Below are 114,392 nucleotides of genomic sequence, written 5' to 3'. Positions count from 1 at the left end.
AGACGAGGACGCGTTCGGACTGATCGTCTCCTCGGACACTGTTCTCGGCGAGATGAGCCGCTATGCCGATTACGTGCTTCCCGAGCCAACGTATCTGGAGCGGTGGGAGAACTTCGGTACGTATCCGAACAAGCGGCTCGCCGACGAGAAGATCAGCCAGCCCGCGATCAAGGTCGTACCGGACGCGAGACCCTTCGAGGAAGTCCTGATCGATCTCTGGAAGGAACTGGACCTGCCAGGGGTCGGTGAGGACGCGATCATTGACCGAAACGGGAAGGCATGGCCGCTTGATACCGCAGAGGACTTCTACGTCAAACTCGCCACGAACATCGCGTACGACCGCGACCCAGTACCCGACGCGAGCGACGATGAGCTCAAACTGTTCGAACAGTCCCACGAGAAAGGGCTCGGAGACCACTTCGATATAGAGACGTGGCGGGCAGCAGTCACTGATGACGAGTGGCGCAAGGCCGTCACCGTGCTCAACCGTGGCGGCCGGTTCGAAGAGCCGATGGACGGGTATGATGAGGCGTTCGCCGAGCGCGGTCACCAGTACGACTACGCCGGCCGTCATCCCGACACGAACGCGTACGACGGCGACCACATGCGGTACAAACTGGAGTCCCGGGTGAACTTCTACGACGAGGTTGCAGCGAACGGGAAACACGCATACACCGCCGAACGATTCGACCCGTTACCTCGCGTCGAGGACGTCGTCCATTACAACGGCGACGTCCAGATCCCGGTCACGAGCGATGAGGAGCCGGACCGCCCGCTTCAGCTGACGAACTGGAAGCCGAGAACACAGGGGATGCACCGAACGATGAACGCCCCTTGGCTTCGCGAGGCGAAGTCGGAGAACGCAGTGTGGATCAACCCAGCGGACGCTGCCACTCGGGGCGTTGAGAACGGTGACACGATCCGAGTCGACGCCGGACGGCGGACAGTCGAGGCAACAGCACGCGTCACGGGTGGGATCCGCCCCGGAGTGGTCGGAACCGCCTGGGGGTTCGGGCGGGATGCCAACGGCGCCACCGATACGACCATCGATGACCGGACACGCACCGGTGCAACGGAGGGATACGGGCACGCCGACCACGAGTTCGACACCCCGGGTGAGGGGACGGCCGGCTACGCGAAGGGTCGAGACGCTGGATTCGCGGTCAATCACATCCAACCGATCGACAACGAACTTGGGGATGCTGGGCTGAGCGATCCGGTCGGTGGGAGTAACGCACAGTACGCTGCTTTCGTCGAAATTGAACCGGTGAGGGAGTGACGATGCCCGATTCCGCAACGATGGCCGCCGCCCGTGCGGACCTCTACGAGCTACTTGCGACGATACTTGACGGCGACATGAAGACGCTCGCGACAGCGCTCCGAAACGGGTCGCTTGCATCGGTCGGTGAGACCATGCCGATCGGACGAGCACGCGACGCGCTTGACCGAGATAAGATACCACCGGAAACGTTGTCTCGTAGCTACGACAACTACTTTGTCATCCCTGGAGAACGATACGTTCCGCCGATCGCGTCGGCTCACCGTGGCGCCCCGTCCGAGTCGTTCGAGTCGGACTCTCCGTTTCACGACGAGGGGAGCGCAGGTGAACTGCTCGGCGACCCCGCGGTCACGATGTCGTTGCTGTACGAGCAGGTCGGCTTTCAACCGAGCTGTGGTGACTTCCCCGATCACGTTGCCGCGCAGATAGAGTTTCTCGCGGCGATGTCACGAGTCGAAGCCCGACGGATTGAGACCGGAGACGCGGATATCGTCGACCGGGTTCAAGCGATCGAGGCACGGACGCTTTCACAGCTCGGCTGGCTCGACACGGTTCACGATAAGATGGCTACAGTCGACGAGTCCGACGAGGTTCTCACCGCCATGGTGGCGCTCGCCCGGGGGACCGCTGCACAGCATTCCGAGGACCTTGCCGTCGACGAGGAACTGACGCGGGAAGACGGCCGATCGGCGGCGGTTCCAACCGGCGCCCGGCCGACATCGAACGGGGCCGATCGATAGCCGGCTCACGGTGAGTGCTCGGAGCGCGTCGTGGGCGATCGGAAAGCGATCCTTTTCGTTCGTGAGCTGAGAAACACGATATCGAAGACGCTCCGTGTCTCGTCGATGACGCCGACGATCTGATCGGTTGGCTCCGACACGAAAATGACAGCTGCCGTGTGAAACGAGTTTGTCCTATTATTTGATATTTATTCATAAATATAAAATAGTAAATATGTCATATTTAGTTGTTTTAGTCGCGTCGATCCACCGAGCGCGGAAACCTGGTAACACTCCCACGCTGGGGATGTAATCGTGTGTAAGGTTTAGCAGCCGCCGTCCACTCGCCGGACAAAAGCGGGCGTACGCGACACCGTCGTTTCGTCGATCCGAACTGTTGCAGTCCGTTGGTTTCCGAATTTTTAAACAATTCTCGGAGCAGAAATAAACGATTAAATCCGATGGGGAAAACAACCCGCGGTAGCAGGGGAACTCGGCGTGACGGACGGACCCACATTACGGATCGGCGACGGATCGAGCGATCGTGACGGCTCAGTTCCGGCTCCGGTACCGCCGGACGACCCCGAGGCGTGGTACGCACCCGGAACGCGCGCGCAGTACGCGCCGTCGCCGGGCGTCGTGGCCACCATCCGCGAGTACGACGAGGGTCGGTTCGCGTACCACGTCCGCGAGCCGAAGCGTTCGACCGCGGACGAACGCGCGCTCCGGACCATACGAGAGTATTTCTCGATGGTTCCCCATCGGCGACCGCTGACCCGGGCCGGCGTCGTCGAGCGCGCCGAATCCGGGTTCGAGCCGAAGTACGAGCGTGCGCTCGAGCGCCTGCTCGACGTCACCCCCGCGGCCCGCAGGCGGATCAACTACCACGCGTTGAGCGAACTCAGACTGCTCGACGAGCTCACCCCCATCGCGCTCGACGACCGGATATCGGTCGCGGACGTCAGTGATGACGAGCAGCTGGTCGTTCACACGGAGTCGTTCGCGCCGCTCGAAACCGGGATCGACGCCGACGCCGAGTACGTCGAACGAGTCGCTGGCGAACGAATGGCCAGTTACACGGTCGAATTCGCGGGGTTCGACATCGACGTCGTCGCGTACCGCGAACGACTGCTCGGCTCCGACCAGTTCACGACGAAATATGCCGTCATAGAGCCCGAGTTGTTGCCGGGCGATGAGGAGCTGATCCGCGAGGCGAAAGAGCGGATCTGGGAGAGCACGGTCGACGACGTCGTTGTCGACCAGCAGGCGTTCGTCGATGATCTCGCACGGCGGTTTCTCTCGCGGCGGCTCACGGCTCGAAACACCCGCGCGCTGCTGGACGCGACCCGCGTCCGGTTGCGCTCAGTGCTCTCGGAGTACGGCCTCGCCACCCCACCGGTCGACTCGCGGTACGCACGCGACCGACTCGACGACCTCGTCTACTACGTCCTCCGTGACCTCGTCGGCGAGGGGATCCTGACGATCCCCCTTCGTGATCCGCGACTGGAGGATATCGAAGCGAACCGCGTGGGTGAACGGGTGAAAGTCGTTCCCCGTGCGTCGATCCGCGACGGCGAGGACGACACCACGACGGCCGGCGGATCGAGTAGCGGCGAGGTCGGTGGGTTCGACGTCGTCGATGAGCGCATACCGACCAATCTCGCGTTCGACGACGAGACATCGTTCATCAACGTCGTGACGCAGCTGGCCGCACACGACGGCACCGAGCTGAACGCCTCGACGCCATCGGCGAAAGTGAATCTGGATCTCGACGGCGTCTCCGAGACGATCCGGTGTGCGGTCGCCTTGCCGGTCATCTCCGAGGGAGGCCCACACGTCTCCGTCCGAAAGCAGGCCTCGGATACGATGACGCCGGTCGACCTGGTCGAGCGAGACGCGCTGTCGACGGAGCTGGTAACGCTGCTGTGGCTGTTGTACGAACACCACGGCGTCGTGCTGTTCTCCGGCCCGACCGGCGTCGGCAAGACGACGCTGATGAACGCCCACATCTAGTTACTACTAGTAGATTGGTTCCTTCGCGTCTCTGTTGGGTCGCGTTAAGTTAAGCAGAATTCACTGACAGCGAGTTGATCGAGCTGATTGGTGAGACACCGTTTATTACTCAAAATCATCGGATAAGGAATACTTCCGTGGAGACTATCGAAAACTGGCCGTTCAGCGGATCCGTTGTGAACGAGACCTCGTCTTTGACTTACTCCGAACCGCCAGACAGCGACCGAACTCGCCACTAAGTTAACACGACCCGCTACGCTTGCCACAAGAGCCTCCCGGTAAACGATCCTCGGACATGTTTGACCTGTTCAACCGACTTCGTTTCAACAAGTTCTGCATCCGCGAGATCGTTCACGTGTCGGATAACTGTACTCTTGGAGTGCTCAGACTGAGCGGCGAGTGTCGATAGTGTCTGCCACTCGCCTCCCTGCATAACCAAGTCGAGCGTTCCAAGTGCTCGCTGTGGCAGTTGCGTCGTGAGTCGTGGGAGCGTCCACTCCCGCACCTCGCTGTCAAGGTCGCTGTAGAACAGTGTCTGGTCGATGTCATCCGCACGGACGATCGCACTAATCGTCAGCGGCAACAGCAGATCCCGCGCACCGCCGCCAAGCGAGACTAACAGTTCTTCTGTATCGGCTACTCGGTCAAAGATGGCACAACACTCTCCGACTGTCGCCTCGAATGACGCGACCGAGACGTGCTGGATTTCGATTCTGACTCCCGGTGCAATATTCTGCAGGAGTTGCTCGACATCTGCGATCGCTTGTTGAGCCCGTTCCGATCCAGTGTCGGTGTCTGGACGGAGCAAGAACATCTGATCGTCGGCATCAAGCCCGCTGCTCAGTGCTGGTTGGGTGACCCGCCGCGTATCATACCCTATCGGCGAAATGTAGGTCCGCATAGCGATCACTCACCAGTTGCAGACAAATAGCCGTCGGTGCGGAAAGCTGCATCATGACGGTGGATTGTTCATCTCAGCTCACGAGTACTATTATATGCCAACCACGCAATAACTGTGCTATGGCGACTTCCGATGGGGTCGGGTTGGAGTCCGAACCCAAACTCCGACAGGTAACTGCGACTCTCTCTCCCAATGAGAGATTTCCCGTGCCGGTGTCCGATGGCTACTCCGTCTACTCAGCACTATTAGCTGTTCTCTCGGCTGTCGATGAGGATATCGGCGATGCGGTTCACGACTCCCCGCTCGGCAGCCTTCACTGTAGTGGGTTGCAGGGGACCTTCGCCAGTAGTGACCGCTCACATCACAAAACGTTGCTTCCGAAAGAGACCTACGAACTCTCGTTGGGAATCGTACACCCTGACGATCAGGCGGTGTTTCAGGCACTGGTTAATTCGCTTGTGTTGGAGGGTGAGACGGTAGAACTAAGCCATGGCGAGTTACGGGTCACTGAATTTGAGAGTTCGAACGCGACCCACCGGGAACTGCTAGATCAAGCGAGCGGTTTCAACAACCCTACCGTCGAGATTATCTTCGAGACGGCGACATGCATCGAGGAAGCCGGGGGCGTAACGACGATGTTCCCGCACAGGTGGGCCGTTTTCAACTCGTTGCTTGGGAAGTGGAATCGCTCTTGTCCGGAAAATCTTGAGCTGGAGTTAGACCGTGAAACGGTAATATCACGTCTTATCGAGAAGCCTGACACTCGCAGTTACGATACCCACTCCGTGCTGGTGAACAGAGTTAAAAATGAAAAAGATGAGACACGGAACCTGTTCCGTCAAGGATTTTCTGGCACATGCGTGTATGAGTTCAAGGACGCGAGCGAGTCAGTAATGAACGCGGTGACGGCTCTCGCACTGCTCGCCGAGTACTCCGGCGTCGGGAGTGCTGTATCGAGAGGGTGTGGGGATGTTTCTGTGGAGGTGACCGATCAATGAATCCAGATGCTGCTCGTGAGGCCCACGAAACGATTGTCAGCAGTACAAATCTCTATGCAAACATCATCGATGCGGCTGGAGAGTACGATGCGAAAATCGATTCCAGTGCGAATTGCTCACTGGCTGCGCATATACTTAATGCAGTCACGGTCGGCGTGAACGCATTCGTGTACGAAGCCGTGGGCGAAGACGAAGATCTCTATCAAGACTACGGTACAGACGTGAAAGTTCTCGCCGCCGCGTTAGCGCTCCACGACACGAACAAATTCGTACGCGAGGCCTACGGCATTGAGGTTAACGGGAACACTAGCGAGGCGTTCGACTGGTATTTCGATCCGGAACCGGCCGCCGACGGAACTCAACGAGACGGCGATCCGTTCGGGATTGAAGAGTTCCTCGGCGACGGCTACCGAGACGATTTACAGTATCTTGTCCGACGAACCGAATTAGGTGAAGACAGCACCGAGTTACGTGGCCTTGACACGCAGTTTAGAGGTCTAGAACGCTACTGCCGAATCGGTGATAGCACCGCCTCTGTCGCGCTCAAACAAGGTGCCGAGGGCGTCCACGAGCAGCTCGGCACACTGATTGGCAGCGACGATGTGCACCGAATCGAGTTCACCCAGCTTGAACAGCCGATTCTAAACGATACGCTCCTCGGAACGGCAAAAGAAGTCATCACAGGCGAAACAGGGGATCATACCTATGGCGTCGTCATCGGTAGCTCCCCAGATTCAATCGTCTATCTCGGCGAGCCGATTGATCAAGAGGCGTTGAAAAAGGAAGTTGCAGAGCGGGCTCCGGAACGTATCAGCACGGATTTCCAGTTCGAATGTAAACTCAACTGGAACGCGTTCGATTACGACATCCTCGCCGAGGTCAATATTCCGACGGAGGAGAAAGAACAAAAGATTACTGACGCGTTCAGGGAACTCCTCAGTCGAGGCTCTGCCGGTGTTGAGGGGTTTGAGTACATTCCACCTCAATTCAACCAGTATTTTCCCGTTCTCGCTAAGGCAATCTATATTGACGGCCAATCAGAGTTTTTAGATTCGGACGTACAGGACGCCTATGATCGAATAAAAGAAAAACAAGGCGTCCAGAAAATCAAACTCCACTTCATCGCCTACCTCGTGGAAAACTACGGGTCCCACAGCGATTTCCTTGAGGAGTTCGCTGACAATGTTCGACCCGAACTCCACGCCGATTTAGAACCCGAAACCGACGCCATCGGAACCGTTGTTGAACGGTTCTTCGACGGTCGAATCTCGCCGGAACTTGGTTCAAAAGATGAGATGTGTTTCCTTTGTGGCGGGCAGACGGACACCAAATACCAGAAGGGACTGAGCGGAATTTATCGTACACAAGAATACTCACGCCGGGTACCGCCGCACGCGAAATATAAATCGATCTGCGAGGTGTGCAACCTCGAATACGCGCTCTTGTCGCACGTCTGTGAAGAGCATGACGTAAGTACTAACAACAGTCTCGAAATCGCCTACTTTTATTTCGATGATTTCCTCGGCGACGTACGAGTTCGAAGCAACCGTGTCGGCAACATCGTCCAAGGCGATGGTGACGAACTGGATGATCCGGAGGTGACTAGCAATCTGATCAAGCCACAGTACTTCATCCAGCCGATGTACGTGCTTGACGAAAATCACCGCATGGCGGTAGTTCGGCAGGTGATGGAAGCCGCCCAAGAATCAGGGATGAAGGTGGTCATCGGACGGCCGTTCACGCGCTTCGAGAGCGCGGACGCGGTCTTCGCTGACGAGGAAACCACCCGACCACAAGAACTCCTCGGGCTGGACGAAGCTGAACGGTTTGGGCCGCTGCCGTCGTTTATTCAAGACGACCGTACGGACTCACACCTTCGGCGTGCACTCCAGCTGTTTAAAATAATGAGCATGGTTGGGCAGGATGCCAACATGAGCAATCCGTACCTTCAGCTTGACCGTGATACGTTCCACAGCATTGCGGATTTCGCAGTCGTCAACCACGACCGCGCAGTCGCCCTCACTGACCTCGAACAGTACTTCGAAACGTACCACGAGGAGACACTCATGGACATGAAAACAGTCGCCGAACGGGGAATCGACCTCTTCGGCAAACAGTTCGACAGCAAGTATAAGAAGACAAAAATATTTCGTGAGGCACTCGATGCGTTCCTCAGCGGGATGAACCAGCAGATGGAAGACGACCGACTCACCGAATACGTCGAGAGTCAGGTCTATGCTGCTGCTGATCGGGAGGACTATGCGGGACACGCTACGACCGAAGAAGCCGAAGCGTTCGTTGCGGCGATCCGCGAGTACCTCGTCGAGAACGACCTGTACGACCTCAAGAAGCTCTCCGACTGGGAGAATGCACTAGTCAACTCGTATTATTACGCATACCAAAAATCGCTCTGATCAAAATGACACTCCAATACCCAGACACTGGACTCGAAGAATCGTTCGACATCTACCGCAAACGCAAACCGTCGGTTACACTCGTTGTTAGGCGAAACGTAACCGAGCCAACACTGTTCCGGAACTCCAGCCACGACCGCGCCGAAACACAGGAGTTCGGCGACAAACTCCACGCACAGGTCAACGGCGAGAAGTTCACCAGCAAGGAGCGCTTGACCGGGCTCTCACTACTCAGGGAGCTTGATGACGACTTCGTTGATGACGACTACGCCTATAACGAACCCACCGATCTCGACGGTTCACTGAACGTCGGTACGCTGACCTACGGACTGGCCGGTACCGGTGATCAAGACTTCGCCATCAAGTCCCGGGTCGTAGAGGGGTACACGTACACGACCGACGAGTACGATCTAATGAACAAAGAAACTCGGAATGCCGTCTACGAGTCGGGGACGATGCGAGACGACGAAGGGAATCAGTCCGAAGCCCTATTCGACTTCGTGAAAGTACAGCCCGGTAACGACCTCGTTCATTTCATCACGCTTGAAGCGGCGACCGGGCCAATGTTGCTCTACACGCTTCACAACATCCTCAATACCGGCAAGTACGGTGCCCGCGAAACCCGCACCGGACGGAACATCCGCAACGAAATCCTCGGTGTCGTACTCGGGAACCACGATACATCGCTCTCGACCGGCGAACTACTGCTTGAGTACCACGACGAGGACAACGATCTCGAATCGAGCATCGGTGAGTACATTTCGGCCGTGCAGCGGACAGATTGGGAAGTCTACGGCGAATTCGACGGTGCCGATCCGTTCCCTGAATGGTTTGAACGGCTGGAAGCAGTCGCCAGCCGGGAAGCAAGCGATGCCGACGAGGTACTCCGCGAAGAGTTTGCCAACCTAATGGACGCCGCCACCGAGGTATTCATCGACGATGAATGAACAGACCTTCGAGGCAACGTTGTACGCGCCGCTCTTCTACTCCAGTTCGGAAGGGCGAGCGATACGAACACAACCGACGCTGTCATCGACGGCCCTGATGCATGCACTCGGTTACCGCTATTTCGAACTGGAGAAACAGTACGCGGAGTTCGGTGATAAGGCGACGACAGCCGACTACTCGCATCTCACCGACCTCCCGTTTTTCGTTACCGATATGCGGCCGATAGCTGTCGAGACCGACGAACGAACGTTTCGGAGTACGGATTATCGGTCGGAACGCCACTTCACTACCAACGACAAAGAGCTTGCAAATCAGGTGTCGGGCAGCAAGTCCGTCCCCGAAATCCTCGAAAAGTCGGGGGCTGCATACCAGACGATCCGCAATTATCTCGGGATCTCGCCCGGCTCGACATTCGAGTTTACGGTCTGGAGTCAAACAGGCCTTCCGGAACGACCGTTCTTTCGTATGGGGATCAAGCAGACGGGAGAGTTCCGCGCGAAGCCAGCTGAACTTGATACTCTCATAATCAACAAGTACCTACTATCGGAAGTGTACGATCTCTCCGATGAATTGCTCACCGAGGTCGTCGAACACAGTCAGGAATTCAAGCGCGGCAATGATCCCCGACTGCAACACTTCGTCGGTGTCGATCCACCGTTCGTCCGTGACCGAGTGTTGCCGAAAGTACTCGCATGACTAAGTTTGAGGTTGCCGGTGCCAGTCTTGCGACTCAGCCGCCGGAACCGGCACTCGAAGACCGGGGATTCGACTACGCCCGGTCGTTCCAAAACCGTGTAATCGAGTGGATTCACGACGGCACTGAGCCCGTGTCGGTCGTACGAGCCCCTACAGGAGCGGGCAAGACCGCGACGTTCTACGAACTCATTGAGTCGCGCGATATGACGCTGCTCGTTTATCCAACAAATGCTCTTCTCCGACAACAACGGGAACGATTTGAGGACGACGACGTTGCTGTCGCTGTTCTCAACGCGAATACGTTAGACGGCCACGGCCACGAACGGACAGAACAACTGCTCAGCTTCGTCAACAAGTACGCAGCCGATTATGATGCGGTACTCACCAATCCAGATATCCTACAGGCAGCGATTCAGGATATGTACGTCGGGAGTGATCCGATGCGGTTTTTCAACAAGTTCGATGCGATTGTTTACGACGAATTTCATTTCTACGAAGCCCTGTCAGCAAGCGGACTTCTGTTGCAGACCAAGATCATTGCGGAACGTCAACCCGATCCGAAAATTCTCCTCGCATCTGCGACACCAAATGAGGAGTTCGTTCAATTTCTCCACGACAAGATCGGTCTGACGATCCGAAATATAAATGCAGACTACGACTCGGATGGCGATCGCTTCCGCCACCGAATGGTCGTCACTCGCCACGAAGACCGGAAAATGATCGACTGTCGAGAGGAAATCGCCGGCGATCTCCAAGAGAAAATCAACGCTATCGACGGCTACGATGAGCCACAGGTCGTCCTCGTATTCAACAGCGCGAAGGATAGCAACGATTTCCACGACTTCCTGTACCGGGAGTATCCGGATGTTTTCAAACACGCTGCTAAAGACAATGGCTTCGATACGAACGACGAAACAGTCAATCTTGACGAAACTGACTTTTACATCCTCAACACGACAAGCAAGGGTGAGGTCGGCCTCGACTACGACGTAACGACGCTGTACATGGAGAAACCGTTTACAGCGAGTGCGTTCCTCCAGCGGTTCGGTCGCGCCGGTCGTCAGTCCGAAGCAGCCGTCGATATCTACGGACTCGGGCAAGGTCCATGGGGAGATGATGTTGATTTCCCGACCTTCGCCGAACAGATCTACGAGGGGCTAGACTCGACACAGATGGATCAAGAACGGCTCTCGGACCTCGTTGGTTTCCGAGCAGCTTACGCGCTTGTCGAGCGGGAAGAGGGCTCAGGCTGGTTTAATCAAGAGTTACGTACAGACTTTGAGACAAATATCGACAAGTTCGATCAGTGGTACGGATTCATTAGGAAAGTTATAGAAGAACATGACGAGATCAAAGACGGATTTGAGCCCGGTAAGTATCAACAAGGGAGTCCAGAAGCGAAACTGCTGAAATTCACTAAAGAGTGTTTCAAAACGTTCCGCGGGCTACGTGGACAGTCGCTACCCGCCTCGATCAAATACCCCCGAGGTGATCAGCTCGGCGTTACGACCTACGACCTCTCGACGACGCTTCGTAACTACGATATCATCGACATTGAGGACGATGATGTCTTCGTTTTGGGGCCCTCGGACGACAATATTCTCTCGACAGTGACTGCACGCCTTCCGGCGTACGAAACGGAGCCAACCAAGTATGATCAATCGACAAAGAAAATCGAGGAATTACTTCAGAGGAAGATACATCGACGAATCAATCAGGTTGAATTAGACGACGAGTTCGAGGTATCGACGGAGCTACTGCACCGTTTCTTCCGGGTCATCCGAATTGTCAATGCAATCATCCCATCCCGAATCACGACTTCCGAGTACGACATCGAGATTGATGACGATACCAGCGGCCCACCCGAAGTCGATGTCCAACCACGATAAATATGACTAATGATCTGATCAATGTCGCGGATCTCAACCAGTTTTCATACTGTCAGCGGCGATACTGGTATTTACATTTCTACGACACGCAAGGACGGAATTACGAACGAATCGATGGGAAGAGCAAGCACAAAAACAAATCGACACGCGGAGATTGGGTCAACGAACTTTATCTCGAATCAGAGGAACTCGGTCTAAAAGGTAAAATCGACATCCTCGATTCAAGTGGTGAGGAGATAATTCCGATTGAGCGGAAGCGTGCTGAGAGTGGTGACTACTACAAAAGTGACAAGATGCAGTTGGCCGGGTACTGTATGTTGCTCGAAGAGCATATTGGTGAACCCGTCCGGCAGGGTGCGATCTACCTCTACGAAACGGATCAACGAATGCACGTCCCGATAACCGAATCACACCGCGAGGCAGTTCGAGAACGGATCGAGATAATGCGATCCGGCTCTGTTGAAATCCTCAGCAAGTGATATATTTTGATCCGATCGCGGTCAATACAGGGCGCGAATATGGCACTGGTCAAGCGTCAATTCACAGGCGGAGCGACTCGCTCAGTACATGCCGTCGGAAATTCACTCCGAGAACCTGTGGAGAAACTAATTTTTCGCCGGCTAGAGGACTCCCAACCCGACAGCTAATTATCACAATTCTCAATTAGATAGTCATACTTTTGCCATTTGGATAATACAAACCGGTCATGGACGTTTCAGATTATCTGGAAGATGATAAAAAAGAACCCACCGATAATTACACCCTCACCGGACGTTCAGTGGGGTTATTAGGTGGTATATTAGGATGCGGCGCATTGCTCGCACCCAATATGAGACTTGAAGCTACTATTTCAGCATCAGGTATTGCATCACACACTGAATCTACGAATTTTACTCTTGGTGAAGTGATCGGTCTGATGGCTTATAGTGACCCAATGAATGGGGCGATATTGGCGATATTAGCGGTTGGTGGGGCCGTCTTGGCGGCTGCAGGGTCAATGACGATCGCGTCATTAACAGCGGTAGGGGGTGCCATGATGAGTGCTGGCTCCGTTTTCATGGCTTACCAAATTCTGAATATAGGGGATGTGGGATTTAGCTACTCGATCCTTGACCTCAGTATTGGAGGAGAACCAGCCTATGGTATGATACTGCTTGGAGTTGCAGGGATCTTTTCGTTAATCAGCATCAGGTTGTGAAGATTGGAATTAACATCCCCAACCTCTGTGATTTCACCGATGGTTCAGCTCGGACCGTACTGCATTCACGCGTTGTATCATTGCAAGGCTAGTTAAACACCTCTCTAATCTGGTGATTTCTCGACGGTCAATATGCACCTTTCAGTGACCAGCTGTTTCAGACGAGGATATGTCTGAAAAATAGGATTTCAACAGAGCGTGCGATCCATGACCGTCAACAAAATACCGCCGCTCACCGACAATCCCTCGAAATGTGAGGCCTGTTCGGCACGAGAGTACTGTATGCCCGAGGAGACCGCGATGCTGGAACCCGAGAAAGCCCGCGGGACGGGGTGGGAAGGCGAAGTATGAAAGCCACCGAAGGGATGTTCGACGAGTCAGTCGTCTACGTCACTAAACAGGGCACACAAGTCCGGACCGACGGTGGCCGCATCGTCGTCTGGGATGTTGACGGCAACGAGGGCGAACTCGCCTCCTTCCCGACCGAGAAGTTGGAGACAATCAACGTCTTCGGCGGCGTCAATTTCTCGACGCCGTTCGTCGCCGAGGCCAACGAACACGGGATCATCCTGAACTACTTCACCGAGAACGGGAAGTACCGCGGCAGCTTCGTCCCCGAAAAGAACACCATCGCGGAGGTGAGGCGTGCCCAGTACGCTCTCGAAACAACCGCCGAGGTCGACATCGCCGCCGAGATGATCGCCGGGAAGATTCGTAACTCGCGGACGCTGCTCTCTCGGAAGGGCGTCCACGGGACAGATGTGCTCAAGGATCTTGGCGTACGCGCGACGACAGTATCGACGAAAGACGACCTACGTGGTGTTGAGGGCGAGGCCACTGAACGGTATTTCAGACGGCTGGACGAGACACTGATAGATGGCTGGACGTTCGAAAAACGAACCAAGCGGCCGCCAGAGGATCACATCAACTCGCTGCTGTCACTGACCTACGTGTTCATGAAGAACGAGGTACTGAGCGCCTTGCGGCAGTACAACCTCGATCCGTTTCTCGGCGTACTGCACGCTGACCGCCATGGGCGGCCGTCGCTCGCCCTTGATCTGCAGGAGGAGTTCCGGCCGATTTTCTGTGACGCGTTCGTCACGCGGCTGGTCAACCGTGGCGTTATCACACACGACCAGTTCACGCAGGACAATCATCTGACCGATGACGCATTCAAAATCTACTGCTCCAAGTTCGATAAGTTCATGAAAGAAGAGTTCACTCACCCGTACTTCGAGTATACTGTCTCACGGCGGAAGGCGGTGCGGCAGCAGGCGATTTTGTTACGGAAAGCGATCACTGGTGAGTTAGACGAGTATCATGCCTTGAAATTCTCAAAATGACCATGCGCTTAGCAATTGCATACGACGTGAGCGACGACGGGAACCGCCGACAAGTGTATCGTACACTCCAGCGGTACGGTGCGTGGCGACAGTACAGCGTTTTCGAAGTTAATGTAACTAAAGCTGAACGTGTCGAGCTCGAAGACGAGCTGGAAGCACAAATCGACTCATCTGACGGGGATCGTATCCGGATTTACCGATTGTGCGAGTCTTGTCAAGACAAGACGACTGATATCGGGTCGGAACCACCGGACGAGCAGTCGAACGTGCTCTAAGTTAGACTACGTTGACCCTTATTATATGACCGTACAGCCCCGGTTGACGTAATCGAGGTATGATTTCGGTGACTGAGAAAGCTTTTTGACCCTTATAGCCGCATTTTCACCCCCTGTCGCGACGAGGAGAAAACCCAGCACGGGATTGAAACTACGCCAGCGTCGTGTACTGTGCCGGCAGCAGCGGTCGCGACGAGGAGAAAACCCAGCACGGGATTGAAACCGTTATCGCGTCGGCACTGCCCTCGACCTCGTCGTTGAGGTCGCGACGAGGAGAAAACCCAGCACGGGATTGAAACCGCGGGCACGTTCGCGAGCTCCGCGGTCGCGGTCCCGGTCGCGACGAGGAGAAAACCCAGCACGGGATTGAAACTCAAACCGCTTAATATGGGTTTTACCCATAGTGGCGTCGCGACGAGGAGAAAACCCAGCACGGGATTGAAACTGGCGTTGTTATGATACTGCAACACACGGTGTCCGGTCGCGACGAGGAGAAAACCCAGCACGGGATTGAAACGCGACGTAATCGTAATCGTCGCGGATCAGCAACCGTCGCGACGAGGAGAAAACCCAGCACGGGATTGAAACAAGGTCCGTGGCGACGATCCGGACGCGACCGCGGCAGTCGCGACGAGGAGAAAACCCAGCACGGGATTGAAACTTTGATGTCCCCTGACCAGCAGCGTGCGGCACTGGCGGTCGCGACGAGGAGAAAACCCAGCACGGGATTGAAACTCTGGCAGTAGTGGCAAATCATAGCTGTTCCTGTCGCGACGAGGAGAAAACCCAGCACGGGATTGAAACGATGTACGCCTCATGGCCGCTGGGGTTCGTGCGCGGTCGCGACGAGGAGAAAACCCAGCACGGGATTGAAACCCGCTCCAAGCGTCCCCCAACTGATCCCCGCGATCGTCGCGACGAGGAGAAAACCCAGCACGGGATTGAAACATAGTAAGGATATCGTTAAGAGCATATCCCGAATAGTGTCGCGACGAGGAGAAAACCCAGCACGGGATTGAAACTTAATCAATGAATCTAGAAAAAGAAGAAAACAAACTGTCGCGACGAGGAGAAAACCCAGCACGGGATTGAAACAACTACTAAAGGATTCAAAACCGATTTGCATCCTGTCGCGACGAGGAGAAAACCCAGCACGGGATTGAAACTTGTCTACAGTGGGGCAGACGACAATACGGTCAAAGCAGTCGCGACGAGGAGAAAACCCAGCACGGGATTGAAACTAGGTCCACTCTTGCGTGCCCGTCTCGGCGTCAATCGCGTCGCGACGAGGAGAAAACCCAGCACGGGATTGAAACTCATTAGGGACTTCAGTATAAGTTCCTTTACCACTGTCGCGACGAGGAGAAAACCCAGCACGGGATTGAAACAACAACTCGGCGACGTGTCGGCCGTTGGCGTACTGTCGCGACGAGGAGAAAACCCAGCACGGGATTGAAACACACCCTAGGGGGGCAAAATCTAGAGGTAATCCGGTAAGTCGCGACGAGGAGAAAACCCAGCACGGGATTGAAACTTAGCTATTTCTAAATTCATGCCACTAGCTGCTGTCGCGACGAGGAGAAAACCCAGCACGGGATTGAAACGAGGATATAACGCTCACGCTCCGTCAGGTCTGAGGGGTCGCGACGAGGAGAAAACCCAGCACGGGATTGAAACAAGACGATCCCGATCGCAGCCGGGAGCGTCCGGAGGGTCGCGACGAGGAGAAAACCCAGCACGGGATTGAAACCGTACGTCGGGAAGTACATCTCGAAGATGTACGGTCGCGACGAGGAGAAAACCCAGCACGGGATTGAAACTCTATTGAAACGGAAGATGGTCAGCGTGAGAAGATGCCGTCGCGACGAGGAGAAAACCCAGCACGGGATTGAAACGCGGGTGGTACAACAGTCGCGATCTCTCGCGCTACGGTCGCGACGAGGAGAAAACCCAGCACGGGATTGAAACACCAAATCTCTGTTCCATCCGAGGCATCGACTGCCGTCGCGACGAGGAGAAAACCCAGCACGGGATTGAAACAAGGTCGCTGCCCCCGACCGCCGCTTTCGGATCTGGGGTCGCGACGAGGAGAAAACCCAGCACGGGATTGAAACAACAAAACCCCGGACGCCCCTGAAACACTCCCCGTCGCGACGAGGAGAAAACCCAGCACGGGATTGAAACCGGTGAGGCGGTCCGTAGGCATCTCCGAGTCGGGTCGCGACGAGGAGAAAACCCAGCACGGGATTGAAACTCATTCGCTTCAGTCATACCTTTCACCCCATTGTCAGTTGATCACATCGGGTTTGAGTGAAAGTGTCTGCTTAGAGAAGGTGTGCAACCAACACAAGCAGACAACGAGATAGAAGAAGAGCACCTGCTTAATTTTGTCGTCAACAGCCTTGACGAAGAGCTTGCGATAGATCTCGGTGAGGACGTCGAGGTCACGACAGAGAAACTGTACGAGGTCCTCGCCGGCGCCAGCGCCGGCGGGACCTCGATCAACCACGTCTGCGAAACGACCGACGGCTCGCCACACGCCAACACCGTCCGGGGACATCTCACTGAGCAGTTTGAGCTTGACTCGGTTGAGGCGGTTGGAGACACGCTCCTACAACGAGATGCGCTTGCGACACTGCCGGATCGACCGGTGGAGGTCTGCGTAGACCTCCACCTTGATCCCTACTACGGTGACGAGGACGAGACAGAGGCGCTGTACTTCTCGCAAGCGAAACGAGGAACAACTGCGTTTCACGCCTATGCGACACTGTACGCGCGGGTACGTAACAAGCGCTACACGCTGGCGGTTCGCCAGCTGGTCGCTGGCGATACCACCAGCGATGTCCTCGCTGAGTTTCTCGAACTGCTCGACGGCCTTGACCTCGGCGTCAAGGCCGTCTACCTTGATCGCGGCTTCTACAACAGCACCTGTCTCGGGCTGCTGTACGCGCACAACTACGCCTACGTTATGCCGATCGTCAAGTGGGGCGAGACGATTCAAGACGAACTCAGCAGAGGTTGGAGCCGCGAGATCGAACACGATCTCGCTGGCAAGGTAACGTTTCCCGTGTTCATCGATTGTGTGTACCAGCAGGGGCGGTACGATGAACACGGAGTGGCGCGTCACGGCTACGCCGCTGACGCGCCGTTCATCGACACGCCACGCGATGCCCGAGAACACTACAGCAAGCGTTTCGGCATCGAATCGAGCTATCGGTTAGCCAAACAGAGCCTCGCGTTCACCAGTTCTCAAGACGCTGGCCTGCGGCTGGTGATGTTTGTGGTGAGCCTGCTGTTCCAGAACAGTTGGCGGTATCTCCACTGGAAGTACGTGGCGTCGCCCCGCCGAGGGGGGCGACGCCTCTGGGACTGGTCGTTCACGGAGTTCTGTGAAATGGTACTGCGGGCCGCTTGGACAGCTCTAGGTGTCCGCAGGGCTGTCCCAGCGAATCAACCACTCGACGACCGGTTCTTCCGGTAGCTGTCCACCAATCCGGACAGCGGTCGTGAGTGGCGACGCTGTCGCGTCGGCGGCGATCTGCCGCCGACAGCGACTGACTAACGCCTCGACAGCCGAGCAACGCCAGAATTCAGCCGCTCCATCCTTCCGAAGACTATCGAGGGGCCGAGGACAACGATTTAGCGGCTACTGGACGGAGTCGTGGGCCTTCTGATGTGATCGACTGATTGTTGGTCGCGACGAGGAGAAAACCCAGCACGGGATTGAAACGTTCGATGGGTGATCGTCGGAAGCTCAACACGCGTGTCGCGACGAGGAGAAAACCCAGCACGGGATTGAAACCTCATAGTTCGGGCCCACCCGCCATGGAGTGGGAACGTCGCGACGAGGAGAAAACCCAGCACGGGATTGAAACAGAATCGACGACAGTAGCGACTGCTGGAACTCGTATGTCGCGACGAGGAGAAAACCCAGCACGGGATTGAAACTTGTCGCTGCCGCAGTCCTCGCACGCCACCTCGCGGGTCGCGACGAGGAGAAAACCCAGCACGGGATTGAAACAGTGCGGTGCCGGTCGCGGCGACGTCGCGCGGATTCTGTCGCGACGAGGAGAAAACCCAGCACGGGATTGAAACACCCCAGCGGAGTCACGATCCACAGTGACGACGTGTCGCGACGAGGAGAAAACCCAGCACGGGATTGAAACTCAGCGACGACCGGGATGCCCACGACCGCGAGCGCTGTCGCGACGAGGAGAAAACCCAGCACGGGATTGAAACCGTACGCGAACGCGAGCCATACGACGATGGGCTGTAACGTCGCGACGAGGAGAAAACCCAGCACGGGATTGAAACGGACGGATCGAGTTGGTCGAGTGTTGATGATATGCCGTCGCGACGAGGAGAAAACCCAGCACGGGATTGAAACTTGACACTTGACCCGGGCGAGTACGAGCTGCGCCGTCGCGACGAGGAGAAAACCCAGCACGGGATTGAAACGGTAATGCGCGGTGGCCGCGACATGGCATTGACGGAGTCGCGACGAGGAGAAAACCCAGCACGGGATTGAAACTCGCCGAGGCTCGAGGCGAAGCAGGCAGCCCGGACGTCGCGACGAGGAGAAAACCCAGCACGGGATTGAAACACGACGATCGCGACGGCCCGCCGGACGACCCGGGCGGTCGCGACGAGGAGAAAACCCAGCACGGGATTGAAACTGTCTGTCATCTGTCCTGAGAACGCCGGTATGGACCGTCGCGACGAGGAGAAAACCCAGCACGGGATTGAAACTGAGTCCTCAAACTCAGCAACCAAATCGAGCACGCGGTCGCGACGAGGAGAAAACCCAGCACGGGATTGAAACCAATGGTGTATGCCACATGCCCCAGTTGCCGGTCAAAGTCGCGACGAGGAGAAAACCCAGCACGGGATTGAAACCGCACTCACGTCGTAACTCCCGCTCGTTTCCTCAAAGTGTCGCGACGAGGAGAAAACCCAGCACGGGATTGAAACCGTCCGGAGTCGATCGAGTACGTCTCACAAGCAGCGGTCGCGACGAGGAGAAAACCCAGCACGGGATTGAAACAACGGGACACGCCCACCAGTAGCCGCCGATCCGGCGTCGCGACGAGGAGAAAACCCAGCACGGGATTGAAACGTGCGCGTGATCACGTCTCCGGAGTCCTGACCGAAGGTCGCGACGAGGAGAAAACCCAGCACGGAATGACAGAGGGGTAATCAGTCCCTCAAGCACCGATGTGGTTCTTTTGTTAACGTATATTGCTATCTGATTATCGAGCGATGTCGAACTTTGCTGGCGTGCTCACGTTTGGCATGCATAGGTAACCTGTATCCGGGAGTGAAATGGTCGGTTGAGGCTCCCCTTTCACCGACCTACGGTTCCTGTTTCACCGGGTAACCACCAGACTGTACTGCGACCACCCACCTTTTTTGATTCAATAGCTCCTTTGGTCTCAAGATCTTTGAGACGATTGAGTACGTTTCGTCGCGTTAGGTCCACTTGATCCGCGATCTCTGATGCCGTCAGTACTGGGTCATCAGAATCACGGAACAGCTCGAGGATCTGCTCGTCGCTAACAGTGGGGTCTGGCCCCGGTCGGTCACTCATCTGAGTAAACTCCTGAGGTGAGGGCTGTTAGGTATTTATTCCTTCGAAGGATATCATAATCACTTCCTTCGAAAGAACCGTTATGGATGCTCTCCTTGTCGAGAGCATGAGTATGACAACTCATGACATGGTGAGATTAGCACAGCAATCGGACCGCAGCTTTGGAGGCCAATATGACTGCCACAGAGTCCTTTGAGGACCCGATCTCTGAGCTGCACCACGCACTTAGAGCAGCTCGACGCCGAACCGTTGTCAGCATCCTCAGTGATTCCGAGGAGGCGACCATCACAGTGCGATCGCTTGCCCGGGAAATCGCTGCTGATGAACACAGTATCCCGGTTACTGCTGCTTCTGGTGAACCGTATCGCAACGCGTACAATGCCCTGTCTCAGACCCATTTGCCTACGCTTTCTTCCACAGGAGTCATAATCTATGACCCGAAGAGGCAGAAAGTCTCTGCGGGTCCGAATCTAGCTGTCGCATCTATAATTATCGAGATAACGCGGCCTACAGTCACCCTGCTTTTTGAGCAGCTGGAGGAAGGAATGGGGGAACAGACAATGACCGATTGAGCAAGACCCCGTGGTGCGTTCATCACCCATGGATAAACCCGAGTTGAGGAGCAGGCCGGAGGAAGGTGGAGACGAGGAAACATCTTCCAGAGAGCTTGTCGAAAGATTGCGGGAATCGACATTCGAGAATTGGTACCGGGACAGAGAATATGCCGAAAATATCCGGGAGGGTAAACCCTATTTCAACGGTCCGCCGAAGGTCCAACCAGCTTCTCGACATAGCCCGAGTAGACTACTACAGTGCCATCGGAGGTCGTGGTATAATCATCTCAATTCAGCCGAAGAAGATGGCCCACCTCAAGGAATATTTTGGTTTGGGTCGCGGTTCGAGGAGGATCTGATCATGCCGTTCCTCTCAGATGCAATAACTAATAAAGAAACCTACGCTTGCAACTCTCTCTGGGTTGATTACACAGTGGATACAGACCATGGAGAGATCCGGATCAAGGGAGAGACCGACCCGGTAATCGTCGACGAAGATTCGATCCCGCTGCTGTTGCTGGAAGTCAAAACCAAACAGTCGGTAGACGGCTTATCTAAGCCTAATCAGCACCATCAAGCGCAGTTACATGCATACATGCACGGGCTGTCTGAAAAATGTGATACCGATCTTGATCGAGCGGCGATCGTCTATGGTAGTCGCTCTACACTAGAAATAGAAGTCTTTGAGGTAGAGTTCGATCAGGTATTCTGGGAAGACACGGTTCTCGAGTGGGCGGCTAATCAGACAAAATATCGCACGTATGGCGCACTCCCTCCAGCAGAACCCGAGCACGACTGGGAATGCAAGTTCTGTTCTTATCGTGAACGGTGCGGACGAGGTGACAGAGAATATTCGGATAGTGGCCCAGTCGGGTTACTTCCCATCTTTTCTGATTACCCCCGACAGAGTGTAGTGGAGTATCTCGACTCGCATCCTGATTCGAAGTTACCGCCAACCCTAGCACACAGCCATCCATCCCTTGTGGAGAACTACGGTGCATATGACTGGTCATGTTCGGCATGCGAGGCAACATATAGTTGGAACGCGGTCGACCCCCCTTCGTCGTCTCATGCGCCACGGTGCCCAGAATGCCGGGAAAACGGGGAGAAGGGATGGCTAAGTGGTCCCACTCCCGACGAACAACTCCGAATAGAGGGGGCAGACGATGTCCAGTAGTTGGCATCAACTGGACGACCAGCGCGAAAACTGGCTGCTTCTTAGAGTTGGGACTGAGAGAGATGAAGAGTCAGCCATCGGCTGGTGGGAGCTCGTCGTCGGTAATGCAACGCAGCTGATCAGGTCTCACGCCAGTAAAGTGGGTGTCGATGCACAGAACGAGTCAGAAGTTCTGACGTCATTGCTTGAAAAGCTTGAACGCTATCGGGAACAGGAGCCGTTACTCATCACCCCCTCACGAACGACGCTCAAACGGTTAAGAGTCAGATTAGTCGAAGTCACAACACAGCAACTTCTCTCGCTGCGCGGATTTCGTCATCTCTGTCTCAACGAGCAACTGGAGAGGCATTTCGGACACAGTCTATCAAATAGAGGGTTTACTGCGGACTCGGACGGTCCTTTACCACCTGAAACGGATTATGGAGACTTGACTCTCTCAACATCCACAACCCAACTGTGGGATGTCTGGACATCGATCTACGCGCTCCTGCCTCTCAGAGGAATCAGAGGTGAGAGATTATGAAATCGATTCAGTATAGACCCGCTACAGCAGGAGGTGGTGAAAGTGGGACCTGAGAGGGATGGATCGGATTTCACACGACGAAAGTTTACCATACCTCGGCGTCTCGACGAGGAATTAGTTCGCGTTGCTGAAGATCATTATCAGGGTAACGTCAGCCTCTGTATACGCGCCGCATTCGAGGATCACAAACAGACTCTGAACGGAGAGGGAGAGATTGCCTTTGGACGGCTCCTCAGTCACGTTGACGAGATGGCCAAACGTCAGTCTGAAATACTCAATCGAATCGAATCACTTGAGGACGATGTCGGGGGGCAAGGAACTCCAAACCCGAGTAGTGAGGGCCCCTTCGATCCCAGAGTGGAGCAAGTGTACCGAGAACTCGAACAGAGCGACGGAGGCCTGCGGATTGATGACCTGAGAGAACGGCTGGACCTGAACTTACCAGCGATTCAATCTGCACTCGGGAAGCTGGTTGATCATGGTCTGTCGACGGACCGAGCAACAGACAGCGAACGATTCTGGGCAGTAGGAGTGAATGAACTACCTCAAGGTGGTTGCGATGAATGAAGACACCTCTACAGTTCAGGATTACCGCGTACAGGATCAGCATGCGCGAGAATACCTGAAACGTAGCGACGGCGTCAAGCTCAAATCTTCAACAGTCAGGACTTACGACGGGAATCTGAGGCAGTACGAAGCCTTTCTACAAGACCGAAATAAGACCCTATTGGATGCCGAGTTCGAGGACTTGCTCGATTTTATTGCTCACTGCGTCCGTTCGGGGAACCGTCAAGGGACGATTGGGGCTAAGATTTCCACGATCGGGGAACTCTATCGGTATATTCGGCTGTACACGGATGACAGAGATGCTCTGAACTTTGACCCCCTACGAATCAGCACCATCGATCTCAGCGAATATAACACTCCAGAACCGATCGAACGTGAAGCGCTCACCCGTGCTGAGATTCGCCAGCTATTCGATGCCTTCGACAGCTACAGGAATCGTCTCATGGCTGTCGTTGGGGTTGAGACGGGACTCAGAAACTCAGATATCCGGGGGATCCGATTAGAAGATCTGTCGTTAGATGTCGGGGAGATTCATGTCCATGATCCCAAAAATTCGAAGCCGTATGATGTCCCAATTACCGATGACCTTGCATTCGAGATAGATTACTGGATCCGGCACCATCGAACCGGGTTCGTCGCAAATACGACTTGTGAGTACCTCTTCCCTAGTCAAGATGGGAGTCAGCTTGAAACCAATTCGAGTCTCAACCGGCTGGTCAAGGAAGCTGCTGAGCGTGCTGGAATCCAAGATACAATTGGAACATCACAGGTATCCTCCCACTGTGGTGATGATCTAAGCAGCAGGAAGTCCCAACGTGAATGGCACCGCGTTACTGTGCACACACTCCGCCATTCGTGTATCACTCTCATGAAGGAAGATGGGGTGGACCTCACGTACCGACAGATGGTGGCAAATCACTCGAGCCCCAATACCACTCAGGCGTACACTCATTCCTCGAACGAGGTCTTCGAGAAGATTCGGGACCGGTTCAACCCGCCACGGTAACCGATAGGTCGGAGGTCTGTCCTTCAGATAATTCGTATAGTACCCACTCCGGTCAGAGGCCATGAGAGAAATAAATGACCACTGAGTGACCACCTCACACGGTGGAACGCCGATTTGTACACCTGAGGTGGTCACTTAATACCCACTAAGTTTGATGCGATCGATTACCCATCCCTGTAGTTTCGGTAGACTGGGGGATTTTCATATACCCAACACTCCGGCGAAGATTGTAACAGTGGCTATCAGAATCACCTCGCAGGACACCAGTTTCGCGCGCGCACGTAGGAGCCGAGAGTTCGCTTGACCGAAACGCTCTTTTGTAGGAGATTGTTGATACGGAATAGTCGTCGCGGTCGGAAACCGAAACCGGCACGCAGACACGTTCTCCGACCGAGTTTCAGATCAGCGGAACTCTCGTAGAACCGCAGGACGGCTCGCCATCAACAATGTGCTACACATGAGCGGACCGAAAAGAAGATCGTTTCTGAGATGGAGCGCTGATGATATCGGTCAGCGTCAATGCAGGCGTTTTCGGGGGTGATTGAGTGGATTTATATTCCGATGTTTGGTCAGGAACCTGATGCTGTCCTTGAGTAATTCGTTGAACAAGGATTTCCTGTCGCAGCCACAATCAGTGACGGGGCTTCGCACCTCGACAGTTACACGCCTAGCGAAACCGACAGGGCTACTCTTTATATTTTCACCGGTCGTATCGATGTAAGCTTGGATATAGGAATTGTCTGGAAAATCAATCGATTCCCCCGATAAATCCATTCAATTTGTATAATTGTCACCTAATCCCGAGATTAGAAAGGTCGACACCGCCGAACTTGGCCCTTATTTCTTCTTTATATACATCATCCTTGCCGTAGCTCACGGTAACGTCTTTCGAGTGGTCCATAGCATATGTTATAGATTCCTTCGACACATTACACTCGTTCAAACGATGTTTAAATGTATGCCTGAGTGCGTGTACATCTACCTTCTTCTTTTCCACGAATCCACTCTTGTTGGCGTCATTCGGGATCTTCGCGATTGTTTCTTGAATACCTGCCCGTTCAGCTGCTTCATTCACTATGGTACAAAGTCTTTTGCTGCTCAAATACCCGCCCATTTTTGAAGGAAACAGGTATGGATTGTCTTTCTTTGATAAGTGACTTGATCGAATGTCCTTAATCCAATGATTTAGTAGCGAGGCCATCTGATCAGTTAATGGAACTACGTACCAACCTCCTGTCTTCGTGTTCTCCAGCTCTATTTCCTTGTTATTCAGATCAACATCGGAAATCTTGATTTTGCGAGCCGATTCTGATCGAGGACCAGTCTCAAGGATAACGAGAACCAGAAGCTTGTCCCTAAAAGTGTTCAACTCTCCGATCAATTTTTTCACATCTTCGGTATTCAGACCGTTTCGTTCGTATCTAACACCAGTAGAGTAGTTACTTGGGTCAATATTCTCTGAGATCTTATAGGAGACTTCTGGCATCCCCTCGCATTCTGCCTCGTATCGACTAATCACACCTCGAATTGCAGCCTTTTCGACACTTATTGTACTCTTTGCGCGATCATCTTCGGCACGATATTCGAAATAATCTCGCACGTCTACAAATCCGACATCCTCTACACACATGCCTCGTTGGTGAATAAAGTCGAGGAACTGTCGGAGATGGCTAGCATATGTGGTCGCAGTTCCTGAAGAGACACCATTGCACAAATATTCGATACAACGTCCACATTCGACGGTTGGGAGCCTCCTCTCCTCGAGTTTGTCCTGATATTCCGCTTCCTTTTTTCGATAAGACGAACAAACATGAGTGTTATCTGTCCGTTCCTGAATGCTACTCTTTTCCATTTTAGAGCCAGACCCATTATCGTCCCGACTCTCATCCGTGGATTGTTTGTTTTCATCCTGCCGATCACTGCCATCCGTAAAGTCTGATAGATTTTTATTGTCTGACATTTGTGTCAATCGTTGAGTTTCTAAATCAGCATCACAGTTACACGCGGAAAGGTCATATTCACCGCCTTGCGTAGTGCCAGCATCAGATTTGTCAGTAGAATTCTCATTATCTTGACGTTCTTGATTTGTATGATTATGCTCGGTCTGCTGGTTGTTCTCTCCTGTAAAGTCTGTCAGATTTTTGTTTTCTTCAGACATGGTTGAAGTTATGTATTGAGTTCGTATGCGTCATCAGCAACTGGACGAATGGTACCCTCTTCTTTCATCGAGTCAATTGCTGGAATTACTGATAGCCAATCCTGTTCGGTCTTTTTTACAATCTCGTCTACACCTAGCGAATCTGATTTGCTCAACTCTTCAGTAATCCTTTTTTTAATTTTCGAGTTTGATCCCGACTCTTGATTCATCTCCACCTCCTCAGAAACCTGACTGGCAATATGAACCACAGAATCCCTCTCATCAAGCTTCTCGTCAATGTATTTGACCTCGCGCAAGACTTGATCAACGTCATCGCTTACTGATTCAATCTTAGTCTCTCCGCCGTCGCTGACGTATCGATAGTGATGTTGGATCGCAGCTCGGACACCTTCACTACGCGAAGCATATCTTAGCTCTACTAATTCCTCCAACAGCCTGTTGTGATATTCTGTGAGAGAGAACTTCTTACGAACCACATTTTGTGAGTTGCTATCAGTCATTGCGGAACCTCTCTGTTAACTTTGATGTGAGCACCAACCGATTCATTCTCCGCGACACGTCGAAGGGACTCAGACGCCAACCGGAGGGTAGTCGCGATCTGGGGCAGCAACATATGGCTCAGACCGAGATTGTTACGCTTGTCGGACAGAGTCTCGGAGACAGAAAGCGTTAGCTCATCCACCACATCGACGCGGTTGTTTCTACACGGGCAGTTGGCCGCCTTGACCTCAGGGGCGAGGGGACATAGCCTTGCTCTGTTCATCAGCGTATATCTATCGTGTCTCCAATGATGCCTCAATACCGCTCACTACACTGAGTGGTGATTGGTGATCTGCACCCGATCGAAAAGTTTCATTATAAAAGCTGCACTCAATCAATCAGTGACAGACGAACACAAGAAAGAGACCGAGCGAGAGCGGGGCATCTTCACTACAAATGACGAAGATTGGCTCCAAGGGGGGTCCGAGAATACTAACGATAAGAAGCGCCGTTGTAGGCAGGGAATTCAACTCGCGATGGAGGACATTGAAAAACTCATCAGCGCAGATCCGGATGAGATAGAAAATTTCGATGGGATTGGCGAATTATTCGACAATGTAGAGGAAAACACCGGTCTTAATCGTACCGAGTGTGCTAGGAGCTTAATCGCCCTTGCTTTCATCATTACTAACGACTCCATTGATTATTCAGAGTTAGCTAACGAGATAGACTGGCACCCACGAACGCAGTCTGAGCGACCTCGTAGTTCTCATCGCGAAAGGTCTGTGGGTCCTCCCACGTACGATGTATCTGAGATGTTGGCGTTCAGGAATGCGTTATCAGCTGGGATTGCTACTGGGAGAAAGTATGTTCGTCCCCAGCAAGAGCCGGATTTTAATTTTCCCATATTGAAAAGCAATATTAAATTATATAAAGAACCGACAGAAGCTAATGTGAATCCTGATGATAACAGGCTAGATTTTGAGGTGGTGAGAGATATCTTTGCCGGGCGTCTTGACAGTGCTTCTTCTATAGAGGATATAAGTCCTAATTTTTCCCTTGACGACATCAAACCGGGGGCAGAAAGTTGGGATGAAGTCAGACTGGCCACGGATAATGTGGAGTTGAGGCGTGATATAGATTCGTTTGGTAGAAATAGAGCCGCTAAGTACATCGCAAAAGATATTGAGACAATGGTGAATCGTGAAGTTGTTACGCGTCATGAACTCTTCGGTGGTGATGATGAATTTGGATATGAATTTCCGGACCATGACGGAGGCAAGGTTGAGGTCTCGGGTGAGATTAGATCAGCCCGACTCGGGAGGCTACGCCCAGATGATGACGATGCAGATCATAAGGGATAGCCACTCTATCTCTTTGCTTCCCACTCCAGCAACGACAAGTATACGACCTACATAGAGAGATTTGAATGCGTCTCTCGTTCGATGATGGGACACTCCTTCTTGAAGACGCCCCCGAGTCTGTGCCATACGCTGAATGGGACGACCGCGTCGATGAATATCGGGCACAGGCACACCATTATCGTGACATTCGAGAGTGGGTGACCGAATCTGATGGGCAAGCCAGCCTCGAACAGTCCATTGGAACTGTGGCGGAGTTGGAGAACGACGCTCGTGCCTACTCGAAGTTCCGTCTCACGCCATCTGTCGCTATCGAACCTCGTGATTACCAGCAAGAGGCTCTCTCAGCGTGGCAGGATAACGACCGTCAGGGAAGTGTGATCCTGCCCACGGGAAGCGGGAAGACGTTTCTAGCCGTCCAAGCGATTGCTGACGCTGGTGTTAGCACGCTCGTCGTCGTTCCGACTATCGACCTGATGAACCAGTGGTACGCCACTCTTACAAACGCTTTCGGGAATCAGATTTCTAATCCGATTGGTGTCTTGGGCGGTGGAAGCCACAACGTGACCAATATCACGGTGACGACCTACGACTCTGCGTACCGGTATATCAATGAGTACGGTGACCGGTTCGGGCTTCTCGTGGTGGACGAAGTACACCACCTTCCCGCACCGACCTATCAGCAGATTCCTGAGATGACGATTGCCCCGTATCGACTTGGACTCACAGCTACTTACGAGCGTGCTGACGGGAAACATGAAGAGCTAGAGGAACTGCTGGGCACGGTTGTGTACCGAGAAGAGGTCGACGAGCTTGCAGGAGAGTATCTCAGCGAGTACGAGACGCTCCATCTCAGCGTGGAACTAACTGATGAGGAGCGGAAGCGGTACACTGAAGAGTACCAGATTTACCGCGACTACGTCGACAGTCATGATTTTGATCTCTGGAAAGAGAGCGGCTATCAAGAGTTCCTCAAGCGGACGTCATACGATCCGCAGGGACGACGGGCCCTCATTGCTAAGCAACGAGCCGAGAAAATCGCTCGGACTGTGGAGAAGAAACTTGATACGCTGGATAATTTGTTGAAGAGACACCATGACGACCGTACCATCATTTTTACAGCGAATAACGAGTTTGCATACAAGATCTCTCAAGAGTTTATTATTCCCTGTATTACGCATCAGACCGAGACCGGGGAGCGAACGGAGATATTGGAGCGGTTTCGTACAGGAGAGTACTCGATGCTGGCTACATCGCAGGTGCTGGACGAGGGGATCGATGTGCCGTCTGCAAACGTGGGCATCATCCTTTCTGGAAGTGCATCGAAACGACAGTATGCACAACGGCATTCGTCTTTAGCTAAGACTCACACATCGGTTCCGTAGCGGTAACGAGCGTCGCTTGGAGAATTGGGCCTTGTTGGTTCAACTGCTGGTAGAACCCATCGGAAGAACGTGAAGCAGAGATTCACCTATTCGGGCTGTAGCGCCCATGACTCGACTTCTTTCGCGCATGGACCAGTCAACAGAACGTACTCTGTGGCACGTAAAATCGTCGGTCTCTTGCGCCCCATATCTTGTTTCACGTTCTCATGGAGTAGCAGCGTTTCCATCGAGTCAACACAGCCATTCTGTTTTCAATACTCGTCATTCCCTAAAGCGTCTATATCATCCTGATTCCGGTCTTTTAGCGGAGTAGAGAGCCTGTCTAATCGCTCTTTTGCGGATTCCCGACGCTCTCGTGTCTCTTGTGGCTCGTACTGTATTGAGTCGATCTCGCCAGCGACCATTTCGACGGTCAGAACGACCCCCTCGTGCTGTGCTTGTTTCACGAGCCGCTCTACCGGCAGATCGATTTGGTCGATGACTTCGTCGCCATCCTCAAGCAGTAGTACAGCTGTCTTCCCGTCGACGATCCGGTCAACGACCGCGGTGTACGTCCCGTTCATCGGGCGGCCTCTCCCATCTGTAGCGTGACTGCGGGCAAGTCTCTAATCGACTGCTGGTCGTCATTATCCAGCTTCTCGTCAAGGAGGTCCTCAGCGTCCGTCGAGAACGCGTCAGCCGTTTCGACGGCGATGTCCCCTTCGCCGTCGGCAGTCACGACAACGTCGCCGTGAACGCCCGTCCAGTACGTCTCGATGTCGCGGTCGGCGAACGATTCAAGGACCTCGTCGTGTGGGTGACCGTACTGTGAGTCGTACGCACTCGAGATGATCGCAATCTCGGGTGTGGCAGTATCGAGGAACGCCGGCGTCGATGAGGTCGATGACCCGTGGTGGCCAGCCTGATACACGTCGGCGTCAAGCTCGCCACCCCACTCGTTAATCATACGGGCTTCGGCGTCGGTCTCGGCGTCACCCGTGGTCAGGTACGTGAACTCGCCGAACTCGAAGACGACGGCAACGCTGTTGTCGTGCAGGTCGCTTCCCGAGTCACCTGCCTCCGGATTGACGACGAGCGCGGTGAGGTTGCCGTCGACGGGGAGCTCGTCGCCTTCCTCGACGATGAACAGGTCGACGTCGTGCGCTTCGACGGCGTCGAGATATCGATCGTAGGTCTGGCTGGTGTGTGGCACGCCCGAGTCGTAGGCAGCGCCGATCCCGTCACCCTCAGTCTCGGCCCACTCGATGACGGCGTCGTGACCGCCGATGTGGTCGGCGTGGCCATGCGTCGCGACGAGGTGGTCGATCCGGTCGATACCTTCCTGTTCGAGATACTCGATGACGCCCTCACCACCGTGTCGCCAGTCGCCCGTGTCGATCAAAATGGTCTCGTTTGCAGGTGTGACGAGCAGCGTCGCGTCTGCCTGTCCGACATCGATGTGATGGAGTTCGAGTTCGCCATCTGCCGTGGCCGGTCTGTCTCCATCGTCTGCTGTCTGGTCATCAGCTTCAGCGGCGTCCTCGTCGTCGGATGCCGCCTCATCCGTCTCGTCTTCAGGGGTTGAAGTAGCCTCGTGGTCGGCCGATTCCTCAAGCAAATCGTCATCGGCACTGTCTCCACCGGGAAGGCCGGCACACCCCGCGAGAAGAACGACCAACGCGATACTGGCTACCACCAACGATCGTCTCATGGGTCACGCTCTCCCGGCTTCGTGTTGAGCGTTCGGATCAGGTGCAGTTCTCCCGACAGATCGCGGTTCACTCGTGTAGTTCCTCAACGGTCCCATCTCCTACATCAAGATCCGCTTGCACGTTCTCGAGTAGTGTTTTTGCTTCATCGCGAAGTTCGCGTGCTTCCGCGAGTGAGACATCCCCTGACTCCAGCTGTTCGATGATCGTTTCGATCCGTTCGACACGCCGTTCGATGGTTGCGTTTGTGTCTGTCATAGGACTCCGATAATGTACACTCCCAATCCGATGATAAGCAACAGGAGGACCACGATGATGGCGCCGTAGCGCCGTCGCAGTCGCTGCTGCTGCAGTCGTTGTTCGCACGACTCGTAGGTAGCCTCGATACGCTGTTCGAGTGCAGCTATCTGCTGGGTCGTGGCTTGGTCGTAAGCCGTCTCAAGGCGCCGGTCAAGCGACTCGATCTGCTCATCGACCACTAACTCGTACGCACGGTCAAGCCGGTATGCGAGTGTATCGAGTTCTGCCTCGAACTCCCGGCGGTCCTTCACGACGGTCTCGCCGGCGGCCGTAGGCGTGATGGCCGTCGTGTCGGCGACGTCGTAGACGATCGGTTCATCCTCGCGATGGCCGACAGCCGCAACGATCGGTGTCTCAGCGGTGAAAACGGCTTCGGCGACTGGCTCGCTGTCAAACGCCTCGAGGTCCGTTTCGCTCCCCCCACCGCGTCCGATGATGATCACGTCGAGATCATACTGCCGATCGAGCGTGTGGATACTGTTGGCAATCGAAACGGGCGCGTTCACACCCTGTACCCGAGCGTCACCGATCAGGAGTTCGACCTCGGGATAGCGGTCGTGGATCGATTCTTCGATATCGTAGCGTGCATCACCATGGACGGACGTGACGATACCGATTCGAGCGGGGAAGCGTGGGAGTGGCTGTTTGTGTTCGTCGCTGAACCACCCACGTTTCCCCAGTTCCGCGCGGAGTCGCTTTCGAGAGAGCGCTCGGTCACCGGCACCGACAACCGAGATGTTCCATGGTTTGAGATTGATTTGCCCGTCCTCAACATAATACTCGATTGCACCCTCACAGATCACCTCCATCCCGGGCTCGAGTGCGGCCTCAAGCGTCTCATACCGACTCGCCCACATCAGCGCCGACAGCTCGTACTCCTCGTAGACGAGATCAATGAATACCCCCCAGTCAAATTCGTTGATCTCGCTGATCTCGCCGAGACAACGGACATCTTGGAGGGCGGTGGTGTGCTCGATGGTCTCGCTGATCTGTTCGTTGATGTCAGCGACCGTGAGGACGTCATCGTGATCAGCGGGGTCTGTCTGGGGACGTTCCATCCACACCCACGTTTGACAGGGGGCCGTATTGAGAATTTCTGCTTTCGATCGGCCAACTCACGTACCGATATCAATCTTGGCTTCACCAAGCTCACAGTTGGCTCTGAACTCGTTTATCGGCAGACAAGGCGAATACCTCGGGGCTTGACCCCGAGACGATTCACCGGACTCCAGCCTCCTCGAGCGCGTTGAGCCACGACCCGAAGCGAAGACGATACGTATCAGCCGAATACCCGCCGTGTGTGTTCATGTCGAGTTTCCTCGGAGCACCATCGACTTCGTCGGAGAGGACACGAAGCTCCGCAAGTAACTCTTCTGAGGGTATGGGATTTGACCCTCGTTGGATCTCTCCCGGATCGAGCCCGGCATCTGAGATCGCCTCGTCCCATGAGTCGAATCGATTACGGTACGTAACATCTGAATACTTACCATGTCTGTTCATATCGGTCGTTTTTGGGACCTCGCCGAGGTCGTCATGGAGTCGCTGCAGTTCCGCGAGTAACTCTTCTTCGGGTATTGGATCGGGTCCTCTTGTGGGCCCTTCTGTCTCAAGGCCCGCCTCCGAAACTGCGTCTATCCATGAACCAAAGCGGTTGTAGTACACGCCGTAAGAATACGCGCCGTGGTTGTCCATGTCGGCTACCCTCGGGACATGACCGAGTTCATCGTGGAGTCTGCGGAGTTCCGCGAGCAACTCGTCTGTTGGTATTTTATCCGAAGAGGAGGTAGTTCGCTCTTTTTTATCTACGGCGTCTCGATCGATGCTCATGTTGTTGCGTCACTGGACACTGTAGTGCCAATGTATATTTCGAATTCAGTCTCTGAATAGACCGAAGAGAAACGAACTGCGACGCCACAGCCATACCATGGTGAACTCACCCCGGAGTCAAATCGCGGGGTAGTTGCCTCAACCGCCTGTACAATCGAGCCGCAAGATCCACCCCATAAGTTAGGGTGCTGAAAACGAGGACCGGACAAGGGGAATCGCCTTCCCGGCGGTGACAGCCCCAAGGCTGAACCCAACAGCGAATACGGTGACAATGCTGGGAAACGACGCCGCAAGGACCAACAGGACCGGAGCGACGGCTAAAACCGTCATTGTCTCCCAGCTGGGTGGCTCCGGGCCGTCTCGTGGACCGTCACCAAAGACGAATCTGTAGGGCTTGTTTCTCGACATGAGTACGTTCGGATACTATCCTATTCGTATAGTCCGTTCCGAAAGTTCAATTCGCTATTTTAACTTGACTGATAATGTCTCTCAAGAACGAGCTGGTTCGGCAGGAGAGTAAACCAACCGGTTCACAGAATCAAGGCGGATGCCACGGGGATTGATCCCGAGTCCGTTGAGGAGAGTCAGTTCGGAGTTTCACTCTTCGGAGGATTCATACAAAGAGGTCCAGTTTTGCCCGCATGGAGCTCAGCAGACGGCAACTCCTCGTTGCAGGCGGTATTGCCGGCGCTGGCACATTCGGGACCGGATACTGGCAGCGTCGGCGACTCGTCCGGTTCTCGACGATCAGAGAACTCCGAGAGATCATTGCCATTGACGTTCCACAGATAGCTGCTGATTCCATCATCACGATGCCCCTACTGGAATCGGCCCACGGGCGGGCTACCGACCGGTTTAACGACATCGAAGCACGCATCGATCCATCGTCTGACCATCCCTCCGACGCAATCGTGACAAATCTTCAAGAGCAACTCACTGAGACCGCACCCGAGCGTGTGGCGGTCTGGCCGCACGGAACGCCTGCGATACACTACGCTCGTCGCCAAGCGCTGTTCACGTACCGTCGGATCCGGTCGCGTATCATATCAGTTCTCGCAAACGTGGCTCCCGAGGAGTTGCCATCGGACGCTTTTGATGAGCAGATGACGGATGCCCGCGAGCAACGTACGTCAATGACCGTGCCGTATCAAGGACGGACTCTCGGAGAAGCGACGGTTGCCAGTTCCCTCATCGAATCCACCCTCAGCAACGCTGACGGCCATCTTGAAAATGCCGAGGAGGAAGACGAGTCAACCGAGCAGTGGGGGAATCTTGAACGGGCTACGGCAGCAATTGAGGACGGTGCAGCCTTCATCGACGTTCGGGACGGCACCAATTTGAATGCGGCACTATCGACACTCGCCGAACGGCTCGTGACCGAATACGAGCAACGAATAGAGAACGCACCCGATCCGCTTATCGAGGGAGTCACACATGAGGAGGGCCCCGTTTCATCGTTTGCGAACTCGGCCGTCGGGGCGTTACAGCGTTCCATGCGCGACCTTGGTGCGGCCCACTACTTTCGCAGAGGATTACTCGATGACGGGGCATATGGCCGGGCGGCGCATATTCATGCGTTACTGCTTCCAACCGTCCCGCTGTATGAGACGTTCGCTGAGGTCCCACGCGTACCCTATTGGGAAGAACTAGCGTACGACCGGGGGGCGACCCCAACTGAACTCGGTGCTGAAAAAGCAGCGACGATTGATACCCTTGAGCCGTACCTCGCTTCCAACGATCCACTCGTGACTCATCTCGCTGCCGTTCCGCTTGGGGTCGTCCGAAGGACTGATAATCGGCTGCAGACGCTGATTGACGATGCACGTACGCTGACCGATCCGGAATGGAGGAGACGCCGCGATCAAGCCCTGCTTCAATATGAAGGTGCACACCAGTATGCCGAATCGATTGAGGACACACTTGAGATCATACGAGAAGTAGAAAGGTAATGGCACCTACATCAATTCACGGATATTGCAAGTGTGCTCATGTTCACTGAAACCCTATTCTTCAGACAGGTTCTTGTCTGAAATAGCTAGTCGCTGCAGGGTGCGAACTGACCATCCACAAATCTACCAGCTACGAGGGACGTTCAGAGCGTCGTGCTAAATACACAGCGCATATCTTGCATGAAATCGTCTCAGAATCGTCGAGATCAGACCAGTCAGTACGGAGGTTGTATCTTGTACACAGGAGTCGAATCTATCCAGAAGTTACTGAGATCTAACACACGCTTGGATTAATGCTATGGCAACTCAGAGAATACTAAGCCTCCTGAAACAGTCCCCCGTATCCCTGATCATCGTGAATCCAGTTCAGATATTTCCACCCAATCAATCACAAGTTGTTCCGTCCACGCCTCTGTAAGGTTTGCCTGCCCGATTCGATTTACATGGTTTGAAAAGATAAGGCCGAATGGACGGGCAGTGCTCGCCGTGAGTGAACTGATCATCGCTGGTGGTGACGAACGTGTTGCAACTTTCTCTCCGTTGAAGTACCACTCAACCCGATCTTCGAACCACGCACAACCGTACCGATTGAAACTCTCGGTCAGATTTACCCCGACATCAACCGCTGATGGTGCATCTTCGTGTGTCTCTCTGTCATCCGGCTCTCCCGAGGCACTCCAGTGAACATTCACGTTCAGCGACTGCCGTTCCGTTTCGGGGTCGTCTCCACGTTGAAACAGTTCAACGATATCGATTTCAGGTGGCCAATTCATGTTTGCGGGGTGCATCCAGAAGGCAGGTAACACTCCCGTTCGACCCGGGAGCTTGAGCCGAGCTTCGACGTACTGGCCGGGAGACGGATCAACCGGGATCCCAACGGCGGGATGATGGGATTCGTCACCGACGCTTGAATTTATTACTCCTTGATAGCAACCGGACGGGCCAGTACCCTCGGATTCAATCTCTAAAACACAGTGATCATTTTCCACGAATACGTGGTCGGGGCTAACGGTTGCATCGTCGTCGGGGATCCAATCATCTCGATCAATAAATCCGACACCCCACCGATCCGGATCGAACCGATCCCACTGCTCTTCGACGACGACTGTCCAGTCGCCGTCAGGTCCGTCTGACATAGGTCCTCCTCGTATGGTTTCGAGACAGCCAGATATAGACAGTGCTCCCAACACGGTGAGCGCTCCCCGTCGGTTGACTCGGTCACGCTTCACAACACGGTTCGTACGTGTCCAGATTATTAATCTCTACTGAGAAACACCATATGCCAGTTCAGAAACCGAGTAATCAAGGCCAAATAAAACTGTCCTCTATCCCACCATCCGGTATGAGCGTTCCCTCACCGTCGTGATTTTCCAAATCTCCCTCCTCCAACCATGGATTAACCTCTTCAAGCGTTGCCGGGGAAATAAGGTCCGTTTCCGAAGCAATACGTTCCTTTTTTGGAGCCACCTTCTCGGTCACGGCAAACGTCTGTACGGGTGAGATCCAACCCCATAATGCACCAACAGTGTTCAAAACCACGAGTAGCGGTGTAAGCGGAAGGGCAAGCAACGTTATCCGTTCGTGGTTGATGTAAACGACGACGCCAACGAACGTGACGACAAACAGGATCGAAAAGGCGGCAATCGATCCCAAGAAGTACGTCGCTGATTGCGGGACGTACTGGGGAAATAGGAACAAAAACAGCGAAATAACCGGAATAACTGGTGATAGTGCCCATGCGATCATCCGGAAAGAGAGAAACGCGCGGTATCGGCGTGGGAGGATGTCAGCCGAGTGTTGTGTCCCGGAGAACCACCGACGCCGCTGTCGAAACATTCCGCGTAACGTTGGCGGTGCTTGATTTCGGAACTTTAGGTTGAGAACGCGGAAATCGACGTTTCGACGCTCAACCGCACGCCAGACGAAATTTGTATCTTCGGTAATCGTCTTGGCGTCCCACGTGATTTCGTCCTCTAATGATTTCCGAATGGCGATACCACCACCCCATGCATACAGCGGATACTTGAACCGACTGAATGCTCGTTGCTCGTATTGGTATCCGATTCGGAACGTCTCGGAGAGGTATGCGATCCACGATCCGGTGAAGGTCGGCATTTCGGTGATCTGAATGATATCTGCATCCGGGAGGCCAGTAAACTGCTGGACGATGGTGTCCTCATCAAGATATAGTATGAACTCCTGTGTACACGGAACGTTTTGACGCGCCCATTCAAGCGCACGGCCCTTATGAGTCGCGTTACACTCAAACTCGGTGGGAACGACGTGTACCGTTGCTCCCTCGATCTGGATATCGCGTTCGGCAATAACCCGGATATCACTGACACCCTCCGGAATCGAATCGACTGTCGCTTGGACGACGTCTTCGGCCCCGATGGTTAAAATACGAACTTGGACATCCTCATGCCCATACACCACCTCGTCGCTGGAGACTGTCTGTCCCCGTGCGAGGATACCCACCTCAAGCAACCAGAACAGCACTGACGCGGAATACAGAATAAAAATAGCCCATAGAATAACGAGTACGCTCTTGGGTAGAGGATTGTTGGTCAACTCTCAACAGTAGCTGGAAGCCACAGCAGGCAAGGGTGACGCGACCGCGTCACCCGACGAACGATGTTCCCAATCAAGACGTTCGTCTCGGAGCGTCGGGCCGCGAATCTGCTGGCACAGATTCGCTGGCGTGACGGCATCTATTGCCCACGCTGCCGTGGCGAATCTGTGATTCGGTACGGCAGCTATCGGGTGTTTCAGCGGTATCTCTGTAAGGATTGCGACCGCACGTTCAACGATCAGACAGGCACCGTTTTTGAACACTCAGCGGTCGAACTCAGAAAGTGGTTTCTCGCTGTCTACACCTACATCCGCTTCAACACGAGCCTCAGACAATTAGACGTAGAGATCGACGTTTCATACAAGACGATCTACCGGCGCGTCCAGCGCTTCCTGCGCGCGCTGGACGCACCTCGAATTCAGCTTGAAGGCCCCGTTGAGATCGACGAGTTCTACGTGAAAGCGGGTCTCAAGGGCCGCGAGCGCGACCAACCGTCGCGCTCGCGTGGCCTCTCTACGCGCGGACGCGGAACATACGCCGAAGACAAGCTCCCCGTGTTCGTTCTTGTAGACCGTGCCAGCGGTCAACGTCACGTGATCCCGGCGAAAGCCGCGACAGATCCAACAATTCGACTCCTGCTGGACAACCGCCAGCAGGAGTCGATGACTGTCTATACTGACGGCTTTCGGGCGTACGAACCACTTGAGGAAGACGACACAGTCACTCGTGAATATGTTGTCCACGGTGACGGCGAGTACGTTGATGGAGACGTTCACGTGAACACTTGCGAGAGCCACGCGTCGCTGGCGCGACGGTGGCTCACGCCGCATCGAGGCGTCTCCAAAGACCGACTCACACCGTATTTCCGCGCGTTTCAGCTCCGCCGTGAAGTGTTCCGAAAACCGGGAAAAGAAGCGCTCAAAACCATCCTCGAAACTGCGCTATGACTCACCAACAATCTCCGCCACAAGAGCGTAACGAGTATAATCGATGTTATAGAGAACATACTAAGCATGAATGTTCATTCTTTTGAGAACTATTAAATGTCGTGAATCCGGTCATGCCAAGCCCAACAAATCTCAGCAGAATGGAACAGGTTGAACAAGGGGATCGTGCTGAATCCATCCTCTGGATGTTGCACGCGATCTCTGCCAGACACTTGATAGATAGAACGGGACGTGCTGAATTGAGAGCGCGAATCTTGCACGACAACTCGGTCTGTTCGAGAGGTGCTGTGGTCGGTCAACACAGGTGATACAGGTATCACTACAACAAAAAGGATTGATCAGGTTTCGAGAATCCCTTCCAGTGTTCTGAGCGGACTGTTGAGATGAGTACAAGAGGCGGTGGCCGTCAGCCGTCCCGTTCCCAGAACACGGCGGCTGCGTTGTCTTTCCAAGTCACGTAAGCGGCGGGTTCAAACTCGTCATCGCCTTCATATCTTGGTAATTCGTCAAGTTGATTGGTTGTCTCTTCTCGTTCTTCATCGTTGAGTCGCCTTGTCGCCGTACTGCTGGTCTCAATCGCTTCGATGACAACCTCCTCGATAGGCCCCTCAATATTCGGGTCTTCAACACTCGTCGTCTCGGCCTCAGGTGGCGCAGTATCGTACGGGCGGGCAACGACACGGGTAACACGACTGTCGTTATCGTCGTTGTTTCCGAGACAGCCTGCAAGAACCAATGATGTGGCACAGCCACACCCTGCAAGGAGCTTTCGACGATTCATATCCCATTCTGTCCAACAGAACGGTAAATGTCTTCAGCAAGCTAAAACCGCTCTTTGTTTTGTCCTGCCCTCGCTTAGTTCGCAAGCAGGTTTTACAGCTGATTCAGTTGCTTCTGCGTGAATAGAACGTCCGTCGGCTGCTGAATAGACGCTCTATATCTCGCAGGCTGATCCTATCAGCTCCTAAGGATTTCAACAGAGCCGACTAAGCTGTTCTCAACAATCTCAACCAAGAAATCGAAGTATCCGTCTGATTATTTGGGCTGTTTGTAGACCCGTTTGTAGGTTAGGACGAGTTCCCCATCATCGTTTTCTTCAGCGGTAACTTCGAACACATCGCCTTTGGCTACATCAAATTCATCTTTGTATTCTGCAGGAATGGTTAGTTCGTAGGAGCTGGAGCCATGGCGTTCTCTTGCCTTTACCGTCGGAACAGTCATCGATTCGAGGATTACACTGTACCACTAACTTCTTTAGTGTTAAAAAAACGCTTTCGACACACTATGTACATAGTGTGATTTAGAATTATTCTTCCCAGCCCTCTACATCACTTTGCTTTGTAATTTCTACCCCCAGCGAATCGAAAAAATGCGTATTCAGATCGTCATCCGCTGTCTCAACCAACACAGGTAGGAACGTATCATAGAACCGTTCTTCGGCATGCTGGGGTGTGGTAATTGGAACTTCGGCCTCGATTACTGGCTCCGCCTGTAACCCATCCTCAGTACCTTCAATTGACGGCAACCATGCCGCCCGAGTCGCACGAGATGAATCTGCTCCATATTCATCTCGTTGGGTCATGTAGTATCGCTGGGATTCGACACCGAAGATCGAACGGAACAACGTCAGCCACCCGTTCGCTTCCATTGCAAATTGCTGATTTCGGTCAGCGCGACCGGAAGTCTTGATGCCGATTGCTGCTGCGATATCGTTCGGCCACAGCTGCCCCTCGACGTATTCGCGTCCGTTCTTCAGTAGCTCAATAGTCTCTCTATCCACATGCGTAAGATTATCGCGAAACACTCTCCGGTCGTCTTCGGAAACGTTGTCCAATCGAATGGCAACTGCATCAGGAGTACTGAACGTTAACTCCGCTCCCTGCTCTTCCATTGCATCAATCACGGCGTCGTAAGCAGAGAGAAAGTCCTCATCGAACAAGTTCCGAAGGTTGTAGTTGTCCCTCAACGTGATTATACAAACCTCGGAATCAAAATCGTAGTCCGGCTTGTCCCGATCTAACGTCCAATCTCCAGACGTAACATACTGATTCCAGTCCGCACAGCAATTCCAAAACGTTGCACGGACAAGCATCTCGTAGGTATCACCCGCAACAACCCCAACACCAGACGCAGAGAAACTGTGTTCTTCTTTTGTTTCGATCACTTCGTCATCAAAGTATCCGTTTTCGAAGAGGTATTGGCCGGCGGCTTTTGCGTTTTCCACCATTTGATCAATGTAGACCTCGTACTCTGTATCTGGTGGATTAGGGTCATTTTCAGTTCCGGGGAGAAAGTCCTCAAAGGTGCACTGTTTGGCGATCTCACGGTGGAACCGGAAGTCGGTGTCTCGGTCGGGACGACGGGCATCAACCCATGACGTACAGTATCCAAACTTGCAGTCTTCACAGTGTTCGGACGGCTCAACTTCGTATGGCACTATCGCTGGCTTGATAATTCAGACAGAAAATATCATCTGCACAATATGTTATAAGAAGAAATAAAATCATATATGTACATATTGTGCTAAATGCGTCGAGTGTAAATCAGAATCTATTTATCGCTATTCGCCAATCTTCGTAGTAATGAGAGCGTTGTCGCTATTCAGCGGCATGGGTGGGCTTGACGAAGGCCTCGAAACAGCCGGATTTGATATTGTAGGAGCTGTAGACAAATCTGAGTTCGTCGGCCCAAACTTCCCCCGTAACTTCCCCGATACCCCGTTCCACAATGGTGACGTTCGCAATCTTCTTGAGGACGACTTTCAGGACCGCGAAGATGGATTTGAAATTCCTGACGATCTTGACCTAGTTGCTGGTGGACCACCGTGCCAAGGAGTCTCTCAAATAGGCCCACGCGACCTCGATGATGTGCGCAACGACCTATTCGAGGTTTTCGTCAAAGTCGTTGCCAAGTACAAACCAAAAGCGGTATTGATGGAGAATGTCCCGAACATCCATCAATTGGGCGATGGTCGGTTCGATGAAGAAGTTATCGAAGGACTGCGGAGTAATGGGTACAGTAATGCTGCTCGCGTCAATTTCCATGCAGAGCAGTTTGGTGTCCCCCAGAAACGCGAACGGGCATTCTACTTCGCTACTCGTGACGATCTCGGGGCACTTGATTACGAGTGCGAACAGTTCGTCAAGGCACTCGCTGATACGATGCGTGTCGAAGAACCAGTAACAGTCTGGGAAGCAATTAGTGACCTCCCAGATGAAGTGGTTGAGGATACGGAAACCATGCCGTATCCCGACTGCGAAGACCCAACACCGTATCAAAAAGAAATGCGGCGGGACTACGACGGAGATATCTACAGTGCCAATGATGTCCTCTCGAAGGGAGTTTGCGAGAGAGATCCCGAGCGACTCCACCATCAGCATACGAAAGGAATCACGCAGGTTCGCATTGACCGTATACAGCATCTCGAACCCGGTGACGACGGAAGTGCAATTCCTGATGAACTCTGGGACGGACGCCGGTGGAAGTACCGCCGTCTTCCTTTCGACGAGCCAAGTCACACCCTAACGGCTCAGATGCATCGTGACCTTGCGGAGTGGGTACATCCAAAGGAGGAGTTGGTTCGCTGGATCACCGTGCGCGAAGCTATGCGGCTTCAATCTTTCCACGATGGGTTCGTTCTCGGTGTAAGTGAGTACCGGCAACTGGAGCAAATCGGGAACTCAGTACCACCCTTACTTGGGCGAGTCGTAGGTGAGATTAGTCAAGCACTCATTGAGAATGCTTCTGAAGGAAAAATGCCGACGGGAGTACAAGCGGAAGTGCAGTCCACTCTTAAAGGCTTCTAACTACTTTGAGAGAAGAATATCACTCCCATTCCCGCAGGAGGGCAGTATACTCCGTCTCTTTTTCTTCCCGCTGATTTTTACTGAATCTAATGGTGGCGTCAAACTTGCTGGTTGCGCTCTTCCAGCGGAGATTGTTGATGCGGTTCTCTGCTCCTGACCTCGCTCAGTAAGTAGCCTTCAGAACCACGTAGCACAGGATTTCACACAGAAATTCTGATCTCGAAACTCCCAGAAGGCTCTATCAACAATATGCTTTACAAGAGCGGTGATGAGAGATATGAGATGGTACCACGTCTAAACAAGGCCAGTAATTGTTTTCTTCGAAAGTAGAAGCTGAACTCACTGTACGTCCAGTAAATCTCCAATTATTTTTAAGTGGTGGAAGCCAAGACGAACTGAACAGGGACGGTCCGCGAAGGGCCCGGTGCGTGTACACCGAACCCCCTGTGCTGCCCTATGACAGCAAGCAATGATACGCGCCCCATGTCAAATAATACTGACGGGGCTCAGTCACCAGTAGGCCAGACAACAAAAATAACCTATCATATTCAATAACTACTAGTAGATCGTGCTGACCTGAAGATCGGTAGAAGACGGCGAGATATCGGTACACTCAGCAGTTATCGGTGGAGATCGAATCGGCTGTAGAATACGGGGGATGTGCAGCGCTTGACTGTCATCATCAAGAGTGGTCTCTGGGCGGCATCACTCATCGAGAGGCACTGTTTCATTGGCTCTCAGCGTCGACACGGATCGTCACGGCGGTAAAGACTCATCGTAATTACTATCAGTTCATCGCAATCAAGAGCGTTGAGCCTATTGCCGCTTCAGCTATGAATCGCTATATTCATGCGACACAGCGTCATTCGGTTGATTCTAGCAGATTAGGTCCGAAGTAGCGCTATGCTGTTCTATGCTTCTGGGTAATTTCGAGGGTGAAAATGCCTTCCCGGTAGGCGTCCTCAATGTGTTCGTAGTTCGGGTGGATGTAACCGTCAATTGCGTCTGGGAAGTCCTCGATCGGTTGTACTCGATCGCCCCGCATGTATTGGATGTACTCTCGTGATAACCCCACCTCAACGCGCCACCATGTGGTGAACCAGTGTCGACCGAAGTGACTCGTGAGTGCCTTGTGTTGCTCTGTTTCAGCGTATTTCGGATGGAACGCCTTTTTCCACTCTTTATTCACTCCATTGGGTTCCATTTGGGTGAAGGATCGTTTTGAAAGGAAGACCCACGGCTCGTCTACTTGTGGTCGAGTGAGGAGGTGACGGATGAGTAGCCAGCGAAGCTCGTTATCTACGGGTATAAGTCGCGGGTTCGAAGATTTGTTACCATCTCGATCGTGAGGGATGTAGATAACGTCGTTTCGATTCCTGATTGCAGGATGCGTTCCCATCTCAGGATACTGGTTTTGAACTTCTTGATGGCTAATATGAACTTCTGGAATACGAAGGTTACAGACCTCACCTGCACGCTCCCCTTGTTTTAGTTGAAATCCAATAATAGCACGCCGGCGGATGTTATGGATAGATTGGAATGCTAATCGAATTTGTTCAAGAGACAGATCATGGTGTGGCTTTCTATCGTCTTCACCGAGGCTAGCTTCCTTACTTGCAATATTGAAGGGGTGGTAATCGGTGGGATGTGGGAGCTCAGGTTTATCTTGCCAATATTCATAAGCCTGTGAAAGGCGAGAAAGCTTCCCCCTAATTGTTCGGCGGCTGTTTTGTTGAACATCCCGTTGCCATTTTATGAACGATTTCACATGGTTAGAGTTCGGACAAGCAGGATGCCTTTCAGAAGCAATCGCCTCCATGTGCCTCCGCCACTGTCGATACGTTCGGTGATAATTGACGATGGTGTCCTCTGATTCAATCCCATCGCGATTCTCAAGTACATTTGTGACGAAGTGGTCAAAAGGATCAGTTACTTCATAGAATGCATCGCTGTACTGTGCAAGCGGATCATCAGACCGGCCAAAAACGTTTGCATACTCCTGACCTGATGCCGAGATCGTCTTGTCTGAACCGCCGTCGACAGGTGATCTGTTACTCGTCACGCTCAGTCACCTCCGGACGCGCATCTATACGATACATCCAGACGCGACGTGTAACGTCATACTCAATCGCCGCCATGAGAAGTGGATTATAGAGATGGGGATGCTGGCAGTTTCTTTTGAGGTGCTCGTAGAAATTGTAGATGCGGACGTAATAATTCTCATAACAAGTCCTCCGATTTCGGCCACCGTCCAAGAGCAGACGGCACCACTCGTCTACATCATTGGGTGTGGCAAGTGCATGATGGCGTCCCTGAGAGGCCATATGATCTTTCCAAGAACTTCCCGCCCGTCGTGCACTTCGTCGAATGTAGTCTGAGTCGTACTGACCAAAGAGAACTTGCTCACAGTACTGCTTCCACGTCTCTTCGCCCGTGTAGTGTCCTGCATACGTCTTAAGACAATACCGCTGAGGGACACTACTATACTCTTGAAACGGGCCAGCGTACTGTTCTGGCTTTGTTCCTTTGCGTCGACTCATTATCTAAGCAGATTTATCATTTTCCGGCATGTCGATGTAGTACCCACCATTCCGCTGTGCCAGAACTTCACCCTCAAGAGCATCAAGATGACTCGCGACACGGCCGGGCACCGTATCCGCAATACGTTGAGTAATTTCTTGAGAGGTAACACCGGGATTCTGTTCAACGAACCCGATGATATCTGTGCGGGAGGTACGCTCTAACTGCTGTTCAAGATCGTCAATACGCTCACGCTGGCGTGCTACTTCTCGCTTGAGTTCTGATCGTCGCTTGCGGAGTTCTTGGATTGATTCAGCAGGAACATCATCCATGCTGATATTCTTCCTGCCTGCCTCAACCATTCGAATGATGTACCGACTGGTACTCATGTCTAGCTCTTCGGCCTGTTCGCACCACCCCGCATAGAGAGACTCTGGAGGGTAGCACGATGCCATGGTGGTATCAGAAGCAATTTCTGGCATGGTTTTGGTCGGTTTGGTGGGATGGTAATCAATCGGTGATTGAACTGGTAGACATATCCAGCTCTTCCGGATCAGCTCCGGAGATCTCAACGACTCGGGTACTACCATATTCGCGAATTTGGTATGCAATCGCTCGCCTAGCGTCCGTATCGATATTGAGACTCTGGAGGTCAGAGACCGATAAGAAGATACAGACTCCAATATTTGCCCCATCATACGATTCCAGTCGTGCGTACCGCGGCTGGGCGCTGAGTGAGCTATCAGCGGGGGTTGTGTTGGCTTGATCTAGGTCGGACATTGTAGGTGGAATTTAGTTATTTTGCTTGAGCGCTGCAGATCGGACAGTACGTGGCGTGATTCGTCCAGACACCTCAGGAGATTCATCACTGGCCTTGAGAACTGAGCGGCGGAGCGTCGCCAGACTAGCTCGACCGTGAACGGTCGTGATGAGTGGGTCCTGTTTGGTGTCTGCCGTAGTGTGACGTTCGTGCTTGATGTGGTGATCCAAGGCGTCCGCCAACTCGGCAGGCATCTGGTATTCTACTGAGGTATCGACAGCAACCTTTGGGCGCGGTATCTCAATTCGGTTTGAGTCGAAGTCAACGTGGCCGACGTTGATTTTCCGGATGTAGGTTGGCCGGTACTCAGAGCTGTAGATCAGTTCTACGATGATGTGTGCACGCGAACCATAGCGGTACTCGCGAAGGTATGAGAGCAGACTCCCGACTTCATCTTCTCTATCAGTCCGACTGTACGGATCAAATGCTCGTACCGCGGAGACCCTCATCCCGCTTTTAGACAGAAGCAGGTTTCTAAGGACCGAACTTTTCACCTTGAGAGTAGCCTCCTTCCACTCCGATCGGTGATCCTCAAGGAAATCTTGTAGGTGCTTTACACACAGTTCTTCACTCGAATCCACATGCTCTTCAGACCATTTCTGGAATTGCATGCAGGTTAGCCTGTACAAGCGTACGGTCGACTCAGCGCAACTCGAGGAGAGTTCCTCAAGGAAGGTTTCGACCTCATCTGTCGTCAGTGGTCCTACCATGCTGCGTTCCGTTGAATATCGCCTAAACTTGCGTTTCGATCACTACCAGAACCTGCGTGATCGCGTTCTGCATCTGGACTATCAGCGTTGGGGGTGTCGTTGGGCACTACATGTCCTCATAGCATCTCCATTGCTGTGATCGTTCCGCGCAACCCAGTGAGAGCCGAGGTCCAGAACTCGCGCCTGTTCCGTGGTGTATATAAAGAACGCACTCAGGTCCCCCACGTAGCGTCCGAATCTGGTATCGTCTATGATGAGATCGCGAAGCCGACGGTATTCCAGATACTCTCACCTCTGCTCCGTCTGCTCCGTTAAATAGCGGCCCCTAAGCACGGGAGCAGCTACTACAGCCTTAGGATCACGCTGATCATCAGCTCATGAGCCAATGCACATTCTGCCTACTCACTCACTGTTAGGTCAGCGCAGCCAGAATGACCCACAGCTAGTGTGGCTGGACGGGTTGTTCGCACTCGTAGCACTCCGCAAAGAGGCGCGTTTCACCTTCCACGTCGTATTCGATGAGGGTCGCTCCCGCTGGGACGGCCGACCCGCAGAACGGACAGGTACCGAGTTCCGACGCTGCATTCGACATGGGCGTTGGGGGAGGAACTTGGAGCGTGTGACATGATTTCAAGTTCCAGTTTTGTATACACCCACCACAGTTGAATAGGTAATGGGAGCGGAGTGGAAGTAATACACCGGAATCAACGCTGGCTCTTACCGAAGACAGTGAAACAACCGGCATCTCTCTCAGAATTGAGGAATCCGGCTGTGCAACATACAGAGGATGAGTTCAGCAGATTGGCCCTATTAATTTCATAGCGTCTGCGATAAATCAGCTGTGAGAGTAAGCGTACTTATTGATCGGAGGATCTTCAACGTAAGTTATTGCTAATTTCCGCTTCAGTTGTTTTGATTTGACAATCTACCCCGCCGAATTACAATGATTCTTCAGATCAATCGCCATCCAAAACCGTGTATCACTATAACTGCCAGTACCCCCAAAACTGTCATAGCCAGCATGTAGAGGATCATGATGATTCCCATTTGTTTTGTTGTCATCTCACCTTCAAGGATATCTGAAAGTCCCATGGTTCAACATAGTGTATAGCGGTCGTGCCCGCATTGGTCTCGCCGTTAATCGAGTAATACACTTATACGGGAGCCAGAAGATTTCATGCAAGACTTGCGCGCTGTATTCAGCATGGCCTCTCCAAACTATCAGCAGTTGAGGATTTCAACAGAGCCGCTTAGTCAAGTCCTGCCACAAAAGTCAATAATTTGCCTCTGTAGTTCGGCTAGACTACAGTCGATATGGGGAAGATGTACCTTATTTTCTCACAGATTACAATATAATTTTTAATTTTACTTACACCACCCTTTGATCGTCAATCTGAGCAGATCGGTAGACTGCGACCGATTCACCGATGTGAGTGTTTGTTGATTGGTTCGACCGCATTTTGTCCCAATTACGGCGAAGTATAGCGAAACTACAGAGAGCCTTTCTATGCTTTCCGTTAATCTCTCAGTGTCTAACACGCGGGTCCCATCAGCTGAAGCTTCGACGGGCACAGGCTAGTATATAAACCCTACACCGGAGGGCACAAGTGATGCCACCCATAGACCGCTACTAGTGCTAGCGCTGCGCATACCTGTATTCTACAGCCGGATTTGATCTCCATCGATAGTTGCTGTACGCACCAATATCTCACCGTCTTCTACCGATATTCAGGTCAACACGATCTACTAGTAGTTTCTGAATATGGAACGCCGTGCCTCGTATCGTCCCCCTCCGACTATGCAGTCACAACACCGCGAAACTACCAGTAGTCCTTTGATATTGACCAAGGGTTTCTTTCAGGATTGGTTTTGCCCAACTACCGTAACCGATCACGATGTGCTGCTGATTTGGTTACGAGATCGGCCCACACTTGCACGTGTGCTTGACACCCGTGAGTGGTCTCGAACATCATTTGTACACAAAATAGCAGGACTACTTTGTCCAACTACACAGGAACTCACGGTCGCAGGATGCTCAGATTGGCGCTTTACCGACCCGGTTAGAGTGGATCGTTGGTGACTCTCAGACCGTTACAAGTCTTGTGGCATGACAGTCTTGCGGTCGTTCGCTTCAGCACGACGGGAGGCTTCCTCAATGAGTTCGGCTACTTCTTCATCCAGAGCATCGTAGAAATCTGCTGCAACTGGGTGGTCTTCTAGTGCATCCTGCACACCGCTATTGACGATCAGGTCTGTCATACAACCGGTATTAGCGGGTCAGAATAGTAAATATTGGCAAATTGGCTCGTGAGTAACAGGATAATTCCGAGACTGTTCACAGAGTGAGCTCAGCAATCTCCCAGTCGCCCGAGAGCTCATTGTCCAGTCCCTCGTCACTCACGAGCTTCCGTATCCGCTGCTCAACATCATCATCAAGCCTAAATTCGGAGTCGAACTCCTCTTGCCATTCCCAGTAGCGCGGGATCGTCGGCGAAAACTCACTCACCGCTCCGGCGGGTGCATCCAAAAGATGGCGGGCTTCGGATATGTCCCCTCGTGGATGGGCAAAGCTTCTACTGATGTTGTCGTCATTCACGATTCGTTCCAGTAAGTCGATAGCCGCGTGCTGGTCTGCATAGAATGCATGTTCGAGCATTGGATTTACGACAAAGATGTCCTTCGAGGCATGCTGGTGAATGGTGTCTGCAACAGCGTGATCAGGATGTCCGATCCCCCAACCGTACGGATGGACTCCCTCGTTGATGAAATCGTATCCGTCGCCCTCGACACGATCAAGAATTGAGCTGAAGAACTCCAACGATTTGACTGGGATCTCCGTTACACCCTCTGTGAGTCGGGTCCGGATCAGATACCGACCCGTGACATTCTGAAGGACTGTCGTCACATGAGGGAACTCGTCTGATGTGTCCGGGTGACAGGCGTCAAGAAACTCTTCAAGCAACTCCCAACCTTCCGCTAGTACGGCATCATCAAGCACAGCGATGAGTCGTTCCCGATACGCACGGGTAATCCCCTGATAGCGGTCGGACTCCCCTTGTTCGTGTGCTGACGATAGCTCAGCCTCATACGTTGCTACTGCCTGCATGAGTGCCGCCACATCCCCATCGTCAGCAGTTGCTAACTGCTGTTCAAGCGCCTCTATTTCGATTGGATCTGATCGTCTGTCTGGCACCATTGGTTCTCTCTACAGAAACTCTAGTCGTAATGCTTGTGTCTCAAAACCGTAATAGTAGCGTATGAAAGCGACGTATGCTCTCAGTGTTACCATCGAATCACACGACTACAGGGGCGAGTTCTATCTCATGGGCGATGAATACGATACAGGTGAAGATGTCCTAAAATACGTAGCAACTGACCATATCTTAGCAATGAAGCAACGCCCACACGTTGCCGAATACCTTTTAGAGACACTCCGAGATGGTGAGAACGTGAGCAAGGCAGAGTACGACCAAGCTGACCCGGATGTCTCCTGTGGGCTCCACTTCGATGTTAACCACCAACAGTTCGGATTCTGGGTTGGCGACCGTAGAGTCGAGATCGGGAGGCGACCAACAAAGAGCGAATTGCGCTCAATCGCTGACGACCTTTCGGTGTAGTCACTTCCTCGTTCTCCACTCCAGCAACGACAAGTATGCGACCTGCATAAAGAGAGTTGAATGCGTCTCTTGTTTGATGATGGGACACTCCTTGTTGAAGACGCTCCTGAGTCTGTGCCGTATGCTGAGTGGGACGACCGTGTCGATGAGTACCGAGCACAGGCACACCATTACCGTGACATTCGAAAGTGGGTGACCGGATCTGATGGGCAAGCCAGCCTTGAACAGCCAATGGGAACTGTGGCTGAATTGGAAGACAAGGCTCGTGCGTACTCGAAGTTCCATCTCACGCCTTCTGTCGCTATTGAACCTCGTGATTACCAGCAGGAGGCACTCTCAGCGTGGCAGGATAACGACCGTCAGGGGAGTGTGATCCTCCCCACAGGAAGCGGAAAGACGTTTCTTGCCGTCCAAGCAATTGCTGATACTGGTGTCAGCACGCTCGTTGTCGTGCCGACTATCGACCTGATGAACCAGTGGCACGCCACTCTCACGAACGCTTTCGGGAATCAACTCCCTGATGGAATCGGCGTCTTGGGCGGTGGAAGCCACAACGTGACCAATATTACGGTGACGACCTACGACTCTGCGTACCGGTATATCAACGAGTACGGCGACCGGTTCGGACTTCTCGTGGTGGACGAAGTACACCACCTTCCAGCACCGACCTACCAACAAATCCCTGAGATGACAATTGCTCCGTATCGACTTGGACTCACGGCTACCTACGAGCGTGCTGACGGTAAACATGAAGAGCTAGCGGAACTGTTGGGCACGGTTGTGTATCGAGAAGGAGTCGACGAACTTGCCGGGGAGTATCTCAGCGAGTACGAGACGCTCCATCTCAGCGTGGAACTCACTGATGAGGAACGGAAGCAGTATACTGAAGAATACCAGATTTACCGCGACTACGTCGAGAGTCATGATTTTGATCTCTGGAAAGAGAGCGGCTATCAGGAATTTCTCAAGCGCACGTCATACGATCCGCAAGGACGACGGGCCCTCATTGCGAAGCAACGAGCCGAGAAAATTGCTCGGACTGCGGAAAAGAAACTCGATACGCTGGATAGTTTGCTGAAGAGACACCACGACGACCGTACAATCATCTTTACAGCGAACAACGAGTTTGCATACGAGATCTCTCAAGAGTTTGTTGTTCCCTGTATCACGCATCAGACCGAGACTGAGGAGCGAACAGAGATTCTAGAGCGATTTCGAACAGGAAAGTACTCGATGCTTGCTACCTCGCAGGTGCTGGATGAGGGAATCGACGTCCCGTCTGCAAACGTGGGTATCATCCTCTCTGGAAGTGCATCGAAACGACAGTATGCACAGCGGTTGGGGCGGATTCTTCGTCCAACAGATGATCGTCAACCCGCTCGACTCTATGAGATCATTACCGAGGATACGATGGAGACCTACGTATCTGAACGGCGACGGCAGGGGGTGAGCGCTAATGCTGACAGCTGACCTCGCCCGCTCACGTACGTACGAAGGAACTATTTCCCCGCTGTTCATCGACGCGGACGACCAGCAGTACCGAGAGACCGCTACAGAACTCATCCAGATCTTCGAGGAGCATCTCGGACAATCCAAGGGTAGGCTGGAGGAGACGATAGACGAACTCACTATCGCAGACACGGACTACAAGATCGTACAAGGGCTGGCGAAACTGCTCAAAGACGAGTGTGAATTCGAAACCGTTGCACCAGTAGATCCACAGGAAATCCGGCAGCGGCTTTTTGAGAAAGCGAACGATTCGTACCCGATTGCACGTCAGCCCACGCTCGGTGAGGACACACAAAAGTTGGAGGTGTACAGTGCTGTTGCTGACCAGTTCGGAATCTCACTCGAAGACTGCTACCGAGGCATGTACGCCGATTTAGAGGAGAACAAGCGACTTGTACGATTTGGACACCGTACGTCCGATGAGTATGATGAGGCTGACGACGGGACGACTACGACACGGTTGACTGGAGATAGTGAGAAATCGTATGCTGAGGATACGATAACGGTCGATTGGCTTCTCACACGCTACAATCTCGCTCTGGCACAAGCAGTACTGTACGATGCGACAGAGATGCGAATACGAGTCTGGGACTCGTTTGCGACGGTCTTCAGCTACGTGAAACTGTTTGGGCTGATGCACCGCATCTATCCAATCGACGCCAACGGAAACCGTGTCTCCAGTACAGACGTTGCCGACGGGTACGAGGCTATTCTGGATGGAGCAGCGTCTCTCTTCTCGAAATCGAGGAAGTACGGAATACGGATGTCAAACTTCCTTCCGGCTCTCCCATTGTGTGACCGCTGGGAGATGGAAGCCGACATTCTTGATGACGATGGAGGAGCAACGAGTCAAACGCTCTCGTTTGAACTTGACCACACGGACGAACTCTCCTCGCACTACTCGGCTCAGAGCGATTTTGACTCCGATGTGGAACGCACACTTGCCCAGAAATGGGGACGTGCCAACACAGACTGGCAACTCGTCCGCGAGGATGACGTACTAGACCTAGGAGCAGAGGTAATGCTCCCAGACTTCGCTATCGAACACCCTGATGGACGTCGAGTCATATTCGAGATTGTCGGATTCTGGACGCCAGAGTATCTGAATGAAAAGCTGGCGAAGATACGGAATGCTGACCGGGACAACCTCATCGTCGCCGTCTCTGAACGGTTGGACTGTTCGTCTGAAGATTTCGATGGGCTGGATGACCGTATCTTGTGGTTCAAATCGGGTATCCACGTCTATGACGTGATTGAATTAGCGAAGGAGTACGCAGTTGAGTTCTCACCACGGCAATAGCGTTGATCTCGCCTATTACTTCCGCCGCACTCTCCTTAGTTATACAACAGCTGGGTGCGTATGCAAGCGTGGAACTTGGAATCCTGTCACACGCTCCACGTTCCTCATCACATCATGTCCAATGCAGTGTCGAAACTCGGTACGTGTCCATTCTGTGGGTCGGCTGTTCCAGCCGGAGCATTGCTCATCGAATATGAGGTTGAAGAGGGAACACGCCTCTTTGCGGAGTGCTACGAATGTGAAGAGCCGGTCCAGCCACAGTAGCTGTAACACGCACAAACTACTGTTCATGTCATACTGTCGAGTCACTATCACCTAGCTGCTACGGACACCATCACGCTGCGTATAGAACACGGCATAGATCGAATACATTCCGCCGCAGGCGAACTGCATTGGTGGTTAGAGAAATCTCCGCATGTGGAACGTTTCTCCTATTGAGCAGCTCGTAGCCTCTCGGGGACTACCGTGTGCTCTGTTATGAAGGCAACTAAGAATCCGATAAAACCGCCGACAATGAGAACCTGAAACGGTGGGATGTACGCAGGGACGCCGAACGCCAGCGCAAGCCCAAGTGTGATCGGAGCAGCTATCATAACGACTCCAAACGCGACCAATGTCAGACGCTCTCTGTGCTGTTCAGAGTATTGGTCACGCAGTAGCCAGACAAACGGGCCAGCAAGAAGTGCTATAATGACTCCAATGCCAGCAATTGAAATCCATGGAATGGCACCCCTCTCCATGAGTTGCAGAACGCTCAAAAGAGCAAATATTCCAACAAAGAGGGTGTCATAGAACGAGTAGCACACTAAAGAGCAGGGTGAACGCTGAGGTGGATGAGTTTAGCGACCCTACAAGATGATCCTTCGATAGAGTCGTTCTTCAATGTCGCGGAAACCGAGACGCTAGCGTTGTTTGAGCATCTCTCCTTCGAGTTTCTCGAAGAGTTCGACGTGTTCGCCCCGGCGCAGACGGGGCGAACACGAGAGCACGAACCACCAGAGTTGATGCGTGGCTTCATCCATTGCTACTACCACGACATCTACGGCATTCGTCTCGTTGAGCGAGAACTTCGGAACACGCTCGTTTGGCTCAGCTGTGGCTTCGATCGACCGCCGTCCAGAGACGCAGTCGATCGCTTTCTCACCGACCTCGAACACGTCGTTGACGAGGTGTTCGACCGACTCGTCGAGCAGGCCGCCCGGCGCGGCCTGCTTGACTTGACTTATTGTATCGATTCAACCGATGTGAGGGCGATGCCCGCCGATCAAGACGCGTCGAAGTGCTACGATCCAACCGACGACGAGTACTACTACGGCTACGGCTGTACAATCGTCTCGACCGGGCAAAAGATCCCGATTAAAGCCGAGTTCACCGAGAGTAAGCAAGCGCCAGAGGAGACGGCGATGCGCGTCACGCGTGACGCGCTCGCCGTCACCAAGCCGATCTGGATGGTCGGTGACAGCGCCTACGACACGCTCGACTGGCACGACCACCTGCTGGCCGCAGGGGTCGTGCCAGTCGCCCCGTACAACGCGCGAAACACCGACGACCCGAAGGACATCGAGTACAGGGTCGAAGACCGCATCGAACAACACAGCGAGGACGTTCAGCTGAAGCAGTCCACGTTGGATGAGACGTACAACCGCCGGACAGGAGTCGAACGAACCAACGAATCAGTAAAAGACTGCGGCCTCGGGCGGACGCACGCCCGAGGCCGCGTCCACGCACGAGCACAGGTGTTTCTTGCCTTGTGCCTTCGCCTCGTCGTCGCAATCACCAACTACGAACGCGGAGACAATCCGGGAAGCACGATCATCACGGTGTGACAAGAAATCTATAACACGCCTATATAATATACAACGCGCGCTTTAGTCAGGATGCCGGCGTTGAATCGTTTATTCCAGTTATATGATTGATACGGGCCGGCATAGTTTTATCCCGCTGTTTCTACTTATTCCGAACGTGCCTGATGCTGTGTTAGCACAGTTGCTCAGTGTCTTTCTCTGGGCTACATTAGTGCTGTACGGCGGTGCCTCGTTATGGTGGCTCATACAGGTATTCATTCTTTCGTACGGCTGGCAGGACACGAACCAGACTGAAGTCGGATTGGACAATATTCAAGTCAGGGTTCTCACTATCGCTGCTGAAGAAACCGTACAGCAAACGGTGAGTTCTATTCCCGACGAGATTACTGACCCACTTGTCATCGCTGAGGAAGATATTGACATTGCCGGGGCTGACGTTCATGTCGTACCGGATGACTTCGAGTGTGCGGCACAGCGGAAAGGGCGCGCAATTGAGTGGGCCCGCCAACAGATTCCGTGTGAGAAGGAATACGTTCTGTATCTTGATGAAGACACCCTGCTCAGTGGCTTTTCAGGGTTGCCAGCAGCTGATATTATTCAACTTAGCGAGCATCCACTCCGGACCCACTCTCGGCTCACATATGTGTGTGAGATATTCCGTATCGGCTTTCAATTCGAGCAACGAGCGTTTCATCAAGTCGCCTATCCCGCGTACGCTTGGGGCGGGGCTGTTGCCGTACGGCATGAGTTAGAAGAGCAGATTACATGGAACGTTCCGTCAATCACCGAGGACACGACGTTCATCTGGCGTGCAGCCGCTCGCACGAATATTGACTACCGACTTGCGACAGTGAAAGCACGGAATCAAGCACCACCGACGCTCAAATCACTGATAAAACAGCGCCGTCGCTGGGTTTCTGGAACGATCCAAGATCGCAATCTTCTGCCGCGAAGGTATCAACCAGTCATTTTCACACGAATCGTAACGTGGGCACTGTCACCGGTTATCCCATTATTCGGTATCATCGCTTTCGTGTTTCCAGAAGCAATCCCATCGTCCAGTGTATATCTCTTGCTTTCCGCACTACTGTTTGGGATCGTTTTCCTATACATGATTTTCGGGCTCGTTGAATATCGAAAATATCCCGAGGTATGGTGGGCATATATTGTTGTCACTCCGCTTGCAGTGCTTGTCCATTCGCTTGGAGCCCTGTGGGGAATTATGCAACCAGTAGACGATTTCGAGGTCACTCAGAAGACCGCAGCAATCGACACGGGGACCCTTGAGGAGCGTAACCCGGAGCTCACAGAAGACGAGTCCGAGTATGACACCAAGGCGGAAACCGAACCCGATGAGAACTGACTATTCTGCTACCCATGCTTCGTCCGAGTCAGCTTCAGTACAAACTTCGTCACCACAAGTGTTGATTCCGAAAACACCGTAGATTCCACAGGTCCCTGTTGTCGCACTAATAAGCAGGATTGCTGCCAACAGAGCCAGCGGCAATATTACGGAAACTCCTACCGCCACTTCAAGTGGGTATGCTATAAATACCCAGCCGGCAATAACAGCGGCAGACACCCCGAGGGGTACTCGAAGCAATCTATCTAATCGGCCAACGTTCTGATCTCGGTCTCCCATACCCATCATACGTACTGAGGCCGTTTAATCCCATGTTTTGTGCGGACGGAAGCTGTCTTAACGATTTTGTCGAGCTGGTTGACAAAGATCTCCCGCGCCTGACTCCATAGTATTCTATTAGGTACTTTTCGCCATTAGGACTAATCCGATATTGATGCTGCCTGTATCAGACGATTCGAGGAGCCCGAGAGGGGCATGCCAACCGTTCTATGACACCCTGCAACAAATACAAACACAAGGAATTGCCCCATGAAGTGAGAAAGCGACTTCATTACGGCCCCCCTCGGGTATGTGTGTGAAATCGTGAGCCGGATTTGAATTCGGTTAGCTCCGCGATCCGATTTTCAAGCTCTTTGATTTCTCCACGGAGCTCTTTCGCCTCGTTCCCCTCTGTAGCAGCCAGCTGGTCTTTCAGCCCCTGCAGCCGTGTTTCTTTGTGTTCCTCGTCAACCTCGGCCTTCCGGACATATGCTGACTCTTCGATATCGTACACATCACTATCAGATAAGGGTGTGACCTCAATTGCATCGTCCACTTTGCTCCGGTCGACGCCCAGCACGCGCTCACGCTCAATCCCGGCTTCTTCCAGCGTCTCCAGTACCTCTTCATCGGGTTTGAGCGACCGATTTCTGCGTGTCGTCCGTTGGACGGACCCAAACGGTCCAGAGACGGGTTGATCGTGATGGAGCCGGCTGAGAAGCACATCGCTCACATCCTGCCGGAGGTCGTTTGCGTTCCGTTGGACATCCGAGAGTAGCGTGTAGAGATTCACCAGCACGTCCGTATCCATCTCATCGAGAGTGGTTACCTCGTGTCGCTCCAGTACATCAACCAGCAAGAGTGCATCCGCATATACGTCCAAGTCTGGCTCAGTTCGTTCTTTCTGCTCACTCTCTGGCTCGTCCCCAGCGTCGAGAATCTGGGTAGTGGTCGGTCCGTCCTTTTCGACGATCACGCTGGCATCCTCATCGATCTCAAAGCGTGGATGGAGACTCCACACCGCTGGGTAGGGGTCCGCATTGGGTGGGAGTCGGTCTAACTCAAATCCCGCCTCGGAGTCCGTAATCCGGCGATATAGTGTCTCGAATTGGTCCTGCTGGAGCGGCTGTGAGTCACCGCTGTGTATAAATTGGATCACGACTCGGTGCTCTTGGACATCGGTGATCCGAAACCGGTCGTGTGACAGTGGCGTCCGGAGAGTAGCTCCCTCTGGCAGCTCATCCAACCGCTCGATGAGATTATGCCAGCTAACTCGGAACGACATACCTGCATGGAGAGGGTCAGGTGCTAAATGTCTGCGGGCGGTTCAGGCTGGAATCCTCAGAAGACCTTCGGTCAGCGCATCCAGTGTATGCCGCCTAGAAACCTACTCTGAGCCGTCCTCAGCGATGCCTGCTCGGTGGCGGGCAGCCTGTTCAAGAACCGCAAGCATCTCGGTGCGTTGCTCAGCAGGGACGTTACGCCACTGCTGGCGATAACTCTCGATAAACTGGTCGAACTCCTCAGCAAACGCCGTTTCAGGATCGTCGGACGCCTGAATTCGAGCAACCGCGTCCTGCCAGATCTCTCGTGTTGCCCCGCGCTCAAACACGTAATCGATCAAGAGGGCTGCATCGAACGAGAACTCGCGGGTGAGCTCTGTCACCTCCCACTCGCCACTGGGGAGGTGGTAGCGATAGCGGGTCCGAATGTGCCAGCGCGCAGGTGTTGGCCCTCCAGCCATTGAGGCAGCTAACAGTGGAGAGGGGTGCCGTTCAAGACGGAAACTGAAGTCGTCTTTATTGATCTGCCACCATGCGCCACGCTCCCGAATTTTCCTGACTGTCAATCCATCCGGCAGCGAAATCTCGCTCGTGGTCAACAGTCGGAGTGCATCCTCCCGATCCTCAATGCGCACCTGCGATGGATCGGACTTGTTCATATCTTGGGATAGTCACACACTCACAAAGCTGTTATCCAGACTCTCAGTGTAGCTTCAGACTTAGACTGTCTAGTTTAAGCTCTCTGGGAGCGTATCTACAGGAATGAGCCGGAAACAGCACGTTGTTGATCTCTCTGATGAGGAGCGAAGGACGCTCGAGTGGTTCATTTCGACCGGTGAGCACAAAGCTGAGGACATTACGCGGGCACGGATTCTCCTGAAAGCAGACGAAGGGCTCACAGATTCGAAGATCTGTGAGCACCTCGATTGCTCAATCGCTACTCCATATCGGGCACGGAAGAACTACTGTGAGCGAGGGCTCGCGGCGATTCATCGCCGCAAGCCCGACCGCGAGTATGAAATCAAACTCGATGGCGATGCTGAAGCGCGACTGATCAAACTCGCCTGCAGCGAGCCACCAGAGGGACACTCCCGCTGGACGCTCCATCTCCTCGCTGATGAACTCGTGATGCTCGACGAGATCGACTTCGAGTCGATCTCTCACGAAACCGTCCGAGACCGTCTAAAAAAACGCCCTGAAACCGCATCTCTCCAGCTACTGGGAAATACCGCCTGAACTGGACGCTGAGTTCGTCTACTACATGGAAGACGTGCTTGCTCTTTACCACGAACCGTACAACGAAACTCGTCCAGTCATCTGTTTTGACGAGTCAAGCAAGGCACTTCGTGGCCATGAACGCGATCCGCTCCCGGCCGAACCGGGAGCGGTCGCTCGTGTCGATCATCGCTACGAACGTAACGGGAAACAGCGGCTACACATCACTACTGAACCGTTGACCGGCTGGGTGGCTGTCGAAGTGACAGACCGACGGCGAACGACCGAATGGATCGACCGGATGGTTGAGCTGGCAGATGTTCACTACCCGGATGCTGATCGCATCCGGGTTGTGATGGATCAGCTCAATACGCACAAACCGGCTGCCTTCTACGAGTTCTTCCCACCGGAGCAAGCGAAAGCGTATCTTGATCGATTCGAGTTCCACTACACGCCGAAGCGAGGAAGTTGGCTGAACATGGCCGAAATCAAGATTGGTGTGCTCAAACGGCAGTGTCTTGACCGGCGTATCTATGACGCAGCGACGCTCCGAGCGGAGGTCGCTGCGTGGGAAGAGCGACACAATGCGTTTGATCGACCTATCGACTGGCAATTTACCACCGGTGACGCTCGTATCAAGCTACGGCAGCTGTATCCAGTTGAGCCGAGGAACTAGTCAGAACACATCTGAACCTACACTCAGTCTCCCCTGATCGGAATGATTAGAGAGTCCCTGACAGAAAACAGAGAGTTCATTCGTCAGATGCTGAATACAGCGCGCGAATGTGGTACAGATTGTAGATCTACGGGGGAAGATGTCAGTTCAGCGTGAGAATTTAGTATATTGAGCGCAATTTGATCTTAAAGCATGAGCCTCAGTGAGTTTTTCACACAGAGTGAACAAGCAGATGTGTCACTCGCGGTCGCTGGGGGCGATGTGCCGGAGCAGCTACACGAGTTGTTGACGCAGATATTTGATCGGCAGTCAGTAGAAGTCAAACAATCCGTCACGGTCCCTGAACCCGGATCCGCCTCGACAGAGAGGGTCTATTTGTTGAACGACGGAGAGGTTATTGCGGAGTCACCGCTCAAGGAAGTTGCAGACTCGATCCTGTTAGTCAATTCCGACTTGTATACGACCGGGGCGCGCAGCGTTCAGGAGGTTGATCTCCCGGACGTGATCACAGCACTCGACGAGACTCACTTCCGGTTGCGTGGGTATCCCGAGTCGAACAAAGAGAAACTGCTACTGATCACCATCTCACGATACATCGAACGGACGGCGCTTGAGCACGGCACGGGAAAACACCGTGCGTCCTTCCAACAGCTCTCACGTATCGACGACGAGCGAGGCACGAGAGAAGTCTACGAGCGGCTCGGTGACAGCGACGTCGACGTACACGTGTACGGGGTCCCGGACTGGACGCCACCCCCCGAGTACGAACTGACAATCCACGGCGGGTGGGGCCAAGAGTTTCGGGACTCGTGGTTTGTCGTCTTTGTGCCCGATACCCCGTCGGCACCGCACACTGCACTTCTCGCGATAGAAGATGAGCCAAACATATGGGACGCGTTCTGGACGTACGACCCAGACACTGTTCAAGAGATCAACCGATACATCGAACGGGAATTGTAGATCTAATACCAACGAGAGAGTAACGTTCTTCGTTTGACGTGAGACAAAAGCAGTCGTCGTGCTGGACTCACAAACTCCACAATGCTCGTCAACTTCTGGAAGATGTTAAACAGTGTCACCTACGCCTGTGATCTCAAATTGTGCGCCGCCATCGGGACTTTCAGTTACTTGTATCTCCCAATTATGACCAGTGACAATCTGTTGAACAATACTCAGTCCAAATCCAGTCCCGTTCTCATCGGTTGTATATCCTGTCTCAAAGACGCGGTCACGCTTCGCTGACGAGATCCCCGGTCCATCATCGGCTACATAAAACCCGTCTGATATAGTATCGACAGTCACGTGAACGTCCGATCCAGCGTGTTCAACTGCATTCCGGAAGAGATTCTCGAAGAGTTGCTGTAGACGAGATTCATCGGCCATTACTCGTTGATTCGCTTCAGGTGTGTGCAAGACCGCTTCCGGAGTATGTACATTATACCACGCATTTTCTGCGACCATTTTCAATGACACTGGTCTCATCTCGCCCACCTCCTCGTCACTCTGCGCGAGTTCCAGAAGTTCGGTAATCAGTACACCCATCCGATCAAGTGCGTTGTCGATAAGCCGCAGTTCATCTCGGTTGATATCTTCTTGGAGAATATCAACATAGCCTTGAGCGACGTTCAACGGGTTCCGTAGGTCGTGAGAGACGACGCTTGCGAAATTCTCAAGCCGTTCGTTTTGCCGCTGAATCTCTTGCTCCCGGGCTTTCCGTTCAGAGATGTCCTTAATGGTCCCAAAATGATAGTGCGTGCCGTCAATTGACCACTGAGTAGTGACTGTCGTCACAGGAATTTCCTGATTATTGTGTTTGTGTACCGCTTCGTCCCTCCGCGTCTCACCCTCATCAAACGATGCCCAATACCCCTCAAATTTGGTCGCATCTATCTCCGGAACGATTTCCCACAGTGGTTTTCCAATCAGTTCTGATGGTGATGCATTAAATAACTCAGCGTATGACTGATTGACATAGATATATCGACCATCTTGTCCGTAGATCCCGACGCCCACACCAACGGATTCAACCATTTTGGCGAAAAACTCGGACGAAAGATCGTTTGAACGATCTGTGGCCATAGTATATTGGATACGTCAACTGTTAATAAATGGTTTTCATTTGTATGTCACTGACTTTGCAGGCACGTTCTATCGGTTGATTCAAGATTTAGATGGGGAAAATAACGCAATTCCACAGCTGACCACAACCTCTACATCTTGCACAAGGTTCTTTTCGGTTACTCGACAAACCGTCATCTCCGTTGAGCGACCTCGCCTCTGAATTGCTCACAGGGCATCAACGACGAGTGCTAAACCGCGCCGTGTATTCAGCGCAGAGTTTGTATCAGCCCTAAAAATTCTCAGCAGAGCGGGGAGGATCAATAGAACCAATGAGGGTCAGATAGCGCACTACTGACCGTCCCACGTAAGTGACTCAACGGTCGGAAAGGTGTCTCTCGCTGTGTGGGGCGGATTATAGTACCGGGATTTGATCTCGTAGTACCCAAACTCAGGTGGGATTCGAGCACATGCCTGTGCCAACCCTTCGTCTGCTGTGTGCGTGATGACTCGGATACGGGCATTCTGCTCAAACAGTCGCACCGCAAGTGCGACTATCGATGCATCCCGCCAGTTATTCGTCACTGGATACTTGCTTCGCTGATTCAGGAAGTCATCCGTGAGATGTTGCGCCTGTGTAACCGGATCGGCCACCGACTCAAATTGCTCATCTCGATTCGCAGTCAGGGGTAGTGCAATCTGGATCCATCCGTCTACAACTCCGGCATCCAGATATGGATTCACCGCCGGCACCGTCCCATAATCCGTCAGTTCACGATAGATCGACGCTGGCACCCACAGTTCCGTGTCGGCTTGTGCTACGGCGATCTGCAACGAGTCAAGAAGCGGATTCGGTGACTTGCCCAGACTACGAAAATCACCGCATCAACAATATTGGCCGTGTACATTAGCCTATCGCTCAGTCAGCAGATCGTCGTCCTCGTCGACGACATCGTCTGGTGTGTATGTCGTTGGATCGGAATCATCACCCAGATCGTGGATCTCATAGAGGGCTTCCAGAAGGTCGTAGGTCGTTCCGTGTGAAAGATCGGTGAGACTCGCAATTTGCCGGACTGTGATGTCACCCACGCTGTGAGATTTAATCATATCATGAGCCAGTGCAAAAGTCACCAGCCCGTGCTCATCGCGGACACGCGCGATAACAGGGTACTCGGTGGCGTGTGCGACGACCGCAACGAGTTCAGGCGTAATCGACACTTCCATCCCCCGAATCGTCAGCTGTAACTCGAACTCATCTGCTTCGTATCGCTTCGGATTGCTCTCATCCTCGATCTCAGTGATGAGCCCCGCCTGTGCTAATTTTCCCAGATACTCGTAAACCGTCTTTTTCGAAATCGTACTCAGGTCGACGAGTTCAGGTGCAGTAATAGCTGGTGAATGGCGGATCGCAGTATAGAGCGTAGCAAGGTCTGGATTCGTCAGTAGCTCAGTAAACGTCGGCACCCCAGTGATCGGTGCGATACTGTTGTCCACGCCCCGAACGTGCTCCGTTTCGTAGCTCATTGTATAGTGTTACGAAACTCGAAACTATAAGCGTTTGCCCAAACCATCTCTCACCGAGCCGCTCATCATGTCTAGACTCGTGTGTTCTTGTGGCCAAGCACAGTGTGTCTATCCGACTCTTGTCAAGATCCGCGTGTAAGATACTGAGAAGAGTAGTAGGATAGTCTCAGGGTGTCATACAACGGTTCCCATACCTGTTAGCACCGCCCCGAATCAGTCAATTCAGAGAACTCACATACCAGCGAGGGCGACGATCTTACCTACATCTGTCAAGAACGGCGTGCAAGATACAGAGGTTGGATTCAGCAGTCGGCGAAAGTAGATTTCAGCTGTGTCTCACGGGTATAAATGCCATCAGATAAGCGAGCAACTAGACGGTCAAAAAACCATTTTGGTGTACACGGGGTATATCTTCTTCTCGATGCAACGACGTAATATGCAACGGCGTGAATACGTCGCAGCAGCTGGAGTTGTCCTCTCAGGTTCGGTCACTGGCTGTCTTGTTAATGAGGAGACTTCTGACACGGAGGAATTAGAAGGCTACGTCCAACCGGCCGAGGATCCGTCGGTAACGCCCGAGCCGTTTGATTGCCCCGAGGGCTGGCAACGAGTCGAACAACAGTTCAGCGAGTCGGAACTAGCGTGGGGAGAGTACCCGCAGGACGACCCCGTGTATGCTCTCCGCGTTTCGGATACGGCCGTACGGTATGGAGAAACAGTCACCGTGACGCACACGCTTGTTGCCGACGACCCAACTCCGACACAATCACCCATGAATTACAATCTCCAACTACATACAGAAGAGGGGTGGACAGAGATCCGCGGATGGAAGGGGGAGCAGATCCCATACCCAGCTTCTGAGGAGGAGAAATCGCCGGGGTGGCAATACGAACGTGAGTTGGAGATGTCGACAGCAGGCATTGACGACGACACAGGATCCCTCGACGGGATGTCGACTTGCGACGATCTGCTCACTGGCCGGTATCGGCTCGTCTGGTGGGCAGTTGATGAAGCCGACGCCGGGGTTGGTGTAGCCTTCGATCTGATCGAATAGAAATGGAATTGGAATCAGCCTCGTGCAAGACTCGCGCTGTGTATTCAGCAGCCTCTCAAATTCCTATCAGATATCAAGTAGTTCTATTCAAGTATTTGACTCCGATCTGCCAATTCTCTGTATGTGGATCTCTACTAGTAGTTTCTGAATGTGCAACGCGATTTCCACGGAAGACCCTGTTCACCTATCCGATCAGCATACAGAGAAACTACTATTAGTCGGTCCACAGCAAATTAGTGGGTGATCAGCCATTATATCGATTCCCCCAACTGGCGAGCTCCGTTGATCTACATTCCATATCGGAGTTCACTTTGTCGGTCAACGCCCAAACCAACGACACTCACAGTTTGATTCTGAGATCTTAGTAGCTCGCTGAGCAAGATTACCAACCACTTTCACTATGCTACCCTTAGAAACTTATCTACGGAGAATCGAAGTTCAGGTGGAACTTGGAACTGAGTCACACGCTCCAAGTTCCTCCCCCCATGTCGAACACAGCATCGGAAATCGGGACGTGCCCGTTTTGTGAGTCGGTCGTGTCAGCAGAAGCGGCCCTCATTGAGTACGAGGTGGAAGATGAAATTCGCCTATTTGCGGAATGTTACGAGTGTGAAGAGCCTGTCCAACCACAGTAGCTGTGGATCACCGGCTAGGCCCCATCAACATCGCCGGTCCTTTCTGAGCGAACGCACTCCGCGCCCAGCATCCATCAACGATACTGTGTTGATCAAGCGGGTCGCTCGGAAGGAAAACAGGTAGATCTACTACTGTTCTTGGGCGATATCGTGGTGACGTTTGAGTACCTCCGCGAATGCGACATTCTCTCGTACTTCGTCAAGACGGACGGTAACCCGTTCACCAACTTCAGTGTCGGGCACAATTACGACGTAACCTCGGTCAATTTTGGCGATCCCATCGCCTTGGTCGCCTAAATTTTCGATCTCAACTTCGCGGGTTTCACCTTCCGAAACAGGAGGTCGAGTTGGACCATCACGACTCTGGGGTGAAGAGGAGTCAGATATTGGTGTCTCCTTACTCTCCGTATCAGCTTCCGAGTCTGATTGGTCGACTGGAGTTGAGACAATTGCAACTCTGTACGTCTCTCCACTCTGGATATTTTCTTGGCGAATCTCTCGCTTTGGGACTTCGATTGTGTACGTATCACTCTCTTCCATCACACGAGCTGAATACAGACACAACAGATTATCAGAGATATCCATCTACCTAGTAAAGTAGTTAGAATGGCTGGTCAATAGATATTCTGGTGCTCTTCCGGCTTTGGTGCTCTTCCGGCTTTGTTGAAGTCCTATTCTTCAGACAGTTTTTGTCTGATACAGCTGGCCACTGAGTAGTGCGAATTGGCCGTTGACATTTCTGCCAGCTCAGAGAGATGTTCTGAGAGCCGTGCAAGATATAGCGCGCGAATGTAGCACGATTCGAATGGCGTTCACCAACAAGATAGAGGAGTCACTACACAGAATGAAGGTCACGTACTAAACAAACCAAGGGTCAAAAGACCCGGCTGTGAGACTCCGTTCGACCAAGCATCTCTAACTACGTTTCTCATACAAGAGAGATTTAGGTGAAGCATTATATATCCTGAGATGTGTGTTTATTATAATGAGTAAAAATGACCTCGCACGAATGAGTGCTGACTCCCGTAGACCAAACAGACGTGCTTTCCTATATTTAACCACCGCCTTCTCTACTGCTGCCGTCGCCGGGACTGGAAGTGTATCAGGACAATCTGATAGTGAGGGAGGGGAAGAAGATGAGAACACAGACGACGGTGAGGAAGAATCGGATGAGAGTGCAGATGACGGTGAGGAAGAGACGGATGAGAGTGCAGATGACGGTGAGGAAGAGACGGATGAGAGTGCAGATGACGGTGAGGAAGAGACGGATGAGAGTGCAGATGACGGTGAGGAAGAGACGGATGAGAGTGCAGATGACGACGAAGAAGATGATGTAGCGGTATGCGAAGGGTCACCGACAATGAGCCGTACCAGCATAACAACCCCCAACAGTCGGATCACCACGGATGACCCCGCTGTGGTTGAAGCAAACTTCCGTCCAGATCCAACGATGCCTGAAGACTGTACAATCATGGTTGATCTTGAGTTCAGTTTCAGCGATGCAGGGTTTCAGTGGGGTGGCGGCGCTGACTGGGACCAAGCGACATCAGATCTTGTAGTGGGTACATTTGAGGTCAGACCGGGTGAGATCCGTGATATTCGGGCAGAACTTCATACACAGGGAGCTGACGAAGGGGACGACGTGACTGTTGTCGCCGATTACGAACTCTGGTTTGAGGGCAACAGAGAAAATTCAGTTCAGCAAAGTGGTATCAGACATACTATTGATGTCGAGGCACCGAACCCGGCTCCACAGGAAATAGAAGCTGAGGATGATAGCGGCGGCATAGACGTTAGCATTCCCGGATTTGGGGTTCCGGTTACTGCCGCAGGGATCGGCGGAGCCGCTTACCTGCTCAAATCTAAGGTGACGAGAGATAGTGAGTAGTCGCTTATACACTCATAGAAAAGTTCAAATAACAGATAAAAATAGTATTATATGAATCCATTGCGAGTGTCATACATTCGCGTCTCGATACCTTTGTTAATAGCGCTCATACTTGTTTGTTCAGTTGGTATTACGGTAACAAGTGCCTCTAATTCACCTACAGCGGAGTTTGAGATATCGCCTTCTGAGCCGGGACCTGATGAGGAGTTTGAATTAGACGCTTCAATGTCGGAAGCATCGGCTGGTAAGATCACGAGTTACGACTGGAGTGTAGAAGATAGATTCGGAGCTTGGGACGGTGACGATCCCCGGCCATCTGGCGAAACCGTAACCGGAGTGTATGACAGCTATGGTGAGTACGACATTGAATTAGAAGTCACAGATGACTCTGGCGAATCCGATACTATTACAAAAACGATCATTGTTGACGCGGAGCGACCGACAGCAGATTTTGAAATAACCCCGTCCGATCCTGAACCTGACGAGGAGTTCGAGTTAGATGCTTCAACGTCGGCGGCACCGGCTGGCGAGATCACGAGTTACGACTGGAGTGTGGAAGACAGATTTGGAGCGTGGGACGGTGACGATTCCCGGCCATCCGGCGAAACCGTGACTGGAGTATATGACAGCTATGGCGACTATGAGATTGAATTAGAAGTCACCGATAATGGCGGTGCTACAGACACCATTTCAAAGACAGTCACCGTGGACGCAGAGCGACCGACAGCAGATTTTGAAATAACCCCGTCTGATCCCGGTCCTGATGAAGAGTTTGAGTTGGATGCGTCGATGTCGGAAGCCCCAGCAGGTGAGATTACCAGTTATGACTGGAGTGTGGAAGACAGATTTGGAGCGTGGGACGGTGACAGCACTTCTCCTTCCGGTGAAACAGTGACCGGAGTATACGATAGCTATGGAGAATACGATATTGAATTAGAGATAACCGACAATGGTGGGGCAACCGATACTGTTAGCAAAACGGTTACCGTGGACGCAGAGCGACCGACAGCAGATTTTGAAATAACCCCGTCTGATCCCGGTCCTGATGAAGAGTTTGAGTTGGATGCGTCGATGTCGGAAGCCCCAGCAGGTGAGATTACCAGTTATGACTGGAGTGTGGAAGACAGATTTGGAGCGTGGGACGGTGACAGCACTTCTCCTTCCGGTGAAACAGTGACCGGAGTATACGATAGCTATGGCGACTATGAGATTGAATTAGAAGTCACCGATAATGGCGGTGCTACAGACACCATTTCAAAGACAGTCACCGTGGACGCAGAGCGACCGACAGCAGATTTTGAAATAACCCCGTCTGATCCCGGTCCTGATGAAGAGTTTGAGTTGGATGCGTCGATGTCGGCGGCACCGGCTGGCGAGATCACGAGTTACGACTGGAGTGTGGAAGACAGATTTGGAGCGTGGGACGGTGACAGCACTTCTCCTTCCGGTGAAACAGTGACCGGAGTATACGATAGCTATGGAGAATACGATATTGAATTAGAGATAACCGACAATGGTGGGGCAACCGATACTGTTAGCAAAACGGTTACCGTGGACGCAGAGCGACCGACAGCAGATTTTGAAATAACCCCGTCTGATCCCGGTCCTGATGAAGAGTTTGAGTTGGATGCGTCGATGTCGGAAGCCCCAGCAGGTGAGATTACCAGTTATGACTGGAGTGTGGAGGATAGACACGGTGCTTGGGACGGCGACAGTAGCTCCCCTTCCGGTGAAAAAGTAACTGGGTTATATCAGGGGGTTGGTGAGTATGAAATTGAGCTGGAGGTGACTGATAACGGTGGTGCAACTGATTCAGCAACAAAGACTATTGATATAGGTGGGGATGGACCGACAGCCGTCCTTGATATCTCTTCCTCAGCCCCAGCACCAAATGAGGAAATTGTATTTGATGCGTCTGACTCAGAGATTCCAGCAGGGGATACTGTAACCTATGACTGGAGTTATGAAACTGCGGACGGTAATGATGGTAGTAACTCAGGAGAATCAGTTGCTCACTCATTTGAAAACTATGGTGAGTTTGAGGTGACGCTGACTATAACTGATGAATTTGACCGTAGCGACTCAGTCACTAGCAGTGTCAGTGTTAGAGGAGAGGGCCCGACGGCTGACTTTGAGTCCTCACCGTCTGATCCCGAGTTAAACGAACGAATCGTCTTTGACGGCTCCGTGTCCACAGAACCTGACCTCACGATAGAAGAGTATCAATGGTACATTAACGGGGAACCGCAGGGAACCGGAAGCGAACTGGATGTCGTGTTCGATGAGGCTGGAGTGTACAATGTTGAGCTAGAGGTTGAAAATACGGGAGGGAAGGCTGACAGAGTCAGTGAAAGCCTCCGAGTTGGAGACGAGGCAGATATAATTGACAATCCGGACTTTGAGATAGTTCGCAGCTCTCCCGAATCAAGATTGGTTTATATCAATCACGGCGAAACCCGGTCATTTATATCTGAAATAGAGACCGAAGAAGTGCCAGACGCAACAAAAATACTCTACGTTGACGGAGAGTTCATTAACAGGAGTACAGTAGAATCCAAGACGCTCCGAACAGCTCATCAGTTTGAGGAAGTCGGTCAGCAGACTGTGGAGGTTGAAGTGGAAGGCGCAGCGGGCAAGTCCGATGTTGTACAATGGAACGTTCAGACACACACGTTTAATTCAATTCCAACGGCTTCCGTTCAGTCCTCGTCAGAAGTGGTAGATGTTGACGGCAACACTGAAATTCTGACTTTTTCAGTTCAGAACCCACAGGTCAATAATCGTGAGATTGAGACTGAAATCGTCGCAGAGCTACCTGACGGAATCTCCATTTCTGCTGCCAGTGGTGCTGCCACAGGTGATGCGGCTGTACAGACCTCCACAGAAACAGTCGCTCCCGGGCAGCAGGAGTCGATGCGGCTAGACATATATGTTGAAGATGACTCACTTGATGGTCAACAACTCACTATTCCGTATCAGGTTAGATTTCAACCAGTCGGAGGAGAAAATGTGACCTATACAGCCGAAGAACAGGAGTGGCAGGTCACTGTAGGAGGGTCACAAGATACTGGGAATGAAGATGATTCCGGGGGAGACAGCGTTAACGGAGCGGAGTCCTCTGATGAGGACATCCCCGGCTTCGGCGTGATATCTGTCGTGGCTAGCCTACTGCTATTGATTATCGGCGTACGACATCGTTCTGTAAACGGCTGATTCAACTGCTCAATTGAGGGATGATCTTGCTCTATCGACGGTGGCTCCGTAGATAGGTAGTCCTCACTTCTTGTTCAGATACCACATCCTGTGATATGGACGTTTGGTAGTCTTTTTGTTGACATCCACTCCTTCTGCGATATCTCTCCAGCAGACAGCATTATTTTCACGGTCTGGTGTCTCAACCTCCAGTATCCTAGCCAAATGAATCCGTCTAAAAATGAAATCCCATACCCTCTGCTACAGATGAAGCGAGTAGGTAGCTCACCACTATTGAGGTGAATACAACGACCCTTTCGTGCTACACTGATCCTCTGAGTCTTGCACTTCGGTTCTGACAGAGAACAGAGAGCTCGTTTGAGAGCTGCACAGCGCATACCTGTCACAAAGCGAATTCAGTGGTCAATACAGTAAGAGATGATGACAGATAATCAAACTATGCAGACTCAGGGGGCCGATAAGCCCATCGGGTTAGAGCATTCACTGCGTCATCCCTTTGATTATAGAGCTCTGATCGAAGAGGCTCCTCCTCAGAAGTTGAAACCCACTTGGCCCGGAATACATCTTCTTCTTTCTTGAGTTCTAAAATGAAAGTCTCTGAATCTCGCTCCCACTCGTAGACAATCATATCACCAGTGAATGTCTGACGAGTATACTGTGTAACAACTCGATCACCAATGGTCGGTAGGTTGAGTTCAGAGATTACATCCAACTGAAAAGTTGAATAAATATGCCCCGCAGGAGGGTTGAGTTCTTGTAGAGTTTCCTTAAGTTCGTTCGGAGTTGTGACTCCATCATTGACAAGCGCCTCAGCTGCGGACTCACCAATTCCTCGGATTTGGAGTATGTCTGATTCTGTCATAGTATAATCTAATCCATAACAGCTTATAATCCCGTGGGATAGTTGTCCCTTCAAATCGGGTGTTGGCTTTGCGAGCCGTGCTGCATCTATCCTCTGTATTCAGAGCAGTCCCGAGAGGGTGGAACCGGGAACAGATGGAGCAGACGAGATGATTCTGGTCGGGTTTTCTTCGCTCACCGGTTGGTATCGGTTACCGTCAAAGACAGGAGTCGCCCGGGCAAACATGAGTACCATGGAACTCACTGACAGGGAGTATGAAGTCGTGACTAATGTCTATGGAGAAGAGATGCCACGCGACCTTCGCCAAGTCGAGACTGAGCAGTTGGTGGCAATGCACGAGCGCGTCTCTGAGGCCATCCAAGCCTGCTACGTTGAAGAGCCTACAGACAGAGATAGTCTTGGTATCTTCCTTCCGCTGGAAGGCAAAATTGTTCAGGTGCTTCACGAACGGCTGTGAACTACACGCCAAGAATGACGAGAAGCTGTTCTCCTTCGTCGGTGATGTGGGAGTAGATACGTTGGCGACCGGATTCTTCTTGCTCCGCAACTTCGACAGGCCCCTTCGAGTTCGTAGAGATGTACGTAGATGTAGCCGGTTGAGATTCTTAACTCGTCGGCCAGTTTGTACCCGTGCCTTTGCTCAGTGCGGATCTCTTCGAGAATGTCACGCTTCTTTTCGTTTATAATGGCCATCAGGTGAATTGGCCTTGTTTAGACGCTCCGAGAGACGTCGATTAGTGTCTATGCCGGGTGAACAGAACGAGCCTCTAAGTGTCTCTAGATCCGGTTTCGTTTGTGGATACCAGCTGTCGGGAGGATTCTGTACCACGTCTAAACAAGGCTCACACTCTATATTCAGCAGTCATTTCCATTCGGGTTTCTGATGACAATGCCTCTCGATGAGTGATGCCGCCCAAAGACCACTCTTGATGATGACAGTCAAGCGCTGCACATCCCCCGTATTCGACAGCCGATTCGATCTCCACCGATAACTGCTGAGTGTACCGATATCTCCCCGTCTTCTACCGATCTTCAGGTCAGCACGATCTACTAGTAGTTATTGAATATGGAACGCCCACATGCCGTTTATCCCGTTCGATGACCGGCCGATCTCGATCGACGAGGGGTCTCGGGAGGTCCGACTCCCGCACGAGACCGGGGTGTCGCTCACGACTCGCGACCACGAAAACGAGTATAAATCGGTGACGATGGCGGAGCTGATGACCGAGACGAACTATCTCAATCCCGACGTGGAGGTGATCGCGGAGATCAACACGCCGGCCAGCTTCCAGACGTTCGGAGAGAGCCTGAACACCGGACACGGCATTATCGGAACGACACACGCGGAGGACGTCGAGACGCTGGTAAATCGCGTGATAGAGCAGGGGTTGCCGCCGTACCTTCTCCAGGAGATCGATGTCGTCGTCTTTCCACACAACGTCGGTGGAGAGCGCTACGTCGCGCAGGTCGTCGAAATACTGTCGGCAAGCGAGTACGATTCGCTCGGGACCGAGGCAAAGCGGAGTCCGACCGGAAACACACGACACGGCGGGGCCGGCGTCGTCGAGAAAGCCGGGACAGCCGTCCATTACAACACCGTCGCGTGGCGGGAGACTGACGGCACGTTCCGTCTCGCCGGAGCGCTTGGAGCGGCGTCCGACACGAGCGTCCCCGACGAGCGTGGTCGACGGCTCCACACGCTGTCCCGGCTCGCGGACCGAACCGACAGAGACGTCGCCGCCGTTAGATCCGAGTTCGACCGGAAACACCGGTACGTCCGGTATCTGGTGCGTGACGGCGTCAGCGATTTCGACGACCTGTTCGAGTTTCTCGCCGACCTCCGAACGGACGAGGCCGCGACGGTCGAGCGAGCGGCACGGTCGGTGAACGCGGAGGGTCGGCAGTGACGGCCGATCCGGGGCAGAGACCAAACGACGGAGCGTCCGGGACCTCGAGAGCCACGGGTGACAACCGAGCGTCCGGGGCGTCGGAAACGACGACTGGCGACGAACCCGGGCTCGGGATGTTCAGGGGCGACGATGACCTCTCCGCGCTCGATAGGGGGCTGTACACGCTGTTCGCTCGTCACGCTGACGAGCGCCGCCACGCGGTTGACCGAAAGCGATACCGCGGGACCGCGCTCAAAACGAGTTTCGAGGTGTATCTCGCACGGACGTACGGGGTCTCGTGGGTGATGTATATCGCAGCGTTCGTACCGGTGATGTACCTCGTCTCCGCGCTCCCTGCGACGACGATCGCGTTCGTCGACCGACTCCTCGTGAGGCGCGTGCCGCTGTGGACGGGTGGGCTCGACACCGCCTCCCGAATCTGGCTGGCTATCGCCGTTGCGAGCGTCGCGGCTCTCCCGGCAAAGTACGCAACGGTCCGACTCGGTGGGATCCATCTTCGGTGGCTCGCCTCGGCGCGGCGCACGGAGATCGAGCGGACGCTTCCGGGCGCAGTGCGATACCTGGACACGCTCTCGTCGGGGAGCGATGACGCGCGTCGGATGATCGCGAAGACGGCAGCGACCGACGCATACGGCGCGACGGCAGTGTCGCTCAGGAAGGTCACCAACACGACCCGGATCACGGGAAGTCTCGACATCGGTCTTCGACGTGTTGCGCGCGATACTCCCTCACGAAACCTGCTCGCACCGTTTCTACTGAAGTTTCGAGAACACGCGAACCAGGGACAGGACGAACTGGCGAGCTACCTCCGAACTGAGAGTCGGATGCTTCGCCATCGCCGAGAGCGCTCGCGCAAGCGTGCGGAGGGGTACCTCGAACTGCTCTCCGAAGTGTTCGTCGTCGTGCTCGTCTTGCCGGTGCTTCTGGCAGTCGTGATGACGGTGATGAGCGTGCTCGCTCCGGGGCTCTCACGGCCGGTTCTGACGCCGGTGGGTCCCGTTCCAATCCGCGTCATCGTCGTGTACGGATCGGCCGTGTTCGTCGCCGCAGTCGGACTGATCGGAACGATCCCGATCGGAAACCTCCAGCCGGCCGACCAGCGGATGAGCTACGACTGGCCGGGGTCGCTGCGCGAGATGCTCGCCTCCGCGGCGACGAATCCGGTGAGCGCGACCGGCGTCTTCACCGCCCCCGCCATCGGGGCCGGGGCACTGTTTTCCGCATCCGGCACGCACCCGATCAACTCGGCGGTCATCACGTACGTCGCGTTCGCGGTTCCGGTCGGTGGCGTCGCCGTTCGACGCACCCGGATCGACGACGCGAAGGACAGAGAGATCAAGGACTTCGTTCACGCCGTCGCCAAGCATATCTCGCTCGGTCGCCCGTTCCCGGATGCCGTCGCAGCCGTCGCCCGAGAGGTCGATCTGGGTGCGTTAAACGACGACGTCGCGGATCTCGCGTTCCACCTCTCGTTGACGACGACACCAGGTCGGACGCTCGACACGTCGGCGCTGACCGCAACCGCCGAATCCGTCAGGAGTAGCCCGGAGGCGGACGATAGCGCCGACCTGCGAACGGCAGCGCTGGAGCGGTTCGTCGACCGGATCGGGACGCCGCTCGCGAAGCAGTCGGTCGGGCTGATCACCGGCGCGTTAAACGCCGGAAGCGACGCGGAGCCCGTCTTCGAGACGCTCCAGACCGAAGTCGGCCGACTGTATCACGAGAAACGGGCGCTTCGGTCGGCGATGCTCGTGTACGTCGCCATCGGCTGGACGACAGCGCTGCTCGTCGTCGGAATCGTCGTCGCCGTCAACACACAGGTGATCGACGGATTCGCACAGCTGTCGGAGCTCTCGGAGACGTCCGGCTTCGCGCTCGACGGGGACGCGGTCGAGCCCGACCGCGATCGGTTTCGGTTCTACGTCGTGACGCAGGCGACGATGTTCGCATCGGGCTGGTTCGCGGGAGCGGCGTCGCGCGGTCTGTACGCGGCGCTACTGCATTCGGGACTGTTGATGGCGGCCTGTTACCTCGTGTTCGCGGGAGGTGGACTGATATGAACGGGGAGGAGACGCCGTCGGACACCATGAATTCGACCCGCGCACGGTCACACGTCGTCGGCGTCGCTCTCCTCATCGGCATCACGATGGTGAGCCTCGGTGCGCTTACGGCCGCAGTCGGAACGATAGTGGACAGCAACGCGGCGGTGAGCGACGTCGATCGCGTCGCGACCGGCTTTGACGATGCGATCGATCCGATCGAGGGGACCGGCACCCACACGGGGCGGGTGACGTTCACCGACGGCGAGCTTCGAGCGGAGTCACGAATGATCCGAGTCTTCCATGGCAACGAGCTCGCACTGCGTCGGGAGACCGACGCGCTCGTGTATGACCGCGGGGAGTACGCCGTAACGGCCGTCGCCGGGGCGATCGTTCGCGACCACGCCGGAAGCCGCTCGCTGGCACGCGATCCGCCAGTATCGGCGTCCGAGGAGGTCGTCGTGCTCGGCGTCGTCGATCTCGACATCGCGGAAGACACGCTCGAGAGCTCCGGACTGTCGACGCGGACGTTTCGGAGCGACGTAACCCACGAGCGCGTCATCCAAAACTGGGACGGCGAGTGGACGGTTTCGGTCGAAACGCCGACGCCGGAGCCGTGGCTCACCGCGTTCGAGGCGACCGGAGCGAGCGTCAGAACCGGCTACTTCGACGGCGACACCCACGTAAGCGTCATCGCGACGTACGAGGGGGAACGTACGCTCCAGGCCGTCCTCCACCGGATCGACACGGAGGTGACGGATGAGTAGCCGAGCGCGACCGCGCTGGGGGGACGACGCTCGAGCAGTGCTGCCGATCGCCGCCAAGGCGGTCGAAGCGGGACTCGTCGTCCTGTTCATCGGCGTGCTCACGACGGGGCTGTACGCGGGCGCAGTGCCCGAGTATCGGTCGGCAACCGCGACCGACATCGGTGACCGGACCGTCGTCGCCGCCGGCAACGAGATCGAACGCGCCGTTCCCCCGGACGCGGCGCACGTTCGCGTCGAGGCGAACGTTGAGCTTCCGGCGACGATCCGGTCGGAGCCGTATCGTCTCGTCGTCGTCGAATCGCCGTCCGGAGTGGAACGACGGGTGGACGAGGCGACTCACGGAACGGCAATCGACCCGGATCGAGACGCCGACGCCGCAGCCGTGACCACTGCCACACGGATCGAGCTCGAGCACCCGCATCCGGCGGTAGAGGGAGCGTACGCGCTCGCGCTACCGCCACACGTCGACGAGGTCCGCGGCGAGCTATCCGGCGGTGACGGTCGGATCGTGATTCGAACGGCCGCCGACGGTGAGGGGCTCGTGGTCACGCTGGAGGACGACGAATGAGGGGACGAGGAGCCGGAGCGCGTGGGCAGACGAACCTCCCAGTCCTCGCAGTCGCCCTGATCATGCTCACGGCGGTGACCGGGATGACGATCGCGATCGCCGAAAGCGCCTATCTAAGCTCCGAACGGGACGCGAGCGAGCGGGCGATAGCCGTGTCGGTCGCCGATCGGATCGTCGCGGCGGACGCGGACGTGACTCGGCGGCAGAACGTGCTCGATGCGGCGGCGCTCGAGGAGTTCTCTCGTCGGGACGCCGTCGGTTTCGATCCCGACGCTGCCGACGTCGATCTCCGGATCCGCGTCGACGAGAACATCCTCGTCGACCACGGAGAGCCGGAGGGTGGGACGACGATCCGGCGTATCGCGCTCGTCTCGGAGATCGACACGTGGCAGGCGACGACGACGACCGAACCCGGTGACTCGCTCACCATCCCTCGGCGGACCAACACGGTCGTGCTCGGTGTCGATGGTGACGTGCGGACGATCAGCATCAACGATCGACCCGTCGCTCACGCGCCGACCGGCATCGACGAGCACCGAGCACCGATCCGGGTCGCGACGAGCCAGTACGAGACGGTAACGGTGTCGGCGACGGGCGACGGCGGAGCCGTCCACGTCGAATCGTTCCCGGAAAACACGGAGAAGGCCATCGTGACGGTGACCGTCGATGCCTGATCGGAGCGGTTCCGCGAACTGCGACATCGAGTCACAACGAGGCCAGCTGTCGCTGTCGCTCATCGAGGCTGCCGTAGGAATCGTGTTCGTGCTGGCCGTCGCCGCGAGCTTCGGCATCGCGCTGCCGGACCCGGGAACGACGGAGGCACAGCTCGACGCGTACGCATCCGACACGACCACCGTGATGGCGAACGAGCCGCCCCGACACGGGGACGAGACGCGTCTGTCGGAGGTGGCCGACGAGGAGTCGTTCGAGCGGGAGCGGGACGGACTCGTTCAGCGTATCGACCGTCTGCTCCCCGACAATCTGCTGTATCGGGTAACGACGCCCGGTGGAACCGTCGGATTCGATCCGCCACGCGGTGAGACGGTCGGCCGTGCGACGGTCGTCACGTCCGGCGGTGACGTCGTCGTCGAGGTGTGGTACGCATGAGTCGACGCCGTGAGCACGAAGACCGGTCTCGCGTCGATCCGCTGGAGAGCATCACCGGTGTCGACCGCGGTCAGCTCGTGCTCGTCGCCGCCGCGGCGATCGCGTTGGCCCTGTTTCCGATCGTGTTGGCGTATCTCCAGCTCGGCTACGCCGGAGATGTCGCCACCGAACCCACCGGTCCGGCTCCCGGGAGCGAACTCGATCGGGCGCTGGAGCGGGCCGTCTACGCCGCCGCGAGTGACGTCGATCGTCGCGAGGACGGGACGCCAACCGCGGCCGCATCGACGTTCCACCGGTCGATCGGTGGCGACATCGGACGGCTCCAGAACGCCCGTATCGAGGAGGGGATCGCAGCACAGCTCTCGTACACACCGGATCTCGCGGCCGAGTGGGTCGAGTCGGGGCAGTGGCAGACGGGCGTCGCGGCCGCGTTCGACGAGCCAACCGTTCACCATGGAGTCGTGGTACAGAAGCGAGCCGGAGAGTACGTCGTCGTTGCGGCCGCGTTCGACATCGTGCTGATCGAGCCGGACCGCACGGTCCGCCGGAGCGTGGTGATACGGGTTCCGGGGTAGTGCGTACGTTGTCAGCAATCCGAGACGAGAAGCATTGGTCGGTGGCGTAGCCGGGCACCGTAGGAGGGAAACCGTCCACGGGAGAGACCGACGACGTACCGATTTGCGTGTCGCTTGTTCATCGGTACAGTGTGGCACCGATATAGGCGCCAACAGTTGCAAGCAATGAGATCGCGGCGACACCGACTGAGTAGTACGCCGCGGTAAGCCCCACCAAGACGAGACAACAGACGATGAACACGGCGCCGAGCCACCGCTTCCATGACACCTCAGTGTCCGTTATGAACAGATGGGGTTTGAGCTGTTCGGCTTTGTCCAATACCATAACGGTACCGCGACTGCGCTCGTACTCGATCACCCCGAGAGCAGCAAGCTGTGGCAGGTGCGTCTGATACAGACCAATGTACACCCGCTTGCGCTGTTTTGAACTCACAAGACTGGCCTCAGTGTCGTTCTCGATGGCTGCAATGTGCTCGGAGAGTTCGCCGATAGTAGCCGTCCCATCATCCGTTGTGAAGAGATATCGAAGCGCTCGTCGTCGACGACTGTTCCGTAGTAGACTAAACAGATCATTTAAATGGAGTTCGTCCGTCGTGTCCGCACCATCCGACCGGGGGGATAGTGTATCCTCGGAAGGAGAAATCGTCCGTGTGGCGGAGTCATCGATCTCCTCGCGAGCTTCTATGCTTTCAGCCGAACGTGGACCGTTGTCTCTGTTAGTGATCATGCTAGGAGTTTCCATCCCAGTGGCTGGAAGGTGGCATACGATATATACTTATCTATTTTTACTATTTCTATGCTTACTTTTCGTTTGTGTGTAACGAATGATATCCGTCTATGAACAGTTGACTGGAGCGACGCTTCGCTGTGGAATCGATCCTTCTCGGCGGAGTATCGTTGCTGCATACCGGGCGTATGAGAGTCCCCTAACGTTGATTCGCACGCCGTTTCGGTACCAATAACAAGGACTCGTGGGAACGAGTATTAACTGAGATATGATGTCGCATAGGCCAACGGGTAATCTCTCGGAAGACGAAATTTTCGAACTGCTGGCCAATCCTCGCCGACGGTTCGTGCTGCTGGCTCTCCGAGAGGACGGTCAGGGGATCGCACTCACCGACATTGCCGACTCGATGGCCGGGGCAAGCCGGGAGGTAACGCTCAGTGAGCTAACACCGTCAGACCGCAAAAATGCGTACGTCTCACTGTACCAAACGCACGTTCCCTACCTCGTAGACGCCGGTGTCGTCACCTACAGCTCCGACTCCGGCGTCGTCACACTCACCGATGGCGCCGACGTGCTCTTCCCATACCTCGAACTTGCCGAAGCGGACGTCGACTGGGCGAGGCGGTATCTGCTTATCGCTGGCGCGGGGTTACTCGTATATATCGCCGTTGCGTTCGTCGGTACTCCGAGCCAACTCGCCATCTCCGGCGTCTTCCTTTTGGGCTGTTTCATCATCGTCGGCGCGCTCCATCGGCGAACGCTTCGCCCATCCGGTAGACGACGCGGTCGGCGGCGCATCACTCCGCCGTGGACGTGACCATCCACGTCGTTCCCGACGAGTAGCCCCACGGTTCGATTTCGAGGCCGAACTCACCGTCCGCGATCGCTTGCATGTTCGATCCAACCTCTTTGGCGGAGAGACCGAGCTCCCGGGCGATGAGGCGTGATTTAAAATACGTTTGATCGTGGGCGTTCGTCCGCAGATACTCCAGAATCCGCCGCTGCTTGTGGGACAGTTGCTCGGTCGTCGGCGGTGTGACATCGATCGCGTCCACGGTCGATGCGTGGGTTGCTACGTGGGTCGGTCGTCGCATAGACGGTGGTACGCCGGTCGTACCCATTGTATTGCTGTGCATAACGAACCGCACGCCGAGGAAGGCAATAGCTAACCGGTACTACCGCCGCCGCCGGACCAGAAACAGGATCGGTACGGCACAGATGACCAGCAGCCAGCCGAATCCAACGCCGTTCAACAGCGGGGAACCCAGCCCACTCGGGCCGTTTTCGAGCACGGTACCGGTCTCCGGATCGAGTCGGTCGCGCGATTCAGTGGCGCCACCCTCGCCGCCCGCAGAGGGGGTGTCGACCGAGCCGTCACCGCCAGTGTGACGCTCGTGTCCACCCTCGGCTCCGGTGTCTCCGCGTCCGTCATCGAACGGATCCGTTTCCGCGGCGACGCCAGTCCGGCTCGAGCTACCCCCGGACGTGGCGGTTGCGATCCCGCTTTCGGACTGCTCGGCCTCCGCAGCGGGTTGCACAACGATGGTAAACGTCTCCACCGACTCCACGTCGGCCACCGCGCCTCTAGCGTCGATCTCGATCCCGACCTCGATCCGCTCCCCCTGCGATAGCGTTACGTTTTCGGTCAGCCGGTGTGTGGGGTCGTCGCCCGCGAAAAAGGTCACCCGCGAGCTGTTCGTGGCTATCGTTACGTTGGCTCGCGTCGCGTCGACGTCGTCGCCGGGAAGATACGCGACCGAGAACACGGCGTCGATCCGCGTCAGGCTCCCGCCGTTGACGCCGACCCCGCCGCGATCCTGCACGAGCAGCTGGGTCGGCTCGGAGAAGTCAAGCGACAGCTCGCCGGTCTCCGGATCGACGGTGGCGTACCCGCCATTGGGGGCGTCCGTCGGCGTCAACTCGATCGCGTCGCCGAGTCGGTCCGACTCCGTCGTCGTGGCGATCGTCGCCGGAATCAGGAGCAGCAGGAGACACGCACAGCCGGCGAGCACTGCGCGGCTAGCAGTCACCATCGTTCTTCTCCGCGGCCGCGATCGCAAAGTCGTATTTTTCCTCCAGTTTTGTCGACGCGCCACAGCCACACGGTTTGCTCGGGGTTCCGACCCCCACTCCGTCACCGAAGTCGGCACTCGGGGGGCCAGATTGATCGTTGGAAATGGCGTTGTCGGCGTCATTACCACTCATCGTTACGGTTCCTGTGGTCGCACCCTCGGGATAGTTGTATATGCGCCACTTTCGGCCCCCATATAAGACGACTTCAGTCACTGGTTCGTCAGTCTCCCACCGGACGCCGGTTGGTTCGTCATCAGTGTTCTCGTGTGTCACCTCGACCGCTGAGACCGTAACGGAGCCACCATCCTGATTACAGAACGCGATGAAGCTGATCGCTGTTTCATCAAGCAGTGTTGTCGATGGCGCACACTCGCAGTCGACCTCGATCGTCCGTGTATCGACGTGTCCCTTGGCAATTACAGCTTGATCGATCCCTCTGGCAACAATGTCGAACGAGACGGCACTCGTCGTATCCGTTCCTGGTTCGCATTCGACATCGACCCGTATCTGTCCGTTTTCGCCGACATCGATTCGGTCGGGGATGGTTATCGTATGCTCCCTGATTTCGAGATCGGCGGATTCAACGGCGAGGTTTTGTATTTCGAGTTCGTCGATCGTCTCTTTGAGCTGATTCGTGATCGTGACCAGCTCGATCGTCCCATCGCAGTTCACGCTCTGAGCGTCCGGGCTGTAGACGAGCCTGAGGTACGCCTCGTCGTCGCCGACGATCTGGATCGTTGCTCCGCGTTGTGACTCGACACGGGAGGAGCCCCCGGTCGCGAGGAGGGCGCTGCCGCCGAGCGCGGTCGCCCCCATGCCCGCGACGAACATCCGGCGATTCATCGCTCCACCCCGAACAGATCGGCGGCTGCGCGCCGGTTGCGCTGCTCGTACAGGACGTGTCCGAACGCCGCCGCCCCGAACACGCCGAGTAAGATCGCGACGACGAGATGGCCGCCGAGCCAGTCGAAGGGGTACGCGCCAACGTAGCTCGCGCCCCCGAGCGTCGCGCCGATGGCGACGAGGCCGGCGTACAGCCAGCTCCACGGAATGTCGTTGCCGGGGTCGTACTCCAGGTACAGCTTCGCGTATCTCGCGGCGTCGGTGACGGTGATCAGCCCGGCTTCCAGGTCGTATTCGACGAATCCGGTCGCTTCGAGATACGGGAGGTGTACCTGACGGAGCGCGGAGTAGACGCACATGCGGTCGCTCGGATCGAGGTTCGTCAGTGGCTGGTCGTACTGCCACGCGGTGACGTGATCGACGAGCTCGCCGAGCGCGACCGGTGCCGGCTGTTCCTGGAGATAAAACAGCGCGCACCGGCGACGTTCGTTGCTCAGCGCCTCGAAGACGTCGTCACGGGAAAGACTGGATCGGCCGATCCCAGCATCCACCTCCGTTTCGATGCCGATCGAACTCTCAACCGTCGTATTGTTAGTTTCCATGGTGTGTGATGTCAACACCCCGATACACCGAGCCACCCTGGGATCGGGGATATTCGACTGCACGTCCCGACGCGTTTCGCATACTTTGCTACGCTTGGCGTAACGGATCGGTAGGCGAACCACTATCTGCCAGCAGCCGTCACTACGACGGGAGGAAAACCGAAGGACCGTGCGGCTATCACGAGGATTTTATGTTCCGTTTACAGGCGATGTCGACTTCGGACGGTTAGTCATGGACAACCATCCAACGGACGAGTAATAGGGAGCCCATCGCGTGCGATCCCCGATCGGTTGGTCATTGCCTACCGGATCGCAGACGATAGGTTTGTGAAGCCTACCGCGATGCTATGGCCAGCCTCGGCGATTATATGAGCATGCTCAGCCGTTCTATGCTGATCGTCGGGAAACGTGTCGCTCTACATAACAAAGTCACATCCCCTCCTGAGTACGGTTGCGCATTCCCCCCTTGGTGGGGTGACCGGTCCCGGTGGGACAGCTCACACGGAATGCGGGTGAAAAACCATGCAACGACGAAACTTCCTGGTTGGCGTTGGCGGCGCAGCAATCGGCGGAAGCGCACTCCTCGGCTCGGGCGCGTTTACCCGCGTTGAATCGCAGCGGAACGTGACGATCGCCGTCGCGGCGGACCCGGACGCGTACCTCGGGATGAGCGTAATCGAGGACTCGCTCAACAGCACGAACTACGTTGACCTCGACGAGAAGGGACACCTCTTCATCGACATCGGCGAGAACCCGAACGGCGGGCTGGGTGTGAACTCCGACTCGTTCACGTACTTCGACGACCTGTTCCGCCTGTGCAACAACGGCAAGGCGGACGCACAGATCTCCTACGAGCTCCCGGTGGGTGGATTCGACGGGAGCGGGAACTGGGAGTCACCTGACGAGAGATACGACGAACCGATCATCTCGTTCTACTTCGTGCGCGATGACGGCACGCGCGTGTTCATCGAGGAGGGTGAGGAGGTTCTGCTCGAAGTCGGCGAGTGTGACCACGTCGGCCTTCGGACCGTGACCAAGAGCGTCAGCGCAGTCGAGAACGACTTCCTGATCGACGACGAGATCGTCATCACTGCCGACTCGCCTGACGCTGGCGCGGTTGGGAATGGTAACGGGAACGGCAACGGCTCGAATGATGATCCGGTGAACGGCGACCCGGCCTAGAGAACTCACAAAAATGAACCAAGGAGGCATCTAACCATGCAACGACGAAACTTCCTGATCGGCATCGGGTCGGCCTCTGTGGGCGGGAGCGCACTCCTCGGTACGGGTGCCTTCTCGCGCGTGGAGTCCCAACGAGCCGTGACGATCGCGGTCGCCGAGGACCCCGACGCGTACCTCGGGTTGGACAAGTGTCCGACCCCGAACGGGAGCTACGTGGACTTCGACGACAAGGGCCACCTCGAAGTGTTGATGAACCCCGACAATCCGACGATCGGCGACACGCCGCTCGGATCGGGGATCAACTCGAACTCCCGGTCGCAGTTCGACAACGTCTTCCAGATCTGCAATCAGGGCAAAGAGACGATCTGTGTCCACATCGAGGATGACGACGCGTGGCCCCGAGTACCCGAAGGAGTCGGCGGCGACGTTGGCGAACGCCGCGTCGAGTTCTACCTCGGCGACCGGCCCGACATCTCCGTCGTCGGGGTGGAGAACGCGTTCCCGCTCGAGGTGGGTCGATGTGTCTGTATCGGCGTCCTCACGCGGAGCCACGGCCTCGTGGAGGGCGACGAGCTGCTCGACGCCCTCGACAACGAGATTCGCATCATCGCCGACGTTGACGGCGACTGCGTTCCCGAGAACGGCTGTGCCGACCTGTCGGTCGAGTACGAGTGTACGACATACGTCGACGAGGGTGACAACTTCCGCCGCACCGGTACCCGGTTCCGCGTGACCAACAACGGACCCGTGCCGGCGACGTACGACCTCGCCGTCGCGAACGAACCCGGCGACTGGCGTGAGGAACTTGCAATCGACGCGAACACCAGCCAGACGCGTATCTCTGACGCGAGTGTCCCGACGGACGCACTCGTCTTCTGGACCTGCGCGAACGGCGCACCTGCTGGGGCCCAGACGTGGGGCGAGTTCAAGGACGCGAACGACTACGCCGATCTCGAGGACTGGTACGAGACCGTGGGATCGACTGAAACCGCGCCGGGCGACGCACCGCAGGATGTCGACGACGACCTGCTCGTCGCCGAAGCGCCGAACATCCCGGAGGGCGAACCGGACGAAGACATCGATCCGGATACCTTCCCGGACATGAGCCAAGAAGCGGAAGATAACGGCTGGATCGCCTGCGAGAAGTTCGACGCGTAATCGAACGGGTCACCGGTACGGCCCCTTCGAACCGACCGCGCTCGAATGATTCTCAATTTATTTTATCGCTTGGTCGTACGACGATCACTAACGTTCACACTGTCGGCGTACGTCGTTTCGTCGTGGCTTTCGATGGCATGAGATCGACGCTACTGTGAAATCATGGCGGTTATATGACGCCCATATTCGCCGTTAGCGTGCGCATGGCGAAGAGGGTCGCTATCGTATACACAGTTCGCAGGACAACCATGACCAACGACGAAAACAAGGAAAGATTTGGATCGCAGAACAGGCGCCGGCTCCTTCGTGGCGTCGCCGCGGCCGGAGGTACAGGGATGTTACTCTCCGGGCCAGCCAGTGCAAGCGGAGGGAACGGCCAAGGACAAGGCGAGGGAGGCGGTCCGGGTGGCGGCCCGCCCAATTCGTGTTCCTGCCCGGATGGAACGTTCTTAGCGAAGTACGACTTCATAACCGACGGAGAGGAGTGTGACTTCGCGCTCGCCGAGGGAGACGACGTCGTTAATATCACTAATTGGGAGGGCAAAGACGGTGACAAATGCGAGCCGGTGACACTCCATTATGAGTCGCCGGGGTACGAGATAGACGCAATCTGTGCCTTTGGTGGCGTGGATACCCACACCGTCAGCGACCCCGACGGAGAGTACACATCCGATCTGACGAACCCCGGTGGCCAGCAGGCCGCAATCAGTAATGTGACCTTCTGTGGCCGACCGGTTGAATCGGCGGAGTGCCCAACTCTGACGGCTGAGTACCAGTGCACCGACTACGAGGAGGAATCCGGTAGTAATAATCACCGCCGCACTGCGACTTGGTTCCGAATTGAGGCTAGCGCCCCAATCTCGGAGACATACAGCATCGCGGTCGCAAACGAACCGGGCGATTGGCGTGAGGGGCTCGGCTTTAATAGTGGAGAAGGAACCGCCGCGAGTCGCGCCGTCGACGCGAGCGTTCCGAAAAAGGCACTCGTATTCTGGACGTGTGTAGGTGACAAGCCAGAGGGCGTTACCACATGGGGCGACTACAAACAGGATACTGATTTTGACGATCTCAAGGATTGGTACGAGAAGAGTGGATCCGCTGGATTTGCGCCGAAGAAGGCCCCCGAAGACGTCGACGACGACCTCCTTGTCGTGGAAGTAACAGACATCCCCGACGGCGAACCGGACGAAGACATCGCCGCCGATGACTTCCCTAACATGAGCCAAGAAGCGGAAGACAAGGGCTGGATCGCCTGCGAGAAGTTCGACAACAACGACTAATCGAATTTCATCCGCCGGCTCACGTTATTGACGGATAATCGGAAGAGAACGGAGATACAGTTGACACCAACAGCGCATAGATTCGCGCTGAGCTACTCTCGAAGTAAATGTAACCGGGTTTACCCACTCTCCGCAGTGTTGTACGGGTTATTGTCTAATTACTTATTATTGATACCAGGCATAGTTGAGCATGGTTCTGCACTTTCGAAAAGCAACCGGTATATTCATCGGCACACTCCCATGGGTGCTCGTTCGATTCGCCGTCGGGCTTGCGTTCACCGCGCTCGCCGTGGCGTACTTCGCAGCGATCGCGTTCCTGCTGTTCACGCTTGCAGGCATCTCGGGAGGTATCGCCCTCGTCGGGCTCCTCGTCGCCGGGATCGTCTTTTACGGATTTTTCCGTCTTCTCAGGCGATACGTCCTGTACCTGGTGACCGCCGGCCACGTCGCCGTCATCGCTCACGCCGTCGATACCGGCGAGATTCCGCCGAATCAGATCCGCTTCGGCAAGGACCGCGTCCGCGGTCGGTTCACCGAGGCGAGCGTTCTCTTCGGCGTCGACATGGTCGTGCAGGGCGTGATCAAGCAGTTCAACGGCACCGTCACCTCCGTCGGCAGAACGTTCGGGTTCGTGCCGGGACTCAAGCAGCTCATGACGGTCGTCAGACGGACGATCGGCATCGCGGCCTCCTACATCGACCAGGCGATCCTGGCGCATATGTTCCTCAACGACTCGAAAGGCAACTGGACCGCCGCCCGCGACGGCGTCGTGCTGTACGGGAAAACCTGGAAGCCGGTGCTCGCCACGACGCTGCTCATCGTTCTCGGCACCTACGTTGCATTGTTGGGACTGTTGTTGCTGTTGACGCCGCTCGCCGGCGTTCTCGGTGGGCTTGCGCCGGCACTCGAGGTCGGCGGCTGGATCGTCGTCGGTGCGCTCGTCCTCGTTTCGTACGTCGGCTTCTTCGATCCGTGGGTCAAAACGGTCGTGATCACGACGTACCTGCTCGAAGCCGCGGACGAAACGCCGGACAACGAGATGATGGACACCATCGCCGCACGATCCAGCGAGTTCAGGGGGCTGGTCGAGAAAGCCGAATCGGAAACGCCGCCTGTCGACGTCTCGTCGCCGTCGACCAACGGCGATCTCTACGGAAGAAAACCGATCTGATCCGGTCGTCCCTGCTCGCTCCGCGCTCGATTTCCCGCACTCCATGGGATTGACGTGTGTCAGTGAACACCGCTTCTCGTACTCCGACAATACCGGTTCGTCGAGTGGACGAAGCCACTGCATTACCATGTGTCTCGACGCCGAATCCAAGCTATGAATCGCTTCTCAGCTCCGAATCGATCGTCCCTCGCGAAACTGGCAGCTTTGATGCTGTTCGTCGGGACGATCGGCACCGGTGTCGTCCTCGCAAGCGGTGCGGTCCCAGCGACCCTCGCCGCCTCGCCGATCGGATTCCTCGCAGCCTCCGATGGCGTGGACGTCCTCGATCCCGACGAGAACTTCGTCGTCGAGCCGATCGCCCCTTACGCGTATCTGGTCGATCAGGAGGGGAACATCACCGACGCCGACGGGGAACTCGTGATCGACATTTCCGAGCAAAATCCGCTGCTTGAGGACGTCGAGGGACAGGGTCTGAATCCGGGGTCAACCACCGTCGTCACCGTGTTCGAGCTCAGGTACGTCGGCAACACCTCGAGCAATCCGGCGAACGTGTCGGTGAGTCCGTCCGAGACGGTCGGCACGGACGTGCTCGTCTTCCGGGATGCTTCTACCGGTCAGCCGATCTCCGATGGGGCGTTCGTCACGATGCAGCCCGCTGATGTACTCGTCGTGGCGGTAGCGATCGATACCGCTGCCGTCGATGCTGCCCTCATTCCCGGGATCGTTGTCGACGATCAGATCGAAATCGTGGCGTACGAGGTCGTGGAAACCGGTGATTGATTCGATCGGTTGCGGTTCACGGCCGATCGGCCGGGGTCTCTCCTTGGCACAAGATGGCTACTCGCTTCGGCCTTCTAGATTGATCATATTAGCCGATTTGGTGTCATAGAGCCGTCCTATGAATGGTTTCTCTAGCCATTATAATGCCGGTACCGAGGGTAGGTAGGGTGACCCGTTCGGGATGGCTGCGGTGTATGTCATCCGCGCGGGATCGAACAAAAGTATACCATGGAACGACGAAACTTTCTGGTCGGCATCGGCGGCGTATCGATCGGCGGCAGCGCCCTCCTCGGCACGGGGGCGTTTTCGCGCGTGGAATCACAGCGCGACGTGACGATTGCGGTCGCGGAGGACCCCGACGCGTATCTGGGTCTGAAGCCGCTTGACACGCCGAACAGCCAGAACTACGTCGCGCTCGACGACAACGGACACCTCTACGTCCAGATCGACGGGGAGGGTGACCAGCAGGGGATCGGCACGGACGGGCCCGACGGCCAGGGCGTCAACTCCGACTCGCGCACCTGGTTCGACGGGATGTTCCAGATCTGCAACCAGGGCAAGGAGGACGCCTGCGTTTCATGAAAGTTCGGTGACAACTTCCAGATGCGTGACGATGCCGAACTGGTTTTCTACTACGACGGCGACACCGACGGCGATTCGTCGACCAGCGGTCGCGTCGACATCGAGGAGGGGCGCGAGGTACCCGTGCCCGTTGGCGAGTGCGCGACGATCGGTCTCCGAACCGAGACGTTCGACGTCGACGCGACGGATGACGACCCACTATTTAGTGGCGACATCACGTTGATCGCGGACGTCGAGGGAGACTGCTTCGATACGGAAACGCCGGGATTGGGGTGCGTCGAGTGCACGGCCGAGGCGGGCGACGGCTCGGAGGACTTCCTCACCATCGAGGGAATCGACGACAGCAGTTACCCAGAGATCGAAGCCACTGCACGCATCGACACTGATGCGGGCAGGAACGGTGACCTCGACGAGAGCAACTTCACGGTGTGTGAAACGTTCGGCGGGGACGACTTCGGACAGACACCGTCAGTCACGTTCGCGGGCGAGGACGAGGATGCCGAGGCGGATGTCATGCTGGTCATCGACACGTCGGGATCGATGAGTGGTCAGAAACTGACCGACGCGCAAAACGGTGCAAAAGCGCTCGTGGACACGCTCGGTCCGGGCGTCAACGTCGGACTCGTCGAATTCGCGAGCTCCGCGACCCTCGTGCAGGGGCTGACCTCGGACAAGCAGACGGTCAAGGATGCCATCGACGGTCTCAGTGCCGGCGGCGGGACCGATGTTGGAGACGGAATCGATGAAGGGCAGGCTGAGATCGACGCCAACGGTCGCCCCGGCGTGCCCAAGTTCATGGTCGTGCTCGGCAACGGCGACACGAGTGACGGCGAGAACCCGGCGACGAACGCAAAGAACGCGGGGACGACCATCTACGGGATCGCGTACGGGTCCGGTGCGTCCGCCGGCGACTTCGAGGATATCGCCGGCGAAGTGCCCAACGACCCGGACTGGGAGGAGTTCGCCTTCGACGCCGATCAGGACGACATCACCGTTATCTTCGAGGACATCGGCGGGATCATCTCCGGGACGTACTCCATCGAGTACACCACGTGCAACCCGGACACGGACGGATCGGGTCGTGACGTGCTGGTGTACGTCGACGACCCTGAAGAGGGTGATGCCGACGAAACCGTGAGCTACACCGCGCCATCGAGCTGATCATCGCACTCCGCAGGTGGAGGGTAGACAGCCCTCCGATCGTTTCCCGTACTCTCGCTCCTCGTTCGGAGTGAACTCCGTCGGTGCTCGTCGCGGATGTGAGCGAGAAGCGTTTCGGCGGATCGAAAACCGCGGAGACGAAGCCATCGATCCGAATACCTTCCCGGACATGAGTCAGGCCGCGGTCGACGAGGCCGATGAGGATGACGCGATCGATGTCGCACCCGGCCAGTACGAGGAATCCGTTTCGGTCGATACTTCGGGACTCTCGATCGTCGGCCCGAACGCGGGTGTCGCCGGGAACGATCCCGCCCGTGGTGCTCCCGCAGTGATCCGAGGTGAAGAAAGCGAATATCCAGTTCGGATCAGTTCGAGCGGCGTGACGTTCGACGGTCTCGAAGTCGAACCGGCGTTTGACGCGACCAGCGGTACCGACAACGAAGCGGTTTTGATCACCGGAACGGACGTAACCGTACAAAACACCGCGATCAGTAATTTCAACGGCGACGGACAGGAGGCGATCGGCATCGCCGTCTTCAACGACGGTACTGACGGTATCGACGTGACTGTCGCCGATACCCTTGTCACGGACATCGAGGGAACCGACGGGGACAGTGCCGTCGGTATCAGTGTCGCGGGGAACGTTGATGCGACCGTCGAGGGCAACGTCGTCACGGCCATCGGTGGCGATTCGGACAACTTTGCCTGGGGTATCGTCGCGAGAGAGGCGGGTTCCAGCGGTGAGTACCCGACCAACGTCGAACTCATCGGGAACACGATAACGGACGTGACCTCCGAAGACGGCTTCGGCGAGCGGTTCTTCGGCGTCGGATTCGGGTGGGACGCCGGTCCCGGGACGAGCGCTGATGCGATGTCCGCCACGAACAACTCGATCGATACGCCCGAGCTGATCGTCGAGAACAAGGATCCGGACAACACGATCGACGCCACTGAGAACTGGTGGGGCGATGCCAGCGGGCCCGACGAAGAGCGGATCGCCGGGGACTCGCCGCGGATACAAGCAGTCGAAGACGTGTTAAGCGACTTTAACGAGGACAGAGGCCCCGTCGACACGAGCGATTCCCTGTCTTCGGATCCGAACTGAGTACCGACCGTCGCGCCGGCCACCGGGTCGGTATACGCTATCAGTAGCGGTTCGGATGGATCGGCTCCTCACGGATGTCGATATCGCCCATCGTGCCGTCTAAAGTATCGACCCTGATCCGCGGACGCCTGCGATCCGTTTAGGAGGCGCTCCTGCCCCGAAGTTTCGGTCGCATAGAATACCCCGTGGTCTTCACGGCGATCGAAGCGGGGCAAGTCTACCGACGGGTTTTAATCCGGCGAAATTGTGACTCTGGGCGTCTTGTTCTGCTCCGACGACGCGTCGTTCAGTATCGGCCTCCGGATGCGGCCGATAGTGCCATCATTTTCAGTACGAAAGCGAACGTCTTGATTTCTCTCCCCACGATCCGAAACACCGTTTCACTGATATGTTCATGGATTAAGAGTCGGGCATTGTGAGCAGAGTCGTGCACGTACCTGGCAGGACTTTTGCTCGATCCCGTAGTCGGGTGGCCTACCGCTCCGTACCCTCGAAGATCGTCGCGTCACACTCATCACAGGCGGTGGTGACCGACGTGACGTCGCCACGGCAGCAGGATCGAGTGACTGCAGTGTCCGCCACGACGTCACCGCCGCAGTCGGGACAGCGATCGACGAACGTCCGAAGCGCGGCGAGCAGATGCGTCCGGTCCCGCGGCGGCAACGACTCCCAGTCCGGGAGCCACGTTTCTAGCAGCGTCTGGCTCGCGAGATCCGAGAGGAACGCCGCCCGTGACGGCCACCCGCCCGCACGGACGCCCTCGATGTGGACGAACAGCCCGTCGTCGTCGGTCTCGAGTTCGATATCGTCGCCGTCGACGGCGAGCGTCACAGCGAGCCGGTTGCGAACGGTCTCGTCATCGAGCTGTTCGATCTCTCGGTCCCACGCGGCTCGATACGCGTCGGTGAGACAGAGATCGTCCTCGTCCGGACAGTCGGTGACGACGCCCGCCGATACCAGCACCGTTTCGATGTCGATCGGGTCCCCGGCACCGGTCGAATCAACGGGAGATCGCGCGATCTCGTGTTCGGCACCGATCGCGTCGTGGACCGACTCGGGGAGGTACGTGACGAGCGTCGGCGTGCCCGGGATCAGGTAGCCGCGAAGGGCGATGACGCCCGCGGAGACGGCAAGCACGACGGCAGCCGCCGGGATGGAGACGAGCCCGACGCCGGCAGCGAGCAGGACCGCGATACCCGCGTTGAGGATCGTACAGACGCGACATCGGTTCTCGCCGGTGTATTCGGGTTGTCGCAGCTTTTGCACCACGCCGACAGGTCCGGTTCGGATGCCGTTCATGCCGTCCTCTCGGCGTGCAGACGCATAGTTACGGCATCCATACCGGCGGATTGTGACACCCCTTCCCTGAGGTACTGCCAGCGTAACAAATCATACGCTCGCCCTTGTGCCACCGTGGTCGGAACTGACGAGGCGTCTCGAGCGAGCGGAGGAGTGGTTCAGTACGTCGTATACGGCGTGGTAGCCGTGGTGCTGATCGCGTTACTGATGGGACAGGCGCTCGGCACGCCCGTGCTGTTTGCGTACGTTACATCCGGGAGTATGGCACCGACGCTCGAAACCGGCGACGGCTTCGTCGCCGTGCCGGTGGCCATCGCAAGCGATCCGGCGGTCGGCGACGTCGTGGTGTTTCGCGCCGAACGCCTGCACGGCGGCGAGCTCACGACCCACCGCATCATCGACGAGCGGCCGGGCGGATACGTCACGCAGGGAGACGCGAACTTCGTCTCCGATCAGAGTTCCGGGGAGCCGCTCGTGACGGACGGCCAGATCGTAGCGACGGCGCTCGCGATCGACGGAACCGTCGTCCGGATTCCTCACCTCGGTACCGTCGCAGCCACCCTCAGAGCCGGTCTCGATGGTGGTTTGAACACGCTCAGTCGAACCGGTATCGCGGTCCCGGACACGGAACGCCTGACTCCGATGCTCTTCGTGGCCGGCGTTCTCACGCTGCTGGCGGCTCGCGTCATCGACGCGCCGACCGACTCGGAGGCGTCGGGCCGTGACCGCAGCCGTGAGCCGGAACGGCCGGGCGAGAACGATGGCTTCGACACGCGGTGGATTCTCGTCGGGAGCATCGTCGTTCTCTGTGTCGGCGCGATGGTCGGTATGACGGTCCCTGCGGGGACGGAAACGATCGGGATCGTGAGTTCACAGGGAGATTCGTCGAATCCGACGATCATCCCCGTTGGAGGGTCCGATTCGTACGAGGCGGTCATACACAACGGAGGCACCGTCCCGACGGTCTCGTACTTCGAATCACGGAGTGACGGTATCGACGTCGAGCCGAAACGCGTCCGGTTAGCAGCCAACGAAACCGCGAACGTGACCGTGACGCTGCATGCACCGGATGAAACCGGGTATTTCCTCCGTTCGAAGACAGAGTACCGCTACTTCGCCGTCCTTCCAGCGTCCGTGATGGACGCGCTGTACCAGCTTCATCCGTGGTCACCCTACATCGTGATCAACGGGCTCCTGATCGGCGTGATACTCCTTCTCTGGCGACTGAGCCGGGAGAAAGCCACACCGCCCATCCGAACCCGAGCCCCGCCGGTGCGTCCGCGTTGATTCGAGAGTAAAAATCCAAAATATATAAATGAAAGAAAACAGCAAGCGACTAGAGCGGGTCATTCGAGCGAAGCAAGTAGTGAGCGGTTGGCTGATCGCGATCGTCATCGTACTCGTGCTTATCAGCGGTGCTGCCGCGGCCGGTGCTTATCACGCGCACACGAACCCGCCGATCGAACGTGACGAGGTCGTCGCTGCAGCGTGGTCGGAAGAGACGACGCTCGGCCATCAAGCCCGAGTAACGGAACCGAACCTCGTGTTCGAGCAGAACCAGACGCTTCTCAACCGTCCAGTGTACTTCTCACGAGTGTCGCCGACACTGGAGGGGCGGCACGACTACAGGTACGCTGCGAGCGACGAGGGGAACCTGACCGTCGAAACTGATGTGATCGTTCGGTTACGCTCCGTCGATTCCGAGGGAAACGTCTACTGGCAGCGATCCGATACTATCGATCACTCGCGCGTGGAGGGGCTTGCTCCCGGTGAAACGGCAACAACGACGACAGCGCTGAACGTAAGCGACGTGGTCGAGGAACTCGAACGGACCGAGGCGAGTCTCGGAGCCACGCTTGGAACCACGGAGATTCGAGTGATCTTCGATACGTCAGCCAGCGGTACGGTCAACGGGGAGAACGTTCGGACCCGACACGACGATTCGATTCTTGTCGAGCCGAGTAGCGGATCATTTAGCGTCCAAACCGATGAGGGCGTGCGGGAACGCTACGAACGGACGGAAACGGTTGAGTCAGAAGGCACGCACGGACCCCTTCGGATGTACGGGCCGTTCGGAGTGCTTTTAGCGTCGATGGCCGGCGTGGTCAGTCTTGTCGGCCTGAATCGGACCGGTCGACTTACCCCGACAGAAGACGATTTGAATGCAATAAAACCCTCCGAGCGGGACGGGACCGAGGACTGGATCAGTACGGTAACGGTCCCCGACGAGGCGCTGGAAACGGTCGCGATCCCCGTTGACTCGCTTGCTGATCTCGTGGATATCGCGATCGATACGAACGAACGCGTTCTGGAGGACGACGATCGGAAGGGATTCTACGTGCTTGACGACACCGTCCACTACGTGTATCTCCCAGTCAAAAGAACTGATCCCACCAACGCCGAGCCGTCATCAGAGCCTTCGGACGAGGATGCCGACGAGACGGAGTGATCATGCCAAGCCGTTGTTGTAGGTCACGTATACCGTTTTGAACTCACGTTCGACCAGCTTGGCTCAGGCAGCCGTACCGTAATCTGGTGCTAGCTTTATTACTCTGAGAGACGATTAATATGTATGTCAAGCGGGTCTGACAGCGGAACCGCTTCCGATGGCGGTTGGCCCGCGATGTGTGCCGACACTCCGTCCGCGGACACCGCTGGCTGGTCTACGCCGGATCGACATCAGCCGACGGAGCTCCCTCCCATGCGGTCTTGTACGATACCATCTCCCGCAGCGCCGCGAACGGGAGACTGTGCAATCGGCGGTTCATCCTCGTCCCGTAGTCGATGGACTCGCGCATGTCTTTGAGCGTCATCGCGACCGTTCTAGTGACGTTCGCGTACCGTCATCGCTGAACACGAAGCCGTAGGAGCACCCGTGTCGTCAGAGGGAAGTCCCCGTCGCCGATAGGACGTGGTATGCCGGACGCCGACGACGACGCGGTCGACGCCCTCGGCCGGCTCCTCGACCGGATCGGGATCATCGACGCCGAGCGACTGCGACCGACGGTGGATCTCGCGTGGCCGCGCGTCGTCACGGGGTTCGCGATCATGTCCAAACAGACCGCCGACCTCGCGATGGTCGGCATCGCCGTCGGCACCGCCGGGACGGCAGGGCTGGCGTTCGCGCTCGGCTACTGGAGCATCGTCGTCCTCCTGGGACTCGGGCTGGCGGGCGGAACTGTGAGTCTCGTCTCGCAGAACTACGGCGGGGGACGGGAGGAGCGTGCGTCGCTCGTGGTCAAACAGAGCGTCGTGGTCGCGACGCTTCTGGCCGTCCCGATCATGCTCGTCTTCGCGCTGTTCGCGCCGGAGCTGATCGGCGTCCTCGGCGCGGACCCCGACGCGCTCCGACACGGAACGGTGTACCTGCTGGTCGTCACGCCGGCCGTGCTGTTCGAGCTGTTGAACCTGATCGCCAGCCGGACGTACACCGGCGTCGGGGACACGTTCACCGAGATGGTCGTCCGGAGCGGCGGCGCGGTGCTCAACGTCGTCCTCAGCGTGGCGTTCATCTTCGGGCTCGGCATGGGCGTCGCCGGGGCCGCGCTGGGAACGACGCTGTCGACCGGCGCGGTGATGGTCGTTCTCGGCTGGGGGATGATCGGTCGTTCCTACGGCGGGCTGGGCATGGAGCCGAGCCCGGTTCCGATCTCGCGATCGACGCCGCTCGTGGACCTCGCGGTCGTTCGCCAGCTGCTCGAAGTGTCGACTCCGGAGATCGGCCGCCGACTCGCGCAGGGGCTCGTTATCTTTCCGCTGCTGTGGATCGCCGCCTCGTTCGGGCCGGTCGTCGTGACCGCACTGGAGGTCGCACGCCGGGTTCGCGCGATGATAAACAGCATCAACTGGGGGCTGTCGCTGGCGTCGAGCTCGCTCGTCGGGCAACACCTCGGTGCGGACGAGGAGTCGGAGGCCGGCGCCTACGGAGCGGGGATCATCCGCCTGGCGATGGTGGTGTACGTGGTCGTCGGCGCTGTCGTCGTCCTGCTCGCGTCGCCGATCGCCGGGGTGTTCGTGTCCGGCGCCGAGGAGGTTGCGGTAACCGAGACGTTCGTTGCAGCCGCCGCGGTCAGCGCCGTCGGCCTCGGACTGGACGGAACGACCTCGGGTGCGCTCGTCGGCGCCGGCGACACGCGCTGGCCCTTCGTCGCCTCGCTCGTCGGTCGCTACGCGTTCGCGCTCCCCATCGCGGTCGTCGGACTGCTCACGCCGCTCGGCGTGGCCGGGCTCTATCTGGCGCTCATCGTGGAGTCGTTCGTCCCGGGAACTATCAACTACGGGCTGTTCAGATCCGGGCGCTGGAAGGCGGTGAGCCGTCGATACCGACCGAGCACGGACACGGGCGACTGACGCGAGCCGGCGACGGATACTCATCCATCCGGAGCGTACGGATCGCATGAGTCGCACCGTCGATTACCGATGCAGCGACTGTTTCGAGGGAGTGGTGCGCCGCGCGTTCGACACCTCGCATCTGATGGCGACGTGTCCGGAGTGCGGAGCGTTCTCACGGCTGGTCAACGAGGCGGTCGTCGACCGGTTCGAGGGGTACGAGTCCGATCCGCCGGACGAGCTCGACTGGGACCGCCTCGACAGGATCGAGAAGCTGCTCGTCGCCGAGCGAGTCGCGCGAACCGACCGGACGATAGCTGACATCAGCATCGAAGAGCCTGACGCGCGGGAGTGAGGGGGTACTCGCGGGAGTAAAGAGTACTCGCCGTCCGATCGGCCAGCGATCGACGCGTTCCGGGCCGCCGAGGCGGCCATCATGGGTTCTTAACGGTAGGCGTACACCATCTCCATCGGGAGCCCGCTCGGATCGCCCGGGTCGTCCGCGGGGTCGGTCGACGGGAGCGTCCGCAGGGGGCCGGTTCTGGAACTGGCGGTGAGCGCCAGCGCGAACGCGTCCACGATGTCGTCGTTTTTCACGTTGGCATCGAGGTCGCGTCCCGCATCGCGGACGTGTCTCGTGACGTGCTCGTCGACCGTTTCGAGGATCGCGATCCGCTCCCAGAACGCGGCCGCGGGTCGTTGCGTCTTCGAGTACTCCGTGGGTACCGCCTCGTTCAGCGCCCAGAGGCACACCTCCGGATGTGCTTCACGGATCGTCCCGACGGCGGCCGGTTCGGTTTCGAGCAGGAACGTGTCGAGCTGCGCGATGAGGTCGGTGATGTTCCACGACTGGACGCCGATGCTGGCGTCCGTTCGCGCCTCCTGTATCGCCTTGCCGTCGGCGTACTGGTCCTCGTGGACCGCATCCCGTATCGGGACCGCGAACACGCTTCGCCCGCGCGGCGAACCGAGCACGTCGCGGGCGGCGGCGTCACACGGTCGCTTCGCTGCGGACTCCTCACGGAGGCCGATCGGAACGTCGATCAGAACGGTGTCTGCCGCCTCACCGTAGTGCTCCCACAGCGCCTCGATCCCCTCGTAGAGCCCCGAACCGGCGTACGTGTCTCCGTCGTATCGGACCGCGAACCAGCCGTCCGGCGAGCCGTCGATGCCGATGTGCATATGAGAGTTTGGAGCGCGGCCACCACCAACGTGGTGGTTCTCGGAGATGACTCGGAGACCCGCGTCCCGTTTCCCGCGGGGGAGTTGGTCGGCGGAGTCGTCGCCGGTCGAGAATGCGGCCGGAGTCGTCGGTCGGCACGGGGCTTAACTCGACGTCGCACGTACGGGTTCCATGGACGGGCTACCCGCACGGGACCGGGCGATTCGTGCGCTCGCCGACGAGCGATACGACGACGCCGCGGCGGCGTACGCGACCGCGGCGCGGGAGACGCTATCGGGGCATGGCCCGTCGAAGCGAACGGCGTACGAGGCCCGTGCGCGATCGCGGGCCGGCAGCGCGCTGGCGGCGTTCGCGACGGCCGCGGTGTGCCGGCGGCTCGCCGGCTCGTCGGAGCACGCACGCGCTCCGGCGGCCGAGGGGATCGTCGTCGCCGGCGAGCTCCGGGAGCACGTCCTCGAGACTCCCGTCGAGCGGGCGGCTTGTCACGAGTTCGTCGGGGATCTCCGCGCCGTCATCGGCGATGATGACCGGGCGAGCGCGGCGTACGACCGCGCCGCGGACGGGTACGACGCGCTCGACCTCGACGCCCCGGCGTCGGAGACCGGTCGTCCGTTTCTGCAGGCCGGGACGGAGCTTCTCGCGCAGCTCTCGCGACCCGACGACGTGTCGTGGGACGACGTCCACGGCGGGGGCGGCGCGGACGCGCTCGCACGGCGGATCGCGGTCAAGCGATCTCGCGTCCCGAGCGCGACTCGCCGGCGGCTCGACGCCGGCAAGCTCCATGCGCCGCGAGGATCGACGGAGTACAACACCGGGCGCTTCGACTGTCCGGACTGTGGCTCCGACGACGTGAACTACGTCGCCGACACGACGCTGTGTCTCCGGTGCTCGACGCCGACGAACCGCCGCTGAGCGGTTAACACTCCACCAGCACCTCCTCGAGGAGCTTTCGCTGGGCTGCGGCGAGATGCTCGGCGAACGTCGACGGCGCGATGTCGAGCGCGTCGGCGACCGCCCTCGCGTTGGCTCCGCGGGGACGCTCGAAGTAGCCGAGCTCGTACGCGGTTCGGAGCACCTCACACTGTCTGTCGGTGAGCCGTCCGCGGTCGACGAGCGTCCGATCGGGAACGGGGCCGTCGCTGCTCGAGCCGTGAACCAGGTACCGGACGGCGACCCGTTCCGCAACCCCGTCGAGCGCGGAGACCACGTCGCGGAGCCGCTCAAGATCCGGAAGATGGAGCGTCACGTACAACACGCCGTTCTCGGCGCGCGCATCGGTTATCGGGGCGTCCAGCGACTCGATGATCGAACAGGCGCAGTCGACGTCCGCCGCCCGAACGTACCGGTACACGCGTTCGTCGCCGAGATCGATGACGGAGGAAGCCTCGGGAACGCCCGCAGCTCGGTCGAGTGCCGCCGCGTCGCGGACCCGGAACTCCTCCGTATGATCGCCGTCACCGTGCGTCCAGTTGATGCCCGTCACCGGTCCCTCGTGTGCGGTCGACACGCTCGCTATCGGACAGCTGTCCGGTCCGTGGATTGCGAGTCCGGTGCGCACCCCACTCGGCGTGGCAGACCCGTCGTCGATCCCGGCTCCCCGGGTGGAGGGGTCGGTCGAGGAGTCCCGATCCGCCCGGCGGTCCGATGTCATCGATCGGGGATTCGGTTGGCCGATAAAAAGCCTGCCCCCGAACCATGGTTCCAACCGGGACGCCGAACACGGCGCCCTCGTCGTCACTCCGGTCGGACGTACGTCACCCCCCCTCCCGAGAACACCCACAATACTGTGGGTCGGCCCGTATCATCGTTCATCCCTGACGGGAAGCCGTGCGACGAGTCATTCACGCGGTCGGTGCAGCTCTCCTCGGCGGTGCGGGCGTCGCCATGGGCGTCGCAGCGGTCGGCGGGGTCGTGCCCGCCGTCGACGGGGACCTGCTGACCGCCGGCGCGCTGCTCATCGGTCTCGCGGTCGTCGTCGGGCGAGTCACGCTGCGCGAGACGCGATGGACGCTTCGGACGAACGGGTTCACGATCACGCGAACCGATCTCGGCAACGCCGCGGCCGTCGCCGTCGGCGCCCCGGTGACGTACGTCCTCTCCATCCACGTCGGGGTCGGGCCGGTGCTCGCGTCGGCGCTGGTCGGACTCTGTGCGCACCTGCTGTCGAAGACGTACGCCGCGCCGGCGTACTGCGGCTCCTTCGTCGGGATGGCGACGCCCGTGGCCGGGGCCGACCTCGAGGCGGTAGCCGGCGCGGGCCTCGTCGCCGCCGCCGTCTTCGTCGCGGGTAAACGCGCGTTCAACGGGTTCGGTGGGAAGCTCGGGACGACCGCGTTCGTCGGCTGCCTCGCGATCTGGGCGACTGGCGGCATGGAGCCCGGAACGGACTCGGTTCCGTCCGGCGACGTTGCCGCGGTCCTCGTCCTCGTGGCCACCGTCGCCGCTGCGGTCACGTATCTCGTGAGCGTCGGGCTCGACCACGGGCCGGTCGTTGGCTCCGCGGTCGTCGGCCTGATCGCCGGGCTCGTCTGTCCGCCGTTGTTCGCCGCGGGCGACGCGGTCGCAGCGGTGGCGTTCTGTGCGTCGTTCGCCGGGATGGCGACGCCGGAACGGATCCCCGGCACCGGCGCGATGGTGACGGCGGGCGCGCTGTCGGGGCTCGTGTTCGTCGGTGCCGCACCGTACTTCGTCGGCCTCGGCGGGAAGCTCGGAACGATCGCGTTCACCGCCTGTCTCCTGACGGTCGGCGTTCGATCGATCGGGCGCGTGCTCGTGCCGACGCCGTCTCCCGGGGTGTCTGGGTGAATGAGCCGCCCGAACGACTCGTCGACGCCTCCCGGTGCAGGCGCCTCGGCGAGTGGCACCGTCACCGACGAGCGAGTGATGCGGCGACCGACGGACGAACGCCCTGGCTACCGATGGACACCACACCGCCACCAACCGCAAACACCACACCGCCACCAACCGCAAACACCACACCGCCACCAACCGCAAACACCACACCGCCACCGACTACGGCTGCGGTGCGTCAGAGCCGCCTTTATACTTAAAAGCCTGTCATACAAAGGCACCGATGGAAGGAGGTTCGGACCCATAGACACGACTGATAGGAGCCGGTCGGCGCTCCCTCGGAGGGGCTGTCGGGTGCGGCTCCCGTCGAGGTGACCGAGATGAGTAACACACCGAACCGAACGTTCGAGTCCCGACCCACGATCTGCCCGTTCTGCGGGGTCGGGTGTAGCATCGAGTACGCCGGCAACGAGTCCGCCACCGGAGTCGACGGGCCGGTAAACACGCGAGGAGAGATCTGTCCGAAGGGGGCAGCCGCGTTCGACGTGGTTGCTCACGACGAGCGACTCACGGAGCCGCTCGTGCGGCACAACGGCTCGTTCGTCACCGCGCCGTGGGAGGAAGCGCTCGACCGCGTCACCGAGGGGCTCTGCAAGGTCATCGACCAGCACGGCCCCGACGCAGTACAGTTTTTCGCCTCCTCGAACTGTACGAACGAGGAGAACTACGTGTATCAGAAGCTCGCTCGCATCCTCGGGACCAACAACGTCGACAACTGCGCCCGACTCTGCCACTCCTCGACCGTCGCGGCGATGAGCGAGCGACTCGGCGCGGGCGCGATGACGAACACGCTGGACGATCTGTCGGAGACCGACTGCCTGTTCGTCACGGGCGCGAACCCGGCCGAACAGCATCCGGTCGCGTTCCGGTCGTACCTGCTGCCCGCGATCCGAGACGGCGCGACGCTGATCCACGTCGACCCCCGCGAGAACGACACCACCGAGGCGGCGGATATCCACGTCCCGCTCCGTCCCGGAACGGATATCGAGGTGTTGAACGCGGTCGCGAAAACGATCGTCGAGGAGGGGCTCGTCGACGAGGCGTTCCTCGAGGAGCGCGTCTCCGGCGTCGAGGCGTTCGAGGCGCATCTCGAGGACGTCGACGTCGAGGCGAACGCCAGTCGGGCGGGCGTCGCCCCAGAGACGCTCCGAGAAGCGGCCCGGGCGTTCGCGGAGGCCGACAGCGCCGCGCTGATCACCGGCATGGGGATGAGCCAGCATCGCTGTGGCACCGACAACGTGCATGCGCTGCTCAACCTCGCGCTGCTGACCGGGAACGTCGGCCGGCCCGGAACCGGCGTGAACCCGCTTCGCGGCCAGAACAACGTGCAGGGCGCGAGCGACGTCGGGACGCTCCCCGGAATCCTTCCGGGGTACGAGTCGGTGACCGATCCGGATGCGCGCGCCCGCCTCGCCGACGAGTGGGGCGTCGAGCCGCCAGGCGAGCCCGGCCTCACGGAGGTAGCCGCCACACACAGGTTCGGCGACGAGGTGCGGGCAGCGGTCGTGTTCGGCGAGAACCCCGCGGTGACCGAACCGAACGCGACACAGGTCGCGTCCGCGTTCGAGGAACTCGACTTCTGTGTCGTCATCGACCTGTTCGAGACGGAGACGGCGGCCCACGCCGACGTGGTGTTGCCAGGGAGTAGCTGGGCGGAGAAGTCCGGCACCGTCACCAACACGGATCGTCGCGTGATGCGGATGCGTCCGAACGCGGACCTGCCGGGGAACGCACGCCGCGACCTCGACATTCTCGCCGAGCTCGGTCAGCGACTCACCGACGTGCCCGCGGCGTTCGAGTACGACGGTCCGCGGCCGGTGTTCGACGAGCTGACGCGGGTCGCCCCCATCTACGCGGGGATGAGCTACGACGGGATCGGCGAGGGGTATCAGCGGTGGCCGTTCCCGGAGGGCGCGGACGCCGGCACGGACGTGTTGCACGCGGAGACGTTCGCAACCGGCGAGCGAACCGCGCCGCTTTCCGCGATCGACGCCGTGCCGCCGGCCGACACGCTCGAGGAGGGGGAGCTCACGCTCACGACGGGACGCGTGATCCAGCAGTTCAACAGCGGCGCGTTCACGCGGCGCTCCGAGCGACTGATGGCGATGCGAGGTGAAGACGTCCTCCAGATCCATCCGACGGACGCGACCGCACGCGGGATCGAGGACGGCGACACCGTGCGGGTCGCGAACGAACGCGGCGAGGTGACCGTCACCGCCGACGTCACCACGGACGTCCGCGAGGGCGTCGTGTTCTGTACGTTCCACTACGCCGAGCCGCTGATCAACACGCTGACCGGTGACGCGCTCGACCCTGTCGCGGAGATTCCCGAGTACAAACACTCGGCCGTGGCGGTCGAGCGAGTCGGAGACTGACATCCTCGACGGTCAGAATCTCACTCGGATGATCTTCTAGCCCCGCGAACTGCGGCGTGAGGATCAGTAGTCCGGCGCGTCGTCCTCGACTTCGCGTTTCAGCGAATCGCGTCGGGATTTCGCGTCGCGACCTGTCGCCTCCAACAGGAACTCGTTTTTCGCATCGACCGCGTCGGCTGCCGCGTCCGCGTTCCCTTCGGCGATGACCTCCTCGGCCGGTCGCTCGTCGAAGTGGACGGCAAGTTTATCCTTCTTACCGCTGTACTCGGCTGCGCCCGCGAGGATCCGGTCGAACACTGGATTGTCCGGGTCCTCGACGACGTACAGCTCGTGTCCGTTGTGTTCTTCCGTGCCGGTGACCTCGCCGAAGTACTCCTCGATCGACCCTTTCAGGTCCGGCATCCGATCGTCGAGATGCTCCCCGCGTCGCATCTTGTACTCTTTCATGCCGAGACCGTTCGACAGGGGTGCGTAAACCAGTTTCGTCACGGATCAGCGGTGGAGGAGCCACAAGCAACGGACGAATCGCTCGCGAAACGAACGAACCCGCGTGCGGCGGAGACGATAGCCCTCGGAGCGACGACACCGCCCACGCAACGCTCACTGGCCGGGTTCGCCGACCGGACGTTCGTCGACGTATCCGCGCTTACACTCCGGACAGATGTCGCCGGCGCGCAGCGAGTTCCCGCCGGCACCCCAGGTGATCTCACACGCCGGACAGTAGTACTCCGTCTCCGTCCTGCCGGTCGAGGTGCGTAGCTCGGGGCTGTCCCCCCGAGTGAACCCCGTCTCGACTGCGGACCCACCGGACTCATCCGACGCCGACTCGACGCGTTCGTCGGGGACTCCACCCGCATCGGCGTCGGAGGGATCGATGTACTCCGTCTCGCCGTCGTCTTCGGCCGGACCCTCGCCCGGCTGGGGCGTCAGTCCGCCGCCGAACTCGACGCCGCTGTCGCCGCTCGAGCCGACCTCCGCATCGAACCCCTCGTCTTCACCCTCCTGTTCCGGCCACGGCGTCGGCTCCTCGGACGGCCCGTCGGTCTCCTCGACTGCCGGCCACTCTCCACGACCGCGGTCGGGATCCGCCTCGGAGTCGTCGTCGAGGATCACACCGTCATCGGTGTCGGCCGTCGCGTCGGCGTCCGGAGCCTCCGCGGCGGCGTGTGAGTCGGCGTCGACCGCGTCGGGAGACGCTTCCGGGTGGTCGAGGCTCCCGGACTGATCGTCCATCGTTTCCGGGGGGGTCGCCGACTCCTCGACATCCACGCCGCCGTGATCGTCGGCCGACGCCGGTTCGTCGGTCGTGGATGAATCCGCCGCCTCGGAATCCGCATCGGCGTCGATGATCTCCGCGTCGTCGGTGATCGAAACGTCATCGTCGAGCGACACGTCATCGTCGAGCGACGCACCGTCGCCCGCCGAGACGCCGTCGTCGATTGCTTGGTCGTCAGCCGTGGAATCGACGTCGGGCCCGCCCGAGAGCGGAGCGTCGGAGACGGAAGCGTCGGGCTGGCCGCCCGCGTCGGCGGTCGCCGTCTCGTCAGCCGGTTCAACCGGGGGCGACCCCCGGTCGTCGGCTGCCGCGGCCGTCGCGTGGTCGGCGAGCTGTTCGACGGTCGTGACTTCCGTGTTCTCGCTGACGATCTGCGTCTCGCCACACCGAGAGCAGGTCTTCACCTCTCTGACGGTAGTGACGACCTCGCTGCCGTCTTCCTCGCGGTCGCGCTCGATCTCGGGTTCATCGAAGTCGTGCCCGAGCAGACACCTGAGTCCCATTATGCCACCCTCCGGCGTCCGAACGTAAAAAACGCCACGTCGTCAGAGGAACCGCGTGTGTCCCCGCAGCGTGTGGAACTCGACACCAGCACCTATGGTGCTCGGTCGCGTACCCGTACACGACTCATGCCGACCGTCTACTATCAGGGCGAGGAGATCGAGTGCGAGGAGGGTGCCGTGTTGCGTGACGTGCTTCGCGAGGCCGGTCTCTCCGTGTACAACGGGAAATCCGAGCAGCTCAACTGTCGCGGGATGGGGTCGTGTGGGACCTGCGCGGTCAAAGTCGACGGCGAGGTAAGCGAGCCGAGCAAAAAGGAGACGGCTCGCCTGTGGTTCCCGCCGCATCACCCGAGCCACGACGTCCGACTGGCGTGTCAGGCGCGCGTCGAAGGCGACGTCGAGGTGACGAAAGGGCGCGGCCTCTGGGGACAACACATGTGAGCACGGCGGCAGGATCGGTGCCGACGGCGCGGTCGCTCGTCGTCGAGAAAACGTTCCCACGGCGGACCGACGTCCGGACCGGGGAGATAAAACGCAGTTTTGTGTGTCAGAGCCGTAAGCGGCGTGTGCCGGTCGACTCGCTACCGTGAAACGGTGTTACTGTCGAACGACGTTGGCCGCACGCGGGCCCTTGGACGAGGACTCGATTTCGAACTCGAGCGCCTGTCCCTCTTCGAGGTCCGGACCGCCGACGTCTTCCATGTGGAAGAACACGTCATCGTCCGCATCGTCAGTCGAAATGAAACCGTAGCCGCCAGTGTCGTTGAAGAAATCAACTTCGCCTTCTACCATTGCGTCCTGACTGATGACCGTTTGGGCGATAAGCCTTGCGAGTGTACAGTTGACACGACTCTCGACGGACGAACGTCTCCGATTCGAGCGATGATCTCCTTTATGTACCAACGAGCGCGCCGCGTCCGGATCAGGAACCGATCATCCGGTCGACTTTCCTTGGCGAGCCCGTCCGGCCGGCGTTTGTCGGTACACCGCTCGGTCGACTTCTATCGGTGGACGAGGGTGTCAGAGCACAGACCACACCCACAGCAGAATCGCTCAGTGCAGCCATCGCTGTGATCGATCTCGGGCGTATATTGTGCAGTGTGAGTTCGAGTAGATGCTTATAAATGCGTACTTAGCGCTGCGAGGAGTGGTATATAAATGAGCGGTGAGGCAGAGACCGATTTGGAAGCCCCAGCCGCGACGGCTCGCGCGGCTCGCTGCGGTCCTCAGTCGCTCACTGCGTTCGCTCCTTGCGGTCCTTACGTCGCCGTGCGTCGCCCTCGCGGCTGCCCCTTCCAGTCCCGCCCCGCACCGCAGCCTCGGACCACCCCAGCCTCGACCGGAGGGGCCGCCGGAACCGCTCGGCGGCCCCTCCGGTCTCCCTCGCGCGCTCGCTCACGGCTTCGCCGTTCGCATCCGAGGGCTCCCTCCGGTCGCCCTCGCGACTCGCGGGCCTCGGGCCCGCTCGCGGCGCGCGCCACCGCAACCACACCGCAGAGCATGATTCATGTATCAGGTAACGGCGGGCGGTCGGCGCGCGCCTCCGAGCGTCCTTTTTAGGGCGCGAGGAGCGCGTGCGAGGGAGGCGGCGGCGAGCGCGGAACGCGCGAGCCGCCGACGAGGCTGGGGAGGCGCGAGGTGCGGTTGCGGTGCGGTCGGGTGGGATCGAAAGGGGCAGCCGGGAGGCGGGCGCAGGCGACACAAGCACTGCAGGGAGCGAACGACGTGAGCGACCGAAGCGCGCAGCGAGCGTGCGCCCGCCTCCCGGCTGGGGCTTTCAGATCGTTCGTCGCGGAGCTATCGCTCCCGCGACTCACTTATAAATCACCTCCAGATCCATCACGCAATCACGTATAAACCCCTCATCCACCCTCGTGAGCGACGTACGCCCGAGATCGATCGCCGGCGATGGCTGCACTGAGTAATTCCTGGGTATGTGTGTGTGAACCGTTCCATACAGCCTCAGCCGACACCCAAAATCGGGTCCGGTCTCCACCACGGCGTCGGATCCAACCTACCGTTGAGAACCCGATCGCTCCGATCGCTCACGATCCCCGCCACGCTTTTGCCCTCGGGTAGTATACGGGGAGTCGATGAACGCCGTCACGCTCGGTCCCGCCGGCACGTACTCGCATCGTGCGGCGCGGGCCGTCGCTGCCGAGGTGTCGTTCCGCGAGTCGGTCACGGCCATCGTCGACGCCGTCGAGGACGGCGAGTTCGAGCGGGGCGTGGTCCCCATCGAGAACAGCATCGAAGGGTCGGTGACGGAGAGTCTCGACGCGTTAGCCGACCACGATGTCGCCGTCACGAGAGAGATCGTCACCCCCATCCGCCACGCCCTGCTCGCACAGTCCGAGGAGTTCGATCTCGTCGCCAGCCACTCACAGGCGCTCGCGCAGTGTCGCGACTGGCTGGAGACGAACTACCCCGACGTGGGGTTGGAAGCGGTCGCCTCGACCGCCCGGGGTGTCGAGCGTGCCCGGGAGGACGCCCGCATCGCCGGCATCGGCCACCCGGACAACGCCGGTGCGGATCTCGAGATCCTCGCGGAGGGGATCCAGGACCGGACCTCGAACGCGACACGGTTCCTCGTCGTCGCGCCCGAGGATGCCCGGTCGGAGGCGGGCGGGAAGACGACGCTTATCGTCTACCCGAACGACAACTACCCCGGGCTGCTGCTGGAGCTTCTGGAGGCGTTCGCGGACCGGAACCTCAACCTCTCGCGGATCGAGTCCCGTCCGAGCGGCGAGCGGCTCGGCGACTACATGTTCCATTTCGACGTCGACGCCGGGCTGTACGAGGACCATCTCGCGGCCGCGATCGAGGATATCGAGGTGATCGCCGAGAAAGGATGGGTTCGCGTCCTCGGGTCGTACGACACCGAACACGTACTCGAGTGAGCCGATCGTTGCGATCGGCCCGTTGAAGCCGCCACGGACGAACACCGTTAACTTCGCCGGCAACCACGGAACACGTATGCACTGTCACTACTGCGATCGGGAAGCCGCATACGGGGCCGAAAAGGAGGGAGTCACCGTCGGCCTCTGTGAGGACCACTTCCGCGAGCGGATCGAGGAGCTGGCGGAGTCGGACGAGCTCGCGGCGCTCGAGGAACGGATCGACATCGACTCGGCAGAGTAATACCGGTTCCGCCACGATCACCAGTCCATGCATCCGATCGACCGCCCGCGACGGCTTCGAACCGACGGCGTCCGCTCGCTCGTCAGCGAAACCGACGTGGACGCCACGGACCTGATCGCGCCGGTGTTCGTCGACGCCACGACGGACGAGCGCGTCCCGATCGAGACGATGCCCGGCCACGAGCGCGTCCCGCCCTCCGAGGCCGTCGCGCGGGTGGAAGAGATCCGTCGAACCGGCGTCGAGGCGGTGATCCTCTTCGGCGTTCCGGAGACGAAAGACGCCCGCGGCTCGCACGCGTACGCTGCCGACGGCGTGATCCAGCGGGCGATCCGGGACGTCTCGGCGGAGACGGACGCGTACGTCGTCGGTGACGTCTGTCTGTGTGAGTACACGGATCACGGTCACTGCGGCGTAATAGAGAAGCGTGCGGAGACGGATCCGACGCTCACCGTCCGCAACGACGAGACGCTGGAGCTGCTCGCGAAGACGGCGGTTTCGCAGGCTGACGCCGGTGCGGATATGGTCGCCCCGTCGGCGATGACCGACGGACAGGTGAAGGCGATCCGGCACGCGCTCGACGAGGCCGGCCACGAGAACGTCGCGTTGATGAGCTACGCGGTCAAGTACGAGTCCGCCTTCTACGGGCCGTTCCGCGACGCCGCGGACGGCGCGCCAGCGTTCGGCGACCGCCGGCACTACCAGATGGACTCGGCGAATCGCCGCGAGGCGCTGCGGGAGGCCCGTCTCGACGCCGAGGAGGGCGCGGACGTGCTGATGGTGAAACCCGGGCTTCCGTATCTCGACGTCGTCCGTGACCTCCGTGACGAGTTCGATCAGCCGATCGCGGCGTACAACGTCTCCGGCGAGTACGCGATGCTCCACGCGGCCGCCGAGAAGGGGTGGCTCGACTTGGAAGCGGTCGCGTACGAGTCGCTGCTTGCCCTCAAGCGCGCGGGTGCGGACCTGATTATCACCTATTTCGCCGAGGACATCGCCGATCGATTATAAGCTCCGCGACGCACGCCTCACACGACCTGCTCGCCGTCCTCGTACACCTCGATCGCGTCGACGGGACACACCCGTGCCGCGAACTTCGCGTCGTACTCCTCGCCGTCGGGTACCTCGACGACGAAGACGTCCTCTTCCTCCTCCTCGGCGTCGACGAGAACCGCCTTGCCGTCGTTCTCATCGCGCTCGAACCCATCCCACTCGGCGACACACTGGAACATCCCGATACACGTGTCCCGGTCGAACTTCACGCGCATGGGGATCGGTTCGGGTGGTGAGTACAAAGCGGTGGCGACCGGCGGGCGATTCGAGATGTCGACGACCGCCACGACGCGGAACTCGACGACGACCGCCACGACGCGGAACTCGACGACGATCGGTAGGATACGCAACCCCCGGGCGCCGCCGGTGGATCGGCCCTTTTACCAGCGAGAGGTGCGGAGTGCCGTGTAATGACCGAAGTCTGGCTCGTCGATCGGGAGTTCGACTCGAAGGGGCTCGTGCGTCTGACGTACGCGACGACGGACGGGACGCGCGTACACACCAAGGAGATCGCCGAACAGCGACTGTTCACGGGAGGCGGTATCACCGCCGCTCGCGATGTCGGCAACGAGGCGCTCGGCGAGACGGAGCCGGAGAACGTCGAGCGATTCGCCGAGGAGGCGTCGCGAATGGCCGAGAAGTACGACCCCGACGAGACGGTGTGATATAAATACACGAACACGTTCGCCGGAGATCGGGGGACTACGGAGCCTATTCGACTGATATCCGAGTTGTCAATATGACATCTCTGCCGCCCCCGGTATGCTTAAGTTCTCGCCGCCGCAATGGCCGGGTGACGCTTCGCTTGGAGGGCCGAAGCGTCAGCGGGGACCTATCGAACGCCGCGCCGTGCCATCTTTTCGCGGCACGGCGCGCCGTTCGTTCCTTTCGATGTTACGTACGCAGCGGCAGCGCCGCCACCTCCCGAGACTGCGGTCACGACGCGTCTAGAGATTCTCCGACTGGTACGTACCGTCGTACGTGTCCTCGTGGCTCGCACGCGCGAGCACGAGCTGGGCGATCCGCGCGCCCGGTTCGATATCGATCGGATGGCCGACCTGTAAGAGCCCCTCACCGACGCCCTCGTAGCCAGCGTCCCAGACGGCGGTGTTGAGCATGGCGGCGTTGCGGAGGAGCGTCGAGCGGGGATAGACGAAGCCGACGTGCTCGTCCGGGATCCGCACGGGTTCACCGTACCGGACGACGTACGCACCCGGGTCGAGCCGGTAGACGTCCGAGGCGTTCGTCTGCTCGGCTTCCTCGTCACCCGGAGCCAGTTCCGTGCGTTCGGCGACGCGCTTCCCATCCCGATCGATGCGTCCCGCCTCCGTCGGTTCGAACACCGCGTCGACGGTGAGGTCGACCCCGTTGGGTTGTCGCTGATCGTCGTCGAGGTCGGCACCCGCCGCCTCCAGCACGGCCGCCACGTAGGTTCCGGATTCGTACATACCCGTGGGTGCGCCGGTCGCCACAAAACCGTATCGTCGGCGAGAATGGTATAACTGTCCTTAAATACACGGTATGAGAGAAAACGCCGTGGGTGATGAGAACACGGACGTTATCCCCTGAAATCTGCTCGTTTCCGGGAGAACTCACACGGTCGATCTAGGAGAAAACACGCGGGATTTATATCCGAGGCGGAGCCAGTTTTGGACGTTATGGGACAGACGATAACGGAGCAGATTCTTGAGGATCATCTCGTCGAGGGCGAGCTCACCCCCGGAGAGGAGATCGGCATCGATATCGACCAGGTACTCACCCAGGACACGACTGGGACGATGGTGTGGCTCCAGTTCGAGGCGCTGGAGATGGACGAGGTGCAGACGGAGCTGGCCGCGCAGTACTGTGACCACCAGACGTATCAGTTCGACTTTAAGAACACGGACGACCACCGATTCCTGCGCTCGGCGTCCGGCACGTACGGCGCGTACTTCTCCCGTCCCGGCAACGGGATCTGTCACCAGGTTCACAAGGAGAACTTCGCCGCGCCCGGCAAGACGCTGCTCGGCTCCGACTCGCACACGCCGACCCCCGGCGGGCTCGGCCAGCTCGCGATCGGTGCCGGCGGACTCGACATCGCCGTCGCGATGGGCGGCGGTCCCTACTACGTCGAGATGCCCGAGGTCGTCAACGTCCACCTCGAGGGCGAACTGCCCGAGTGGGCGACCGCCAAGGACGTCGCGTTACACCTCCTCGGCGAGCTGACCGTCAAAGGCGGCGTCGGCAAGATATTCGAGTACACCGGCCCCGGCGCGGAGGCGCTGTCGATCCCCGAGCGCACGACGATCACGAACCTCGGCACGGAGCTCGGCGCAACCTCCTCGATCTTCGGCACCGACGAGAAGACGAAGGAGTGGCTCGCCAAGCAGGACCGCGAGGATGAGTTCGTCGAGCTCACACCCGACGAGGGCGCCGAGTACGCCGAGACGATCGAGGTCGACCTCTCGGAGCTCGAGCCGCTCATCGCCGCGCCGTCGATGCCCGACAACGTGATGCCCGTCCGAGAGGCGGCCGGCACGGAGGTCGAGCAGGTGATCGTCGGCTCCTGTACGAACGGGGCCTACGAGGACGTGCTTCCGGCGGCGAAGATGCTCGAGGGCCGTGAGGTCGCGAAACACACCGAGATGATCGTCGCACCGGGCTCGAAGCAGGCCTCGGAGATGCTCGCCCGCGAGGGGTGGACCGCAGAAATGATGGCGGCCGGCGTCAACTTCTCGGAGGCGACGTGTGGTGCCTGTATCGGCATCGGCCACGTTCCCGCGTCCGACTCCGTCTCGCTGCGTACGTTCAACCGTAACTTCGAGGGACGCTCGGGCATCGAGGACGACTCGGTGTACCTCTGCTCGCCCGAGGTCGCCACGGCGGCGGCGATCGCCGGCGAGATCGTCGACCCACGTGACCTGGCCGACGAGCTCGGCGACCTCGAGGCGCCCGGCCTCGAGATGGGCGACAAGTACACCGCGGGGATGGGGCGGGAGGACACCGACATCATCAGCCCCGAGGAGGCGATCGACGACGAGCTCATCAAGGGTCCAAACATCGGCGACGTGCCGATCAAAGACGGGATCGACGCCGACATCGGCGGTGAGGCGCTCCTCAAGATGGAGGACAACATCACCACCGACCACATCATCCCGGCGACGGCGGATATCCTGAAGTTCCGCTCGAACATCGAGAAGCTCTCGGAGTTCACGCTCTCGCGCGTCGACGACACGTTCGCACAGCGTGCCCTCGACGCCGACGGTGGCGTGCTCGTCGCGGGCGAGAACTACGGCCAGGGCTCCTCGCGCGAGCACGCGGCGCTGTGTCCGATGTACCTCGGCATCGAGGCCGTCTTCGCGCAGAGCTTCGCCCGGATCCACAAGGCGAACCTGTACAACTTCGGCATCGTGCCGCTGGCGATCGATGGCGAGACGTACGAGAAGCTCGACGAGGGCGACGACGTACAGATCGTCGACGACGTGCCAGCGGGCGTCCGCGACGGCCAAGAGGAGTTCACGGTCAGCGTCAACGACGGCGAGTGGGAGTTCACCGCCGACCTCGACGCCTCTGAGCGCGAACGCGAGATCCTCGCGTCCGGCGGCAAGCTCTCGTGGGTCAAACAGCAGCACCAGAGCGGCTCCGGCGCGGCACCCGCCGACGACTGAGATCCGGCCGAGAGACACTTTTTTCACCGCTTCGCGAGCGACAGCGCCGGCTGGCGCGTTCGACGCCGACGCGGCGTCTCAGCTCTCAAGAAATCTATTCAGTTCGGCAAACTCGTCGGATGAAAGGATCACTTGGGTCGTGAACGCATCGAACCGTTCGAAATCATCGTCGATCGTCAACACCGTATTGACTCCTTGGTCAATCGCAACCTGAGCGTAATACCCGTCCCATGCATCAACGTTTGCCTCGCCTGCCTGTGAAAACCCCTCTCGAACTGTATCGTGGAGCATCTTGTCGTACCAATGGATCCGGTTGGCGTCCATGAAGTTCTGGAGCAGGCGCGACGCGTCTTCGTTTGAATGCCCGTAGTACGTCGTGAGGACGGTGTGGGCTCCGAACAGCGCTGGGTACGGAACAACGGCATCGATGGTACCAGCAACGGCCTCCCGAACGTGTGAGAGTGCGGCATCACGGACCGGAGCCGTCGAGTGGGCAAGGGCAATTACTCCAACATCGAACAGATACGGCCCGCCTGTGTCAGTCATCACTGTCGTTCTCTGCCCCTCGTCGAACGGCGTCTCGGTGCTTTCGAGCGACTGGATCGGCAGCTTCAGAGAGCGGCGTCATCTCACCTCGGTTCGAAGCTGCTTCCGCGACGAGTTGTTCCATCCGTTCGAGAACTTCGTCTGGGCTGTTCTCAGGCTTTACAACCGCTTTGCCGTCTTCCTCGCGGACTTCAACTTCCGTACCCGGTGTGATATTAAGACGCTCTCGCAGTTCCTGTGGGAGAACGATCCGTCCCTTCGAATCCACCTTGGGCATGTTCCCACCTAAAGTGGGAATAAGTATAATCGTTCGGATCGTGATGCTGATAAGGACCGTCGACGCGGCGTATCAACCCGGCAGTGACCGCCGACACGGCGGGGTCACCCACGATCGACGGCAGTCTTTTGGCTGCTGCGTCCCAATCTCGGATCTCCACATGTCCCGATCGGACGGTTCACAACACACCGGGTCGACACGCACCCGGTCAGCGCACACGCCACACGGCGAAGTCGAGTACGACGTCGTCGCCTGCGCCAACTGCGGTTCGGAGGTGATGCCCGACGACGCGGTTCCGGTCGCCGTCGGGTCGGAGACGTACACCTGCGACGGGCTCCCGTTCTGTCGCGCGACTCACGAGCGCCCCCGGGAGACGCACGTGCTGTGTGCGTACTGTGCGGAGGCGACGCTCGGCTACACCGCCGAACCGGACGGGGTCGGCGACCGGCTGGGGTCGTTCGCGGCGGACCACTCCGCCGTCGGCGTCGGGCTCTGGCTCGGCGTCGTCGCCGGAGTCGCGGTGTCGGCCGCGATCGTCGTGCTCCAGCTGTTGGTCGGTCTGGTGTGACCGTCGACCCGGCGAGGAGCGACGGACCGTCCCCGTCGCGCTTATCGGCACGGACCTCGAAACGTCCCCGTGACCCCCGTCGAGATATCGGTCCGGCAGGCCGAACACGCGGACCTGATATCGGTGCTGCGGATCGAGCGGGCGTGCTTCGACGACCCGTGGACGTACGACGCCTTCCAGCGATTTCTCGGGGAGCCCGGCTTTCTCGTCGCCGAGCGTGGCGGGATCGACCGCGACGAGTTCGGTGGAACAGACCGCGACGAGTTCGGTGGAACAGACCGCGAGGGGATCGTGGACGGCGAGCGCGAGGTGGTCGGCTTCGCGATCGCGGACGCGACGCCGAACGTCGGCCGGGACATCGGCCATCTGAAGGATCTCGCCGTCCATCCCGACGCACGCGGTCGGGGAATCGGACGGATGCTGTTACGGACGACGCTCGCTCGGCTCCACGGGATGGGAGTGGCGGTAGTTAAACTCGAGGTGCGCGAGAGCAACGAGGTCGCGCGGTCGTTGTACGCCACGGAGGGGTTCGAGCCGATCCGACGAGTTCCTCGCTACTACCGGGACGGAGAGGACGCACTCGTGCTCGTCGTCGACCTTGCGGAGTGGAGCGCTGGCAGGTGAGCGAGGGCAACGTCGTAGGCGACGGAACTCTCCGTCTCAGACGCCGTACGCGACGCGTTCACCGACGTCGAGACCGTTCGCGAGCGCCGCGTGGAGTCGTCCCTCGCCCGCGACCCAGTCGCCGAGGACGTACACCCCCGCAGCGCGAGCCGAATCGACCGGACCGCGGTCGACGCCGACCTCGGGGAGCGCGTACCGCCAGCCCTGGTGGTCGGTCCACTGTG

General features: G+C 57.2%; 109 protein-coding genes, 6 pseudogenes and 2 CRISPR repeat arrays (2 of these 117 only partly in view). Of the genes and pseudogenes, 69 read left to right on the top strand and 46 right to left on the bottom strand.

The features are described 5' to 3' along the window. The 4 genes and pseudogenes from ACYQ0R_RS14580 to ACYQ0R_RS14565 form a co-directional block, all read left to right on the top strand. Positions 1 to 1,279: the 3' end of a molybdopterin-dependent oxidoreductase gene (locus ACYQ0R_RS14580; RefSeq protein ID WP_459825181.1), read on the top strand. The gene continues 2,000 nt to the left of window position 1, outside the view; only the last 1,279 of its 3,279 coding nucleotides appear in the window; its start codon lies off the left edge, out of view; its stop codon occupies positions 1,277 to 1,279. 2 nt (positions 1,280 to 1,281) lie between these two features. Further along, a complete protein-coding gene (locus tag ACYQ0R_RS14575) occupies positions 1,282 to 2,019 on the top strand; it encodes a molecular chaperone TorD family protein (protein WP_459825179.1) in 738 nt (245 codons plus the stop codon). Between the two features lie 68 nt (positions 2,020 to 2,087). After that, positions 2,088 to 2,181 (top strand): annotated as a pseudogene (locus tag ACYQ0R_RS14570) (IS6 family transposase); the annotation flags it as partial. A 315-nt stretch (positions 2,182 to 2,496) separates the two neighbouring features. Then, positions 2,497 to 4,005: pseudogene (locus ACYQ0R_RS14565) on the top strand (ATPase, T2SS/T4P/T4SS family); the annotation flags it as partial. Between the two features lie 259 nt (positions 4,006 to 4,264). Here ACYQ0R_RS14565 and csa3 read toward each other — a convergent pair. After that, entirely contained in the window at positions 4,265 to 4,912 is a 648-nt protein-coding gene (gene csa3, locus ACYQ0R_RS14560) for a CRISPR-associated CARF protein Csa3 (protein WP_459825177.1), read from the bottom strand. A 119-nt stretch (positions 4,913 to 5,031) separates the two neighbouring features. Here csa3 and cas6 point away from each other — a divergent pair, with 119 nt between their 5' ends. From cas6 to ACYQ0R_RS14505, 11 genes and pseudogenes are all read left to right on the top strand, one after another. Next, positions 5,032 to 5,910, top strand: a complete 879-nt coding sequence (gene cas6, locus ACYQ0R_RS14555; RefSeq protein WP_459825175.1) for a CRISPR system precrRNA processing endoribonuclease RAMP protein Cas6 — start codon at positions 5,032 to 5,034, stop codon at positions 5,908 to 5,910. Further along, positions 5,907 to 8,324 carry a hypothetical protein gene (locus ACYQ0R_RS14550; RefSeq protein ID WP_459825172.1) on the top strand — a complete coding sequence of 806 codons (2,418 nt, stop codon included), beginning with the start codon at positions 5,907 to 5,909 and terminating at the stop codon, positions 8,322 to 8,324. The genes cas6 and ACYQ0R_RS14550 overlap by 4 nt, the downstream gene beginning before the upstream one ends. A gap of 5 nt (positions 8,325 to 8,329) precedes the next feature. Further along, positions 8,330 to 9,271, top strand: coding sequence for a type I-D CRISPR-associated protein Cas7/Csc2 (gene cas7d, locus ACYQ0R_RS14545; RefSeq protein WP_459825170.1), 942 nt, complete (start codon positions 8,330 to 8,332; stop codon positions 9,269 to 9,271). Beyond that, positions 9,264 to 9,968, top strand: a complete 705-nt coding sequence (locus ACYQ0R_RS14540; protein ID WP_488193305.1) for a hypothetical protein — start codon at positions 9,264 to 9,266, stop codon at positions 9,966 to 9,968. Before cas7d ends, ACYQ0R_RS14540 begins: the two co-directional genes overlap by 8 nt. Continuing rightward, on the top strand, positions 9,965 to 11,857 hold the full coding sequence (cas3, locus tag ACYQ0R_RS14535; protein ID WP_459825165.1) for a type I-D CRISPR-associated helicase Cas3': 1,893 nt from the start codon (positions 9,965 to 9,967) through the stop codon (positions 11,855 to 11,857). Before ACYQ0R_RS14540 ends, cas3 begins: the two co-directional genes overlap by 4 nt. A 2-nt stretch (positions 11,858 to 11,859) precedes the next feature. Further along, a complete protein-coding gene (gene cas4 / locus ACYQ0R_RS14530) occupies positions 11,860 to 12,336 on the top strand; it encodes a CRISPR-associated protein Cas4 (protein ID WP_459825162.1) in 477 nt (158 codons plus the stop codon). Between the two features lie 227 nt (positions 12,337 to 12,563). Continuing rightward, entirely contained in the window at positions 12,564 to 13,055 is a 492-nt protein-coding gene (locus ACYQ0R_RS14525) for a hypothetical protein (RefSeq protein ID WP_459825158.1), read from the top strand. Between the two features lie 204 nt (positions 13,056 to 13,259). Then, positions 13,260 to 13,406 (top strand): annotated as a pseudogene (locus ACYQ0R_RS14520) (CRISPR-associated protein Cas4); the annotation flags it as partial. Then, complete coding sequence (gene cas1, locus ACYQ0R_RS14515; protein WP_459825155.1) at positions 13,403 to 14,398, top strand: CRISPR-associated endonuclease Cas1; 996 nt, start codon at positions 13,403 to 13,405, stop codon at positions 14,396 to 14,398. The pseudogene ACYQ0R_RS14520 and the gene cas1, both read left to right, overlap by 4 nt. Before the next feature lie 2 nt (positions 14,399 to 14,400). Continuing rightward, positions 14,401 to 14,673 (top strand): CRISPR-associated endonuclease Cas2, encoded by a 273-nt coding sequence (cas2, locus tag ACYQ0R_RS14510; RefSeq protein WP_459825152.1) that lies wholly within the window; start codon positions 14,401 to 14,403, stop codon positions 14,671 to 14,673. Positions 14,674 to 14,788: 115 nt separating this feature from the next. After that, a CRISPR array of direct repeats spans positions 14,789 to 16,927; the repeat unit is 37 nt; unit sequence GTCGCGACGAGGAGAAAACCCAGCACGGGATTGAAAC. Positions 16,928 to 17,008: 81 nt separating this feature from the next. Further along, a complete protein-coding gene (locus ACYQ0R_RS14505) occupies positions 17,009 to 18,154 on the top strand; it encodes an ISH3 family transposase (protein ID WP_459825150.1) in 1,146 nt (381 codons plus the stop codon). 212 nt (positions 18,155 to 18,366) lie between these two features. Continuing rightward, a CRISPR array of direct repeats spans positions 18,367 to 19,862; the repeat unit is 37 nt; unit sequence GTCGCGACGAGGAGAAAACCCAGCACGGGATTGAAAC. Positions 19,863 to 20,017: 155 nt separating this feature from the next. Here ACYQ0R_RS14505 and ACYQ0R_RS14500 read toward each other — a convergent pair. Further along, positions 20,018 to 20,260 (bottom strand): helix-turn-helix domain-containing protein, encoded by a 243-nt coding sequence (locus ACYQ0R_RS14500; protein WP_459825148.1) that lies wholly within the window; start codon positions 20,258 to 20,260, stop codon positions 20,018 to 20,020. Between the two features lie 173 nt (positions 20,261 to 20,433). On the opposite strand from ACYQ0R_RS14500, the gene ACYQ0R_RS14495 reads away from it, so the two are divergent. The 4 genes from ACYQ0R_RS14495 to ACYQ0R_RS14480 all read left to right on the top strand — a co-directional run bounded on the left by ACYQ0R_RS14495 (position 20,434) and on the right by ACYQ0R_RS14480 (position 24,087). Beyond that, entirely contained in the window at positions 20,434 to 20,832 is a 399-nt protein-coding gene (locus ACYQ0R_RS14495; RefSeq protein ID WP_459825145.1) for a DUF7344 domain-containing protein, read from the top strand. A gap of 28 nt (positions 20,833 to 20,860) precedes the next feature. Next, positions 20,861 to 21,991 carry a CRISPR-associated protein Cas4 gene (locus tag ACYQ0R_RS14490; protein WP_459825143.1) on the top strand — a complete coding sequence of 377 codons (1,131 nt, stop codon included), beginning with the start codon at positions 20,861 to 20,863 and terminating at the stop codon, positions 21,989 to 21,991. Between the two features lie 565 nt (positions 21,992 to 22,556). Then, complete coding sequence (locus ACYQ0R_RS14485; RefSeq protein ID WP_459825141.1) at positions 22,557 to 23,081, top strand: hypothetical protein; 525 nt, start codon at positions 22,557 to 22,559, stop codon at positions 23,079 to 23,081. Further along, positions 23,050 to 24,087 carry a tyrosine-type recombinase/integrase gene (locus ACYQ0R_RS14480; protein ID WP_459825139.1) on the top strand — a complete coding sequence of 346 codons (1,038 nt, stop codon included), beginning with the start codon at positions 23,050 to 23,052 and terminating at the stop codon, positions 24,085 to 24,087. The genes ACYQ0R_RS14485 and ACYQ0R_RS14480 overlap by 32 nt, the downstream gene beginning before the upstream one ends. A gap of 790 nt (positions 24,088 to 24,877) precedes the next feature. On the opposite strand, the gene ACYQ0R_RS14475 is transcribed toward ACYQ0R_RS14480, so the two are convergent. After that, a complete protein-coding gene (locus ACYQ0R_RS14475) occupies positions 24,878 to 26,245 on the bottom strand; it encodes a tyrosine-type recombinase/integrase (RefSeq protein ID WP_459825136.1) in 1,368 nt (455 codons plus the stop codon). An 8-nt stretch (positions 26,246 to 26,253) separates the two neighbouring features. Continuing rightward, positions 26,254 to 26,745, bottom strand: a complete 492-nt coding sequence (locus tag ACYQ0R_RS14470; RefSeq protein WP_459825133.1) for a hypothetical protein — start codon at positions 26,743 to 26,745, stop codon at positions 26,254 to 26,256. 381 nt (positions 26,746 to 27,126) lie between these two features. On the opposite strand from ACYQ0R_RS14470, the gene ACYQ0R_RS14465 reads away from it, so the two are divergent. After that, entirely contained in the window at positions 27,127 to 28,089 is a 963-nt protein-coding gene (locus ACYQ0R_RS14465) for a hypothetical protein (protein ID WP_459825130.1), read from the top strand. A gap of 65 nt (positions 28,090 to 28,154) precedes the next feature. Then, positions 28,155 to 29,432: pseudogene (locus tag ACYQ0R_RS14460) on the top strand (DEAD/DEAH box helicase family protein); the annotation flags it as partial. A gap of 290 nt (positions 29,433 to 29,722) precedes the next feature. Here ACYQ0R_RS14460 and ACYQ0R_RS14455 read toward each other — a convergent pair. The 5 genes from ACYQ0R_RS14455 to ACYQ0R_RS14435 all read right to left on the bottom strand — a co-directional run bounded on the left by ACYQ0R_RS14455 (position 29,723) and on the right by ACYQ0R_RS14435 (position 33,286). Beyond that, the gene (locus tag ACYQ0R_RS14455) at positions 29,723 to 30,034 is read right to left on the bottom strand and encodes a DUF3006 domain-containing protein (protein ID WP_459825128.1); all 312 of its coding nucleotides are present in this window, start codon (positions 30,032 to 30,034) and stop codon (positions 29,723 to 29,725) included. After that, entirely contained in the window at positions 30,031 to 31,161 is a 1,131-nt protein-coding gene (locus ACYQ0R_RS14450; RefSeq protein ID WP_459825126.1) for a ComEC/Rec2 family competence protein, read from the bottom strand. Before ACYQ0R_RS14450 ends, ACYQ0R_RS14455 begins: the two co-directional genes overlap by 4 nt. Before the next feature lie 67 nt (positions 31,162 to 31,228). Continuing rightward, positions 31,229 to 31,417: an exodeoxyribonuclease VII small subunit gene (gene xseB, locus ACYQ0R_RS14445; protein ID WP_459825123.1), complete on the bottom strand. Its 189-nt coding sequence runs from the start codon at positions 31,415 to 31,417 to the stop codon at positions 31,229 to 31,231. Next, a complete protein-coding gene (xseA, locus tag ACYQ0R_RS14440) occupies positions 31,414 to 32,517 on the bottom strand; it encodes an exodeoxyribonuclease VII large subunit (protein WP_459825120.1) in 1,104 nt (367 codons plus the stop codon). The genes xseB and xseA overlap by 4 nt, the downstream gene beginning before the upstream one ends. A 160-nt stretch (positions 32,518 to 32,677) precedes the next feature. Further along, positions 32,678 to 33,286, bottom strand: a complete 609-nt coding sequence (locus tag ACYQ0R_RS14435; RefSeq protein WP_459825117.1) for a homing endonuclease associated repeat-containing protein — start codon at positions 33,284 to 33,286, stop codon at positions 32,678 to 32,680. 641 nt (positions 33,287 to 33,927) lie between these two features. Here ACYQ0R_RS14435 and ACYQ0R_RS14430 point away from each other — a divergent pair. Continuing rightward, positions 33,928 to 35,235, top strand: a complete 1,308-nt coding sequence (locus ACYQ0R_RS14430) for a hypothetical protein (protein WP_459825115.1) — start codon at positions 33,928 to 33,930, stop codon at positions 35,233 to 35,235. A gap of 350 nt (positions 35,236 to 35,585) precedes the next feature. On the opposite strand, the gene ACYQ0R_RS14425 is transcribed toward ACYQ0R_RS14430, so the two are convergent. Together ACYQ0R_RS14425 and ACYQ0R_RS14420 are read right to left on the bottom strand one after the other, a co-directional pair. Next, on the bottom strand, positions 35,586 to 36,371 hold the full coding sequence (locus ACYQ0R_RS14425) for a glycoside hydrolase family 16 protein (protein WP_459825113.1): 786 nt from the start codon (positions 36,369 to 36,371) through the stop codon (positions 35,586 to 35,588). A 166-nt stretch (positions 36,372 to 36,537) separates the two neighbouring features. Beyond that, the gene (locus ACYQ0R_RS14420; protein ID WP_459825110.1) at positions 36,538 to 37,734 is read right to left on the bottom strand and encodes a glycosyltransferase family 2 protein; all 1,197 of its coding nucleotides are present in this window, start codon (positions 37,732 to 37,734) and stop codon (positions 36,538 to 36,540) included. Positions 37,735 to 37,869: 135 nt separating this feature from the next. On the opposite strand from ACYQ0R_RS14420, the gene ACYQ0R_RS14415 reads away from it, so the two are divergent. Beyond that, complete coding sequence (locus ACYQ0R_RS14415; RefSeq protein ID WP_459825108.1) at positions 37,870 to 38,754, top strand: IS1595 family transposase; 885 nt, start codon at positions 37,870 to 37,872, stop codon at positions 38,752 to 38,754. Positions 38,755 to 39,160: 406 nt separating this feature from the next. Here the strand turns inward: ACYQ0R_RS14415 and ACYQ0R_RS14410 are convergent, their stop codons facing one another. The 3 genes from ACYQ0R_RS14410 to ACYQ0R_RS14400 all read right to left on the bottom strand — a co-directional run bounded on the left by ACYQ0R_RS14410 (position 39,161) and on the right by ACYQ0R_RS14400 (position 41,191). Next, entirely contained in the window at positions 39,161 to 39,535 is a 375-nt protein-coding gene (locus ACYQ0R_RS14410) for a hypothetical protein (RefSeq protein ID WP_459825106.1), read from the bottom strand. Between the two features lie 254 nt (positions 39,536 to 39,789). Then, complete coding sequence (locus tag ACYQ0R_RS14405; protein WP_459825103.1) at positions 39,790 to 39,975, bottom strand: AbrB/MazE/SpoVT family DNA-binding domain-containing protein; 186 nt, start codon at positions 39,973 to 39,975, stop codon at positions 39,790 to 39,792. 85 nt (positions 39,976 to 40,060) lie between these two features. After that, positions 40,061 to 41,191: a Cfr10I/Bse634I family restriction endonuclease gene (locus ACYQ0R_RS14400; protein WP_459825101.1), complete on the bottom strand. Its 1,131-nt coding sequence runs from the start codon at positions 41,189 to 41,191 to the stop codon at positions 40,061 to 40,063. A gap of 145 nt (positions 41,192 to 41,336) precedes the next feature. Here ACYQ0R_RS14400 and ACYQ0R_RS14395 point away from each other — a divergent pair, with 145 nt between their 5' ends. Beyond that, complete coding sequence (locus ACYQ0R_RS14395; RefSeq protein WP_459825099.1) at positions 41,337 to 42,560, top strand: DNA cytosine methyltransferase; 1,224 nt, start codon at positions 41,337 to 41,339, stop codon at positions 42,558 to 42,560. Positions 42,561 to 43,461: 901 nt separating this feature from the next. Here ACYQ0R_RS14395 and ACYQ0R_RS14390 read toward each other — a convergent pair. The 6 genes from ACYQ0R_RS14390 to ACYQ0R_RS14365 all read right to left on the bottom strand — a co-directional run bounded on the left by ACYQ0R_RS14390 (position 43,462) and on the right by ACYQ0R_RS14365 (position 49,806). Further along, the gene (locus ACYQ0R_RS14390) at positions 43,462 to 44,622 is read right to left on the bottom strand and encodes a tyrosine-type recombinase/integrase (RefSeq protein WP_459825096.1); all 1,161 of its coding nucleotides are present in this window, start codon (positions 44,620 to 44,622) and stop codon (positions 43,462 to 43,464) included. 481 nt (positions 44,623 to 45,103) lie between these two features. Next, entirely contained in the window at positions 45,104 to 45,562 is a 459-nt protein-coding gene (locus ACYQ0R_RS14385; RefSeq protein ID WP_459825093.1) for a hypothetical protein, read from the bottom strand. 310 nt (positions 45,563 to 45,872) lie between these two features. Then, entirely contained in the window at positions 45,873 to 46,610 is a 738-nt protein-coding gene (locus tag ACYQ0R_RS14380; RefSeq protein ID WP_459825090.1) for a site-specific integrase, read from the bottom strand. Positions 46,611 to 47,052: 442 nt separating this feature from the next. Then, entirely contained in the window at positions 47,053 to 47,202 is a 150-nt protein-coding gene (locus tag ACYQ0R_RS14375; RefSeq protein ID WP_459825088.1) for a DUF7837 family putative zinc-binding protein, read from the bottom strand. A gap of 1,499 nt (positions 47,203 to 48,701) precedes the next feature. After that, positions 48,702 to 48,869, bottom strand: coding sequence for a DUF1931 domain-containing protein (locus tag ACYQ0R_RS14370; RefSeq protein WP_089385250.1), 168 nt, complete (start codon positions 48,867 to 48,869; stop codon positions 48,702 to 48,704). A gap of 76 nt (positions 48,870 to 48,945) precedes the next feature. Continuing rightward, positions 48,946 to 49,806 (bottom strand): DUF8137 family protein, encoded by an 861-nt coding sequence (locus tag ACYQ0R_RS14365; protein ID WP_459825085.1) that lies wholly within the window; start codon positions 49,804 to 49,806, stop codon positions 48,946 to 48,948. A 61-nt stretch (positions 49,807 to 49,867) separates the two neighbouring features. Here ACYQ0R_RS14365 and ACYQ0R_RS14360 point away from each other — a divergent pair, with 61 nt between their 5' ends. From ACYQ0R_RS14360 to ACYQ0R_RS14345, 4 genes are read left to right on the top strand one after another with little or no spacing between them, the layout of a single operon-like run. Next, complete coding sequence (locus ACYQ0R_RS14360) at positions 49,868 to 50,227, top strand: hypothetical protein (RefSeq protein WP_459825083.1); 360 nt, start codon at positions 49,868 to 49,870, stop codon at positions 50,225 to 50,227. A 60-nt stretch (positions 50,228 to 50,287) separates the two neighbouring features. After that, positions 50,288 to 51,697: a DEAD/DEAH box helicase family protein gene (locus tag ACYQ0R_RS14355; RefSeq protein WP_459825080.1), complete on the top strand. Its 1,410-nt coding sequence runs from the start codon at positions 50,288 to 50,290 to the stop codon at positions 51,695 to 51,697. Further along, positions 51,684 to 53,036 (top strand): DUF790 family protein, encoded by a 1,353-nt coding sequence (locus ACYQ0R_RS14350; protein WP_459825078.1) that lies wholly within the window; start codon positions 51,684 to 51,686, stop codon positions 53,034 to 53,036. Before ACYQ0R_RS14355 ends, ACYQ0R_RS14350 begins: the two co-directional genes overlap by 14 nt. 60 nt (positions 53,037 to 53,096) lie before the next feature. Then, complete coding sequence (locus ACYQ0R_RS14345; protein ID WP_459825075.1) at positions 53,097 to 53,300, top strand: DUF7837 family putative zinc-binding protein; 204 nt, start codon at positions 53,097 to 53,099, stop codon at positions 53,298 to 53,300. Positions 53,301 to 53,467: 167 nt separating this feature from the next. Here ACYQ0R_RS14345 and ACYQ0R_RS14340 read toward each other — a convergent pair whose 3' ends face one another. Next, entirely contained in the window at positions 53,468 to 53,842 is a 375-nt protein-coding gene (locus tag ACYQ0R_RS14340) for a hypothetical protein (protein ID WP_459825072.1), read from the bottom strand. A gap of 27 nt (positions 53,843 to 53,869) precedes the next feature. On the opposite strand from ACYQ0R_RS14340, the gene ACYQ0R_RS14335 reads away from it, so the two are divergent. Together ACYQ0R_RS14335 and ACYQ0R_RS14330 are read left to right on the top strand one after the other, a co-directional pair. Continuing rightward, positions 53,870 to 54,862, top strand: a complete 993-nt coding sequence (locus ACYQ0R_RS14335; protein ID WP_209487235.1) for a transposase — start codon at positions 53,870 to 53,872, stop codon at positions 54,860 to 54,862. A 136-nt stretch (positions 54,863 to 54,998) separates the two neighbouring features. Continuing rightward, entirely contained in the window at positions 54,999 to 56,204 is a 1,206-nt protein-coding gene (locus ACYQ0R_RS14330) for a glycosyltransferase family 2 protein (protein ID WP_459825070.1), read from the top strand. On the opposite strand, the gene ACYQ0R_RS14325 is transcribed toward ACYQ0R_RS14330, so the two are convergent. From ACYQ0R_RS14325 to ACYQ0R_RS14315, 3 genes are all read right to left on the bottom strand, one after another. After that, positions 56,205 to 56,483: a YgaP family membrane protein gene (locus ACYQ0R_RS14325; RefSeq protein WP_209487239.1), complete on the bottom strand. Its 279-nt coding sequence runs from the start codon at positions 56,481 to 56,483 to the stop codon at positions 56,205 to 56,207. Positions 56,484 to 56,754: 271 nt separating this feature from the next. Further along, entirely contained in the window at positions 56,755 to 57,747 is a 993-nt protein-coding gene (locus tag ACYQ0R_RS14320) for a DUF7983 family protein (protein ID WP_459825067.1), read from the bottom strand. A gap of 102 nt (positions 57,748 to 57,849) precedes the next feature. Next, entirely contained in the window at positions 57,850 to 58,404 is a 555-nt protein-coding gene (locus ACYQ0R_RS14315) for a hypothetical protein (protein WP_459825064.1), read from the bottom strand. Between the two features lie 103 nt (positions 58,405 to 58,507). On the opposite strand from ACYQ0R_RS14315, the gene ACYQ0R_RS14310 reads away from it, so the two are divergent. The 3 genes from ACYQ0R_RS14310 (at position 58,508) to ACYQ0R_RS14300 (ending at position 60,596) form a co-directional block, all read left to right on the top strand. Then, entirely contained in the window at positions 58,508 to 58,981 is a 474-nt protein-coding gene (locus tag ACYQ0R_RS14310; RefSeq protein WP_459821791.1) for a helix-turn-helix domain-containing protein, read from the top strand. Next, the gene (locus ACYQ0R_RS14305; RefSeq protein WP_459825791.1) at positions 58,941 to 59,636 is read left to right on the top strand and encodes an IS630 family transposase; all 696 of its coding nucleotides are present in this window, start codon (positions 58,941 to 58,943) and stop codon (positions 59,634 to 59,636) included. The genes ACYQ0R_RS14310 and ACYQ0R_RS14305 overlap by 41 nt, the downstream gene beginning before the upstream one ends. Before the next feature lie 192 nt (positions 59,637 to 59,828). After that, positions 59,829 to 60,596 carry a DICT sensory domain-containing protein gene (locus ACYQ0R_RS14300; RefSeq protein ID WP_459825061.1) on the top strand — a complete coding sequence of 256 codons (768 nt, stop codon included), beginning with the start codon at positions 59,829 to 59,831 and terminating at the stop codon, positions 60,594 to 60,596. A gap of 105 nt (positions 60,597 to 60,701) precedes the next feature. Here ACYQ0R_RS14300 and ACYQ0R_RS14295 read toward each other — a convergent pair whose 3' ends face one another. The 3 genes from ACYQ0R_RS14295 to ACYQ0R_RS14290 form a co-directional block, all read right to left on the bottom strand. After that, on the bottom strand, positions 60,702 to 61,715 hold the full coding sequence (locus tag ACYQ0R_RS14295) for a two-component system sensor histidine kinase NtrB (RefSeq protein WP_459825058.1): 1,014 nt from the start codon (positions 61,713 to 61,715) through the stop codon (positions 60,702 to 60,704). Between the two features lie 330 nt (positions 61,716 to 62,045). Further along, positions 62,046 to 62,528 (bottom strand): PIN domain-containing protein, encoded by a 483-nt coding sequence (locus ACYQ0R_RS16050; protein WP_488193304.1) that lies wholly within the window; start codon positions 62,526 to 62,528, stop codon positions 62,046 to 62,048. Positions 62,529 to 62,606: 78 nt separating this feature from the next. Further along, complete coding sequence (locus ACYQ0R_RS14290; RefSeq protein WP_459825055.1) at positions 62,607 to 63,218, bottom strand: helix-turn-helix domain-containing protein; 612 nt, start codon at positions 63,216 to 63,218, stop codon at positions 62,607 to 62,609. A 436-nt stretch (positions 63,219 to 63,654) separates the two neighbouring features. Between ACYQ0R_RS14290 and ACYQ0R_RS14285 the strand changes: the two genes are divergently transcribed. Further along, positions 63,655 to 64,272, top strand: coding sequence for a hypothetical protein (locus tag ACYQ0R_RS14285; RefSeq protein ID WP_459825052.1), 618 nt, complete (start codon positions 63,655 to 63,657; stop codon positions 64,270 to 64,272). 485 nt (positions 64,273 to 64,757) lie between these two features. After that, the gene (locus ACYQ0R_RS14280; protein WP_459825049.1) at positions 64,758 to 64,907 is read left to right on the top strand and encodes a DUF7837 family putative zinc-binding protein; all 150 of its coding nucleotides are present in this window, start codon (positions 64,758 to 64,760) and stop codon (positions 64,905 to 64,907) included. Between the two features lie 129 nt (positions 64,908 to 65,036). Here ACYQ0R_RS14280 and ACYQ0R_RS14275 read toward each other — a convergent pair whose 3' ends face one another. Then, entirely contained in the window at positions 65,037 to 65,492 is a 456-nt protein-coding gene (locus ACYQ0R_RS14275; protein ID WP_459825046.1) for a TRAM domain-containing protein, read from the bottom strand. A gap of 400 nt (positions 65,493 to 65,892) precedes the next feature. On the opposite strand from ACYQ0R_RS14275, the gene ACYQ0R_RS14270 reads away from it, so the two are divergent. Both ACYQ0R_RS14270 and ACYQ0R_RS14265 read left to right on the top strand, forming a co-directional pair. Beyond that, positions 65,893 to 66,795, top strand: a complete 903-nt coding sequence (locus tag ACYQ0R_RS14270) for a PGF-CTERM sorting domain-containing protein (protein WP_459825043.1) — start codon at positions 65,893 to 65,895, stop codon at positions 66,793 to 66,795. 66 nt (positions 66,796 to 66,861) lie between these two features. Next, on the top strand, positions 66,862 to 70,008 hold the full coding sequence (locus ACYQ0R_RS14265; protein WP_459825040.1) for a PKD domain-containing protein: 3,147 nt from the start codon (positions 66,862 to 66,864) through the stop codon (positions 70,006 to 70,008). 436 nt (positions 70,009 to 70,444) lie between these two features. On the opposite strand, the gene ACYQ0R_RS14260 is transcribed toward ACYQ0R_RS14265, so the two are convergent. Beyond that, positions 70,445 to 70,870: a hypothetical protein gene (locus ACYQ0R_RS14260; protein WP_459825037.1), complete on the bottom strand. Its 426-nt coding sequence runs from the start codon at positions 70,868 to 70,870 to the stop codon at positions 70,445 to 70,447. 232 nt (positions 70,871 to 71,102) lie between these two features. Between ACYQ0R_RS14260 and ACYQ0R_RS14255 the strand changes: the two genes are divergently transcribed. From ACYQ0R_RS14255 to ACYQ0R_RS14220, 8 genes and pseudogenes are all read left to right on the top strand, one after another. Continuing rightward, entirely contained in the window at positions 71,103 to 71,327 is a 225-nt protein-coding gene (locus ACYQ0R_RS14255; RefSeq protein WP_459825034.1) for a hypothetical protein, read from the top strand. A 613-nt stretch (positions 71,328 to 71,940) separates the two neighbouring features. Further along, positions 71,941 to 72,777 (top strand): annotated as a pseudogene (locus ACYQ0R_RS14250) (ATPase, T2SS/T4P/T4SS family); the annotation flags it as partial. Positions 72,778 to 72,893: 116 nt separating this feature from the next. Further along, on the top strand, positions 72,894 to 74,840 hold the full coding sequence (locus tag ACYQ0R_RS14245) for a type II secretion system F family protein (protein WP_459825789.1): 1,947 nt from the start codon (positions 72,894 to 72,896) through the stop codon (positions 74,838 to 74,840). Continuing rightward, positions 74,837 to 75,586 carry a DUF7289 family protein gene (locus tag ACYQ0R_RS14240; RefSeq protein WP_459825032.1) on the top strand — a complete coding sequence of 250 codons (750 nt, stop codon included), beginning with the start codon at positions 74,837 to 74,839 and terminating at the stop codon, positions 75,584 to 75,586. Before ACYQ0R_RS14245 ends, ACYQ0R_RS14240 begins: the two co-directional genes overlap by 4 nt. Beyond that, positions 75,579 to 76,154 carry a DUF7266 family protein gene (locus ACYQ0R_RS14235; RefSeq protein ID WP_459825029.1) on the top strand — a complete coding sequence of 192 codons (576 nt, stop codon included), beginning with the start codon at positions 75,579 to 75,581 and terminating at the stop codon, positions 76,152 to 76,154. Before ACYQ0R_RS14240 ends, ACYQ0R_RS14235 begins: the two co-directional genes overlap by 8 nt. After that, positions 76,151 to 76,828 (top strand): DUF7263 family protein, encoded by a 678-nt coding sequence (locus tag ACYQ0R_RS14230; protein ID WP_459825025.1) that lies wholly within the window; start codon positions 76,151 to 76,153, stop codon positions 76,826 to 76,828. The genes ACYQ0R_RS14235 and ACYQ0R_RS14230 overlap by 4 nt, the downstream gene beginning before the upstream one ends. Next, positions 76,821 to 77,261 (top strand): DUF7262 family protein, encoded by a 441-nt coding sequence (locus ACYQ0R_RS14225; RefSeq protein WP_459825023.1) that lies wholly within the window; start codon positions 76,821 to 76,823, stop codon positions 77,259 to 77,261. The genes ACYQ0R_RS14230 and ACYQ0R_RS14225 overlap by 8 nt, the downstream gene beginning before the upstream one ends. Further along, on the top strand, positions 77,258 to 77,836 hold the full coding sequence (locus ACYQ0R_RS14220; RefSeq protein WP_459825021.1) for a DUF7261 family protein: 579 nt from the start codon (positions 77,258 to 77,260) through the stop codon (positions 77,834 to 77,836). Before ACYQ0R_RS14225 ends, ACYQ0R_RS14220 begins: the two co-directional genes overlap by 4 nt. 118 nt (positions 77,837 to 77,954) lie before the next feature. Here the strand turns inward: ACYQ0R_RS14220 and ACYQ0R_RS14215 are convergent, their stop codons facing one another. Next, on the bottom strand, positions 77,955 to 78,563 hold the full coding sequence (locus ACYQ0R_RS14215) for a DUF7344 domain-containing protein (RefSeq protein WP_459825019.1): 609 nt from the start codon (positions 78,561 to 78,563) through the stop codon (positions 77,955 to 77,957). 268 nt (positions 78,564 to 78,831) lie between these two features. Here ACYQ0R_RS14215 and ACYQ0R_RS14210 point away from each other — a divergent pair, with 268 nt between their 5' ends. Beyond that, the gene (locus ACYQ0R_RS14210) at positions 78,832 to 79,380 is read left to right on the top strand and encodes a DUF7344 domain-containing protein (RefSeq protein ID WP_459825016.1); all 549 of its coding nucleotides are present in this window, start codon (positions 78,832 to 78,834) and stop codon (positions 79,378 to 79,380) included. On the opposite strand, the gene ACYQ0R_RS14205 is transcribed toward ACYQ0R_RS14210, so the two are convergent. From ACYQ0R_RS14205 to ACYQ0R_RS14190, 4 genes are all read right to left on the bottom strand, one after another. Next, entirely contained in the window at positions 79,361 to 79,657 is a 297-nt protein-coding gene (locus ACYQ0R_RS14205) for a DUF7123 family protein (protein ID WP_459825015.1), read from the bottom strand. The two genes, ACYQ0R_RS14210 and ACYQ0R_RS14205, sit on opposite strands and share 20 nt — an antisense overlap. Positions 79,658 to 79,738: 81 nt before the next feature. Beyond that, entirely contained in the window at positions 79,739 to 80,596 is an 858-nt protein-coding gene (locus ACYQ0R_RS14200) for a DUF1102 domain-containing protein (protein WP_459825012.1), read from the bottom strand. Beyond that, positions 80,583 to 81,479 carry a hypothetical protein gene (locus ACYQ0R_RS14195; protein WP_459825010.1) on the bottom strand — a complete coding sequence of 299 codons (897 nt, stop codon included), beginning with the start codon at positions 81,477 to 81,479 and terminating at the stop codon, positions 80,583 to 80,585. The genes ACYQ0R_RS14200 and ACYQ0R_RS14195 overlap by 14 nt, the downstream gene beginning before the upstream one ends. Continuing rightward, positions 81,476 to 82,081: a DUF7344 domain-containing protein gene (locus tag ACYQ0R_RS14190; RefSeq protein ID WP_459825007.1), complete on the bottom strand. Its 606-nt coding sequence runs from the start codon at positions 82,079 to 82,081 to the stop codon at positions 81,476 to 81,478. Before ACYQ0R_RS14190 ends, ACYQ0R_RS14195 begins: the two co-directional genes overlap by 4 nt. A 522-nt stretch (positions 82,082 to 82,603) precedes the next feature. Here ACYQ0R_RS14190 and ACYQ0R_RS14185 point away from each other — a divergent pair. The 8 genes from ACYQ0R_RS14185 to ACYQ0R_RS14150 all read left to right on the top strand — a co-directional run bounded on the left by ACYQ0R_RS14185 (position 82,604) and on the right by ACYQ0R_RS14150 (position 90,500). Further along, positions 82,604 to 83,263: a hypothetical protein gene (locus ACYQ0R_RS14185; protein ID WP_459825004.1), complete on the top strand. Its 660-nt coding sequence runs from the start codon at positions 82,604 to 82,606 to the stop codon at positions 83,261 to 83,263. 36 nt (positions 83,264 to 83,299) lie between these two features. Next, positions 83,300 to 84,421, top strand: a complete 1,122-nt coding sequence (locus ACYQ0R_RS14180; RefSeq protein WP_459825002.1) for a DUF1102 domain-containing protein — start codon at positions 83,300 to 83,302, stop codon at positions 84,419 to 84,421. A gap of 248 nt (positions 84,422 to 84,669) precedes the next feature. Continuing rightward, positions 84,670 to 85,701 (top strand): hypothetical protein, encoded by a 1,032-nt coding sequence (locus ACYQ0R_RS14175; RefSeq protein ID WP_459824999.1) that lies wholly within the window; start codon positions 84,670 to 84,672, stop codon positions 85,699 to 85,701. A gap of 190 nt (positions 85,702 to 85,891) precedes the next feature. Then, the gene (locus tag ACYQ0R_RS14170) at positions 85,892 to 86,872 is read left to right on the top strand and encodes a hypothetical protein (RefSeq protein WP_459824997.1); all 981 of its coding nucleotides are present in this window, start codon (positions 85,892 to 85,894) and stop codon (positions 86,870 to 86,872) included. Positions 86,873 to 87,079: 207 nt separating this feature from the next. Further along, complete coding sequence (locus ACYQ0R_RS14165; protein WP_459824994.1) at positions 87,080 to 87,652, top strand: DUF1102 domain-containing protein; 573 nt, start codon at positions 87,080 to 87,082, stop codon at positions 87,650 to 87,652. A 228-nt stretch (positions 87,653 to 87,880) separates the two neighbouring features. Next, the gene (locus ACYQ0R_RS14160) at positions 87,881 to 88,234 is read left to right on the top strand and encodes a hypothetical protein (protein ID WP_459824992.1); all 354 of its coding nucleotides are present in this window, start codon (positions 87,881 to 87,883) and stop codon (positions 88,232 to 88,234) included. A gap of 21 nt (positions 88,235 to 88,255) precedes the next feature. Beyond that, a complete protein-coding gene (locus ACYQ0R_RS14155; RefSeq protein ID WP_459824989.1) occupies positions 88,256 to 89,395 on the top strand; it encodes a vWA domain-containing protein in 1,140 nt (379 codons plus the stop codon). Positions 89,396 to 89,564: 169 nt separating this feature from the next. Beyond that, the gene (locus ACYQ0R_RS14150; protein WP_459824986.1) at positions 89,565 to 90,500 is read left to right on the top strand and encodes a right-handed parallel beta-helix repeat-containing protein; all 936 of its coding nucleotides are present in this window, start codon (positions 89,565 to 89,567) and stop codon (positions 90,498 to 90,500) included. A 474-nt stretch (positions 90,501 to 90,974) separates the two neighbouring features. Here ACYQ0R_RS14150 and ACYQ0R_RS14145 read toward each other — a convergent pair whose 3' ends face one another. Beyond that, complete coding sequence (locus ACYQ0R_RS14145; RefSeq protein ID WP_459824984.1) at positions 90,975 to 91,799, bottom strand: DUF8054 domain-containing protein; 825 nt, start codon at positions 91,797 to 91,799, stop codon at positions 90,975 to 90,977. 153 nt (positions 91,800 to 91,952) lie between these two features. On the opposite strand from ACYQ0R_RS14145, the gene ACYQ0R_RS14140 reads away from it, so the two are divergent. Then, positions 91,953 to 93,086, top strand: coding sequence for a signal peptidase I (locus ACYQ0R_RS14140; RefSeq protein WP_459824981.1), 1,134 nt, complete (start codon positions 91,953 to 91,955; stop codon positions 93,084 to 93,086). A 28-nt stretch (positions 93,087 to 93,114) separates the two neighbouring features. Then, a complete protein-coding gene (locus ACYQ0R_RS14135) occupies positions 93,115 to 94,248 on the top strand; it encodes a DUF5305 domain-containing protein (protein WP_459824979.1) in 1,134 nt (377 codons plus the stop codon). Between the two features lie 136 nt (positions 94,249 to 94,384). On the opposite strand, the pseudogene ACYQ0R_RS14130 reads toward ACYQ0R_RS14135, so the two are convergent. Beyond that, positions 94,385 to 94,606, bottom strand: a pseudogene (locus tag ACYQ0R_RS14130) (zinc ribbon domain-containing protein); the annotation flags it as partial. A 109-nt stretch (positions 94,607 to 94,715) separates the two neighbouring features. Here ACYQ0R_RS14130 and ACYQ0R_RS14125 point away from each other — a divergent pair. After that, entirely contained in the window at positions 94,716 to 96,149 is a 1,434-nt protein-coding gene (locus tag ACYQ0R_RS14125; RefSeq protein ID WP_459824976.1) for an MATE family efflux transporter, read from the top strand. Positions 96,150 to 96,195: 46 nt separating this feature from the next. After that, complete coding sequence (locus tag ACYQ0R_RS14120) at positions 96,196 to 96,483, top strand: FmdB family zinc ribbon protein (RefSeq protein WP_459824975.1); 288 nt, start codon at positions 96,196 to 96,198, stop codon at positions 96,481 to 96,483. Positions 96,484 to 96,572: 89 nt separating this feature from the next. Here the strand turns inward: ACYQ0R_RS14120 and ACYQ0R_RS14115 are convergent, their stop codons facing one another. Next, the gene (locus ACYQ0R_RS14115; protein ID WP_459824973.1) at positions 96,573 to 97,310 is read right to left on the bottom strand and encodes a DUF429 domain-containing protein; all 738 of its coding nucleotides are present in this window, start codon (positions 97,308 to 97,310) and stop codon (positions 96,573 to 96,575) included. Between the two features lie 172 nt (positions 97,311 to 97,482). Between ACYQ0R_RS14115 and ACYQ0R_RS14110 the strand changes: the two genes are divergently transcribed. After that, a complete protein-coding gene (locus ACYQ0R_RS14110; protein WP_459824971.1) occupies positions 97,483 to 98,223 on the top strand; it encodes a hypothetical protein in 741 nt (246 codons plus the stop codon). A 4-nt stretch (positions 98,224 to 98,227) separates the two neighbouring features. Here ACYQ0R_RS14110 and ACYQ0R_RS14105 read toward each other — a convergent pair whose 3' ends face one another. Next, entirely contained in the window at positions 98,228 to 98,962 is a 735-nt protein-coding gene (locus tag ACYQ0R_RS14105; RefSeq protein WP_459824968.1) for a helix-turn-helix domain-containing protein, read from the bottom strand. Positions 98,963 to 99,195: 233 nt separating this feature from the next. Here ACYQ0R_RS14105 and ACYQ0R_RS14100 point away from each other — a divergent pair, with 233 nt between their 5' ends. Both ACYQ0R_RS14100 and fdhF read left to right on the top strand, forming a co-directional pair. Further along, entirely contained in the window at positions 99,196 to 100,116 is a 921-nt protein-coding gene (locus ACYQ0R_RS14100) for a hypothetical protein (protein WP_459825787.1), read from the top strand. A 365-nt stretch (positions 100,117 to 100,481) separates the two neighbouring features. After that, positions 100,482 to 102,536 carry a formate dehydrogenase subunit alpha gene (gene fdhF, locus ACYQ0R_RS14095; RefSeq protein WP_459824966.1) on the top strand — a complete coding sequence of 685 codons (2,055 nt, stop codon included), beginning with the start codon at positions 100,482 to 100,484 and terminating at the stop codon, positions 102,534 to 102,536. A gap of 63 nt (positions 102,537 to 102,599) precedes the next feature. Here the strand turns inward: fdhF and ACYQ0R_RS14090 are convergent, their stop codons facing one another. Then, positions 102,600 to 102,983 (bottom strand): DUF5611 family protein, encoded by a 384-nt coding sequence (locus ACYQ0R_RS14090; protein WP_459824963.1) that lies wholly within the window; start codon positions 102,981 to 102,983, stop codon positions 102,600 to 102,602. A 153-nt stretch (positions 102,984 to 103,136) separates the two neighbouring features. Continuing rightward, complete coding sequence (locus ACYQ0R_RS14085; RefSeq protein WP_459824960.1) at positions 103,137 to 104,315, bottom strand: DUF7093 family protein; 1,179 nt, start codon at positions 104,313 to 104,315, stop codon at positions 103,137 to 103,139. A gap of 126 nt (positions 104,316 to 104,441) precedes the next feature. On the opposite strand from ACYQ0R_RS14085, the gene ACYQ0R_RS14080 reads away from it, so the two are divergent. Beyond that, complete coding sequence (locus ACYQ0R_RS14080; RefSeq protein ID WP_459824958.1) at positions 104,442 to 104,756, top strand: 2Fe-2S iron-sulfur cluster-binding protein; 315 nt, start codon at positions 104,442 to 104,444, stop codon at positions 104,754 to 104,756. 156 nt (positions 104,757 to 104,912) lie between these two features. On the opposite strand, the gene ACYQ0R_RS14075 is transcribed toward ACYQ0R_RS14080, so the two are convergent. Then, complete coding sequence (locus ACYQ0R_RS14075) at positions 104,913 to 105,107, bottom strand: cold-shock protein (RefSeq protein WP_459824956.1); 195 nt, start codon at positions 105,105 to 105,107, stop codon at positions 104,913 to 104,915. Positions 105,108 to 106,408: 1,301 nt separating this feature from the next. On the opposite strand from ACYQ0R_RS14075, the gene pheA reads away from it, so the two are divergent. From pheA to hemB, 3 genes are all read left to right on the top strand, one after another. Continuing rightward, positions 106,409 to 107,215: a prephenate dehydratase gene (gene pheA / locus ACYQ0R_RS14070; RefSeq protein WP_459824954.1), complete on the top strand. Its 807-nt coding sequence runs from the start codon at positions 106,409 to 106,411 to the stop codon at positions 107,213 to 107,215. A gap of 76 nt (positions 107,216 to 107,291) precedes the next feature. After that, positions 107,292 to 107,456 carry a DUF6757 family protein gene (locus ACYQ0R_RS14065; RefSeq protein WP_459824951.1) on the top strand — a complete coding sequence of 55 codons (165 nt, stop codon included), beginning with the start codon at positions 107,292 to 107,294 and terminating at the stop codon, positions 107,454 to 107,456. A 27-nt stretch (positions 107,457 to 107,483) separates the two neighbouring features. Further along, positions 107,484 to 108,464 carry a porphobilinogen synthase gene (gene hemB / locus ACYQ0R_RS14060; protein WP_459824948.1) on the top strand — a complete coding sequence of 327 codons (981 nt, stop codon included), beginning with the start codon at positions 107,484 to 107,486 and terminating at the stop codon, positions 108,462 to 108,464. Positions 108,465 to 108,481: 17 nt separating this feature from the next. On the opposite strand, the gene ACYQ0R_RS14055 is transcribed toward hemB, so the two are convergent. After that, positions 108,482 to 108,721 carry a ferredoxin gene (locus tag ACYQ0R_RS14055; RefSeq protein WP_459825785.1) on the bottom strand — a complete coding sequence of 80 codons (240 nt, stop codon included), beginning with the start codon at positions 108,719 to 108,721 and terminating at the stop codon, positions 108,482 to 108,484. Between the two features lie 195 nt (positions 108,722 to 108,916). On the opposite strand from ACYQ0R_RS14055, the gene ACYQ0R_RS14050 reads away from it, so the two are divergent. Then, positions 108,917 to 109,171 (top strand): DUF7967 family protein, encoded by a 255-nt coding sequence (locus ACYQ0R_RS14050; RefSeq protein WP_459824946.1) that lies wholly within the window; start codon positions 108,917 to 108,919, stop codon positions 109,169 to 109,171. Between the two features lie 282 nt (positions 109,172 to 109,453). Here ACYQ0R_RS14050 and ACYQ0R_RS14045 read toward each other — a convergent pair whose 3' ends face one another. Beyond that, positions 109,454 to 109,954, bottom strand: coding sequence for a deoxyuridine 5'-triphosphate nucleotidohydrolase (locus ACYQ0R_RS14045; protein ID WP_459824944.1), 501 nt, complete (start codon positions 109,952 to 109,954; stop codon positions 109,454 to 109,456). Between the two features lie 210 nt (positions 109,955 to 110,164). Here ACYQ0R_RS14045 and ACYQ0R_RS14040 point away from each other — a divergent pair, with 210 nt between their 5' ends. Next, positions 110,165 to 112,153, top strand: coding sequence for an aconitate hydratase (locus tag ACYQ0R_RS14040; protein ID WP_459824942.1), 1,989 nt, complete (start codon positions 110,165 to 110,167; stop codon positions 112,151 to 112,153). Between the two features lie 78 nt (positions 112,154 to 112,231). On the opposite strand, the gene ACYQ0R_RS14035 is transcribed toward ACYQ0R_RS14040, so the two are convergent. Together ACYQ0R_RS14035 and ACYQ0R_RS14030 are read right to left on the bottom strand one after the other, a co-directional pair. After that, on the bottom strand, positions 112,232 to 112,699 hold the full coding sequence (locus tag ACYQ0R_RS14035) for a hypothetical protein (protein WP_459824940.1): 468 nt from the start codon (positions 112,697 to 112,699) through the stop codon (positions 112,232 to 112,234). Beyond that, positions 112,692 to 112,976 (bottom strand): AbrB/MazE/SpoVT family DNA-binding domain-containing protein, encoded by a 285-nt coding sequence (locus ACYQ0R_RS14030; protein ID WP_459824938.1) that lies wholly within the window; start codon positions 112,974 to 112,976, stop codon positions 112,692 to 112,694. The genes ACYQ0R_RS14035 and ACYQ0R_RS14030 overlap by 8 nt, the downstream gene beginning before the upstream one ends. Before the next feature lie 160 nt (positions 112,977 to 113,136). Between ACYQ0R_RS14030 and ACYQ0R_RS14025 the strand changes: the two genes are divergently transcribed. After that, on the top strand, positions 113,137 to 113,544 hold the full coding sequence (locus ACYQ0R_RS14025) for a hypothetical protein (protein ID WP_459824936.1): 408 nt from the start codon (positions 113,137 to 113,139) through the stop codon (positions 113,542 to 113,544). 69 nt (positions 113,545 to 113,613) lie between these two features. Next, positions 113,614 to 114,168 (top strand): GNAT family N-acetyltransferase, encoded by a 555-nt coding sequence (locus tag ACYQ0R_RS14020; RefSeq protein ID WP_459824934.1) that lies wholly within the window; start codon positions 113,614 to 113,616, stop codon positions 114,166 to 114,168. Between the two features lie 36 nt (positions 114,169 to 114,204). Here the strand turns inward: ACYQ0R_RS14020 and ACYQ0R_RS14015 are convergent, their stop codons facing one another. Further along, on the bottom strand, positions 114,205 to 114,392 hold the 3' portion of the coding sequence (locus ACYQ0R_RS14015; protein WP_459824932.1) for an NAD(P)/FAD-dependent oxidoreductase. It continues 850 nt past the right edge of the window; 188 of the gene's 1,038 nt are visible here — the last part of the coding sequence; the start codon falls outside the window, past its right edge; it ends in the stop codon at positions 114,205 to 114,207.

The sequence above is a fragment of the Halorubrum luteum genome (genome assembly GCF_054652935.1).
This window is presented reverse-complemented; position numbering and strand designations above follow the sequence as displayed.

Coding starts and splice junctions, on each gene's coding strand:
- ACYQ0R_RS14575 (WP_459825179.1), top strand. CDS start 1,282: ATGCCCGATTCCGCAACGATGGCCGCCGCCCGTGCGGACCTCTACGAG.
- csa3 (WP_459825177.1), bottom strand. CDS start 4,912: ATGCGGACCTACATTTCGCCGATAGGGTATGATACGCGGCGGGTCACC.
- cas6 (WP_459825175.1), top strand. CDS start 5,032: ATGGCGACTTCCGATGGGGTCGGGTTGGAGTCCGAACCCAAACTCCGA.
- ACYQ0R_RS14550 (WP_459825172.1), top strand. CDS start 5,907: ATGAATCCAGATGCTGCTCGTGAGGCCCACGAAACGATTGTCAGCAGT.
- cas7d (WP_459825170.1), top strand. CDS start 8,330: ATGACACTCCAATACCCAGACACTGGACTCGAAGAATCGTTCGACATC.
- ACYQ0R_RS14540 (WP_488193305.1), top strand. CDS start 9,264: ATGAATGAACAGACCTTCGAGGCAACGTTGTACGCGCCGCTCTTCTAC.
- cas3 (WP_459825165.1), top strand. CDS start 9,965: ATGACTAAGTTTGAGGTTGCCGGTGCCAGTCTTGCGACTCAGCCGCCG.
- cas4 (WP_459825162.1), top strand. CDS start 11,860: ATGACTAATGATCTGATCAATGTCGCGGATCTCAACCAGTTTTCATAC.
- ACYQ0R_RS14525 (WP_459825158.1), top strand. CDS start 12,564: ATGGACGTTTCAGATTATCTGGAAGATGATAAAAAAGAACCCACCGAT.
- cas1 (WP_459825155.1), top strand. CDS start 13,403: ATGAAAGCCACCGAAGGGATGTTCGACGAGTCAGTCGTCTACGTCACT.
- cas2 (WP_459825152.1), top strand. CDS start 14,401: ATGCGCTTAGCAATTGCATACGACGTGAGCGACGACGGGAACCGCCGA.
- ACYQ0R_RS14500 (WP_459825148.1), bottom strand. CDS start 20,260: ATGAGTGACCGACCGGGGCCAGACCCCACTGTTAGCGACGAGCAGATC.
- ACYQ0R_RS14495 (WP_459825145.1), top strand. CDS start 20,434: ATGACTGCCACAGAGTCCTTTGAGGACCCGATCTCTGAGCTGCACCAC.
- ACYQ0R_RS14490 (WP_459825143.1), top strand. CDS start 20,861: ATGGATAAACCCGAGTTGAGGAGCAGGCCGGAGGAAGGTGGAGACGAG.
- ACYQ0R_RS14480 (WP_459825139.1), top strand. CDS start 23,050: ATGAACTACCTCAAGGTGGTTGCGATGAATGAAGACACCTCTACAGTT.
- ACYQ0R_RS14475 (WP_459825136.1), bottom strand. CDS start 26,245: ATGTCTGAAGAAAACAAAAATCTGACAGACTTTACAGGAGAGAACAAC.
- ACYQ0R_RS14470 (WP_459825133.1), bottom strand. CDS start 26,745: ATGACTGATAGCAACTCACAAAATGTGGTTCGTAAGAAGTTCTCTCTC.
- ACYQ0R_RS14455 (WP_459825128.1), bottom strand. CDS start 30,034: ATGAACGGGACGTACACCGCGGTCGTTGACCGGATCGTCGACGGGAAG.
- ACYQ0R_RS14450 (WP_459825126.1), bottom strand. CDS start 31,161: ATGAGACGATCGTTGGTGGTAGCCAGTATCGCGTTGGTCGTTCTTCTC.
- xseB (WP_459825123.1), bottom strand. CDS start 31,417: ATGACAGACACAAACGCAACCATCGAACGGCGTGTCGAACGGATCGAA.
- xseA (WP_459825120.1), bottom strand. CDS start 32,517: ATGGAACGTCCCCAGACAGACCCCGCTGATCACGATGACGTCCTCACG.
- ACYQ0R_RS14435 (WP_459825117.1), bottom strand. CDS start 33,286: ATGAGCATCGATCGAGACGCCGTAGATAAAAAAGAGCGAACTACCTCC.
- ACYQ0R_RS14430 (WP_459825115.1), top strand. CDS start 33,928: ATGGAGCTCAGCAGACGGCAACTCCTCGTTGCAGGCGGTATTGCCGGC.
- ACYQ0R_RS14425 (WP_459825113.1), bottom strand. CDS start 36,371: ATGTCAGACGGACCTGACGGCGACTGGACAGTCGTCGTCGAAGAGCAG.
- ACYQ0R_RS14415 (WP_459825108.1), top strand. CDS start 37,870: ATGTTCCCAATCAAGACGTTCGTCTCGGAGCGTCGGGCCGCGAATCTG.
- ACYQ0R_RS14410 (WP_459825106.1), bottom strand. CDS start 39,535: ATGAATCGTCGAAAGCTCCTTGCAGGGTGTGGCTGTGCCACATCATTG.
- ACYQ0R_RS14405 (WP_459825103.1), bottom strand. CDS start 39,975: ATGACTGTTCCGACGGTAAAGGCAAGAGAACGCCATGGCTCCAGCTCC.
- ACYQ0R_RS14395 (WP_459825099.1), top strand. CDS start 41,337: ATGAGAGCGTTGTCGCTATTCAGCGGCATGGGTGGGCTTGACGAAGGC.
- ACYQ0R_RS14385 (WP_459825093.1), bottom strand. CDS start 45,562: ATGCCAGAAATTGCTTCTGATACCACCATGGCATCGTGCTACCCTCCA.
- ACYQ0R_RS14380 (WP_459825090.1), bottom strand. CDS start 46,610: ATGGTAGGACCACTGACGACAGATGAGGTCGAAACCTTCCTTGAGGAA.
- ACYQ0R_RS14375 (WP_459825088.1), bottom strand. CDS start 47,202: ATGTCGAATGCAGCGTCGGAACTCGGTACCTGTCCGTTCTGCGGGTCG.
- ACYQ0R_RS14370 (WP_089385250.1), bottom strand. CDS start 48,869: ATGACAGACCTGATCGTCAATAGCGGTGTGCAGGATGCACTAGAAGAC.
- ACYQ0R_RS14365 (WP_459825085.1), bottom strand. CDS start 49,806: ATGGTGCCAGACAGACGATCAGATCCAATCGAAATAGAGGCGCTTGAA.
- ACYQ0R_RS14360 (WP_459825083.1), top strand. CDS start 49,868: ATGAAAGCGACGTATGCTCTCAGTGTTACCATCGAATCACACGACTAC.
- ACYQ0R_RS14355 (WP_459825080.1), top strand. CDS start 50,288: ATGCGTCTCTTGTTTGATGATGGGACACTCCTTGTTGAAGACGCTCCT.
- ACYQ0R_RS14350 (WP_459825078.1), top strand. CDS start 51,684: ATGCTGACAGCTGACCTCGCCCGCTCACGTACGTACGAAGGAACTATT.
- ACYQ0R_RS14345 (WP_459825075.1), top strand. CDS start 53,097: ATGCAAGCGTGGAACTTGGAATCCTGTCACACGCTCCACGTTCCTCAT.
- ACYQ0R_RS14335 (WP_209487235.1), top strand. CDS start 53,870: ATGAGTTTAGCGACCCTACAAGATGATCCTTCGATAGAGTCGTTCTTC.
- ACYQ0R_RS14325 (WP_209487239.1), bottom strand. CDS start 56,483: ATGGGAGACCGAGATCAGAACGTTGGCCGATTAGATAGATTGCTTCGA.
- ACYQ0R_RS14320 (WP_459825067.1), bottom strand. CDS start 57,747: ATGTCGTTCCGAGTTAGCTGGCATAATCTCATCGAGCGGTTGGATGAG.
- ACYQ0R_RS14315 (WP_459825064.1), bottom strand. CDS start 58,404: ATGAACAAGTCCGATCCATCGCAGGTGCGCATTGAGGATCGGGAGGAT.
- ACYQ0R_RS14310 (WP_459821791.1), top strand. CDS start 58,508: ATGAGCCGGAAACAGCACGTTGTTGATCTCTCTGATGAGGAGCGAAGG.
- ACYQ0R_RS14300 (WP_459825061.1), top strand. CDS start 59,829: ATGAGCCTCAGTGAGTTTTTCACACAGAGTGAACAAGCAGATGTGTCA.
- ACYQ0R_RS14295 (WP_459825058.1), bottom strand. CDS start 61,715: ATGGCCACAGATCGTTCAAACGATCTTTCGTCCGAGTTTTTCGCCAAA.
- ACYQ0R_RS14290 (WP_459825055.1), bottom strand. CDS start 63,218: ATGAGCTACGAAACGGAGCACGTTCGGGGCGTGGACAACAGTATCGCA.
- ACYQ0R_RS14285 (WP_459825052.1), top strand. CDS start 63,655: ATGCAACGGCGTGAATACGTCGCAGCAGCTGGAGTTGTCCTCTCAGGT.
- ACYQ0R_RS14280 (WP_459825049.1), top strand. CDS start 64,758: ATGTCGAACACAGCATCGGAAATCGGGACGTGCCCGTTTTGTGAGTCG.
- ACYQ0R_RS14275 (WP_459825046.1), bottom strand. CDS start 65,492: ATGGATATCTCTGATAATCTGTTGTGTCTGTATTCAGCTCGTGTGATG.
- ACYQ0R_RS14270 (WP_459825043.1), top strand. CDS start 65,893: ATGAGTAAAAATGACCTCGCACGAATGAGTGCTGACTCCCGTAGACCA.
- ACYQ0R_RS14260 (WP_459825037.1), bottom strand. CDS start 70,870: ATGACAGAATCAGACATACTCCAAATCCGAGGAATTGGTGAGTCCGCA.
- ACYQ0R_RS14255 (WP_459825034.1), top strand. CDS start 71,103: ATGGAACTCACTGACAGGGAGTATGAAGTCGTGACTAATGTCTATGGA.
- ACYQ0R_RS14245 (WP_459825789.1), top strand. CDS start 72,894: ATGTTCAGGGGCGACGATGACCTCTCCGCGCTCGATAGGGGGCTGTAC.
- ACYQ0R_RS14240 (WP_459825032.1), top strand. CDS start 74,837: ATGAACGGGGAGGAGACGCCGTCGGACACCATGAATTCGACCCGCGCA.
- ACYQ0R_RS14235 (WP_459825029.1), top strand. CDS start 75,579: ATGAGTAGCCGAGCGCGACCGCGCTGGGGGGACGACGCTCGAGCAGTG.
- ACYQ0R_RS14230 (WP_459825025.1), top strand. CDS start 76,151: ATGAGGGGACGAGGAGCCGGAGCGCGTGGGCAGACGAACCTCCCAGTC.
- ACYQ0R_RS14225 (WP_459825023.1), top strand. CDS start 76,821: ATGCCTGATCGGAGCGGTTCCGCGAACTGCGACATCGAGTCACAACGA.
- ACYQ0R_RS14220 (WP_459825021.1), top strand. CDS start 77,258: ATGAGTCGACGCCGTGAGCACGAAGACCGGTCTCGCGTCGATCCGCTG.
- ACYQ0R_RS14215 (WP_459825019.1), bottom strand. CDS start 78,563: ATGATCACTAACAGAGACAACGGTCCACGTTCGGCTGAAAGCATAGAA.
- ACYQ0R_RS14210 (WP_459825016.1), top strand. CDS start 78,832: ATGATGTCGCATAGGCCAACGGGTAATCTCTCGGAAGACGAAATTTTC.
- ACYQ0R_RS14205 (WP_459825015.1), bottom strand. CDS start 79,657: ATGCGACGACCGACCCACGTAGCAACCCACGCATCGACCGTGGACGCG.
- ACYQ0R_RS14200 (WP_459825012.1), bottom strand. CDS start 80,596: ATGGTGACTGCTAGCCGCGCAGTGCTCGCCGGCTGTGCGTGTCTCCTG.
- ACYQ0R_RS14195 (WP_459825010.1), bottom strand. CDS start 81,479: ATGAATCGCCGGATGTTCGTCGCGGGCATGGGGGCGACCGCGCTCGGC.
- ACYQ0R_RS14190 (WP_459825007.1), bottom strand. CDS start 82,081: ATGGAAACTAACAATACGACGGTTGAGAGTTCGATCGGCATCGAAACG.
- ACYQ0R_RS14185 (WP_459825004.1), top strand. CDS start 82,604: ATGCAACGACGAAACTTCCTGGTTGGCGTTGGCGGCGCAGCAATCGGC.
- ACYQ0R_RS14180 (WP_459825002.1), top strand. CDS start 83,300: ATGCAACGACGAAACTTCCTGATCGGCATCGGGTCGGCCTCTGTGGGC.
- ACYQ0R_RS14175 (WP_459824999.1), top strand. CDS start 84,670: ATGACCAACGACGAAAACAAGGAAAGATTTGGATCGCAGAACAGGCGC.
- ACYQ0R_RS14170 (WP_459824997.1), top strand. CDS start 85,892: ATGGTTCTGCACTTTCGAAAAGCAACCGGTATATTCATCGGCACACTC.
- ACYQ0R_RS14165 (WP_459824994.1), top strand. CDS start 87,080: ATGCTGTTCGTCGGGACGATCGGCACCGGTGTCGTCCTCGCAAGCGGT.
- ACYQ0R_RS14160 (WP_459824992.1), top strand. CDS start 87,881: ATGGAACGACGAAACTTTCTGGTCGGCATCGGCGGCGTATCGATCGGC.
- ACYQ0R_RS14155 (WP_459824989.1), top strand. CDS start 88,256: ATGCGTGACGATGCCGAACTGGTTTTCTACTACGACGGCGACACCGAC.
- ACYQ0R_RS14150 (WP_459824986.1), top strand. CDS start 89,565: ATGAGTCAGGCCGCGGTCGACGAGGCCGATGAGGATGACGCGATCGAT.
- ACYQ0R_RS14145 (WP_459824984.1), bottom strand. CDS start 91,799: ATGAACGGCATCCGAACCGGACCTGTCGGCGTGGTGCAAAAGCTGCGA.
- ACYQ0R_RS14135 (WP_459824979.1), top strand. CDS start 93,115: ATGAAAGAAAACAGCAAGCGACTAGAGCGGGTCATTCGAGCGAAGCAA.
- ACYQ0R_RS14125 (WP_459824976.1), top strand. CDS start 94,716: ATGCCGGACGCCGACGACGACGCGGTCGACGCCCTCGGCCGGCTCCTC.
- ACYQ0R_RS14120 (WP_459824975.1), top strand. CDS start 96,196: ATGAGTCGCACCGTCGATTACCGATGCAGCGACTGTTTCGAGGGAGTG.
- ACYQ0R_RS14115 (WP_459824973.1), bottom strand. CDS start 97,310: ATGCACATCGGCATCGACGGCTCGCCGGACGGCTGGTTCGCGGTCCGA.
- ACYQ0R_RS14110 (WP_459824971.1), top strand. CDS start 97,483: ATGGACGGGCTACCCGCACGGGACCGGGCGATTCGTGCGCTCGCCGAC.
- ACYQ0R_RS14105 (WP_459824968.1), bottom strand. CDS start 98,962: ATGACATCGGACCGCCGGGCGGATCGGGACTCCTCGACCGACCCCTCC.
- ACYQ0R_RS14100 (WP_459825787.1), top strand. CDS start 99,196: ATGGGCGTCGCAGCGGTCGGCGGGGTCGTGCCCGCCGTCGACGGGGAC.
- fdhF (WP_459824966.1), top strand. CDS start 100,482: ATGAGTAACACACCGAACCGAACGTTCGAGTCCCGACCCACGATCTGC.
- ACYQ0R_RS14090 (WP_459824963.1), bottom strand. CDS start 102,983: ATGAAAGAGTACAAGATGCGACGCGGGGAGCATCTCGACGATCGGATG.
- ACYQ0R_RS14085 (WP_459824960.1), bottom strand. CDS start 104,315: ATGGGACTCAGGTGTCTGCTCGGGCACGACTTCGATGAACCCGAGATC.
- ACYQ0R_RS14080 (WP_459824958.1), top strand. CDS start 104,442: ATGCCGACCGTCTACTATCAGGGCGAGGAGATCGAGTGCGAGGAGGGT.
- ACYQ0R_RS14075 (WP_459824956.1), bottom strand. CDS start 105,107: ATGGTAGAAGGCGAAGTTGATTTCTTCAACGACACTGGCGGCTACGGT.
- pheA (WP_459824954.1), top strand. CDS start 106,409: ATGAACGCCGTCACGCTCGGTCCCGCCGGCACGTACTCGCATCGTGCG.
- ACYQ0R_RS14065 (WP_459824951.1), top strand. CDS start 107,292: ATGCACTGTCACTACTGCGATCGGGAAGCCGCATACGGGGCCGAAAAG.
- hemB (WP_459824948.1), top strand. CDS start 107,484: ATGCATCCGATCGACCGCCCGCGACGGCTTCGAACCGACGGCGTCCGC.
- ACYQ0R_RS14055 (WP_459825785.1), bottom strand. CDS start 108,721: ATGCGCGTGAAGTTCGACCGGGACACGTGTATCGGGATGTTCCAGTGT.
- ACYQ0R_RS14050 (WP_459824946.1), top strand. CDS start 108,917: ATGACCGAAGTCTGGCTCGTCGATCGGGAGTTCGACTCGAAGGGGCTC.
- ACYQ0R_RS14045 (WP_459824944.1), bottom strand. CDS start 109,954: ATGTACGAATCCGGAACCTACGTGGCGGCCGTGCTGGAGGCGGCGGGT.
- ACYQ0R_RS14040 (WP_459824942.1), top strand. CDS start 110,165: ATGGGACAGACGATAACGGAGCAGATTCTTGAGGATCATCTCGTCGAG.
- ACYQ0R_RS14035 (WP_459824940.1), bottom strand. CDS start 112,699: ATGACTGACACAGGCGGGCCGTATCTGTTCGATGTTGGAGTAATTGCC.
- ACYQ0R_RS14030 (WP_459824938.1), bottom strand. CDS start 112,976: ATGCCCAAGGTGGATTCGAAGGGACGGATCGTTCTCCCACAGGAACTG.
- ACYQ0R_RS14025 (WP_459824936.1), top strand. CDS start 113,137: ATGTCCCGATCGGACGGTTCACAACACACCGGGTCGACACGCACCCGG.